This is a genomic window from Janthinobacterium sp. SUN128 (genome assembly GCF_030587275.1).
In the GTDB taxonomy this organism is placed as follows: domain Bacteria; phylum Pseudomonadota; class Gammaproteobacteria; order Burkholderiales; family Burkholderiaceae_D; genus Janthinobacterium; species Janthinobacterium lividum.
Window position 1 is genome coordinate 170,656 of sequence record NZ_JAPWHY010000002.1, and the last position, 111,118, is coordinate 281,773.

Genomic DNA, 111,118 nt, shown 5'->3' on the forward strand with positions numbered 1-111,118 from the left:
CAGCAATTGCTGCTGGCGACACCCGTCTGACAGCCGTGCGCCTGCGCGATATCCGATGGCTGCCGGCGCGCCCCTGGCTGGGTGCGCAGCGCGTGCACATCCGTCCCTCGCGCGCGGGCCTGGCCTTTGCCGCGCTGCTGCTGGCGCTGTGGATCGCCGCCGTCAATTACCATCTGGGCCTGGGCTACGCGCTGACGTATTTCGCGGCCGCCTGCGCCATCGCCGACATGCTGTTTGCCAGCCGCAACCTGGCGGGCCTGGCGCTGGCCGCCACGCCGGGCGAGCCCGTTTTCGCGGGCAGCCAGGCCACGTTCACCTTGCGCCTGATCAACCGCAGCACGCGCCCGCGCCATGCGATCCGGCTGGCCGTGATCAATTCCACTGCAGCGCCCGGCCAGGCAGATATCGCCGCCTACGGGGAAACGTCCGTCAGCATCGTCGTGGCGGCGCGGCAACGCGGCTGGCTCGATGCGCCCTCCATGCGCCTGTCCGGCAGTTTTCCGCTGGGCCTGTTTATTGCCTGGTGCCATTGGCAACCCGAAGCGCGCTTGCTCGTATATCCGCAGCCCGAGCAGAACGCGCCGCCGCTGCCCTTGCCGGCCGGCACGGTGCAACAGGCGCAGCAAACACAACAATCACGCTCCTCCGGCGGCGCCCTGGAACTGGCGGGCGTGCACGCCTACCAGCCCGGCGATCCCTTGCACCGCCTGGCCTGGCGCCAGATCGCCCGGCATGATGGCGAGCATTTATTCAGCAAGCAATTCCAGCCTGCCGCCGACGCACAGACGGGCGCAGCCCGTGGCAGCATCGTGTTCGATCATGCCGCCCTGCATGCGCTGATGCCGGAAGCGCGCCTGTCACGCCTGGCCGCCTGGGTGCTGCAGGCGGAACGCACGGGCTTGCCGTATGGTTTGCGCCTGGGCACGCTGACTCTGGCGCCTGCCTTGGGCGCCAGCCAGCGCGACGCCTGCCTGCGCGCGCTGGCCCTGCATGATGTGCCGCACGATTTGCCACAGGATGAGGCCATGGCATGAGGCAATGGCTGGCCAACTTGCCGCGTGACAAGGCCGACATCCTGCTGCTGTTGCTGGCCGCCGCCATGGTGCTGGCGCCGCACGCGCTGCACCTGCCCCCGTGGCTGTCGGCCGCCGCTGCCGCGCCGCTGCTGTGGCGCGCCGTCATCACCGTGCGGGGCCGGCGCCAGCCGCAGCTAGCCGTGCTCGCGCCGCTGGCTTTGCTCGGCATCGCCGCCGTCTACGCCAGCTATGGCACGCTGCTGGGACGCGATGCGGGCGTGGCCATGCTGGTCCTGCTGCTAGCCTTGAAATCGCTGGAAATGCATGGCCGGCGCGACATTTTCGTCTTTGTCTTCCTCGGTTTTTTCCTCCTGCTGGCAAACTTCTTTCATGCGCAAGGCATCCTCAGCGCCGCCTGGATGCTGGCCACCGTCATCGTCTTGCTGGCCTGCCTGTTGTCGGCCCAGTACGGCGCCATGCAGCCGCGCCTGGCGCAAAGGCTGGGCTTGCTGGGACGCATGCTGGCGCTGGCCATTCCCCTGTCGGCCCTGATGTTTCTTGCCGTGCCACGCATCGACGGCCCCCTGTGGGGCACGGCACAAGAAGGCGCGCAAGCGCGCACAGGCTTGTCCGACAGCATGCAGCCGGGCGCCATCGCCTCGCTGGCCCTTTCAAGCGAACCCGTCTTTACTGCCGATTTCAGCACAGCTATCCCGCCACAGGATCAGTTGTATTGGCGCGGCGTGGTGCTGGGCGACTACGATGGCGCCACCTGGACGCGCAGGGGCGCCGGCCAGCGCACGCCTGCCGGCGACAGCCGGATAGACATCGCGCTGGAAGGTCAGCCCAGCCAGTACGAAGTGACGTTGCAAGCGAGCGGCCAGCGGCGCATCTTCGCGCTCGATGTGCCGCGCAGCATCGAGCGCTTGCCCGGCAATCCATATGTCGTGTCGTCCGCGCTGGAAGTGCTGACCGTACAACCCATTACTTCGACCGTGCGTTACCGCGCCAGTTCCCAGCCCAGCTACCGGCTGCAGGCAGGCTTGTCGGTCGCGCAGCAACAGCCATGGCTGGCCTTGCCTGCTGGCAGCAATCCGCGCAGCGTGGCCTGGGCCCGCGCATTGCGCGGCCATGGCGCGCAGGCGCTGGCGCCCGCCGACGCCATCGCCGCCGTGTTGCAGCACTTCCGCCGCGCACCCTTCCGCTACACCTTGCAGCCACCGCTGCTGGGCAAGCATGGCGTCGACGACTTCCTGTTCACCACGCAGGCGGGCTTTTGCGAACATTACGCCGGCAGCTTTGTCGTGCTGATGCGTGCCATGGGCATACCCGCGCGCGTTGTCACGGGCTACCAGGGCGGCCTGCGCAACGGGACAGGCAACAGCTTGAGCGTGCGCCAGTCAGACGCCCATGCCTGGAGCGAAGTGTGGCTGGCGGGCCGGGGCTGGGTGCGCATCGATCCCACCAGCGCCGTCGCGCCCCTGCGCACGGAGCGCAACCTTGATGCCGCCCTGCCGCCGGCCCCGTCGCCGCTGACGGCATGGCGCGCCCTGGCCGGCCTCGATGGCGGCGCGCACGGGGCGGTTGCCGCGTGGCGCCAGCAATGGCAGCAAGCCGAGCACGCCTGGAGCAGCTGGGTGCTCGACACCTCGCCGCAACGCCAGCGCGCCATCCTTGATGGCTTGAAAAACGTGCCAGCGAAAAAGCTGGCACTCGCTTGTGCCGTATTGGCCCTGCTGTGCGCCGTGGCGGGCGTACTGGTCTGGTGGTGGCAGGCCCGGCAAGGCGATCCGCTCGACATCCTGTACGCGCAATTTTGCCGCCAGCAGGCGCGGCGCGGCTACAGCCGTGCGCCGCATGAAGGCCCGCACGGTTATGCTGCCCGGCTGGCCGCGGGCAAGGCCACACAAGAGGCGCACGCCGCCATCGCACAGTTTCTGGCAATCTATGCCGCGATGAAGTATGGTAATGCCAACCCAGACGAACAACTCCGCGCGCGGCGCAGCTTGCGCCGCCTGTTAACCCAATGCCGATGAGACGCTCCTTGTTACCGATCAAATACTCCGCCCTGTCCCTGCTCCTCTCCCTTCCCCTGTGCCTGTCCACCGCGCATGCTGGCGAAAACAGCAACATTTCCGCTGCCGACCGCGCCCGTGCCGTGCGCGCAGCCAAGGCCCAGCCCGTCAAGAAGGTGGCCGGCAAGCCGGCGGCGAAGAAAGCACAGGCGAAATTCGACTTCGAAGGCGAATTTGTCGACTATGCCAATTGGAAAGAAGTACGCGCCTTCCTCGACGACATGTCCGCCAAGCACGGCTTTGACCGCGCCGAACTCGATACCCTGATCGGCAAGGTGCGCTATGTTGAGTCGACCGTGCAACTGATGAAGCCAGCCCCGCCGGGCAAGCCTAAGAACTGGCAAGCGTACAGCGCCCGCTTCATCGAGCCGGTGCGCATCAATGCGGGCGTGAAATTCTGGGAAGAGAACGCGGAAGCGCTGGCGCGCGCCGAACGCGAATATGGCGTGCCGGCCGAGATCATCGTCGGCATCATCGGCGTGGAAACCGTGTACGGACGCAATACGGGCCGCTTCCGCGTGCTCGACGCGCTGACCACCCTGGCGTTTTCCTATCCGGAAAGCCCGACGCGGGCCGCGCGCATGGAGTTTTTCAAGGGAGAACTGGAAAACGCGCTGCTGTACGCGCGCAAGGATGGCATCGATCCCTTGACCCTGCTCGGTTCGTATGCGGGCGCCATCGGCCTGCCCCAGTTCATGCCTAGCAGCATCATGAAATATGCGGTGGACTTCGATGGCGATAGTCACATCGACCTGCGCAATTCGACGGCCGACGCCATCGGCAGCGTCGCGCATTTCCTCGTCGAACACGGCTGGCGGCGCGACGATCCGGCCATCAGCACGTATCCCGTCACCGTTTCGGCCAGCCGCGCGTGGGAAAAGTTCATCGGCCAGGGCTTGCAGGCGAAGTACCGGCTGGCGGAATTGCAGGAAGCTGGCGTGAGTGCCGCCCCGTCCACGCCCCAGAACATGTTGTTTGGCTTGATCGACTTGCAAAATGGTTCAGAAGCAACTGAGTATCACTTGGCAACCAATAACTTCTTTGCTATAACTCAGTACAACAGAAGTTATTTTTATGCCATGTCAGTGATTGACTTGGGCAAGGCCATCAGTCAAGTGCGCGCACGCTAACCGAAAGTCAGTGTAAAGTTATAATATTACTTGTAAGAAAGCGTAAGCGATATTGAAGCGACCAGAAAACAGGTCTATGGTAAGGGCCGATAACATGTGCCAGCCTTGCTCGCCAGCCTTTGTGCGGCACGGAATACGGAAATGGTTTTATACTTAACTTTTGTCAAAGTACAATTTTTGTTCTATCATAGAGCATAATAAAGAATAAATAGGTGTTGCAACTAGACAACACCGATTCTGTACCAGGCAAGATTATCGGGCTTTCCCGCCTGAAATTGAATCCTGTTGTACAATTGTGTATATATCATGAAAAACTGTATCCCGGATCGTACCGTGTGTGAATTCGTTCCTTTTAGTAAAGAATGAACATGAACGCAGCAAGAGCGAGCTCCGAGTGTTTTTTACTTTGCAGTGCAACTACAGAAGGAACAATAACATCATGACAAACCAAGTCGGCATTGATATGAACAGCGATTCGGACTCCGACGATCTGCTTCAATACAACCCAAACAGATTGCTCGATACCCTGATCGAAAACCTGCGCCTGAAAAACGATGCAGCCCTGTCCCGCGCGCTGGAAGTAGCGCCACCAGTCATCAGCAAAATCCGCCACCACCGCCTGCCGGTCGGCGCATCGCTGCTGATCCGCATGCACGAAGTCAGCGACCTGAGCATCCGCGACCTGCGTTACCTGATGGGTGACCGCCGCAACAAATTCCGCATCAGCGACAAGCAATTCAAGCCAAAAGAAGGCGAAACGCCACAAGGCTGATCCTGCCAGTTTCGCAGGTTTTCCCTCCCCGCCATGGGGAGGGGGTATTTCCAGCAGTTCTCAGGCCGTTCTGGCCGATATCAATTCAATTACACCATTACGCAGGGAAAACACCGGTCGACAGATAGCGGTCGCCACGGTCGCAGACGACAAACACGATCGTCGCGTTTTCCACCGTTTGCGAGATGCGCAGCGCGATTTCGCAGGCGCCGGCTGCCGAGATGCCGCAGAACAAGCCCTCTTCTGCGGCCAGGCTGCGCGCCATGCGCTCGGCCACGCCCTGGCTCACGTATTCCACCTGGTCGACGCGCGACTTGTCGTAGATTTTCGGCAAGTACGCTTCCGGCCACTTGCGGATGCCGGGAATCTGCGAACCTTCCTCGGGCTGGGCGCCGATGATCTGGATGGCGGGATTCTGCTCTTTCAAATAGCGCGACACGCCCATGATGGTGCCCGTCGTGCCCATGGCGCTGACGAAATGCGTGATCCGGCCTTCCGTGTCGCGCCAGATTTCCGGTCCCGTGCTTTCATAGTGGGCGCGCGAATTGTCTTCGTTGGCGAACTGGTCGAGGATCACGCCGCGGCCATCCTTCTGCATCTGCTCGGCAAGGTCGCGTGCATATTCCATGCCGCCCGTCCTCGGCGTCAATAAAATGTCGGCGCCGTAAGCAGCCATGCTCTGGCGGCGCTCCACGCTGAGGTTATCCGGCATCAAGAGCAGCATCTTGTAGCCGCGCAAGGCGGCGGCCATGGCCAGTGCGATGCCCGTATTGCCGCTGGTCGCCTCGATCAGGGTATCGCCCGGCTTGATGACGCCGCGCTCTTCGGCGCGCTTGAGCATGGACATGGCAGCGCGGTCCTTTACGGAGCCGGCCGGATTATTACCCTCCAGCTTGCCAAGGATGACGTTGTTGCGCGCAAGCGCATCGGCACCCGGCAAGCGCGTCAGCTGCACCAGCGGGGTATTGCCTATCGTATCTTCAAGTGTCTTGTAAGCCATCGTGTCTATTTGAGTGGATTCAACAAAGACCCATTCTAATATGAGATGCTGGACGGTGTATCGCTCATCGGCGCCGACATCCGGGCCTGCGGGCGCGTCCGGCTGCGCCGCCACATGCCGCATGACGCCTGCCGCGCCGCCATTTCCGGGCGTGCGCCAGGGATATTGCGGCAGGCGCGCGCCGCATGCGCTAGACTCGTCACTGTTAGTTATTTTTGTTATTTGCTTATTCAGTCTTCGAACGGACTCGCCATGACCAGCAACACACCCGAATTCATTCCCGAAACGACGCAGGACGATCCCGTCCAGTTCGCCACGCTCGACTTGCAGGGCCGCAGCCACCAGATCTCGCCCGTCTTCAATGCGCCCGAACTGCAGCGCTTGCAGCGCTATGGCACGCGGCAACACTTTGCCGATGGCGATACGCTGTTCGAGGCGGGCAGCAGCAGTTTCGGCATGCTGGTGATACTGTCGGGGCGGGTCAGCATCAAGCGCCACGAGGTGCTGGGGCAGGCGTCGCAGCTGCGCGAAGTGGGTGTCGGCCACTTCATTGCCGAGGTGGCGCAATTGTCCGGCCGCCCTACCCTCGTCAACGGCAGCGCCGTGGGCGCGGTGGAATTGCTCGACATCAGTTCGGAATCCTTGCGCGCGCTGATCGTGGCCGAGGCGGAGATGGGCGAACGCATCGTGCGCGCCTTGATCCTGCGCCGCGTGGCGCTGATCGAGTCCAATTCTGGCGGCCCCGTGCTGGTGGGACCGCGCGGCAATGGCAATCTGTTCCATCTGCAAAGCTTTTTATCGAGCAATGGCCATCCGCACACAGTACTCGACCCGGCCACCGATGCGGCCGCCGCCGCGCTGGCCGAGCGCTACCAGCCCACGCCGCAGGAATGGCCGCTGGTGGTCTGCCCTGATGGCAAGATCATGAAGAATCCCGGCAATGCGGAACTGGGACGCTGCCTGGGCATGCTGCCCGATTTGTCCGGCGACAAGATTTTTGACGTGCTGGTGGTGGGCGCCGGTCCTGCCGGTCTGGCCACGGCCGTGTATGCGGCATCCGAAGGCTTGAGCGTGCTGGCCCTGGAACAGCGCGCGTATGGCGGCCAGGCGGGCGCCAGCGCGCGCATCGAAAATTACCTGGGCTTTCCCACCGGCATTTCCGGCCGTGCGCTGGCAGGACGTGCCTACGTGCAGGCGCAAAAATTCGGCGTCGAGATCGCCACTCCGGCCAGCGCCGCCAACTTGCTCTGCGACACCTGGCCGCTGCGCGTCAATCTGTGCGACGGCACGCAGGTGCGCGCCCGCACGGTGGTGCTGTCCTGTGGCGCGCGCTACCGCCGTCCCTCGCTGGCGAACCTGAAAACGTATGAGGGACGGGGCGTGTATTACTGGGCCTCGCCCATCGAAGCCAAGCTGTGCCGGCAGGAAGAGGTCATCCTGGTCGGCGGCGGCAATTCGGCCGGCCAGGCGGCCGTATTTCTCTCCGGCCACGCCGCCAAGGTCCACATGGTGATCCGCGGCGAAGGGCTAGCGGCCAGCATGTCGAGCTACCTGATCGAGCGCATCGCCGCCACGCCCAACATCACCCTGCATACGCACACGGAAATCATCGCCCTCGAAGGCGACGACGATGGCTTGACGGAGGTGCGCTGGCGCAACAACCGCACGGGCGAGGAAGCCGATTGCGCCGTGCGCCGCGTGTTTCTCTTCGTCGGCGCCGATCCGAACACGGACTGGCTGCACGACTGCGCCGTGGCCGTCGATGAGCAGGGTTTCATCCGCACGGGCTTCGACGTCACGCGCGCCGAATGCCGCGCCCATGGCCACGGCCACGTGGTGTATCCCCCCGACTTGCCGGACCGGGCAGCGCTGGAAACGAGCGTGCCGGGCGTGTTCGCCATCGGCGACGTGCGGGCCGGCTCGACCAAACGCGTGGCCGCCGCCGTCGGCGAAGGGGCGGCCGTGGTGTCGCAGATTCACGGCTTCCTGGCGCGGCTGCCGGCGGGCTCAGCCTGAAAATCGTGCATTGTAGAAACTGCTACAATCGGCTGTTGCCATCCAGCTGAAAGAGTCCGCATGCCCCACACCGCCAAGCTTTCCTCGCGCCGCAGCATGTCCGCGGCCCGCTGACGGTGCGCCGCATGTTCATCAAGTTGCTGCTGCTGGCCACCTTGTTTGCCGTGCTCAGCATCGGCGCCCTGTACAGCTATGGGCGTTTCGCCGAGCGGTCGCTGGGCGCGCCTGGCACGGCCTTGCCCGTGGCGGCAGACGCCACCCTGCTCGACCGCGTGCTGGCGCCGCAACTGGCGCAACGCCCGGGCCACAGCGGCACGGCCCTGATCGACGACAATCTGGAAGCCTTCGCCCTGCGCGCACTGAGCGCGCGCGAAGCGGGACGCAGCCTCGACCTGCAGTACTACATCTGGCATAACGACGTCACGGGACGGTTGCTGGTGCGCGAACTGCTGCGCGCGGCCGACCGCGGCGTGCGCGTGCGCGTGTTGCTCGACGATATCAATGCGCGGGGCCAGGACGCCGCCATCCTCGCACTCGACAGCCACCCGCTGATCGACGTGCGCATCTTTAATCCGAGCCGCAACCGCGACGGCATCTGGTTGCGCGCCGTGGAAATGGCCTTGCGCGCCGTCAGCCTGAACCGGCGCATGCACAACAAGGCATGGATCGTCGACGGCAGGGTGGCCCTCGTCGGCGGGCGCAATATCGGCGATGAGTATTTCGATGCCGCCGAGCAAGTCAATTTCCAGGATGCGGACTTGCTGCTGGTTGGCCCCGCCGTGCAGCAGACGAGCGATATCTTCGACCGCTTCTGGAACAGCCGCGCCGTCATCCCCATCAGCGCCTTGCATGCTGGCAAGGACGCGGGCGCGCGGGAATTGCAGGCTGTGCGTGCCCGCCTCGACGCGCTCACGGGCGAACTGGGCGCCTCGCCCTACCTGCGGCAGCTGACGGATACGGGCCAGCTGCAAGCCCACCTCGACGGCCGGATACGCCTGCACTGGAGCGGGCAAGTGCAAGTGCTGTCGGACCCGCCGGAAAAAGCCGCGCCCGTGGCCAGTTTGCAACGCAGCGAGCACTGGCTCATGCACAGTTTGCTGCCCCTGTTGACGGACGCGCGCGAAGAAGCGCTGCTGACCTCGCCTTATTTTGTGCCCGGCACGGCGCTGACGCAGACCCTGGGCGAAAAAGTCGCGGCCGGCGTCAAGGTCCAGGTACTGACCAACTCGCTGGCCGCCACCGACGTGGCCCTCGTGCATGCGGGTTATGCACGCTACCGCCAGGAGCTGCTGGGTGGCGGCATCAAGCTGTATGAATTGAAGACCCTGCACCGCAAGCGCATCAGCCTGATGGGTTCGAGCCGCGCCAGCCTGCATACCAAGGCCGTGGTGGTCGACGGCCAGCGGGGCTTCGTCGGCTCCTTCAACCTCGATCCCCGCTCGGCCCAGCTGAATACGGAGATGGGCGTGCTGTTCAACGACGCCGCACTGGCGGCCGACATGCGCACGCTGTTCCTGCACTCGACGGCTAGCGACACCAGCTATCGTTTGCTCCTCGACAACGGCGCCCTGCGCTGGTCCGACGCCACAGAAGAGCCAGCCAAGGTGTGGACGCACGACCCGGAAGCAGGCATCTGGCGCCGCATGCTGGTGTGCGTGATGCGCTGGCTGCCGATCGAGTCGCAGCTGTAGGCGCGCATAGCATGTAAAAACTTTAATCCTGGCAAGATTGCCATCTAAAAATATTTGTTGTTTTCAAAACATGTTAGATGCCGTTTTACCAAACGCTGCTATAATCGCTTCAACGAGACACCACCGCTGTCTCCGCAATACCTTTCTCGCCCTTCCGCGATTGAATCCAACGTTGGCCAAAAGCTCGCCGACAGACTGCAACACTATCCTGTCACTTTTGGAGCTTTATCATGCGTAAAACATCTATCTTGCTGGCGCTGGCCGCCGCTTCCCTGTGCGTCACTGCTGCCCAGGCCGCCACAACCAACCTGGTCAAGAATGGCGATTTCGAACTGACCAGCAACGGCACCTCGAAACAGCTGAACGAAGGCAGCTACGCCCGCGCGGACCGCACCTACCTGAGCGACTGGTCCAGCAAGGGCTATAATTTCGTCTTGAATGGTAACAACATCGACGACACCAATGCCGCGACGGCGCTGGCCTTGTGGGGCCCGAATTCGTATAGCGGCGCGGGACCGAAAAACGGCCTGGGTGTCAGCCCCACGGGCGGCAATGTGCTGGCTGCCGACTGGGATTATTTCCCTGGTCCCGTCACGCAGCTGGTCAGCGGCCTGGTGGCCGGTCATGCCTACACCCTGAGTTTTTCGTATGGCGCGGGCCAGCAAGTGGGCTTCCGCGGCGATAACCTCGTCAATTACTGGGACGTTGCGCTGGGCAGCAGCAAGCAGCAGACGGCATCGCTGGCCAACGTCAGCCAGGGCTTCACGGGCTGGCACCAGGCCAGCATGACCTTCACGGCCACGAACAGCAGCGAATTGCTGTCGTTCATGGCCAAGGGCAGCCCGACGGGCGCGCCACCGTTCATGCTGCTTGATGGCGTATCGCTGGTGTCGGCCGTGCCGGAACCATCGACCTGGGGCATGCTGATCGGTGGACTGGGCTTGCTGGGCTTCATGGCGCGCCGCCGCAAGGCTGTTGTTGCAGTCTGAGCCGCCAGCGCGCATAACAGAATCCGGACCAGCCCAGCTTTGTCCGGATTTTTTTTGTTCTTACCTGATGGAATGAAATGAGCCTGCTGCATACCTTGCAAACCCACTTGCCCGGCATCGCCATCGATGTGCTGCGCCTGGTCCTGTGGCTGGTGCTCCTGGCCGTGATTTTCGTGCCGCTCGAGCGCTTCTTTGGCGAGCGTCACGCGGGGCGTTCCCGCACGGAACTGTTCAGCGACCTGGGCTTTTATTTCATCAGCAGTCTGCTGCCGGCCGCCTTGCTGGCCGCGCCGCTGGCCCTGATCGCCGTCGCTGGCCAGCGCTTGCTGCCGGATGCCATCCCCGCCGCCCTGTCTGCCCTGCCCCTGTGGGGCAAGATACTGCTGGGCTTGCTGATCGGCGAAGTCGGCACTTACTGGGGCCATCGGCTCAGCCATGAAATTCCATGGCTGTGGCGCTACCATGCCGTGCACCACAGCACGGAACAGCTGTATTTCCTCGCCAATACGCGCACCCATCCAGTCGACATGGTCGTCACGCGCCTGTTCGGCCTGACCCCCCTGTATCTGCTGGGCCTGGCCGGCCCAAGTGCGGCAGGCAGCGCCGCCCCCGTGCTGCTGTTGCTGATCGGCACCGTCTGGGGCTTCTTCATCCACGCCAACCTGCGCTGGCGCTTCGGCCCGCTGGAATGGCTGGTGGCCACGCCCGCCTTCCACCACTGGCATCACAGCAAATTCGAGCACATCAACCGCAACTACGCCTCTACCTTACCCGTGCTGGACCGGCTGTTCGGCACATATCACCTGCCGCGCGCCTGGCCGGCCGCCTGCGGCATCGAGGCCGCCATGCCGCAGACGCTGGCGGGGCAACTGGCTGCGCCATTCAGGCGCACTGGCAAGCCGGAAGTCCAGGCTGCGGAATAAAAAAAACCCCGCGCGGCCGGTACCACGCGGGGTTTTCTTCTCGTGCTGCGCGGCACCACCACGCAACACGCTTCACAACGACACGCTTACTTTTTCTCGGCTTCGGCCTTCTTCGCGTCGGCAGCAGCCAGTTTGGCTTCCTTCTTCGCAGCCGCTTCCGCAGCCTTGGCTTCTTTCTTGGCGGCCGTTGCCGCTTTCTTCGCGGCAGCGGCTTCCTTCTTCGTTTCGGCAGCCGTTTTCACGGGGGCGGCATCGGCCGCCGCAGCAGCAGGAGCAACGGCTGCTGCAGGCACTACCTTGGCGGCGGCGGCTTCTTTTTTCGCGGCAGCGGCGGCGGCCTTGGCTTCTTTCTTGGCGGCAGCAGCTTCCTTCCTCGTTTCAGCAGCTGTCTTGGCTGGCGCCGCAGCGGTGTCGGTCGCAGCAGCCGGTTTCGGTGCGGCTTCTTTCGCTGCAACTTCCTTCACAGCAACGTCCTTTTTTGCCGGGGCAGCTTTCGCCGCCGGAGCGGGCGCCGCTGGCGCGCCGGACTTGGCCTGGCCATTCACCTGCAAGCCCGCTTCCGACAGCTTCACGGAACTTTTCGGGCCGATGCCCTTCACGCGTGTTTCGAAATCAGCCCAATCCTTGAAGGCGCCGCCCTTGGCGCGTTCATCGATGATGGCTTTCGACGTGACGGGGCCGATGCCCTTGACGCTGTCGAGTGCCGCCTGATCCGCCTTGTTGACATCGACCTGGGCAAAGGCAAAGCCCATCGTCGCGACCAGGGTGGCGATGGCCAGCAATATTTTTTTGAACATGGGTATCTCTCCGTAATGTGGTTTCAAGATGACTCGAACGCAAAGGAGGAACAGCGCCTTAACGGCTTTAACGGCTGTGGCGTGATACGGTTGACAAGACGGGACAGCGAAACGGTGGGGAAACCTGCGCCAGATCAAACAGGCCGGCGCAGGTGATACAGCATATTTACTGCGGGAACAGCTCTTCTCGGGTGACAGTGGCCGTGCCCAGCTTGCCGACGACGATGCCGCCGGCGCGGTTGGCCGTGCGCACGGCGTCGCCCAGGCTCATGCCGGCGCCCAGCATGGCCGCCATGGTGGCGATCACCGTGTCGCCGGCGCCCGAGACATCGAACACTTCGCGCGCATCGGTGGGCATGTGCACCACCTCATCGGCCGTGTACAGGCTCATGCCCTCTTCCGAGCGCGTCAGCAGCAAGGCGTCCAGGCCCAGTTGCGCGCGCATCTGCTGCGCGCGCTCCGTGAGTTGCTCTTCCGTGTTCCAGCTGCCGATCACGCGGCGTAGTTCGGACTTGTTCGGAGTGAGTACTGACGCACCCGAATAGCGGCTGAAATCATCGCCTTTCGGGTCGACCATGACGATCTTGCCGGCCTTTCTCGCCGCCTTGATCATCTCGGCCACGTTCACCAGGCTGCCTTTGGCGTAATCGGACAGGACCACCACATCATAGTGCGGCAAGAGAGCATTAAACTGCGCCAGTTTGTCGCGCAGCACCGTATCGCTGGGCGCATCTTCGAAGTCGATGCGCAGCATCTGCTGCTGCCGGCCGATCACGCGCAGCTTGATGATGGTGGAAATGGCCGCATCGCGCTGCAGATAACTGTGGATGCCGCCGCCTTCGAGCAGGCGCTCGACCTGGCTGCCGGCCTCGTCGTCGCCCACCACGCCCAGCAAGCTCGTCTTCGCGCCCAGCGCGGCCGCGTTGCGCGCCACGTTGGCCGCCCCGCCCAGGCGCTCTTCGCGCTTCTCGATGCGCACGATGGGCACGGGCGCTTCCGGCGAGATGCGGCTGACATCGCCGAACCAGTAGCGGTCCAGCATCACATCGCCCACCACCAGCAGGCGTACCTGGGCCAATGCGGCCGGCGCCGTCAAGGCGACCACCTCTTGGGCGCTCATGCGCGCGTCAGGATCGAGCGACCGATCCCGTGGTATTCGATGCCATTCTCGGCCATGACGGCCGGCTCGAACAGGTTACGCCCGTCAAAGATCACTGCCTGCTTCAGGCGCGCCTTGATCTGCTCGAAATCGGGGCTGCGGAAGGCTTTCCATTCGGTCACGATGACCAGCGCATCGGCGTCCTGCAGCGCATCCTTCGGACTGTCGGCAAAGCGCACCTTGGCCAGTTGCTCCGGCGTCAAGTCCAGTTGCAGCACGCGGCGCGCCTCGGCCATGGCGACGGGGTCATACACGGCCACGGTGGCGCCGCGTCCCAGCAAGTCCGCCAGCAGGACACGGGCCGACGCTTCGCGCATGTCGTCCGTATTCGGTTTGAAGGCCAGGCCCCACACGGCGAAATGCCGGCCCGTCAGGTCGGCGCCGAAGCGAGTAACCACTTTGCGGCCCAGCACCTGCTTCTGCTGGTCATTGACGGCTTCGACGGCACGCAGGATCAGCAGTTCCTGGCCGTGGCCGCGCGCCGTGCGCTCGAGCGCCTGCACGTCTTTCGGGAAGCAGGAACCGCCATAGCCGCAGCCGGCGTACAGGAAGCTGTGGCCGATGCGCGGGTCCGAACCGATGCCGTGGCGCACGGCCTCGATGTCGACGCCCACCTTGTCGGCCAGGTTCGCCAATTCATTCATGAACGAGATGCGCGTGGCCAGCATGGCATTGGCCGCATACTTCGTGAATTCGGCCGAGCGCACATCCATCCAGTAGGTGCGCTCGTGGTTGCGGTTGAACGGCGCATACAGGCTTTTCAGCAATTCGCGCGCGCGCTCGCCGTCCGGTGTCGCATCGACACCGATGACGATGCGGTCGGGGCGCATGAAATCTTCGACGGCAGCGCCTTCCTTGAGGAATTCCGGGTTCGACGCCACCGAGAACGTGGCGGCCACGCCGCGCGCATCGAGTTCGCCCTGGATGGCGGCGCGCACTTTTTCAGCTGTGCCCACGGGCACGGTGGACTTGTCGACGATGACCTTGAAGTCCGTCATGTACTTACCGATGCCGCGCGCGGCCGCCAGCACGTATTGCAGGTCGGCCGAGCCGTCTTCATCGGGCGGCGTGCCGACGGCGATGAATTGCATCACGCCGTGCGCGGCGGCGGCCTCGACGTCGGTGGAAAAGGTCATGCGGCCGGCGGCGCGGTTGCGCGCCACGACTTCTTCCAGGCCAGGTTCATGGATGGGGATGCCGCCGCTGTTGAGCAAGGCGACCTTCTGTGCGTCCAGGTCGAGGCAAAAGACGTCGTTGCCCAGCTCCGCCAGGCAGGCGCCGGTCACGAGGCCAACATAGCCGGTGCCGATAATGGTGATTTTCATGGATGTACCGTATGGATAAAAAGCAGGTCTTACATAGAAGTACACGCCACATTGCTCAGGGCAAGGTGACGTGTACGAATCAGTTCATGACATTGAGTTCTTCTGTGCGGCGTGGTGGGTAAGTCTCCCACTTGTTGCAGCCAGGGCAGTGCCAGTAGAACTGGCGCGCCTTGAAGCCACAGTGGCTGCACTGGTAGCGGGCCAGCTTCTGCGTGTAGCCGTGCACGAGGTTTTTCACCATCGACAGCTCGGACCAGATGGCGGCCGGCGCATCCATCATGCGCGCTTCCAGCAGTTTATCCAGACCCAGCAGGGTCGGCGTGCGGCGCAGCTCGGCGCTGACCAGCTGCTTCGCCGCTTCCACGCCGTCGAGCTCGATGACGGCCTTGAAGACGACTTCGATCAGGTCGATCGACGACGCCTCTTCCAGGTAGGAGCGCAGCAGGTTGACGCCTTCCTGCGCACGGCCGACCTTGGTATACCCGTCCATCAGGCGCTGCGCCACCAGGGCCACGTGCGGCACGCTTTGCTGCTCCACGCGGCGCCAGGTGGTCAGCGCACCTTCCACGTCGCCGCGCGCCAGCAGCACGTCGCCCGTCAGGATGGTGGCACGCACGCTCTTGCGGTCCGTCTGCAAGGCTTTTTCCAGCAGCGGCATGGCGTCGTCCGGCTTCATGTGCACGAGGGCATCATGCGCCAGTTCGCAATAGAACTGGGCAATTTCCTTCTGGCGCGCGCCGGCGCCCGATTCCTGCAAGCCCACGGCCGCTTCGATGGCGCGTGGCCATTCCTTTTCGCGCTGGTAGATTTCCAGCAGCGCGCGGCGCGCCTGGGCCGCATATTGCGTGTCGACCAGGCTGTTGAAGGTTTCTTCGGCGCGGTCCAGCAAGCCTGCCTTCAGGTAATCCATGCCCAGCTCATAGGCGGCATGGCCCTGCTGTTCCAGCGGCAGGTCCGGGCGCGCCAGCAAATTCTGGTGCACGCGGATGGCGCGCTCCGTTTCGCCGCGGCGGCGGAACAGATTGCCCAGCGCGAAGTGCATATCGGCCGATTCCGGGTCCAGCTTGACGACTTCGATGAAGGCATCGATGGCCTTGTCATGCTGTTCATTGAGCAGGAAATTCAAGCCCTTGAAGTAGTTGCGCGGCAGGCTGCGCGATTCGGACACCAGTTGATGAATGTCCACACGCGCGGCAATCCAGCCCAGCGCGAAAAACACCGGGATACCCAAGAGCCACCAGAGTTCAAAATCCATGCGATTGTTTTTATTCGAGTAAGAGAGATAGGAGCGATGGCGCCGCTTACTGCGCGCTCACGCTGTCCGGTTGCGGCTGGACATTGCTGGCCACGCCAACGGTCTGCAGCGCGGCAATGGTGGTTTTTTGCTTGGTTGCTTCGCGGCGGTGACGGAACACGGTCGGCGTCAGGGCCAGTACGCCCAGGCTCGCGCCAGCGACAAAAAAGCCCAGCAGCATCAGGACCAGGGGGCCGCGAATTTCATAATTGAGGAATACATGCAGGTCGACAACCTGCGCATTCTTCAGCGCAAAACTGAAGAACAGGACGAAAAGAACACAGCCAACGATGGTGGAGATGATTTTCATCGATAGGTCCAGAGTGAACAAAAAAAATGCCCGTGCCACATGACACAAACGTAGAGCGCTGATCAAACCGTAGCGAGCGTCAGCGAGGCTCGGCGCCCCCTTTGGTCCGAGAAGCGCAACCGTACTGAAGTACGGTGAGCATCGCAGGCCGCAAAGCGCGACGCGCAGTAGCTGATGTCAGGCATTCTCAGCATATTAACAAAAAAAAGCGGCATCCAAGGACGCCGCTTTCTATGTCGCCTTCCAGCAGACGATTAATCCTCGATAATCGGTTGCCCGACCATCGCGTCCACCCGCTCGCGCAACTGTTTGCCCGGCTTGAAGTGGGGTACCCGTTTTTCGGGAACCATCACCTTGTCGCCGGACTTCGGGTTGCGGCCGATGCGCGGGGGCCTGCTGTTCAGGGCAAAACTGCCAAAACCGCGGATCTCGATACGCTGACCGGTCGCCAGGGCGTTGGTCATCGCATCGAGAATGGTCTTGACGGCATACTCCGCATCTTTCGCCACCAGCTGAGAATAACGCTCAGCGAGGCGGTTGATCAGCTCGGACTTTGTCATCTGCCGTATCCGCAGTCTTAGTTCTTGTTATCGAACTTAGCTTTCAACAAGGCGCCCAGGCTGGTGGTGCCCGAAGCTGCGTTGTTGTCGGTAGCTGCCATTTTTTGCATAGCTTCCTGGGTTTCAACGTTGTCTTTCGCTTTGATCGACAGTTGGATACCACGGGCTTTGCGGTCGATGTTCAACACCATTGCTTCGACGGTGTCGCCGACTTTCAGGTGCGTACCAGCATCTTCAACGCGGTCGCGCGAGATTTCGGAAGCGCGCAGGTAGCCTTCAACTTCTTCGGACAGTTGGATCACGGCGCCTTTAGGCTCAACCGATTTAACGGTACCGGTTACCAGCGAGCCTTTGTCGTTCATGGCTGCGAAGTTGTTGAATGGGTCACCTTCCAGTTGCTTGACGCCCAGGGAAACGCGCTCGCGCTCAACGTCGATGGCCAGAACGATGGCTTCCAGTTCGTCACCTTTCTTGAAGCGACGCACGGCTTCTTCGCCGGTTTCGGTCCAGGACAGGTCGGACAGGTGCACCAGACCGTCGATGTTGCCGGCCAGGCCGATGAACACGCCGAAGTCGGTGATCGATTTGATCGCGCCGCGGACTTTGTCACCTTTCTTATGGGTAACACCGAAGTCGTCCCATGGATTGGCTTTGCACTGTTTCATGCCCAGCGAAATACGACGACGCTCTTCGTCGATTTCCAGAACCATCACTTCTACTTCGTCGCCCAGTTGGACAACTTTGTTAGGAGCAACGTTTTTGTTCGTCCAGTCCATTTCGGAAACGTGTACCAGACCTTCGATACCCTGTTCCACTTCAACGAACGCGCCGTAGTCGGTCAGGTTCGTTACTTTACCGAACAGACGGGTGCTTTGTGGGTAACGACGGGACAGACCGGTCCAAGGATCGTCGCCCAGTTGTTTCACGCCCAGCGAAACACGGTTTTTCTCTTGATCGTATTTCAGGACTTTGGCGGTGATTTCCTGGCCAACCGTCAGTACTTCCGACGGGTGACGTACACGGCGCCATGCCAGGTCGGTGATGTGCAGCAGGCCATCGATACCGCCCAGATCCACGAACGCGCCGTAGTCGGTGATATTTTTGACGACGCCGGTCACGACCGTGCCTTCTTTCAGCGTTTCCATCAGTTTCTGACGCTCTTCACCCATCGAAGCTTCGATGACGGCGCGGCGGGACAGAACCACGTTGTTACGCTTGCGATCCAGCTTGATCACTTTGAATTCGAGGGTTTTGCCTTCGAATGGGGTGGTGTCTTTGACAGGACGGGTATCAACCAGCGAGCCCGGCAGGAATGCGCGGATGCCGTTGGTCAACACGGTCAGACCGCCTTTGACTTTACCATTGACGGTACCGACGACGATTTCGCCCGATTCCATCGCTTTTTCCAGAGCCAGCCACGAAGCCAGACGCTTGGCTTTATCGCGCGACAGGATGGTATCGCCGAAACCGTTTTCCAGCGATTCGATCGCCACGGAAACGAAGTCACCAACTTTGACTTCCAGTTCGCCGTGGTCGTTCTTGAATTCTTCGACAGGGATGAATGCTTCGGATTTGAGGCCGGCGTTCACGATCACGAAATTGTGGTCGAGGCGCACGACTTCAGCGGAAATAACTTCGCCGGAGCGCATATCTTGACGCGACAACGATTCCTCGAAGAGCGCAGCAAAACTTTCCATACCGGTAGATTCGTTAGTTGTAACAGTAGACATAGGGTTCACACAGGTTATCCAGCAGAGATCGCACGATGCGACTTAAACTGGGTTAGGTTTTTGACACACCCGGACAGGCCAGGAGCCGTCAACGGGCACCACATAGCATGCACTACACATCAATACACGCTATTTTGCTGCTTATTTTGCAACTGCGGCATACCATTTCAACACGGTTTCGACAGCTTCATCCGCTGTCATGGCCGAGGTATCGAGGACATGCGCCCCTTCCGCGGGGACCAGCGGCGCAATCGCACGGTGAGTATCACGTTCGTCCCGCGCCTGCAAATCCATCAGAAGGTCTTCCATATTAGCAGAAAAACCCTTGTCTATCAATTGCTTGTAGCGCCGTTGCGCGCGCGCCTCGACGCTGGCAGTCAGGAAGACCTTCAATTGCGCATGCGGGAAGATCACCGTGCCCATGTCGCGCCCGTCGGCCACCAGGCCCGGCGTCTTGCGAAAGCCCAGCTGCAAGCCCACGAGGGCATGGCGCACCGTTGGCAATACGGCAATCTTCGACGCCGTATTGCCCACCTCTTCGGCGCGGATCTGCTCGGTGACGTTTTCATGCGCCAGCAGGATCTCGCCGCCCGCAAAATGGCAGGGCAAGTGTTCGGCCAGCTTGGCCAGCGCGTGCTCGTCGCGCAAGTCCGTGCCGCGGCGCAGCGCGCTCAAGGCCGTCAGGCGGTACAGCGCGCCCGAGTCCAGGTAATGAAAGCCCAGTTTGTCGGCCACGCGGTGCGCCACCGTGCCCTTGCCGGAAGCGGTGGGGCCGTCGATGGCGATGACTGGGATGTGGGAGGTCGGCATAGTATGAGCAATCAATTAAATCAGGGTGTCTTTTGCAATCCCCGCAAACGCGGCGAAATACTCGGGGAAGGTCTTGGCCACGCATTTCGGGTCATTGATGCGCATCTCATTGCCGCGGCGCGCAGCGCCGTCCAGCGAGGCGAGCGAGAAGCACATGGCCATGCGGTGGTCGTCATACGTGTCGATGGTGGCGGCAAGAATCTCGGCCGGCGGCGTCACGCGCAGGTAATCGGCGCCCTCTTCCACTTCCGCGCCGAGTTTACGCAATTCCGTTGCCATGGCGGCCAGGCGGTCCGTTTCCTTGACCCTCCAGCTGGCGATATTGCGCAAAGTGCTGGTGCCGTCCGCGTACAGGGCGGCCACGGCGATCGTCATGGCCGCGTCGGGAATATGGTTGAAATCCATGTCGACGGCTTTCAATACGCCGTTCGAACGGGCTTCGATCCAGTTCTCGCCCATGGTGATGGTCGCGCCCATCTGCTGCAAGGCTTCGACGAAGCGCACGTCGCCCTGGATGCTGTCGCGCCCCACGCCTTCCACGCGCACGGGACCGCCGCCGATGGCGCCAGCCGCCAGGAAATACGAGGCCGACGACGCATCGCCTTCCACGTGGATCGTGCCCGGGCTTTGATATTGCTGGCCCGGCTGCACGGTGAACGACTGCCAGCCGTCATGCTCGACCGTCACGCCGAAACGGCGCATCAGGTTCAGGGTGATCTCGATGTACGGCTTCGAAATCAGCTCGCCCGTCACATCGATGGTGACAGCATGGTCGCGCGCCATCAGCGGCGCCACCATCAGCAAGGCCGTCAAAAACTGGCTCGACACGTTGCCGCGCACGGCGATGCGCTGCGCGTGGATGTGGCCGCGGCGGATGCGCAACGGCGGGAAGCCCTGCTCGCCCGTGTATTCGATCTGCGTGCCGACGGCGTTCAGCGCGTCGACCAGGTCGCCGATGGGGCGCTCATGCATGCGCGATACGCCATGCAGGGTATAGTCGCCGCCGATCACGGCCAGCGCCGCCGTCAGCGGACGGATCGCCGTGCCGGCGTTCCCCATGAACAGGTCCGCCTCGTGGTGCGGGAACACGCCGCCGCAGCCTTCCACGTGGTGGATCTGATGCGCCGTGGCCGGATCGCCCGTCAGCTCGTCCTGCGTCCATTTCACGCCCAGCGACGTCAATGCCGTCAGCATGACGAAGGTGTCGTCGGAGGCGAGCAGGTCGACGATCTTCGTCGTGCCCTTGGCCAGCGCGGCCAGCAGCAGCACGCGATTGGAAATGCTTTTCGAGCCGGGCAAGCGCACCGTGCCTTCGGCATGCATCACCGGCTTCAAATCGATATGGTGGGGGTAGTGCTTGGTCTGGGTCATGCTGGAATCCTTGAGTATTTATCGTGAGGGCGAGGCTGGTACTTCCGCCGTTTCAATCGCCTCGATCCATTGCTGCCGCGCGTGCTGGGCGTTCGCATACACGCCTTCGATGGCGGCGCCGTCATTCGCGGCCAGATGGGCGCGCAAGGTCGTCAACTGCGCCAGGTAGGCGTCCAGTTCGTGCAGCAGCGCCGGCTGGTTGGCCAGGCTGATGTCGCGCCACATTTCCGGCGATGAGCCAGCGATGCGCGTAAAGTCGCGAAAGCCGCTGGCCGCGTATTGGAACAGCAGGCCCGCGTGCGGTTTGTTGGCGATGTCGTCGACCAGCGCAAAGGCCAGCAGATGCGGCAGATGGCTGACGGCGGCAAACACCTTGTCATGTTCTTCGGGGCTCAAAGTGTGCAGGATGGCGCCGCAGGCGCGCCACGCGGCCGCCACGCGCGCCACGTCAGCCACGGCGTTTTCCGCCAGCGGCGTGAGCACCACTTTCTTGCCCTGATACAGATCGATGATGGCGGCGTCGGGGCCATTCGTCTCGCGCCCCGCGATCGGGTGGCCCGGCACGAATTGCCCGACTTTTCCACCCAGCGCCGCGCGCGCGGCCGCCACCACGTCGCTTTTCGTGCTGCCCGCATCGGTGACGATGGTGCCCGGCTGCAGGTGCGGCGCGATGGCTGCCAGGATGGCGCCCGTTTGCGCCACGGGCGCGGCCAGCAGCACCAGATCGGCACCATGCAAGGCTTGCGCCATGTCGCCGCCGATTTCATCGATGATGCCCAGTTCGAGCGCGCGCACCATCGACGCCTGCGAGCGGCCCATGCCGACCACGGTGGACGCCACGCCCGCATGTTTCAGCGCGCGCGCGAACGAACCGCCGATCAGGCCTACGCCAAAGATGACTACCTTGTTCAGTGCAGGCGTCGTCATATCGTCAGGCCAGCGCTTTCGTCAGCGCGGCGATGAAGATGGCGTTTTCCTGCGGCAGGCCGATGGAAATGCGCAGCCATTGCGGCAAGCCATAGCTGCCCACGGGACGCACGATCACGCCCTGCTTGAGCAGCGCCAGGTTCACGCGCGCGCCGGCGCCATCGTCGTCGCCCACCTTGACCAGCACGAAATTGCCGTGCGACGGCACGTATTCCAGGCCCAGTTGCGTAAACGCCTCCGTAAACTGCTGGTAGCCGGCCGCGTTGTTGCGCGCGCTTTGCTCGAGGAAGGCCTTGTCGTTCAAGGCGGCAATCGCAGCCGCCTGCGCCAGCGAGTTGACGTTGAACGGCTGGCGGATGCGGTTCATCAGGTCCGTCAGCACAGGCTGGGCGATGGCGAAGCCGATGCGCAGGCCGGCCAGGCCGTAGGCCTTCGACAGGGTGCGCGAGACCACCAGGTTCGGATACTGGCGCACCCACGCCGTCGACTCGTACTGGTCGTCGGCCGACAGGAATTCGTTGTAGGCTTCGTCCAGCACGACGACCACATGCGCCGGCACTTTCTGCAGGAAGGCTTCGAGCTGCGCCGCCGTCAGGAAGGTGCCGGTCGGGTTATTCGGGTTGGCGATGAAAACCAGACGCGTGTCGTCGGCAATCGCCGCCGCCATGGCGTCCAGGTCATGGCCGTAGGCTTGCGCCGGGACGACGATGTGGCGCGCGCCCAGGCCTTGCGTGGCCAGCGCGTACACGGCGAACGAATACTGCGAGTACACGACGGATTCGCCATGCTGCACGAAGGCGTGCGCGGCGATTTCCAGGATGTCGTTGCTGCCATTGCCCAGGGTGATCCAGTCGGCCGGCACGTCATAGCGCTTCGACAGCACGGCTTTCAAGTCAAAGCCGTTGGCGTCCGGGTAGCGGCCCAGGTCATCGATGGCAGCGATCATCGCCTGCTTGGCCGATTCCGGCATGCCGTACGGGTTTTCATTCGACGCCAGCTTGACGATGGCTGCCTCGTCGAGGCCGAATTCGCGCGCGACTTCCGCGATCGGTTTGCCGCTCTGGTAAGGGGCGATGGCGCGGACGTATTCTGGACCGATATTTTTAGACATGGTGTTCTTTAAAAAAGTGGGTGATTGTAAGAATAGCTACAGTTTCACAGGCTGACCGGATACGACCCCAGCACCTTGAAAAACGCCGCATTGCTTTGCAGCTCGGCCAGCGCCTGGGCGACGGCTGCGTCGTGCACGTGGCCCTCCACGTCGACATAGAAATAATACTCCCAGCTGCCCATGCGCGCCGGGCGCGACTCGAAGCGCGTCATCGACACGCCGTGTTTCGCCAGGGGCGCCAGCAACTGGTACACGGCGCCCGCCTTGTTCGGCACGGCCAGCACCAGCGACGTCTGGTCCTTGCCCGACGGCGCCGTCTGCAGGGTGCCCACGACGGCAAAGCGCGTGCGGTTGTGCGGGTCGTCCTGGATGTGCCCCTTGACCACGCCCAGCTTGTACTGCGCGCCGGCCAGTTCGCTGGCAATCGCGGCCACCGTGGCATCTTCGCCGGCCATGCGGGCCGCCTCGGCGTTCGATGCCACGGCGTGGCGCGCGACGTGCGGATAATTCTGGTTCAGCCACACCTGGCACTGCGCCAGCGCCTGCGAATGGGCGCAGATGGACGTGACGCCGTCCATGTTGCCGCTCTTCGTCATCAGGCTGTGGTGCACGGCGATCGCCACCTCGCCGCTGATGATGAGACTCGTCTGCAGCATCATGTCCAGGGTGCGGTTGACGGCGCCCTCCGAGGAATTTTCGATCGGCACCACGCCGAAGTCCGCCGTTCCCGCTTCGGCGGAACGGAACACTTCATCGATGGATGCGCACGGCAAGCCTTCCACGGCGCTGCCGAACTGCTGATACACGGCCTGTTCGCTGAAGGTGCCGGCCGGGCCCAGATACGCCACGGTGACCCGCTTTTCCAGCGAGCGGCAGGACGACATGATTTCGCGGAAGATGGTCTGTACTTCGCGGTCGCCCATGGGGCCGGGATTGCGCTCGGCCACGCCGCGCAGCACCTGCGCCTCGCGCTCGGGACGGAACACGGGCGCCTGCGTCTCGGCCTTCACATGGCCCACTTGCTGGGCGATTTGCGCGCGGCGGTTCAGCAGCTCGAGGATTTGCGCGTCGATCGCATCGATCTGTTCGCGCAGCGGTTTCAATTTATCGGTCATGGTGGTTTGTTTCGTCAGCTGTACTTCAATCATGGCCGCGCGGCCTGCGCCGGCGGCGGGCCGGCGCGGTCGTCTAGGCGACTCAGCGTCCGGCAAACTCGTTCAAATAGTTGACCAGGGCTTGCACGCCCTCGATCGGCATCGCGTTATAGATCGATGCACGCATGCCGCCGACGGACTTGTGGCCCTTCAGTTGCAGCAGGCCGCGCTGCTTGGCGCCGGCCAGGAATGCATCGTTCAGACTTTCGTCGCGCAGATAGAACGGGATGGTCATGCGCGAGCGGTATGCGGGGTCGACCCGGTTCTGGTAGAAGTCGTCCGCATCGAGCGCCGCGTACAGCAGCGCCGCTTTCTCAATATTACGCTGTTCCATGGCTGCAACGCCACCCTGGCGTTTGAGCCACTGGAAAACCAGGCCGGCGATATATATGCCGTAGGTGGGCGGCGTGTTGTACATCGACTCATGTTCGGCAACGATGGTCCAGTCGAAGGCCGACGGGCAGATCGACAAGGCCTTGCCCAGCAAGTCTTCGCGCACGATGACCAGGGTCAGGCCGGCCGGGCCGATATTTTTCTGCGCGCCGCCGAAGATGACGCCATATTGCGACACGTCGATCACGCGCGACAGAATGTGCGAGGACATGTCTGCCACGATGGTGGTCCCTGCCGGCACGTCTGGCGCCTGCTGGAATTCCACACCGTCGATGGTTTCATTGGTGCAGATATGCAGGTAGGCGGCGCCTGGCGTCAGCTTCCATTCGGAGACTGGTGGCACGCCCGTGAAACGGGCAGCCTTGGACGACGCGGCCACGTTGACGTTCGCATACTTGGCCGCTTCCTGGATCGACTTGCCCGACCACGAACCCGTGTGCACGAAGTCCACGGTGGCCGGCTGCTGCGCGGCCAGGCCCGCCAGGTTCATCGGGATGATGGCGTTCTCGCCCAGTCCACCGCCCTGCAGGAACAGGATTTTGTAGTTCGCGGGCACGGCCAGCAGCTCGCGCAGGTCGGCCACCGCCTGCTTGTAGATGGAAATGAATTCGGGACCACGGTGGCTCATTTCCATCACCGACATGCCACTGCCATGCCAGTCCTGCATCTCGACGGCCGCTTGCGCCAGCACTTCCTTGGGCAGGACGGCGGGGCCGGCGGAGAAGTTGTAGATATGGGTCACGATACGGTCCTTAGTAAAATGAAATTATTGGGGCGACTGCGTGGCCACCCGCATGACCTGGTCAAGCACGGCGTTCACGCGGGGGATCAGCACGCGCTGGCTGATGGCCATCGATTCGGCGGACAGTTGCGGCATGGTGGCCAGCATCTTGCGGCCCAGCGGCGTCTTGTAGAAGGCCGCCAGCTGCTCGACTTCCGGCACCGTGTAAAAGCGCGCGTACAGGGGCACCATTTCATCGCCCAGTTCATCGATCAGGGTCGGGTCGGCCAGCACCTGCGTCAGGGTGGCGATGGCCAGGGGAATTTCCTCTTCGGCGCTGGCCAGCGCGCGCGCCTTGCGCTGCTCGTCCATCTTCGGGTTGCCGTTGATTTGCTGCTGCGCCGACTGGCGGATCATGGCGGGCACCGATTGCAGCATCTGGTCGAAGATATTGCGCGTCAGTTGCGGGAACTGCATCGCGTCGAGCATGCGTCGCACGGCCACTTTCATGGCGGGGCTGGGCGCCGCCTGGCGCGAAGGCGTGGCTTGCGTGCTCTGGGCCAGGGCCGGCAGGGTCGCAAGGAAGGCCAGCGAAAACGCGGCAAAGAAGGTGGCAACGATTTTTCTCATGGCATGCGGGACTTTATAAAAGCGGGGAACAAATGGGACACGCAGGCTGGCGCCCCAACTGGCGCGCCAATAGCAATTGGGGCTCCCGAAAGAGCCCCAATCATCTTACTCCGGCTGGGCCGGATCGACCGGATCGGCCGCCGCCGGCGCGGCCTCCGTGCCCGCCTCCGTCGTCAGTTCGACTTCGTCGATATCCGTTTCCACCACGCGCTGCAGGCCGGACAGCTTGGTGCCATCTTCCACGGCGATCAGGGTCACGCCCTGCGTCGCGCGGCCCATCTCGCGGATTTCCGACACGCGGGTGCGGATCAATACGCCACCGGTGGTGATCAGCATGATTTCATCGCTGGTATCGACCAGGGTCGCGGCAACCACTTTACCGTTGCGCTCGCTGGTCTGGATGGCGATCATGCCTTTCGTGCCACGGCCATGGCGCGTGTACTCGGTGATCGGCGTACGCTTGCCGTAGCCGTTTTCCGTTGCCGTCAGCACCGATTGCTGCTCGTTCTCGGCCACCAGCAGGGCGATCACGTGCTGGCCTTCTTCCAGGTTCATGCCGCGCACGCCGCGCGCCGTGCGGCCCATCGGACGCACATCGTTTTCATCGAAGCGCACTGCCTTGCCCGAATCGGAGAACAGCATCACGTCGTGCTGGCCGTCGGTCAGCGCCGCGCCGATCAGGAAGTCGCCGTCGTCCAGGTCGACCGCGATGATGCCGGCCTTGCGTGGATTGCTGAAGTCCTTCAGCGGCGTTTTCTTGACGGTACCGAGGCTGGTCGACATGAACACGTAATGGTCTTCCGGGAACGTGCGGTTCTCGCCCGACAGCGGCAGGATCACGGTGATCTTTTCGTTGTCCTGCAGCGGGAACATGTTGACGATCGGCTTGCCGCGCGAATTGCGCGAGCCTTGCGGCACTTCCCACACCTTCAGCCAGTACATGCGGCCACGATCCGAGAAGCACAGGATGTAGTCGTGCGTGTTGGCGATGAACAGCTGGTCGATCCAGTCTTCCTCTTTCGTCGCCATGGCCTGCTTGCCGCGGCCACCGCGCTTCTGCGCGCGGTATTCGGTGATCGGCTGTGCCTTCATGTAGCCGGTGTGCGACAGGGTCACGACCATGTCCTGCGGCGTGATCAGGTCTTCCGTTTCCAGGTCGGTCGCGTTCAACTCGATCTGCGAGCGGCGCGCGTCCTTGTTGCCAATGCCGTATTCGTTCTTCGCCGCCGTCATTTCATCGGTGATGATGACGGTCACGCGTTCAGGCTTGGCCAGGATGTCGAGCAAGTCGGCGATATGCTCCATCACGTCCTTGTACTCGTTGACGATCTTGTCCTGCTCCAGGCCGGTCAGGCGCTGCAGACGCATCTGCAGAATTTCCTGCGCCTGGTCGTCCGACAGCTTGTACAGGCCATCCGTTTGCATGCCATAGTGTTTCGGCAGGTTTTCCGGACGGTAGGCATCGATGCCGCCTGGCGTCGTGCCGTCGCCCGTGCGGGCCAGCATTTCGCGCACGACGGACGAATCCCATGCCTTGGCCATCAGCTCGACTTTGGCGATCGGCGGCGTCGGCGCAGCCTTGATGATGGCGATGAAGTCATCGATGTTGGCCAGCGCGACAGCCAGGCCTTCGAGCACGTGGCCGCGTTCGCGCGCCTTGCGCAGTTCGAACACGGTACGGCGCGTCACCACTTCGCGGCGGTGCGACAGGAAGCACTGCAGCATCTGCTTGAGGTTCAGCAGCTTCGGCTGTCCATCGACCAGGGCCACCATGTTCATGCCGAAGGTATCTTGCAACTGGGTCTGCTTGTACAGATTGTTCAGCACCACTTCAGGCACTTCGCCCCGTTTCAGCTCGATCACCACGCGCATGCCCGACTTGTCGGATTCGTCGCGGATGTCGGAAATGCCGTCGAGCTTCTTGTCGCGCACGTTTTCAGCGATGCGTTCCAGCAAGGACTTCTTGTTGACCTGGAATGGCAGTTCGTCGACGATGATGGCGATGCGGCCGCCGTCCTTGCCGTATTCTTCGAAGTGGGTCTTGGCGCGCATGACCACGCGGCCGCGGCCCGTGCGGTAGCCATCGCGCACGCCGGACACGCCATAGATGATGCCGGCCGTCGGGAAGTCCGGCGCAGGGATCAGCTCGATCAATTCATCGATCGTGCAATCGGGGTTGCGCAGCACGTGCAGCGCGCCGTCGATGACTTCGGTGATGTTGTGTGGCGGAATGTTCGTCGCCATGCCGACGGCGATACCGGACGAGCCATTGATCAGCAGGTTCGGGATACGCGTCGGCAAGACCGTCGGTTCCTTTTCCTTGCCATCGTAGTTGGGCTGGAAGTCGACGGTATCCTTGTCGATATCGGCCAGCAGTTCGCCGGCGATCTTGTCCAGGCGGCACTCGGTGTAACGCATCGCCGCGGCGCCGTCGCCGTCGACGGAACCGAAGTTGCCCTGGCCATCGACGAGCATGTAGCGCAGCGAAAAATCTTGCGCCATGCGCACCAGCGTGTCGTAGATCGAGGCATCGCCGTGGGGATGGTATTTACCCATGGTTTCGCCGACCACGCGGGCGCACTTGACGTAAGGGCGGTTCCACACGTTATTCATTTCATGCATCGCGAACAAGACGCGGCGGTGCACTGGCTTCAAGCCATCGCGCGCATCGGGCAAGGCGCGACCGACGATCACGCTCATGGCGTAATCGAGGTAGCTCTTGCGCATCTCTTCTTCGAGGGAAATAGGAATTGTTTCTTTTGCGAATTGATCCATTGGCGGTTCGACTGATCTCAGGCTGTGGTTAACTTATCTGTTACGCAATGTATGACGCAATACTGCATATCCTGGGTGGCTGTCGTCGTGGACGCCGCGCCACGCGCTGCTGGCGCGGCCCGGCTTCCATGTCGCAGAGTGCCAGACAAATCGGCGGGCTGGCGGCACGGCCAGTACGGGTACCGCAAGGGTACGTCCTGGCCATGCAGTGCCGCCGTGGGCATTTGCTCGACACTCTTAACAGTCAAGCGCACGATTTTAGCATGCGCGCCCAGCTACCTGTACAAATTGGCCATACCAACAAGATTGGCAGTTTGCACCGGGGACGCGCACGTTGACCTGTCGATAATGCACAATGGCAATATCAGTTCAAGATACCTGCCCTTAAAAGAGGCAAAAAAAGCGATCAATTGTTACAGGCGCGTTACAAATGGGCATTTTCGTTGCGCAAAAACAACGCACGGTCTAAAATCGGGCAAGCTTTGATTTAACCACGGTCGTGTGCCCCTGATGCGTGTGGCAAAATGACTGGGAAGTTAATTGCTAGTTTCGCAATCTGAAACGAGCGCATATGGTCTACATGATAAAATCTTGGCACGTAGCACCAGTAGCGCAGTGTTGTTCTGCGGATATCACCCCCCGAAAGGAAAAAAGAATGAATAAATTTGTAACGCTGTTTTTCGCTGCATCCGCAGTGATTGCTGGCTCGGCTTCGGCCCAAACCCCAACCTCCCCACCATTCGCGCCAGTTACCACTGACATCAAAGCACCAAGCCCAAAAAGCGCTTACGTGCAAGATGCCCGCGGCGTAATCGTGCGTGACCCATTCGGCCTGTGCTGGCGTACCGGCTACTGGACACCTGCTGACGCAGTGCCAGGTTGCGACGTGCCACTGTGCGTAGAGCCAGAAACCCTGCAAGACGGCAAATGCGTGGCTCCTCCAGCACCAGTCGTACCTGCTCCAGCACCAGCACCTGTCGTGCCAGTGCCAGTCGTAGTTGCTCCTACCTCGGAAAAAGTCAGCTTCGCCGCTGATGCATTCTTCGATTTCGACAAAGCTACGCTGAAGCCAGAAGGCAAAGCCAAGCTGGACGAGCTGTCCGCACAACTGGGCGGCATCAACCTGGAAGTCATCATCGCTGTGGGTCACACCGATTCCGTCGGCACCGATGCTTACAACCAAAAACTGTCGGTACGTCGTGCTGATGCTGTCAAAGCCTACCTGGTCACCAAAGGCGTTGAAAGCAACCGCGTGTACACCGAAGGCAAAGGCGAGAAACAACCTGTTGCTGATAACAAAACTGCCGAAGGCCGTGCGAAAAACCGTCGCGTGGAAATCGAAGTTGTTGGTACCCGCAACAAGTAATAGCTGATTCCCTGGACTTGCCGCAAGTCATCGCGCAAGTCAAGAACAGCATGAAAAACCCCGCTACGGCGGGGTTTTTTTTCGTCCGTGGCTGCCCAATTGTAAAATTGCCGCTATTATTCGACCTATGAACGCAGACCCTCTTGAAATCCAAAAATTCAGTGAGCTGGCCCACCGCTGGTGGGACCCCACTTCCGAGTTTCGTCCACTGCACGAAATTAACCCCCTGCGCCTGGAATGGATCAACGCGAAAGTGCCGCTGGCCGGCAAGCGCGTGATCGACATCGGCTGCGGCGGCGGCATCCTGGCCGAATCGATGGCCCGCAAGGGCGCCGACGTGACGGGCATCGACCTGTCCGACAAGGCATTGAAAGTTGCCGACCTGCACAGCCTGGAATCGGGCGCCAAGGTGCGCTACAAGCTGATCGCCGCCGAAGCCATGGCCGAGGAAGAGCCGGGCCAGTACGACGTCGTGACCTGCATGGAAATGCTCGAGCACGTGCCGGACCCCGCCGCCATCGTCAAGGCCTGCGCCGCGCTGGTGAAACCGGGCGGCCACGTGTTCCTGTCGACCTTGAACCGCAACCCGAAAGCGTATCTGTTCGCCATCCTGGGCGCCGAATACCTGCTGCGTCTGTTGCCGAAAGGCACGCACGACTATGACAAATTCATCACCCCGGCGGAACTGTCGCAATACGTGCGCAGCGCCGGACTGGACGTCAACAGCATGCGCGGCATGGGCTACAATCCATTGACCAAGATTTACTCACTTAATAGCGATACCAGCGTCAATTACCTGGTGGCCTGCACCCGGCCGCTGTAACCATCACGCACAATACAAGGCGGCTGCGGCCGCCATTTTTCATTCCCACTTGACACACTTTGCCCGCCATGATCACAGACCATCTGCCAGCACCGCGCGCCATCCTGTTCGACCTCGACGGCACCCTGGCCGACACCGCGCCCGACCTGGCAGCGGCCATCAACCTGCTGCGCGCGCGTGCCGGCCTGGCGCCGACCCCGTATGACATCCTGCGCCCCACGGCCTCGGCCGGCGCGCGCGGCATGATAGGCGCGTCGTATGGCGTCCAACCGGGCGAAAGCGGCTACGAAGCCCTGAAAGACGGCTTCCTGAACAATTACGAAGCGGCCCTGGCCGTGGAAAGCCGTTTATTCGACGGCATCCCCGCCCTGCTGGAAGGCCTGCAAGCCCTGGGCCTGGCCTGGGGCGTGGTCACCAACAAGGCGGCCCGCTTCACCGACCCGCTGGTCGGCCAGATCGGCCTGGGCGCCGCCGGCTGCGTGATCTCGGGCGACACCATGGCGCACCCGAAACCACACCCTGCACCCCTGCTGGAAGCGGCGCGCCGCCTGGAGCTGGCGCCGGAAGACTGCTGGTACGTGGGCGACGACCTGCGCGACATCCAGGCCGGCCGTGCCGCCGGCATGCGCACGGTCGCCTGCGCCTGGGGCTACTGCGGCCCCATCGAACCGCAGCACTGGAATGCCGACCATTTGCTGGATACGCCGCAAGCGTTGCTCGAGCTGGTCAGCGCCGTGGTGAAGGCGGCGCAGGCGCGGCAGCTGGCGGCATAAATCGGCCTGCGCTTGATCTGACACGCCGGCAAGCGAATGCATCATGCAAGAGTGGGCAGATTGCGCTACAATGAAGGTTCTGTGGGGACGACCTGGTTTCGACGTGGGTTGCAAAGCAGCGCAGGGCATACCGAGGGCGGGCTACCTCGTAAATACAACCTGAAAAAACTTAACTGCAAACGATAACTCGTACGCACTGGCAGCTTAATCGCTGTTAGCTCTAGAACACCTCGTCCCTGGGGTGGGCCGTCAAAAGCTCTAGAGTCATTTACAGGGACTCGTCGTATGCTGGGTTACTTAGCGTCCGACTAAATAATAGGTAACTCGCTTGCCCATAACGTGCACATCCGTGCTGGCTGAGTTAAATTAAATGATAGTGCTAAGTATGTAGAACTGTCTGTAGAGTGCTTGCGGACGCGGGTTCGATTCCCGCCGTCTCCACCACTGAATAAATAAAAGGGCTTCCCCGTTTTGGCGGGGAGGCCCTTTTTATTTATTCCATGCATGCAGAACGCGGGCATGGAATCCGCGTCCGGTACGGACGCGGGGGTTTTGCGGGACTTCGGCGAGCGCAGCTCGGTGCCGCAAAACCGGGTTGCGCTTGCAAGCGCAACCCTCTCCGATTCCTCTGACTAGGTTTTGCGCCGCAGACGGTTTCCTAGCAACAACATCAGCTGCTCAAGCCATGTGCGAATGACGGACCTGCCCCTCTATGTGTGACCCTCTATGTGGGAAGCAAAAAAGATGAGGCATGCTGGACGATGATTGCCAGAATGATTGCCAGAATATATGGGCGTTGGATGCCGGCTGCAAATCAGGCGGCCGGATCAACAGCAGAAATTGTGTTCGGTCTTTACTGATTAAATCTAGCGGCTGTCTGTCCTGCAACATCAGGGGCCAATGATATAGTGGCGGAAATGTACTCACTGAAGAAAACTGCCATGAAAAACGACACAAACGCTCGCCCGCAAGCAACCCAGGCACCTGCCAGGCTCAGCAAAGGGGACTTCGTCACTGCACTGCGCAAGCTGCTGCAAGAAGAAGGAAAGGCCGGCAAGTCCAGCGTGGACGTACGCGCTGCGAACCTGCACACCGACGTTGGCGTTTATCCGGCGCGCGGCCACTCGATGCCGACCTGTTGCACGGTAATGTATGAAGAGATGCGGCCGGGTGACGAGATACTGCTGACGCCACCCGGCGGCAAAGGACCTACGCTCCTGGTACGGTATAAATTCCCGCGCTGAGAATCGCGGCCTTAGGCTACTGATGGCGATTCGCAGCGCTAATCGGCTCCGTCCGCTCCCCCCCACAGCGGACATGGAGCGTCCGAGCAGGCCGGGTTTCATAACAGCGACCTCGGCAGCCCAGTCTCATTGTGTTTTTGGGGCATGACGATTGATGCCGCCTGGACTGCGGCAGTTTCAGCGTCGTTACCGCCATCAGTATTGCTTGATACTGCCACTTGGACAGCAAAACCCCATGCATCAATGCAGCCGCACCGAAGGCGTCGAATTGAACGGTGCAGGTCTCTTATGGAACATGAAATACGCAAATGGCACAAAGTAGAACACTAGCCAATGCCCGGAGAAACCACGCACTTGATTTACCTTGAAAGTGGAATACTCCACGGCGCTCAGTTCGCGAATGAAATTTCCACGGTTCAATAGCACAAATTTCCCGTCAACGATCGAAGGATTACCGCCCGCCGCGTTCATCATGAAGAGTGCAAAATTCACCAATGCGTAAGCAGCTATACAAAGTCCCAGTCCGACCACCCACTTCGGAAAAGCTGCGCGTAGTTCAGCGAACGTTGGTTTGGGGCCGAGTGACTTTCGACTGGAGAAGACAAACGGAATGAACACAAGGAAAATGCCGCCGTGCAGCCACCAGATCGCAGGAAAATTATCAGATACATTGACTCCCATCAATGCCGCAATGTGCACAATCAGTGCGGTTGCAAAGCCAATTAGTGAGGTAACGCCAAAAATTTGGTTCATAGAATCGGATTACATATATCGTAAAGATGTCGGTCTGCAACTAAATTCGTAAGTGATGCAACTTCACAAAGTATATTAACTGTCCGGCTTGCGCCCTGTGAAAAAAGGCCAGGCAAACACCACAATGCCTGCAACGACACATCCGGCCAGGCTAACGGCGACACCAAAAATGTACCACGCCACATCGACTCCGTGACTGTAGAGCGTTCCGACAAATAGTCCACTCACCAGCCAGACTAACACCGCTAATTTAAGCAGAAAATATTTTACTTTACCGATGGAACGATTCAGCCGCATTTGTTGAATAGCGGCCATGCCCATGACTAAACACGCCACACCAGCCGCAATTATCAAGCGTGAAACCGAATGCTCCATGTCGCAACCTGACTTGTAGTTGAGCCAGCGGGCCCAGAGATTAAAAGATCGAGGGCTTAAATCCAGCAGCCAATTATCGCTTGCCACTACGTCCCCGGCTTGAGTCTGCACTACGGAACCCATGCGGCCAGAGAGCGGAGGCGCAGCGTTCACTTTACAAGCTCCCGTCCTTAGCGCCATGGATCGAAGGACTCGCAAGCAGAAGCCTTGCTTCCCTTATTGGAGTACCAAACCGAAATACGGCACCTGACGTTGACAGCACCACAACCAAGCCAGCCTTGATTGTTATTTGATCAAATGGATTGGATTGATCCGAAACAAACGTCCAAATAGGTTCATGATTTTGCAGCGATTCCAAAACGACTACGCCGATTGAGCCGTGTTCCATAGCCTCTCCGCACTTGACTATGTACTGTCCACCATACAGCTCTTCTTGTGCCAGAATCGCGACATTGAGCCAACTGCCAAGCTCCTGTTCTTCATGTACTTTGGCCATCCAGGTTTCGTGCACTTCGTAGATATCACCGTTGGTGCACACGAGGCCATTGTAGCTTCGCACCTCTTGGTTCTTCCACTTTTTTGCCATCACTGTGATTGATTCCATATTTAGAAATGGGCGACTGCACGCCCTGAATTAAACAACTTGTATTCTTGCCCGTAACGGAATGCAAGAAGCAGCGCAAGCTTATTCCACATCCGCTCTTGGCCGGTTAATTGTCTGCAATTTGCCAGCAAAACTTTCAAGACGCCTAATGCGCTGCAGCGCGGCGGCTCCCCCCAGAATTAAAACCAGCCATACCCGAGCACCAGCTTAACGCCAATGTAATTAGTAAATATGCTATATTTACCAACACTAAAAATCTAGACTCAAGTCTGCGCCCGTTGTTATCGGTCACGCCGACCAGGCCAACCCGAACCTCAATGGCGGCGGCGAAAAAAATAGCGAGCAGGATTACAGGCATGGCCAGCGAGTTATCTTCAACAAAGGCAAGATTATCCAAGTCACCAAGCAGAAGCGCCATCTGGCCGAACGCGATCTCGAAGCATTGGCAAAGAAATCCCAACCATGAAAATTGCTCGCCTGCTTTCCTCCAGTTTCCTCGTGCTGGCTGTGACCCTCGTCGCTTATGGTCTTTTTGCCTTCTCCCGTTTTGCCTGGTATACCGGCGCATACTATGATGAGCGCATGATCTTGTTCGATCACGGCTTCTATCCTTTTGCGTGGGGTATCGCGCTGCTGCTGATGGGGCAAATCGCCCGCTTGCACCATCGTCGACCGGCGATGCTGCTCGCCGCTGGCGCCGCCCTGGTGCTGCTTCTCTGGAAGCGTGCAACAGTGCCCGCTCCTATCACCAATCAGCAAATTTTCCCTGATCCAGCTTTACTGGAGGGACTGATTGTTACCGCTGTCGTGGTCATCGTCCTGGCGCTGATAGACCGTCCCGTCGAGCAGGCCATCCGCAAGGCTCTTGCCCGTACCCCGTGATCCCGGGGGCCAGAGCCACTCGGATACGCTCTCGGCATGAAAGAATCATTGCTGCGATATGAGTTGCTTGATAGCCCTCCGATACTTTGCCACCCGCTCCAAATCCTTCGGCGTCGGATTCTCTATCCTCGACAAGTCGCTATTCTCTGCCAGATCAGCCAGCTTGACGGCCTTGCCGACGGGGTTCAATGCCGCGCGGGCGATGAACGCTTCGTAGGACTCGCCTTCGATCTTGGTCACGGCGCGCACGGCGTCGATGACTTCCTGCGAGACCCCTTCGCGTGCCAGGTCGTCGAAGGTGACTTTGCCGTCGCTGTCTTCCACCACATCATGCAGCACGGCGACAATCTGCTGGGCGCCGGGGGCGACGCGCAGCATGACGCGCAAGGGATGGAGGATGTACGGCGCACCGCCCTTGTCCGTCTGGCCGGCATGGGTGGCGGCGGCGATTTCAATCGCGCGCTCCAAGGTGGCGCGTCTTGCGTTTTCACTCATGTTCACTCCTTTTCATTCCACTTGGATTGATGACCCCGTTGCGCGCCAGCCGCGGCGCTGCAAATGGCAAACGCTGGTGCACAGCACGGCTGGCAACAATAAATTGAGGACCGGTACGAGCATCAGCAAGCACAGCAACAGTCCCAGGGCAAAAATCGCCGGGCGCTGTTCGCGGCGCAACGCCGCTTGCTGTTCCGCGCCGAGCACCTCTTCAGCTGCCGCGCCGTAGATCATGTGGACATTCCAGGCCAGCAAGTACGAGATCAGCACGCACATGGCCCACACGGGGATCAGCAGGGAAAGCAGCAGCAACAGGCGACGCCGCCAGGCGGGACGCGCGGCGGACAGCTCCAGGCCGGCCGGTGCTTGCCACGCTGCATAGCGGCGCGCCGCCACAGCCTTGGCGCGCTCCAGCAATAGCCAGCGCAGCGGCAAGCGCGCCGTACCGATGGCGCCGACGATAAAAACCATCACATAGAAAAAGGCAGCCAGCGCCAGCAAGGCCAGGGCGATCTGGCCGATCGACAGCATGGCCTTGGCGGCCCTGCCCAGGCCGCCGGCGATATTGCCCAGCTGCGAGAGCGTGGCAGGCCCGTTGGCCAGTGTCCCGACGCCATCCATCACGCCCAGGCCCAGCAAGCCGGTGACGGATACCAGCGCCAGCATGGCGCTCAGCTCGACAAAGAAGCGGCCGAAATAGCCATACAGTCCCAGCCACAGGGCTACGACCGCCATGCACCACAGCGCGGAGCGCCACCATAACCCCGCATGACGCGCATCGCGCAATCCCAGGCCGATGCACGTGAAGGCTTCCCGCCAGGCCAGCAGCCAGGTTTGCAATGTTTGTGTCACGCTCAGGCGTACTCCGCAATGAAGGGGCGGATACGTCGATCCGGATGTTGCCGATTGTACATGGATCAGCCTGGCGCACGCGCCCCCTCCGCCGTCAGCAATCGCTATCGAAACGCAAAAGCCGTCGCGGCCTGCTCGACAGGCTCGCAAGGCGAGGCATAACAGACTTGATTTCTGCCGGATGCCTTGGCCTTGTACAGTGCCGTATCAGCGAGTTCAACCAGCTCGACCGCCTGGTTTTCCAGGTGCGTCGGCATGAAAGCCGCCACGCCGACGCTGACCGTCACCACCCCAAGGGGATTGCCCCGATGCTCGACGCCCAGCGATTGCGCTGCCTGGCGAACGCCTTCCGCCACCGCCAGGGCGCCCGGCAAATCCGTTCCAGGCAATAAAATGACCATTTCCTCGCCACCATAGCGTGCCGCCAGGTCGCCCGGCCTGCGCATGCTGTAGCCGACCACCTTGCCGATTTTTCTCAGGCACTCGTCGCCGGCCACATGGCCATAGATATCGTTGTATTGCTTGAAGAAGTCGACATCGATCAACACCAGCGCAAGCGAGCCGTCTTCACGCTGCGCACGGCTGAACTCGGCAAGCAGCGACTGGTCGAAGTAGCGCCGGTTCGCCAGCCCCGTCAATCCATCCTGGTTGGCAAGGCGGGCCAGGGTTTCATTGATCAATTCCAGTTCATTGCGCGCCTCGAGCAATCCAGCCTCGCTCTTGACCCGCAAATCGATTTGCCGCACCACGCGGTATCCGATGAAGGCAATCAGCAGCACCAGCACGCCACCCACCGCGTTCTGCAACATCATGTCGAGACGCCACGAAGCGAGGACTTCATCCTGTGACAGTGCGGCAGAGACCACCAGCGGGTATTCCTCGAGCCTTCGATAGCTATTGATACGCGTCACGCCATCGACGCCCGACTTGATCACAGCCGTGCCAACGGGACTTTTGGGCAAATAATCGTGAAACACGGGGAATTGCGAAATATCGCGTCCCAACAGGCTTTCATCGAAAGGCCTTCGCAATAAAAGAATGCCTTTTCCATTCGCAATGAAAATGGCGCCTTTTTTCCCTATCGAAAAGCGTTCATAAAACAGCCTGAAATAATTCATGTCGATGGTCGCCAGCGCAACGCCGCCGAAACTTCCGTCAGGCATATTGATTCGCCGCGATACCGTGACTATCCAGTGCCCCGTTGATTTGCTGCGCACGGGAGGCCCGACATAGGGCCCCCGGTCCTCATGCGTTCGATGGTAGTTGAAATAATCCCGATCAGAATTATTCAGATTGCTCAACAGCGTTTTCTGCGAATTCACGAGCCAGCTGCCATCCCTGGCATAGATGAAGATGCCGTGTAACTGGCGCAGCTCGGCGACACGGACGACCAGCAATTTGTGCATGCGGGCCAATTCGCTATCGGAAACACCGTCTGTTTCCACCCGCTCCACCAGTCCGACCAGCACCGTATCGGCTTCCTTGATGGTGTCATAGGCATGCTGTGCAACAGATTGCGCCAGATTGGCGCTTTCGCGGGCCGCCTCACTCAGCTGTACTTCCCGTGCGCGCAAGGTCATCCATAGCTGGATCGCCAAGAGCGACAGGCACACCAGCACGACAAAGGAAATGGCCAGCGGCAGCAGGGAAAAGCCACGGAAACCTGCTCCCAACAAGCGTGGCGGCAAGCTGCGTGACCTGATCATGGATACACTCCCGAATGGATATCCGGCAAAGTGTGCACCAAATCGGCAACAACATGCTCACACATTATCACAAGCAAGATATAAAAAAGTTACCACACTTGCTGGGTGAAATGCCTTCGCCGCCAGGACGTCAAGGAAGGCGCTTTCAGCCTCCCATTATTTACAATACCGCCATTCCAGCACCCACACACGTTCCAGCAACAGCCCTCGCAAAGGCATGCGCACGTGCATCGTCCGCATCCCTCGCCTTAACGGCGTACACTGGCTCCTCTTCCATCAACGCATTGGTCCACCGTGAAACTATCGCGCTTTATTACCGACCATCTGGAGCCGATCCTCGAAGAGTGGGAACTCTTCGCCAGGTCGCTCCCCATTCCTGGCGCCGCCATCTCAAAAGCAGAATTACGCGATCATGCCAGGCAGATGCTGGAAACCATCGTGCACGACATGGACGTCATCGAAAACGCGGCACAGCGAAAGAAGAAATCGACCACGGGCGTATCGGAAATTACGGGCAAGGAAACGGCAGCCGCCACGCATGGTTCCCTGCGCCAGCAGATTGGCTTCACGATGCCGCAGCTGACGGCGGAATTTCGCGCGGTGCGGGCCAGCGTTCTGCGCCTGTGGATGGCACAGGTCTCGGTGGCGTCGAAAACGGCAACGGAAGACATCCTGCGCTTCAATGAAGCGATAGACAAGGCGCTGCAGGAATCGGCCATACGCTATTCGCAGCAGAGCGACCGCACCCGCAATACCTTTCTCGCCATCCTCAGCCACGATCTGCGCAGTCCGCTAAGCACCATGACGATGGCAGGCGCGCTGCTGAGCCGGCCGAGTGCAAGCCCTTCTTCCACGCTGCAGATCGGTGCACGGGTGGCCCGCAGCGCAGCCACCATGACAACCATGGTCAACGACCTGCTGGAATTCGCCAGGACGCAGCTGGGGGGACGCATGCCCATGTCGCCCACCTTGGGCGATCTGGGGGAAATCTGCAAGACGGCCGTCGAGGATGCCTCGGCCGCTCACCCGCAATGCAAGTTTGAACTGAGCACCACGGGCGAGATGATCGGCGACTTCGATGCGGCCCGCCTGGCCCAGCTGTTTTCGAATTTGCTCAACAATGCTGCGCAATATCGCACCGACGAGCAGCCGGTGACCATCACGGCCTGCGGCGATGCAGATAAGGCCGTGGTGCAAGTCAAGAATTTCGGCCGCCAGATCCCGGAAGCCTCGCTGAAGAGCATTTTCGATCCGCTGGTACAGCTGGCCATTTCCGATGATCACAAAGCGCCGAATGCCACCAGTATCGGGCTGGGTCTGTTTATCGCGCGTGAAATCGCCAGTGCGCACGGCGGCACCATCGGCGCCGAGTCCAGCCTGGAAAGCGGCACGGTGTTTACCGTGCGCCTGCCCAGAGTGTCGTTGAACGACAGGGGGAACGGCAACTAGGGGCTATCCCGGCAGAGGGCTGCTTTCCTTGCTGCCCCTTCTGCCGGGACGGGCCTATCCTATCTGCGGCTGAGCGGCACATACTCGCCCGGCAAGCTGGCCGCTTCCAGCGCATCGGCAAACGCCAATAAAAACTTGGCGGGACCATGTTCCGACACCAGCAGGGAGGCCCCCTTGTGGCGCAGCAGTTTCAATATTTCCTGCTGGTGCGCCTGGTATTCCTGCGAATGGCCATAGAAGGTCTGATACATCTCCAGCGTTTCCATGGCTTTCGCGGCCAGGATGAATTCGGCTTTGTCCATCATATCTCCTCTTGATCGGCTCGGAAACACAGAAGACGCATTGCTCCCCTGTGCGCACGGCCATCACCCGCATGGCCGCACTTCCATCATACGCCTCATCGCCTAAGCCCGGTAAGGCTCGCCCGACAGGATGCCCTGGTACTGGCTGAGGGTAGCGCCGATCTTCAAGCCCCCGGCGTCGATATCGTAGAAGCGGATATCCTTGCTGTGGCCGCTTCCGCGCACCTTCACCACCGATACGACGCGCTTGAACTGGCCTTCGAGTTCGATGTAGCGCTGCATGACGATGGCGTCGGCCAGGAAAGCGTTGCCATAGGAACTGAATCGCAGCATGGTGTACTGGTCTTCCAGCTCGGCCGTCATCAGCACGGACACGCCCATGTCCGTCAAGGCCGCCACCAGGCGATACAGCGATTCGCGGAAATCCTCGCGGAACATGGACGCCAGCGCCATTTCAAAGCCGGACAGCGAGTCGATGACCACGCGCTTGGCCTTCATGCGCGTGATCATGCTCAGCAGGTCGTGCAGGATTTCATCGAGCGACAGGTCGAGCGTACGCGTGTTGATCACGCCGATCTGGCCGGAATCGACGAGGGCATTCAGCTGATGGCTGAGCAGCTGATTCGGGCTTTTCTCGAAGGCGGCGATCACGCCGGGCTCGCCGCAGCGCACGCCTTCCGCGAGAAATTGGGTGGCCAGCACGGTCTTGCCGGAACCTGACGGCCCCACCAGCAGCAGCGAATAGCCGGCCGGCAAGCCGCCCCCCATCATCTGGTCGAGCTCCGGCACGCCCAGCGACAGGCGCTCATTACCGGAAATGCTGACCTTTCCCGTGCCACTGGCCTTCAGCACGGCGCGGGAAAAGATTTCCACGCCATCGTCATTGATGCGGAAGGTATGCGCGCCCAGGCTTTGTGACTGGCCGCGCATCTTGACCACCTGGATCTTGCGCACCATGGCGTCGCGGTGCACGAGCTGCGACAGCCACAGGATGCCATCGGCGACCGTGAACACGGCGCTGGACTCAGCCTCGGGCGCCAGGTATTCGCCGATCAGGAAAGTCGTGGCCAGCCAGCTGGTCATTTGCGCGCCCAGCTGCTGCACAAAATTCTGCAGGCCGGCAGCGCCCGTGTCCATGGACTTTGCCGACTGCACCACGGAACGGAAGGAGTCGACGAAGACGAGGCTGGGCGAGAACGCCTCGACCTCTTCGGCGATGCGCGCCAGCACGCGGTCGAAATCGCCCTCCAGCAAGTCAGCCGACAGATTAACGAACTTGATCGACTGGTTGATCTTGTCCACATCGAAGAAAGGAAACTGCTGCTGATAGCGCAGCATCTTCAGCGGTGGTTCGCCCAGGACCGTGAAAAACAGCGCCTTGCGCTCCGGCGTGGCGAGGGAAAACATGATCTGGTGCGCCAGCGTCGTCTTGCCGCTGCCGGGCGTGCCCGCTACCAGGTTGAAGGAAAACTCCGGTATTCCGCCGCCCAGCAGTTCGTCCAGCCCCGGCACGCCAGTGGCCAGGCGTTGGATGGTGACTTTGTTCATTCGTTCGGCTCCGTTCCAGCATTATTCACAACGTCATCACCCCAGGCCTTGAGGAGGATGCTATTCGTTAAGAGTTCGCCAATTAATAAAATAAGGGTGTTGATGAAGTGCATCATCATCGCCGTACTCGCCGCGCAGGCGGCGGTGTCCGCCTGTCCCTGCAAGCTGGCGCGCAAGGCTCTCATCGCAGCTTCCAGCGCTTGCGGCGGATGGGGCGTCAGCCAGTTGAACTGTTTCTGACTCTGGTGCAGGCTGCGGGCATACATCGACTCCACGCCCCGCTCACCAATGATCTGATTCAACTCAGTGGCCAGCTGCTCCCAAAGGCGAATACTGACGTCTACCACCGCACCTGGGTCGCGTAACAGCGCGTGCTCTATCTTGCGCTGCCGCTGTTCATGGACTGTGGCCATAATCGGATCTTTTCTCTGCGGTTTTCGGTGCATGGACCATGTTAAAAAAAAGCATCAGGACTCCTTCGCCCGTCAGCGGGTAACCTTTGCCGTGATTATTTTCGACAAAGCGTCGATATTGATGGGCTTTACCAGGTAATGGTCAAACCCTGCCTGGCCGGCACGGTCGAACTCGCCAAGCTGGCTGTATCCGGACGCGGCGACAAAGCACGGCAGCGGCGGCAGCAGGGCAGCGCGTGCAGAACTGATGACTTGAAAGCCATCCATGCCCGGCAAGCCGATATCGCATACGATCACATCGTAGGGCGCATCGAGCGCGGCGCGCAAGCCACTGGGACCGTCATTGCGCACGTCGACATGGTGGCCATCCTGCGTCAGCAGCAGCGCCAGCAGTTCCGCCGCATCGGTATTATCCTCGATCAACAATATGCGGCGTGGCGATGCATGCGCCGCATGCTCCACTTGCAATTCCTGCGACGGCGGCGCCAGCGACGACAGGGGCAGCTGCAAGACAAACTGGCTGCCGAAGCCTACCCCTGCGCTGAACACGTCCACGGTTCCCCCATGCAGCTGGGTAATGATCCGCACCAGCGACAGGCCGATACCCAGGCCGCCCTGCGCCCGTTCCAGCGAGCGGAATCCCTGCGTAAACAGGTCAAAAATGAAGGGCTGGATATCGAGGGCGATACCGGCGCCATCGTCGGTGACGGCAATTTCCACCAGATTATCGTGGCGCCTGACGACGATGTCGATGTGGCCAAACTCGTGCGTGAATTTGCTGGCATTGATGAGCAAGTTGGCAAACACCTGTGTCAGACGTACCAGGTCCCCTTCGATCACCAGCGGTTCGTCCGGCAGGCTCACGCTCAGCACTTGCTGGCGTTGGCTGATGCTGGCCTGGCCAACTTCCATGGCGCTGGCGAGGATGTCGCTCAGCAGGATGGGCGCCAGCTGCAAGGTAATCTTCCCGCTGCTGACGCGCGAAGCATCGAGCAAGTCGTCGATCAGCCGCGCCATGTGCGCCACCTGGCGGCCGATCACGCCATGCACGTGCGCCAGTTGGGGATCGAGGTCGACCTTCTTGGCCAGCAAGTCATTGGCCATCGCCAGCGGCTGGAGGGGATTGCGCAACTCATGCGCGAGCATGGCCAGGAATTCCGTCTGGCGCAAGGTGGTCGCCTCGGCGGACGCTTGCATGTCCTGCGCGCCAAACGTTGCCAGCACGAGGTTTTGATTGGCTTCGCGCAACTGCATGATCAGCAGGCCGAAGGCGTCGGATTTATCCTTTTCCTGCACCTGCATCTTGGCCATGATCAACAATTGATTGATCGTCTCGCGCAGCAGCTTGACCTCACGGCTATGCAAGGCATGCAGATTGTGCTCGGAGGGCAACTGCTGGGCGGGCGCATCCTCAGGATCCGGCGAGAGTGCTGTGTGGTGCATGGTGACGGTGTACGGCCTGTGGGGGCCGGCCTCAAGGACAACTCTTCGTTCCGCGGCGTTCACTCAGACATCGCCGCGCACGCCAGCTCTATTGCTGCATACGGTGTATTGCTTTCTATCCGAACACGATACTCTATTTCCCTTACTAAATGAAAGCATTAGATTACTTATCGTCAACAGTGCGCAGGGGTAGCACGTAATTGGCCAGCTGCCAGCCCATGGCCAGGGCAGATTGCTCCGCTTCGTGCTGCGTATCGCGATTTTCCAGATTGGCTTGCCGGACATCTTCAAAGCCGCACTTGCTCAGCACCAACTGTCCCTGCCAGCACCCCTCGGGCAGTTCGCAGGCGTAGGCCGAGATCAGGAACCCGTTATGGGTGGTGGGATTCGCATAAGACATGAGGCCTCCGTGGGATTGCCAGCGCCGCCGTGAACCAGAACCACGGCTGTCATTGCAGTATAGCCAGACTTAGTGTAACCGCAATGCGGCCCGAATTTCATTTAAATCAAATACATACGCATCAGGCCGCTTGATATGGCCCGCACGCACGCATTGGCAGCGTTTGGCATCCCGTGCAAAAATATGTGCTTCGATACCCTCCCCGCGCATTGCCCTATGGACCAATACCATTTCCTCGTCGGCGAATTCACCAAGGATAGTCCCTTCATTCCCGCCGCGGCCAGCGCGCAGCTGTTCGCCTGGTTCGCGCACATCGGCGAACCCGTCGAGCGCTACGGCAGCAAGAGCGGTAAGGTCGTCAAGTTTTCGCAGCGAAACTACGAGAAAACCCTGTTGGCGCCCGATACCAGCAGCATCGAGTTGTTTTCACCTCGGATCTTGCCGCCCGACGAGGCCGACGAGGTCACGAACTGCGACGCGCTCGCCGTGTATGAGCCGACAGTTTCGCTGCTGCTGGCGATGCGCGCCAGCAAGCTGCCGTTGCAACAGCTGTTCGACGGCGCGGCAAGCATACCCGGCTTGCTGGATCATTGCGAGTATGTGTACGGCTATAGTGAAACCCTGGGCTACGGCACCGGCTACGCACGCGGCTACCGGCAGCTCGATGCAGCCCATCCGATGACCTTTGGCAATCCTTGCCCCGCAAATAACTGGGCCGCCATCAAGCGGCGCGGGCTGCAAGCTTCGCACCTGCGCGATGTATATCCCGTCAATATCTTCAACCACGGAAAACTGGCTGCGCTGCCGCCGCCAAGACTGCAGGCATTGCGCCAGAGCATGCAAGCCCATGGCCGCAGCGAAGAGAAGCATGGGCGGATCCACTGGTTTTTATCGAACGAGGAACTGGACGCCGCCCGCGCCGTACTGAACCCACACGCCATGCTGGGCGCCTACATCAACAATTGATACCCATGACCACACATTTATCGCTGCACTGCTATCTGCAGGACGAAGCCGCAGAACGCCCCAAACGCTGTTCCGACGTCACCATACAGGCCGACCCGGCCACCCTGCGCGCCATCGCCCATTTTCTGCTGGCCAGCGCGGACACCTTTGATCAGGCGCAAGACCGAGCCGGCATGCACGCCCATCTGCAAGACGAATGGGACGGCTGGCAGGACGACTTCCCCGACCTCGTCGTGGTGGCGGCCTAGGTGGCAACCTAGCCCGGCGCCTGCGTCGGCGCGCGTCGGGTAACATACCCCACCTTTGCCATACAGAGAACACTCGATGCCCCATTCCCGATACGCCCTGCCGTCGCTGCGCACGGCCGTGCTGGCCGCCGCGCTGGCCAACCTGTCCGCCTGCGCCAGCCCGCCCGCGCACGAAACGCTGTTCCTCGCCACCACCCTCACGCCCGCGCACTCCTTCACCAAGGGCATCGAAGGCCCGGCCGTGGATGCGGATGGCAATATCTATGCCGTCAACTTTGCGCGCCAGCAGACCATCGGCAAGGTCAGCCCCGGCGGCATGGGCGAGGTGTACCTGAGCCTGCCCGGCACCAGCATCGCCAACGGCATCCGCTTCGGCAGCCGCGGGCAGATGTATTTGGCCGACTACATGGAACACACGATCTACCTTGTCGATCCGGCCACGCGCGCGCTGACCATCCACGCGCGCGAGCCGCGCATGACGCAGCCGAACGATATCGCCATCACGCAGGACGACGTGCTGTATGCGAGCGACCCGAACTGGAAAGAAAACACGGGCCGCGTGTGGCGCATCGCGGCCGATGGCACGGTGACCCTGGCGCTCGACACCATGGGTACGGCCAACGGCATCGAGGTCAGTCCCGATGGCAAGATCTTGTATGTGAATGAAAGTGTGCAGCGCAATATCTGGATGTATGACATCGGCGCGGACGGCAGCCTGAGCGGCAAGCGCCTGCTGATCAAGTTCGACGATTTCGGCATGGATGGCATGCGCGTGGATGTCGACGGCAACCTGTACGTGACGCGCTATGGCAAGGGCAGCGTGGTGAAACTGTCGCCACAGGGGCGCATCCTGCGTGAGATCAGCGTGCCCGGCGCCAAGCCGAGTAACATCACCTTCGGCGGCCCCGATGGCCGCACGGCGTACGTGACGGAAGTGGTGCAGGGACGGCTGCTGCAATTCCGCGTCGACCGCCCGGGCCTTGAGTGGCAACGGGCGCAGCAGCATAGGGCAAATGCGGCGGCGGCAGCGGCAGCCGCGCCACCGGCCGCAGCGGAGCAGGTCAGCGCGGAATGACGCGCTCCGCCTTCAGGCGCTCGAACAGGGCGATGAAGGCATCCTGCGTATCTTGGTAATCGAGAAAACCCGCCTTGCGGCTCTTGCCCATGTCCGTCATCACTTCCATCGGCCGTCCCAGGTCGGCATCCGTATGCCACCAGGAAGCGAGGCGGCTGATGTCGGCTTCCACCAGGCCGTGCTGCTGCGCGATGGCGCGCCACTGCGCGGGCGCGTCCTGCATGCGCCCGGCCAGGGGCGCCATCGTCCCGGGCAAGTCCGCCGCCTCGACGCCAAAGTAGGCGGCCAGGCGCGGCCACAGCCACTTCCAGCGGAATACATCGCCATTGACGATATTGAAGTCTTCGTTGCGCGCGGCGGGACTGTCGGCCGCCCATGCCAGGTGGCGCGCGATCTGGCCCGCGTCCGTCATGTCGGACAAGCCGTGCCATTGGGCGCTTGAGCCGGGAAAGACGAAGGGCTGGCCGCCGGCCTTGCACAGATTCGCATACACGGCCAAAGTTAATCCCATGTTCATGGCATTGCCCAGCGCGTAGCCGATGATGGTGTGCGGGCGGTGCACGCTCCACGTAAAACCGTACTGCGCGGCCGCGTCGAACAGCCGGTCTTCCTGCTCATAGTAAAAATTATCAACGTCCTGGCGGCCCTGCTCTTCACGGAACGGCGTGACGGGAACGCTGCCCTTGCCATAGGCATCGAACGGTCCCAGGTAATGCTTGAGGCCCGTCACCAGCGCCGCATGGCGCAAGTGGCCAGTGGGGCCCAGGGCAGCCAGCACATTGGCCACCATGGCGCCATTGACGCGGATGTTTTCCTGCTCGTTTGCCTGGCGTGCCCAGGCCGTGAAAAAGACGTGGCTGGCGTCAAAGCCCGCCAGGGCGGCGGTGACGGCCGCACCGTCCGTGGCATCGAGCGGCAAGCATGCGCAGCCTGCGGGGACTGGCGTGCGGCCGCGCGAGACGCCCGTCACCTGCCAGCCCTGCGCCAGCAAGTGCGTGGCCAGGCTGCTGCCGATAACGCCGCTGGCGCCGATAATCAATGCGTGCTTGTTCATGCGTACTCCCATGCCTGTATAAAGAAAATCATGATATATCGGACAGGAATTCTTATCCGGGATACTATTTCACTCTATTCGTGAATAAAATTCCTCAATCATGTTTTCATCGGAACATTTGAAGGGCATCACGCCATTTCTCGCCACGGCGGATGCTGGCAGCTTTACGAGGGCGGCCGAGCACCTGCACCTGAGCAGTTCAGCCGTCAGCAAGAGCGTGGCGCGGCTGGAGGAGCGGCTGGGCGTGATCCTGTTCGAGCGCAGCACGCGCCGCCTGAAATTGAGCGAGGCGGGTCGCGCCTACTACGCCACCTGCAAGCGCGTGCTGCAGGAACTGGCCGATGCGGAAGACGTCCTGGCCGAACACGCGACGGAACTGGCGGGCAAGGTGCGCATCGGCGTGCCCGCCTCGTACGGCCGCCTGCGCGTCATGCCGGCGCTGCTGGCCCTGTGCGCGCAATATCCCGGGCTGCAGCCATCGATCGCCTTCAGCGACCGCTTCGTCGACCTGTTCGAAGAGCGCATCGATATCGCCGTGCGCATCGGCGCGCCATCGCACTGGCCCGCCGCGCTGGGCCAGATGCAGCTGGGGGCGGAACGCCTGATCCTGTGCGCGGCGCCCGCCTACCTGGCGCGGCGCGGCACGCCCGCCGCCATCGGAGAGCTGGAGCGGCACGACTGCATCGCCTATGGCCGTGGCGACGGCTCGCCCATGCCGTGGCTGTTCCCGGATGAGGACAAGGGCGGCCAGCTGGAATACCGCGTGGCCGCGCCGCGCATGACGGTGGGCGACGCCGAGGCGCGCACGTCCGCCGTGCTGGCGGGCTTGGGCGTGGCGCAGCTGGCCACGTGGCTGGTGGAAGAACACCTGGCGTCAGGCGCCATCGTCGCCGTGCTGCCGCAGCTGGCCACGCCAGGCCTGCCGTTGTATCTGGCATGGCCGCTGGCGCGCCAGTTGACGCCGAAGACGGGCACCCTGCTGCAGGAGTTGCGCCAGCGCCTGACGATCTGAGGATCTGAAGACGTGAAAAATCAGTACAACACGTTCTTCGCTTCCGGCAGTTCGACATTGGCCTTGGTGACGATCACCACGCCCGTGTTGACGAACGGCGCGACCTTCTTGCCTTCGATCAGGCTGACGAGGGTTTTCACGCCCAGCGCGCCCATCGAGTACGAGCCTTGCACGGCGGTCGCATACAGGGTGCCGTCCTTGACGAAGTTTTTCAGGTCTTCATTGCCGTCGAAGCCCACGGCGATCACCTTGCCGGCCTTGCCCGCCTGCGCGATGGCGCGGCCCATGCCCACGGCCGTCGGTTCATTGGCGCCGAAGATGCCCTTCAAGTCCGGATTGGAGGCCAGCACGTCGGTCGTCTGGTTCAGCGCCGTGGCCATCTGCGACTGCGAGTAATACGTGCCGACGATCTGCAGCTGCGAGTTCTTTTCGATATAGCGCTTGAAGCCGCCCACCCTGCCCGTTTCGGAACCGGCGCCCGCCACATACGACATCACGGCGATCTTGCCCGTCTTGCCGACCTGCGAAATGAGGGCCTTGGCGCTTTGCTCGCCGGCCGCTTCATTGTCGGTCGAGAGGAAGGACTGGTAATAGCGCTTGCCGCTGTCGGCCACCAGCGAATCGATCAGCACCACGGGAATCTTCGCTTCCCACGCCTTCTTCAGGGCCGGCACCAGCGCGTCCGGGTCGGACGCGGCCAGCACGATGCCGGCCACTTTGCGCGTGACGGCATTTTCCACCATGCTGACCTGGTCGGCGATGGCCGATTCCGAGGCCGGCCCCTGGAAGGTCAGGCTGTAGCCCTTGGCATCGGCGGCGCTGGCCGTGGCGCCCTTCTTGACGTTTTGCCAGTAGTTGGAATTGGTCGTCTTGACGATCACGGCGATCTCGCCCGGGGCGGCGAAGGCGGCGCTGGAGCTCAGGGAAAATGCTGCGGTCGACAGACCGAACAGGATGGTGTTGAAGGCTTGGATGGTTTTCATTGTCGTCCTCATTTAATTATAGATTTATAGGTAAGACTGCGTTGCTGCACTGCCTCAGGCGCGGTTGCGCTTCTGATCGATCCAGACGGTCAGCAGGATGACCAGTCCGATAATGATTTGCTGGATAAAGCTCGAAACCCCGTTCATGTTCAAGCCGTTGCGCAGGATGCCGATGACGAAGGAACCGATGACGGTGCCGGAAATGGTGCCGATGCCGCCGATCAGCGAGGCGCCGCCGATCACGGCGCTGGCGATCGCATCGAGTTCGTACATCACACCCTCGTTCGGCTGCGCCGTCACCAGGCGCGACATCAGCACGCAGCCCGTCAGGCCAGACAGGGCACCGGACAAGGTGTACACCAGCAGGGTCACGCGCCCCACCTTCACGCCCGACAGGCGCGCCGCTTCCGCATTCGAACCGACGGCATAGATATGCCGGCCAAAGGTGGTGCGGCTGAGCATGATGGACACGGCCACGGCGATCACCACCATCAGCACCACCGGATACGGAATGCCAGGGAAGACGACTTCGGGAAAGGTGCCGCCCGTGTCGCGCTCGATGCGCCACAGCACGCCGTTGCCCAGTTCGCCGAACGAGTCGCCGAGGCCGGAAATGGCGCGCGCGCCCGTCACCTGCAGCGCCAGGCCACGGGCGATCAGCATCATGCCCAGGGTGGCGATGAAGGGAGGCAGTTTCAATTGCGTGATGCAAAAGCCGTTGACGGCGCCGCACATAGCGCCCACCACGACGCCGCCCAGCATGGCGAGCGGCACGGGCACGCCGCTCTTGACGAGCAGCGCGGCGGCCACGCCGGCCAGCGCCAGTACGGAGCCGGAACTCAGGTCGATGCCGCCCGTGATGATGACGCAGGTGGCGGCAATGCCCAGGTAGGCGATCGATGTCACCTGCAAGGCCACGCTCATGCCGTTGCTGACGGAGAAAAAGGCGTTGCTGGTCAGGGAAAACACCAGCAGCAACAGCGACAGGCTGCCCAGCGCGGCGAATTTTTGTATCAGTTCTTTATTCATTTTTTTTAAGCTTTCTGTTTTTAATGGGCTGCCGCCTGGCCAGGTGCGGGACTGGCTACGCGCCCCGACGCCAGTTGCATGATCTCTTCCTGCGACGACTCGCGCGTATTGACGATGCCGCTGATGCGCCCTTCATGGAACACGGCCACCCGGTCCGTCATGCCCATGATCTCGGGCAGCTCGGATGTGATCAGCACCACGCCGATGCCTTCCGACGCGAGCTTGTCGAGCAGCTGGTAGATGGCGAACTTGGCCCCCACGTCGATGCCGCGCGTGGGTTCGTCGAAGAAGATGATTTTCGATTCGCGGTACAGCCATTTGCTGATGACGATCTTTTGCTGGTTGCCGCCCGAGAGGTTGCGCGCGATCTGTTTCGAGGTCGGCGTCTTGATGCCCAGCGCCGCGATGTACTGCTGCGCCACCGCTTCTTCCCTGGCGAAATCGATGAAGCCGAAACGGTTCGCCAGCCCCGATACATTGGTCAGGGTGAGGTTGGCCGCCACCGACATGCGGATCGCCAGGCCGTGGCTCTTGCGGTCTTCCGACAGGTAGGCGATGCCGTGTCCGATGGCGTCGATGGGGCTGGCGATCGTCACAGCCATATCGCCCAGGTGGATCGCGCCGCCGGTGAGGGGATCGGCGCCGAAGATGGCGCGCGCCACTTCCGTGCGCCCCGCGCCCATCAGGCCGGAAAAGCCGAGGATCTCGCCGCGCCGCAAATCAAAGCTCAGCGGGCCGAAGACATCCTTGCGATGCAAATCGGTCACGCGCAGCAGCACGTCAGCGGTCGGCGTCGAGACGCGGTCGGGAAATTTTTCATCGAGGGTGCGGCCCACCATCTTGGCCACGATGGCATCCAGGCTCGTGGCGGCAAAATCGTCGGTGCAGACGAATTTCCCGTCGCGCAGCACCGTCACCCTGTCGATGATGTGCTGCATCTCTTCCAGGCGGTGCGAGATGTAGACCACGCTCACGCCGTTGCGCTTGAGTTCATTGATGATGTCGAACAGCTGGCCCGTCTCGCTTTCCGTCAGCGACGACGTGGGTTCGTCCATGATCAGCACTTCCGTATTGAGCGACAGGGCCTTGGCGATTTCCACCATCTGCTGCTGCGCGCACGACAGGTTCTTGACCAGCTGGCGCGGGTCGATGCGCAGTTTCAAACGGTCCAGCAGCGCCTGCGCGTCGGCACGCATTTTTTTGCGGTCGATGAAGATGCCGCGCACCGGTTCGCGCGCGAGGAAAATATTCTCCGCCACGCTCAGGTGCGGGATCAAATTCAATTCCTGGTGGATGATGGCGATGCCTGCCGCCTCCGCATCCACGCTGCAGGCAAAACTGCATACCTTGCCCTTGTAGACCAGTTCCCCCTCGTCGGCCTGGTACACGCCGCTCATCACCTTCATCAGGGTGGACTTGCCGGCGCCGTTTTCGCCGCACAGCGCATGCGCCTCGCCCTTGCGCAGGCTGAAACTGACGTTGTCGAGCGCCAGCACGCCGGGAAAGCGCTTGCTGACCTTGTTCAGCGCCAGTATCTCTTCGGATTCATTCATGGTGTGTCTCCTCCACTCCACTGCCATAGGCCGGCGCGCCGATGTCTGAGCACCTTGGCGGCACGCCGGTCTGCTACTTCATTAACTGTCGATCAGTTGCGGATTCCAGGCATGCACGGTCTGGTTCTGCTCACCGAGGCCGTTGATCCCCAGGCGCATGGTGTCGCCCGGCTTCAGGTACACGGCCGACGGTTTCTGGCCCATGCCCACGCCCGGTGGCGTGCCGGTGCTGATGATGTCGCCCGGGTACAGGGTCATGAAGCGGCTGATATAGCTGACCAGATTGGCCACGCCGAAGACCATCGTCCTGGTATTGCCGTCCTGCACACGCTTGCCGTTCACTTCCAGCCACAGGCCCAGGTTTTGCGGGTCCGCCACTTCGTCGGAGGTCACCAGCCAGGGGCCGATCGGGCCGAAGGTATCGCAGCCCTTGCCCTTGTCCCACTGGCCGCCACGCTCCAGTTGATACTCGCGTTCGGACAAGTCATTGACGACGCAGTAGCCGGCCACGTGCGACAGCGCATCCGCTTCGCTCACATAGCGCGCGGTGGTGCCGATCACCACGCCCAGTTCCACTTCCCAGTCGCTTTTCTTCGAGTCCTGCGGCATCACCACGGCATCGTTGGCGCCGATGATGGCGCTGGTGGCTTTCATGAACAGCACCGGTTCGGCCGGCACGGCCATGCCCGATTCGGCAGCATGGTCGGCATAGTTCAAGCCCACGCACAAAAATTTGCCCACGCCTTTCCACGGCGGCGCGATGCGGCCGGGATGGTCCACCACCGGCAGGCTGGCGATATCGATGGCGGCCAGGGTCGCCAGGCCATCCTTGCCCAGGGTCGCACCCGTGATATCCGACAGCACGCCGGAGAGGTCGCGCACGGCGCCGTCAGCATCGATCAAGGCAGGTTTTTCAGCGCCCTTGGCGCCATAACGCATCAGTTTCATGGGGTTCTCTCGTTGTAGTGATTAATTTGACCAGCCACCGTCGATCACATGGACCATGCCGGTGGTAAAGGCGGATTCGTCGGAAGCCAGATAGACGGCCAGGGCGGCGATTTCCTCTGCCCTGCCCACTCTTCCCATCGGCTGGCGTGCCACGAAAGCGGCTTGCACTTCATCGATGCTCACGCCCGTCGCTGCCGCCTGCGCGGCAATGCGTTCCTTCAGCGAAGGCGATTCGATGGTGCCGGGGCAGATCGCATTGCAGCGGATGCCGCGCGTGACAAAGTCCGCCGCCACCGATTTCGTCATGCCCACCACGGCCGCCTTCGAGGTACCGTAGATAAAGCGGTTCGGCGCGCCCTTCACGCTGGACGCCACGGACGACATATTGACGATGGAGCCGGCGCCCCTGGCCAGCATGCCGGGCAGCACGGCGCGCATCAGCCGGTACATGGAGCGCGCGTTGATATCGAAGGAACGGTCCCAGGCCGCATCGTCGCAGTCGAGGATGGTGCCGCCGTCGACGAAGCCGGCGCAGTTGAACAGGATATCGACGGAGCCGATCTCGTCGGCCAGCGCGGCGATCGCCGCGCCATCGGTCACGTCGAGCCGGCGGATGGCGCAACCAGTCGCCTCCTTCAGCGCGTCGAGCTGGGACTGGTTGATATCGGTGGCGATCACGGTGGCGCCTTCGCGCACGAACGCTTCGGCCGTGGCGCGGCCGATGCCCTGGCCGGCGGCGGTGAGCAGGGCGATTTTGCCTTGTAGTCTGGCGGTCATGTTGTCTCCTTTGTTTTATATTGATTACCCCAACACCTGAACTGTCGGGGTCAGCCCCTCAGGGTCTGACCCCGGTCTTCGCTTTGGGGTCTACGACTAATCCATATGAAAAACCTGTTCCATCATCGCCCAGTGCTCGCCTTCGGCGCGCGAGGCCAGCGGCTGCTGGCACGGGGCGCAAAAGGTCCACCAGCGCTGCGTTTCGGGGTCGGCGGCGATGGCCGCCATGTCGGCTTCGAAGTCCTCGCCGTGGTATTCCCAGTAACCGAACAGCAGGTTTTCCGGCTGGCGCAGGAAGATCGAATAATTGCTGACATGCGCGGCTGCCAGTTTGGCCAGCACCTGCGGCCAGACGGCGGCGTGCAGGGTTTTGTATTCGGCGATACGCTCCGGCGCGATGCCGATGAGCATGCCCATTCTTTTCATGGCGTTTCCTCGTTGATACCGTAAAAGCGCAGTGCGTTGAGGCCAAAGATATCGTTCCTGTCCGCTTGCCCCAGATGCGCCAGCAGCGCTTCGCTGGCGGCCAGCCACGCCGCATAGCCGCCGGCCAGGTCCACCACGGGCCAGTCGCTGCCCCAGATCACGCGCCGGGGGCCGAATACTTGCAGCACATGTGCGGCATAGGGACGCAAATCGTCCACGCACCAGCCGGGCCGCGCTTCCGTCACCAGCCCGGACAGCTTGCAATGCACGTTCGGCAGCGCGGCCAGCTGCGCCATGTCTTCGCGCCAGGTGCCGAAGGCGGCATCGGCTATCGGCGGCTTGGCCGCATGGTCGATCACGATGGGAAGCCGCGGATAGTCGCGCGCGCATTGCAGCAGCGCGGGCAGGTGGCGCGGCAGCACCAGCGCGTCCAGTCGCAAACCGTGTTCCACCATGGCGTTCAAAGCTGGCGCCAGCGCGGGATCGGCGATCCATGCATCGTCATCGAGATCCTGCAGCATGGGACGCAAGCCTTTGAGCTTGCCGTGCGACGCCAGGCGGGCGATATTGGCCGGCGCGTCAAGCGCCCGCAGCTCCGTCCAGCCCACGACGGCGCGGATAAAGCCGCTTTCTTCGGAGAGCGCCAGCAGCCAGTGCGTATCGTCTTCGGACGGCAGCGACTGCACCAGCACTGTGCCGGCGATGCCGTGCGCAGCCAGCAGGGGCGTCAGGTCGGCGGGCGCAAAATCGCGGTGGATGGCGGCCAGGGATGGCGGCGGCCAGCTGCCGGCACGCGCGGCCAGCTGCCAGAAGTGCTGGTGGGCGTCGACGCGCATCATGCGGCCACTCCCGCAGGCAGCGGCGCGCGCGCATCGAGCAAGTCCGCGTCCCGCAGCGCCAGCCACAGGGCATCGGGCAGCGGCGTGGCGAACCAGTCCAGATTTTGCCGCAGCTGCGCCAGGTCCTGGCCGCCCGGGATGCAGGAAGCGACGGCGGGATGGGCGAGCGGAAACTGCAGCGCGGCAGCTTGCAAAGGCACGCCAAAGTCACGGCAGACGGCGTCCAGGCGCGCCACCCGCTTGAGTATCGCGGCCGGCGCATCGGCGTAATTGAATTTGCCGTTCCCGGCCAGCACGCCCGAGTTGAACGGGCCGCCGATCACGATGGCGTTGCCGCGCTCCACGCAGGCGTCCAGCAATGGCGACAGCGAGGCCTGTTCCAGCAAGGTGTAGCGGCCGGCCAGCAGGGTGCAATCGAGGTCGAATTCCACCATCGCGCGCAGCACGATCTTGCATTCGTTGACACCGAGGCCCACGGCTTTCACCTGGCCGCTGGCGCGCAGTTCATCAAGGGCGCGAAAGCCGCCGCCGGACGTCAGCTGGCGCCAGTAGTGCTGATCGCGTTCGCCATGCGTGGCCTTGCCGATATCGTGCACGAACAGGATGTCGATGCGATCGAGCCCCAGCCGCTGCAAGCTGTCGTCGTGCGAACGCAGCACGCCGTCATACGTGTAGTCGTAATGGGGGCGGAACGGCAGCGGCGCGGCAAAACCGTCATCGCCTGGGCGCACGGAGGCGTCGGGCCGCATCAGCCGTCCCACCTTGGTGCTGACAACAAAATGATCGCGGGGCCGCCCGCGCAGCGCCGCGCCGAGACGGTGTTCGGACCGGGTGTAGCCGTAGAACGGCGCCGTGTCGAAGAAACGCACGCCGGCGTCCCAGGCGCCATCGAGGGTGGCGCGCGCCTGCGCGTCGCTGACCGGCTGGTACAGGCCGCCCAGCGGCGCGCAACCCATGCCGATACAGGGCAGCGAGAGCCCGCCGCGCGGCAGGGTACGGCGGCGCGTGGTATCCATGACATCCATCGCCGTGGCCCTCATGCTGCGCGCAGCGGGAAGCAGCCTGGCCCCACCGCCTCGAATTGTTTATAGGTCAGCACGAATTCCTGGTGGCCCAGGTCTTCCGAGCGGCTCAGTGCTCCATTGGCCACGTTCAGCACGGCGGCGACGATCTCCGCACCCACCTCTTCCAGCGTGGCCTCGCCCGTGAGGATCTTGCCGGCGTTGATATCCATGTCGTCGGCCAGGCGCTCGAAGGTCTGCGGATTGGCGCACACCTTGATGACGGGCGAAATCGCCGAGCCCACCACGGAGCCGCGGCCCGTCGTGAACAAGGTGATGTGGGCGCCGCAGGAAATGAGTTCGACGATTTCCGCGTTGTCCGACACGTTAGGGAAACCGAAGCGCGGCTCGCCGTCCGGCACCACGTCGAGCAGGTACAGGCCGCCGCCGGCCGGCTGATCGCCCGGTTTCAAAATGCCGACGATGGGCGAGGAACCGCTCTTGGCATAGGCGCCCAGCGACTTTTCTTCCTGCGTGGTGAGGCCGCCATCGGCATTCCCCGGCGAGAAGCTGCCATGGCCCATGATGGTGTAGTAGCGGGCCGCCTTGGCCACGGTGTCGACGATGGCGTTGCCCAGGTCCGGGCTGACGGCGCGCCGCTGCATGTGGTATTCGCAGCCGACCAGTTCACCCGTCTCCTCGAAGATGCAGGGGCTGCCGGCCGCGATCAGCGTGTCGAACGCCACGCCGACGGCCGGGTTGGCGCTGATGCCGCTGGTGCTGTCGGAGCCGCCGCAGATGGTGGCCACCACCAGTTCATCGATCCCCATTGGCACGCGCTCCTGCTGCGCCAGGTGCTCGAGGGCCCAGCTGATCCACTCGACGCCGCTGCTCACGCTGGGGCGCGTGCCGCTGTTTTCCTGGATCGTAATCGTATGCACGGGGCGGTCGCTGTCGGCCACGGCGCTGGAGAGGCCATATTTGTTGAAGCCTTCGCAGCCCAGGGACACCAGCAGCACGGCGCCCACGTTCGGATGCGTCAGCAGGCGGCGCATCACCTGGTCCGCGTATTCATTGGGGAAGCAGCCCGTAAAGCCGATCAGGTGCACGGGCTGGCCGGGAAAGGCGTTGACCATCAGGCGCGCCACGTGGTGCGCGCATTCGACCATATAGGCCACCACCACGATATTGCGGATGCCCTTGCGGCCATCGGCGCGCAGATAGCCCGACAGGGCCGGTGTCGTTACGGGAGCGTTCATGCTTGGTCGTCCTTGTCCAGGAAATGGTGGCCGTCCTGGCCCAGGGTAAACGTGGGGATGTAATCGCTTGCCAGGTTGTGGGTGTGGATATGCTCACCGATGGCGACGGGGGCCGTGATGCTGCCGATCAGGGCGCCGTAGCGCAGCACCTTGTCGCCCACGGCCAGCGCGCGGCGCGCCACCTTGTGGCCGATGTGGATGTCTTGCGCCAGGGTGACGGGCAAGCCATCGATGGCGACGACGTCGCCGCAGGCCAATGCCGTCCTGGCGATCAGGCAGTTATCCTCGGGCGACATCAGCAGCAGGCTGGCAGGCTGGGAAGCGAGGCTCATGGCGCACCCTCCCCGGCAAGGATGGCTAGGCGCCCGGCTGGCTCAGTTTTTCGCGCGTGCCGATCGAGGACAGCATGGTGCGGCGCGAGGAATCCAGGTGCGAGCGCATGCCCTCGAGCGCCTTCGGTATGTCGTGCTCCGCCAAGGCGCGCAGGATCGCCAGGTGCTCCTGCACCGCGTACTGGTTGCGGCCTTTTTCCTCGCCCTTGTCCCACTGGTAGTGGTAATGGAAGACAAACGAGACGATATCGTAGAAGCCCTGCGCGAAGCGGTTGTTCAGCAAGCCGATCAGAAAGGTGTGGAACTCGCGATCCAGCGCCGGAAACGCATTGTGACGCGTGTCGATCCTGGCCGCCAGCTTCTCGTGCTGCTTGATCAGCCGCGCCAGTTCCGCATACGCCGGATCGCCGTGCGGCAGGTGCGCAAACTGCTCCACGGCCGCCATCTCGAACATGCGCCGCATGTCCGCCAGTTCGGTGGCGAACGAGCGGTCGAACGCGCACAGGCGCCAGCCGCCGCGCGGTTTCTTTTCGATCAGACCGAAGCGCGAAAAGCCGATCAGGAATTCGCGCACGCTGACGGTACTGGCGCCCGCCTCGCGCGCCAGTTCCGCTTCCGAAAATTCCGCGCCGGGCGGCATGTCGCGCTGGTACACGCGTTCCATCAGCACTTGCTGGATGCGCTCCGCCCCCGACTGCAATTCGGAGATATCGAAGTAGTCGCCCGGTATGGGCTTCCTCAGCAAGCGCCGGTCCGCCGGGCTGGCGATCAGCCGCCGCGTCGACAGGTAGGCGATCGCGCTGCGGATCGCCGTGCGGCTGCCCTGGCAGATGGTGGTCAGGAACTGCTCCGTCGGCAGCATCTCGCCCACTGCGACATTCTCGGCGAGAAATTGCAACAGCAGATTGGTACTGCGCTTGAAGACGGTGGCGGGTTTGGACATGGATGAATGAACGCGCTATGCCAGCGAAGGGGAAAGTGGATGAGTGGGCCATTTTAGTCGATATCGGATTGGATCGGCATGCCGAAAAAGAAACAACTGCGTTGACCGGGGCGTTCATGGCAGCGCTCCCGGCACCAGCATGGCGCGCAGGCGCGGCTGCGCCAGGGAGGGACAGAGCTGCCGCGCCAGCGATGCCACGGGCGCCATGCGGCGCTCGATCTTGCCGGCGTGGTGCTGGGCGATGTCGGCCAGGCGGTGCGCGAGGAAGGGGTTGCCGAAGCGCTCCCTGACCTGCGCCACGTAGGCCAGCGCGGCGTCCCCGTGCTGCGCCCCCATGGCGGCAAACACGGGCAGCACTTCCTCGTGCCATACCGCTTCCAGCGCGGCGCGCATGGCGCCGTCATCCATCGCCTCGCGCACCGTCATGCCGGCCGGGCTGCCCCGCTCCATCCACAGCTGCGCCAGATAGGTGTGGCCCAGGTTGAGCAAGAACAGCTTGCGCCGTTCATATTCGCGCAGACTGCCCGTCACCACCACTTGCGGGTGGCGGCACGGCAGCAGCATGCCTTCCTGCGCCTCGATGGCCCACAGGGCATAGGGCTCGGCCACCGCGCCTATCGGTTCGATCGGTTCGGAAACGATGCGGTCGACCAGGGAATTGATCCACAGGCAGCCCGTTTCCAGGTAGCCGATGAACGCGGCAGCGCAATCCCACTGCCGCGCCAATGCCACGATCACCTGGCGCAGTACATGGCCGTTGTCGGCCACCAGTTCGCACGGAAAAATCGAGATGGGCGCGGCGCCGGCCAGGAAGCGCCCGTGCAGCAGCACCAGCAGCTTGGCGGGAAAGCTGGCGGGAACGGCGGCGCCGTCGAGCATGCCCGCGTGGTCGGCGCCATCGAGCTGGTAGCCCGTGTCGCCCGTATTCGAGATGATCACGCGCGCGGCCACGGCCGCATCGCGCACCTGCCGCCAGTCGCTGCCGGCTTGCCACGCCTGCGTGACGGCGTCGGCACGGCGCTCTTCATCGACTTGCACGCCGTCCTGCCAGCCGCGGATGCGCACGGGGTAGCCCTCGCTGCGGCGAAACGCCGCCACCCTCGCCGCGCCCTGCGCGCTGTGCGTGGTCTGTACGATGGTGATATTGCCCAGCGCCTCGCCTGTCTTGGCCGCTTCGCTGACGAACAGGTCGGCGTGCGCCTGCAGGAAGCGGCTGGTGCCAAATTGAAGTATCGGGTTGATGTCGCTCATCTCAGACCTCGACGATGGCCTTGATGACGCCCGCTTCCGGCTGCATCCAGCGATCGAGCACGCCGGTAAATTCGTCGAGCGTGGTGCGGTGGGTATTGAGCAGCGCGGTGGGTACCTTCCCCGCCTTCATGGCCGCCACCACTTCCTCGAAATCGTCGACGGTGGCGTTGCGGCTGCCCAGCAAGGTCGTTTCGCGCTTGTGGAATTCAGGGTCGGAAAAGGACAGGCGGTCGCGCACGATGGACACCAGCACATAGGACCCGCCATGGGCGACAAAGTCCAGGCCCCGCTCCATGGCGGCGATATTGCCGGTGGCGTCAAACACCACGTCGAAGAATTCGCCGCCGGTGGCGTCCAGCAGCTGCTCCTTGTCGCCCTCGCCCAGCGCCACCGTGCGGGCGATGCCCAGCGCGTCGCGGCAGAACTGCAGACGGTCGGTGCGGCCATCGAGCACCGTCACGTCGGCGCCCTTCAACGATGCGAACAGCATCACGGCCATGCCGATCGGGCCGGCGCCCACTACCAGCACGCGCTTGCCGGCATCGACCGCGCCGCGCTTGACGGCATGCGCGCCGATGGCGAGAAATTCGATCATGGCCGCGTCGTCGAGCGAGATGCCCTCCGTCTTGAAGACAAAGCGCTCTGGCAGCGCCAGGTATTCGGTCATGCCGCCGTCGCGGTGCACGCCCAGCACTTCGATGCGGGTGCAGCAGTTGGTCTTGCCCTGGCGGCAGGCCACGCAGCTGCCGCACGACAGGTAGGGCATCACGTAGACCTGGTCGCCCACGGCCAGGCGCGAGCCGGCTGGCGCGCTGTCGATATGGCCGGACAGTTCATGTCCCATCACGCGCGGGTAGCTGAGGAAAGGCTGGGTGCCGCGGAAGATATGCATGTCGGTGCCGCAGATGCCGACGCGGCGTATGCGCAGCAGCACTTCGCCCTCGCCGGGCACGGGCACGGGGCGCTGCTCCATGCGCAAACTGCCGGGCGTATCGCAAACGATACTTTTCATCATGGTCGTCCCTCTCGCCGCCTGGATCTTACCGACGGCATATTATATTTAACGTACAAACCAACTGTGAAAAAAATCCGTCTGCGCGGATTGTCTTTCCAGTCCTGCCAAGGGCGCGTCTTGCTGCGCCGCACAACGATCCATTCGTCATTCCATGTGGCTCGAACGCGCCGTTCATGCCGCAGTCGTCGTTCGGTTTTATAAATATACCGTACAAAAAAATGAAGGTCAACGGATTCTTTTATCGGCTTTTTCAGTTCCTCTGCTACATTTCTGCTTGACCCTGACGTTACGTCAGGCGCCATCGTGGTTGCACGCACTGGAGACAAGGAGAAGGTGATGCTGTTGAAAATCGGGGAACTGGCCAGGCTCACGGGCCTGACTATCCGCACCCTGCACCACTACGACAGCATCGGTCTGCTCTCGCCTTCGGCGCGCACGCAAGCTGGCTACCGCCTGTACCAGCACGGCGACATGGACCGGCTGCACCGGATCATGGCGCTGCGCAAGTTCGGGCTGTCGCTGGCCGATATCGCCAACGCCCTCGCCGGCCCGGATCTTCCTTTGCATACCATCGTGGCGCAGCAGATCGCCATGCTGGAACACCAGATCGCGCAGGCTTCCACCTTGCGCGAACGCCTGTGCAGCTTGCAGGCGCAACTGGCGCAGGGACAGGCGCCGGAACTGGCCGAGTGGCTCACCACTATGGAGTTGATGACCATGTACGACAAATACTTTAGTCACGAAGAACTGCAACAACTGCCGCTGCTGTCCGATGCGGCCGTGGAAGAGGAATGGAAAGTACTGGTGGCGCGGGTGCGCGCCGCCATGGAGGCAGGCGCCAGCCCCGGCGATGCGCCGGCGCAGGCGCTGGCCACGGAATGGATGGTCAAGCTGGTGCGCGACACGGGCGCCCATCCGGGCCTGTTCGCGCGCCTGAACGACATGCACGCGCAGGAGCCCATCATGCAGGCCACGACCAGCATCGATGCGCAACTGATGCAGTTCATCCTCGCCGCCTTCAATGCCTCGCGCATGGCGCTGTACCGGCCTTTCCTCGACGAGCAGGAATACGCACACCTGGTGGCCAACTACGGCAAGCGCTCGGGCGAGTGGCCGGCCCTGATCGCCGCCGTGCGCGCCGCCATTGATGCACGCACGCCGCCCACCGACCCGGCCGTGCTGCAGCTGGCGCGGCAGTGGCTGGACCTGTTCCGCTCGTATGCAGGCACGAACCCGGCCACGCAGCTGAAATTCCGCCAGGCGCACCAGCAAGAACCGCGTCTGATGGAAGGCAGCTTCGTCGACGGGGCCATGCTGCAATACCTGGCCGCGGCGATGGCCGTGGTGGCGCAGGAGCGTCCCGCCAAATAAGTTGACGTGTGGCATCTCGTGGGCGCGACCCTGTAGAATCGGCCTTCGCCCACGAGAGGAAAAACCGATGCGCCGCTTTCTGTTTGCTTGCCTGACCCTGCCCGCCCTGCATGCCGCCATGGCTGCCGAGCCGCCCGTGCAAGGGGTGTGGCAGGGCACTGTGGGCAAGGCCAATATCGTGGCTTGCTTCAACCAGCCCAGCCCCACGCAAGGGTCTGATCGCAGCGGCAACTATTACTACACGCGCTACAAGACGCCGATCATGCTGTCCAAGCCGAACGGCAAGGCGCTGTGGCAGGAACTCAACGCCAAGGGCGACACGACGGGCACGTGGAGCCTGGACGCGCCGCAAGACGGCAAGGTTACCGGCACATGGACGGACCCGAAAAGCGGCAAGACCCTGCCCGTGGCCTTGACCCTGCTGGAAGCGGCGGGCGACCGCGAACACCCATCCTGCGCCAGCGATGCCTACAACCTGGCGCTGGAAGCGTTTCCCGGCACCAAGGTGAGCAAACCGATTGCCTTCGAAGGCAAGCAATACCGCAACCTGCAAATCGGCGACACCATCACCGTGGAATTGATCGCGCCCGGCGATGGCGTGGCAAAAATCAATGCGCAGCTGCGCGCCGTGCTGGCCAGGAACAAGAAGGACCTGGCCGACTTCTATGCCACGCGGCGCGAATACCTGGGCCGCAACGGTTTCACGACGGAAGACGAAGTGTATGCGGAGCCCACCTACTGGTCGCCGCGCTGGGTGACGGTCAAGTTCTACCGCTGGCCGGCCGGCTATGGCGCCAGCGGCATCTCCATCAAATTCCGCACCTGGGACGTGAAGACGGGCCAGGAAACGGACGTGTGGAACTGGTTTGGCGCCAGCGCCAGCGATGGCGACGACAAGGCCGAATTGCCGGACCGCCTGCGTCAGGCCCTCTTCAAGGACGTCAAGATCGACGCCGAATGCAAGGGCACGGATTACGACGGCCGCGGCCGCTTCCACCTGTCATTGAAACCCGAAGGCGTGTCCTTCTGGGAAGACTCGAACGGCAGCGGCTGTGAAAACGATTTTTTACTGCCATACAACAAGGTCGGCCCCTTCCTCACCGTCAAAGGCCGCGCCGCGCTCAGCGATCTGCTGCCGAAGAACTAAGCATAGTAGCTGTCATCGAGCAGCATGTCCTCGAAGAAAGCGCCATACGGCAAGGTCGGATGGCGCAGATGGATTTCCAGGATCCAGCGCATCGGTGACGGCGAAAAATCCGCGTCGGCCAGCGCGCCCGCGTAGATCGTCGCGTGCGGGAAGTCGGACACGCGGTGGCCGCCCAGGTCAAAGTTCAATTCCCAGCCCAGCTTGCGCGCTTCCTCTTCTGCGTAGGCATACAGGGCTTGCCCCGTCAGCCTGTCGCGCTGCCACACGGCGCGCACTTGGTGGAACAGGCATTCCGCATCGCGCGCGCAGCGGGCATAGTCCGCCTGCTGTTCGCTGGCGCCCACCGTAAACGTGGCGCCGCCATCGCCTTCCCACGCCTGCACACGCGGTGCGATATCGAGGAAGAAAATGTCGCTCTCTTGCAGGATCACGCCCGGCTCGGAGGCGCGTTTCATCGGTTTCGTGGTATTGCGCCCGAAGCGCACGCGCGTGGGGTGCCAGCTCAGCGCAAGCCCCATGTCCAGCAGCACCTGCTTCGCCATGGCGACGGCGTCTTCTTCCAACATGCCGGGGCGGATGCGCGCGGCGATGGCGGCAATCGCCTCGCGCGTCTTGCGGCGCGCCAGCAGCATGCCGTCCTCGGTATAGGCGGGGCCGACCCGCTCGGCGTCCAGTGTCGTGTGCATGTTTGACTTTCCTCAAGGGCGCGGCCGAAGTGGCGCGCCAGCAGGAAAAGTATAGATTTACGTCCGGCGCAGCGGGGGGCTGGCTGCCGCGCTTTCCGGACAGCATGGCGGGGATTCCTGCCATGCGCAGTATCAGGCTTGCCGGTAACTGGAAAAATGTTGCCGGTATTGCTTGGCCGATACGCCCAGGCGCCGCAGGAATACCGTGCGCAACTGGTCGGCCGTGCCGAAGCCGCAGCGCCAGGCGACGGTTTTCAGCGGATCGCTACTCGCTTCGAGCAGGGCGCGCGCCGCATCGAGCCGGGCGCTTTCGATGAACTGGGCTGGCGTCACACCCAGCTCGCGCACGAAGACGCGGGCAAAGTTGCGCGGACTCATGGCCACCAGCCGCGCCAGGGTGTCCACGTCGAGCGCCTCGCCCAGATGTGCCAGCACGTATTGCTGCGCCTGCGCCACGGGAGAAGCCGCATCCACCACGGGCGTCAGATACGGACTGAACTGCGACTGCCCGCCCTGGCGCTGCGTGTACACCACCAGGCGGCGCGCCACCTGCAGCGCCAGCTGCGCCCCGCCCACCCCGCCTGCTTCGGCCAGCAAGGATAGCGACAGGTCGATGCCGGCCGTTACGCCCGCCGAGCTGACCAGATTGCCGTCATGCACATAGATGCTGTCCGCATCGACCTGTGCCAGCGGAAAACGCGCGGCCAGCGCGGCCGCATCGTTCCAGTGCGTGGCTACTTTTTTACCATCGAGCAAGCCCGCATGGCCCAGCAAAAACGCGCCATTGCAGATGGAACCGTGGCGGCGCGCCTTGCCGGCCGCACTGGCCAGCCAGGCGCTCAGGTCCGCGACAACCGGTTGCGCCGGCAAGCCGGGGCCGCCCGCCACCAGCAACAGGTCATAGGCGTCGTGCGCCTGCGCATAATGCCGGTGCGCGGCCAGGCATAAGCCGTTGGAGCAGCACAGCAAGCCTTCCTGCGTGCCCAGCACCTCGATCCGGTATTGCCGTTCTGGCGGCAGAAAGCTGTTCGCTTCGGCAAACACGTCCATGGGCCCGCTGACGTCGAGCGCCTGCACGCCGGGAAAGATCAGGATGGCGATCGTTGGCATGGCTCAACCCCGCGCCACGGCAGCCACTTGCTGCGCCACCATCTCCGCCGTGGCCGCCGCCAGGGTCCAGCCCAGGTGGCCGTGGCCCGTGTTGTAGTACACGCCCGGCGCCTTGCCCGGCCCCACTTTCGGCAGCATGTCCGGCAGCATGGGGCGCAAGCCAGCCCAGGGAATCACCTTGCGCGTATTGATACCGGGAAAGCACTGCTCGACCCATTGCAGCAGGGGGCGGATGCGGTCGGCGCGGATATCGTGGTTGATGCCGTTGAATTCGGCCGTGCCCGCCACTCTGAGCCGGTCTTCGCCGAGGCGGCTGCTGACCAGCTTGGTGGCATCGTCGAGCAGGCTCACCTTCGGCGACGCCGCGCGGCTGGCAAGGTCATCGAGCTGCACGGTAATCGAGTACCCTTTCACGGGATACACATTCACATGGTCGCCCAGCGATGCGGCCAGGGCGCGGCTGGCCGTGCCCGCGCAAATCACGATGGCGTCGAACAGGGTGCTGTCCTCGCCCACGCTAATGCGCACCTTGCCGTGTTCGCGCGCCAGCGCCGTGACCTGTGCACCATAGCGGCACGCCACGCCCAGGCGCACGCAGGCATCGGCCAGGCCGCTGGTGAATTTGTGGATGTCGCCCGTGGAATCGCTGTCCGTGTAGTAGCCGCCGTAAAACTCGCCCTGCAGCGCCGGCTCGATGGCGCGCATTTCCTGCCGCGTGACGGCGCGCCGCTCCAGTCCGCCCTGCGCCAGCAGGCGCGAGACACCAGCCGCCCGCTCGAAGCCGGCACGCTCCCGGTACACATGCAGGATGCCGGCGCGGCGGTGATCGAAAGCTATATTTTCCTCTTTCGCCCAGGCAAACAAATGTTCGCGCGCGGCGATCGCCATGCGCGCCGTGGCGATGGTGTTGCGCTCGTAGGCGGGCATGGCGGCAAGAAACTCCGCAAACCAGCTCAGCTTGTGCCAGCTGGGCCATGGATGCAGCAGCAGCGGTGCATCGCGCCGCGCCATCCATTTCAAGGCGTTGAGTATCGTTGCCTTGTGATTCCACACTTCCGCATGCGAGGCCGACAATTGCCCGCCGTTCGCGTATGACGTTTCCATGGCGGCATAGCGGTGGCGCTCGATCAGGGTCACGTCCACGCCCCGTTTCGCCAGCGCATACGCCGTGGTCACGCCCGTGATGCCCCCGCCCAGCACGGCCACGCGGCTCATTGCGGCAACACCTTGTGCACGACCGTGTCGCCCGCCTGCAACACGTGCCCATCCGCTGCCAGCACATCCATGCGGCGCACGGGCAAGCCTGAACCGCGTTGCAGCAAGGTGGAATGCGCCTCGCCCGCCTCGAACAAGTGCGCCTCGCTCCACTGGCGCAAGCCTACGACGACGGGAAACAGGGCCAGCCCCTTTTGCGTCAGCACGTATTCCTGGTACGCCGTGCCGTCCGAGGCGGGGGCAACCGTAAAGATGCCCTCCTCCACCAGGGTGTGCAGGCGGTCGGCCAGGATGTTCTTCGCCACGCCCAGGCTTTTCTGGAATTCGCCAAAGCGGCGCATGCCGTCGAAGGCGTCGCGCACGATCAGGAGCGACCAGCGCTCGCCGATCGCGTCAAGCGCGCGCGCCACGGGACAGGGGTCGGTTTTCAGGCTCTTGCGCTTGGCCACGGCATTCTCCAGGATTGACTGGTTGCATTTTAAAACTTCTCGGCGTAGACTCCAACTAGTTTTAATTTGAAACCACTTACATACAAGCCCATGCGCGATACCAACCCACCCATCACGACAGCACTTCCCCCTTCCCTCGTCTGGCTGTTTGCCACGGCGGCCGGCCTCAGCGTGGCCAATGTGTATTACGCCCAGCCTTTACTCGCCACCCTGGCGCACGAATTCGGCATGACGGACGCTGCCAGCGGCATGGTCGTCACGGCCACGCAGCTCGGCTGCGCGCTGGCCCTGCTCTTGCTCGTGCCGCTGGGCGACATGCTGAACCGGCGCCGCCTGACCCTGTTCCAGCTGGGCTTGTTGGCCGTCACGCTGGCGGCGCTGGGCTGCGCCCGTTCCACGGCCGGTTTGCTGGGCGGCATGTTGCTGGTGGGTCTGCTGGGCACGGCCATGACGCAGGGCTTGATCGCCTATGCGGCCAGCGCGGCAGCCAGCCATGAGCGGGGCCGTGTCGTCGGCATGGCGCAGGGCGGCGTGGTGATCGGCTTGCTGCTGGCGCGCACCCTGTCCGGCGTGGTGGCCAATCTCGCCGACTGGCGCGCCGTGTATTTTGTTTCGGCGGCCATCGCTTGCGCCTTGCTGTTGCTGCTGTGGCGCAAGCTGCCGCCGGCGCAGCCGGCCAATCGACGGCTGGGCTACGGCGCCCTGCTCGCCTCGATGCTGGACATGCTGCTGCACCACAAGGTGCTGTACGCAAGGGGCATGCTGGCCCTGCTGATGTTTGCCGTTTTCAATATTTTCTGGAGCGCCCTGGTGCTGCCCTTGACGGCGCAAGGCTATTCGCATGCGGCCATCGGTGCGTTTGGCCTGGTGGGCGTGATCGGCGCGCTGGGCGCGGCGCGTGCCGGGGCGCTGGCCGACGGCGGACGCGCGCAGTGGACGACGGGCGCGGCCCTGTTGCTGCTGCTGGCCGCGTGGCTGCCGCTGAGCTTTGCGGGCGCGGCCCTGTGGCCCTTGATCGTCGGCATCATCGCGCTGGACCTGGCGGGCCAGGCCATCCACGTGACGAACCAGAGCCTGATTTTCAGGCAAGACAGCGACGCGCACAGCCGCCTGGTAGCGTGCTACATGCTGTTTTATGCGGTGGGAAGCGGAGTCGGTGCGATTGCCGCCACCAGCGTGTATGCGCTGGCGGGCTGGCATGGGGTATGCGCGCTGGGCGCGGCGGTCAGCTTGCTCGCCCTGCTGTTCTGGCGACTGACCTTGCCTCCTGAAAAAACTTAGAGGCTTAATTCAGCATGGCCGCGGTAGAACCATGGCGGTACGTTTTCAAGGCGTCCGGCTGGATCTGGATCAGCGAACCGCTGACTTTAATCAAATGCAAGTCCGTCAACTGGTGCAGCACGCGCGACAGGGTGGCGGGCGCCAGGTTCAAAAACGATGCCAGTAAACTTTTCTTCAGGTCCAGTTTGACCTCGTTCGAACGCTGCTGGTCCGACGCCTGCAGCAGGTACTCGACCACGCGCTGGGTGGCGTTCTGCACGGAGCAGCGCTCCACGTTGCGGATAAAACCCATCAGGTGATGCGACAGGCTGTTCATCATCTGGCGCGCGATGCGTGGCGACTGGTCCAGCAGGCGCAGCAGCGCGTGCGGCGGGATGCGCAACAGCAGGCAGTGCTCGAGCGCTTCGGCGCAGAATGGGTACGGTTCATCGAGGAAAATCATGGCTTCGCCGAAGCTCTGGCCCGGACGGATCAATTCCAGAACCTTGTCCGTGCCTTCCATGGAAAACACGCTCAGCTTGACGAGGCCGAAGACGACCACATAGGCGCCTTCCGCCACCTCGCCCTTGCGGAACAGCACTTTGCCTTTTTCCACTTCGACGCGCACGACATCCTGGCGCAATTGCTCTAATTGCGAAGGGGAAATATGGCGGAACAGAGCCTGGCTCGATAGCAAGCCATCGACGTTGACCTTATGCATGACACTCTCTTATTAGATTAGCGAATGACTAAGAGTGTAATGCGCAGGCACGGTCAAGGCCATACGTCAAAGGAACTAGGGTTGTCTAGGCCGGAACGCCATGCAGATCAAACAATCGCGCATTCCTTGCGCACTATTTGCGCGTTGTTTGATCCTTATTTACTCAATTCGCGCTCGACGGCGTAGACGGCGATCTGCACGCGGCTGCTGAGCTTAAGCTTTTTGAGGATGTTTTGCACGTGGATTTTCACCGTGCTTTCGGCCACGTCCAGCTGGCGCGCGATTTCCTTGTTGCTCAGTCCTTGCGCCAGGCAGGCCATGGCTTCGCGTTCGCGCGGCGTCAGTTTGTCATAGTCGGCCTGGGGCGCATTCTGTCCCGCGCGGAACTGCGACACCAGCTTGGCCGTCATGGCGTCGGCAATCACGGATTCGCCGGCGGCGGCCCGGCAGATGGCCTGGCCCAGCTGCTCGGCTTCGATATTTTTCAGCAAGTAGCCGCGTGCGCCAGCGCGCAGGGCCGCGCCCAGGTCTGCCGCGTTTTCCGACACGGTCAGCATCAGCACGATCATCTGCGGCAGGTCCTGCAAGATCAGCTGCAGCGCCTCGACGCCGGACACGCCGGGCATGTTCAAGTCCATCAGCACCACGTCGGGCCGCAGTTCGGCCGTCAGGCGCACGCCGTCAAGCCCGTTCGATGCCTCGCCCACCACCTGGAATTGAGGATTGCGCTGCAACAGCAGCTTGACGCCGCTGCGCAGCAAGGTGTGGTCATCGACCAGCAGGATTTTGATTGGTGCGTTCACTATGTTTGTTGCCTGATAGGGATAAGTCATCTGTTACGCGGCCTGGCGCCGGGCTGCCGGCAAGGCCAGCGAGATCGTCGTGCCGGCGCCGGGCCGGCTGTCGATGGCAAATTGCGCACCGAGCCGCTCGGCCCGTTCCTGCATGATACGCAAACCGATCTGCAATTCCGTTTTCTTGTCGCGCAGGTTGGCGGCAAAGCCTTCGCCATCGTCGCGCACCTGCAGCGCAAAATCGCGCCCGTTCTCCACGCGCAGCGTCACGCTGCCCGCTTGCGCGTGCTTGCGGATATTCGACAGCGCCTCCTGCACGATGAACAGGATCTGCAACTGCTGTTCCGGCGCCAGCGGCGCGCCATTGCCGCTCATCTCCAGGGTTCCCGTGACGCCCGTCTGCAGCTCGAACTTGGCCAGCACTTCCGTGAGCTTGCTTTCGAGGTCGCTGCCATGCCAGCGCGTGCGGAAATTGACCAGCAATTCGCGCACGTCCTGGTAGCTTTGCTCGACGCCCATGCGCATCAGCGGCAACACTTCGGCCGCTTCGTCGAGCTGCCCCCGGCGCACGGAATCGTCGAGCATCTGCACTTGCAGGCTGATGAAATTGAGGCTTTGCGCAATGCTGTCATGCAAGCCTTCGGCCAGCAGGCTGCGTTCGCGCGCCACGGCGAATTCCTTCTCGCGCGCGATCAGGCGCTGGTTTTCGATGGCGATACCCAGGCTCTGGCCCAGGGTTTCCAGCCAGCCCTGCTGCTGCGCCTGCACGGCTTGCGGGCGCGCAAAGTGCAGCGAAAAACTGCCCACCACCTGCTCGCGCGCAAGGATGGGAAAGACAGCGATGGCGATAAAGCCTTCGTCCTGGCAACGGTAGCGCTGCAGCGCATCGACCTGGCGGAAATCGCGGATCTGGATCACGCCCTGCGCCACGGCCGCGCCGCACAGGCAATCGTTGTTGCGGATGCAGTGTTCCTCTTCCACCATGGCATCGGAAATACCCTCGTGCACGATGATGTGCACGGTATCGTGCTGCGGATCGAGAATGCGCACGGTGCCGCCTTCGGCCTGCGCGAACTGCATCACGTGGCGCAGGAAGCCGCGGCACAGCGCATCGATGGCGTGCTGCCCCGCCAGCAAGGTGGAAATCTCGTGCAGGGTGGCCAGCTGGCGTTCCTGCGCGGCGCTCAGGCCCGATGCGGCTTGCGCCAGGCGGCGCTGGCGCCAGCGCGAGGCTGGAAGTTGTTTGCGGGAAGATTGACTGCGCGGCGCATGCATGAAGAACTCGAATCTGAAAAGTGGTGCGCCCGGCAAGCGCTGCGGCCTGCCGGGCTGGTAAAGGTTACAAACGGATCTCGGTACCGAGCAGCTTGACGAACTGCGCCAGCCAGGCCGGATGCGCAGGCCAGGCGGGGGCCGTGACGAACTGGCCATCCGTGACGGCGTCCGTGACGGCGATGTCGGCATACGTGCCGCCCGCCAGTTTCACTTCCGGCGCGCAGGCGGGATAGGCGGAAATGCGCTTGCCGCGGATGACGTCGGCGGCAGCCAGCAATTGTGCGCCGTGGCAGACGGCCGCGACAGGCTTGCCCGCTTCGGCGAAATGGCGCACGGCGGCGATGACTTTCTCGTTCAGGCGCAGATATTCGGGCGCGCGGCCGCCGGCGATCATCACGGCGTCATAGTGGGCCGGGTCGATCTCGTCGAAGCTGGCGTTCAGGGTGAACAAATGGCCCGGCTTTTCTGTATATGTCTGGTCGCCCTCGAAATCGTGGATGGCCGTCTTGATCGTCTCGCCGCTTTTCTTGCCGGGACAGACGGCATGCACGGTATGGCCGAGCATCAGCAGGGCCTGGAAGGGCACCATCGTTTCATAATCTTCTGCAAAATCGCCGGTCAAAAACAGAATTTTCTTCGCTGCCATTTGGTTCTCCTATGAAAGATTGATCCCGCATCCCTGCCTGCAGGACGCACCGCAAGGCGTATCTTAGCGCGACTTGGCAGCCATACTGGATATTTATCAAACTTTTGCGCCTTGATCGAGGATTTTACAGGCTGAGGCAGAATTTTTTACAGGCTCGCCGGTCAAATTCAAATGACACCTTCCGGGAGCCAGACCATGAGCACCGCCACGCATTCCCTTGCCCCATCTGCCCTGATCCGTATCTTCGACCATTTTGCCGAGGCGCAGCAGGCCCGCAGCGCCCTGCTCGACGATGGGTTCCCCGCATACGCCGTGCAGCTCGACACGGTTGACGACGAGGCCGTCCCCACCGTCCCCATACAGGGCAAGGCCGCATGGCGCGGCATGTTCCGCCTCGTCGTGGCCATCGGCATCCCGCAGGAACGGGAACGGGCGCACGCCATCGTGCAGGCATGCAATGGCTGCGACATCGAACAGCGCACGGCCAGCCACGCGGGCGGCCAGCGCGCAAGCGCACAGGCGCTTGCAGGCTGACCTCCGCCCCCCACGCGGCGAAATTATGGCAAGATCAGCATTCCTTCATTCCACAGTGGAACTTGCCATGATTTTTGAAATTGCCCACATCCAGATCAAATCGGCCACGCATGCTGCCTTCGAAGCGGCCGTGACGAAAGCCATCCCCCTGTTCCAGCGCGCACGCGGCTGCGAATCGATGCGCCTGGAGCGCTCGATCGAAAACGGCGATGCCTACCGCCTGGTGGTGGGCTGGACGACCCTGGAAGACCATACCGTGCATTTCCGCGGCAGCGACGACTTCCAGGCATGGCGCGGCCTGGTGGGTGAATTCTTTGCCGCCCCGCCCCAGGTCGAGCACATGAACACGGTAGTGACGGGCTTCTAGCCAGGCACCTACACTGCCGGGTGGTGAAACACTTGCCGTAAATACGCGAGGAAGGTTTCATCCTTGCACAGGGTCTTGCCCGGCGAATCGGACAGTTTCGCCACGGACTGGCCATTGCAGCGCACCAGTTTCATGACGATGTTGAGCGGCGTCAAACCGACATCGTTGGTGAGATTGGTGCCGATGCCAAAGCCCGTCATGATGCGGTCGGCAAAGTGCTGGTACAGCGCAAACGCCTTGTCCAGGTCCAGCCCGTCGGAAAACACGAGGCGCTTGGTATTGGCGTCGATGCGCAGGGCCGCGTAGTGGGCCAGCGCCTTCTCGCCCCACTCGACGGGGTCGCCCGAATCGTGGCGCAAGCCATCGAACAGCTTGGCGAAATACAGGTCGAAGTCGGCAAGGAAGGCATCCATGCCGACCACGTCCGTCAGGGCGATGCCCAGGTCGCCCCGGTATTCCTGTACCCAGTCTTCCAGTGCCGCCTTCTGGAAGTCGCGCAGGCGCACGCCGAAGGACTGGAACGATTGCATGTATTCATGCGCCATGGTGCCGATCGGCACGATGCCCAGCTTTTTCGCCAGGTACACATTCGACGTGCCCTTGAAATATTCGGGCACCTCGCGCGCCAGCCGTTGCACCACCTCGTCATGCCAGGCGCCGGAAAAGCGCCGGCGCACGCCGAAGTCGGAAAACTCGAACGGATGCTTGCGCCGCGGCAGCTTGCCGAATTCCTTGACGGCCGCCACTTTCAAGCCCAGGCGGTGGCGCCCTTCGCGCATGGCCGCATCGAGGTCGAAGCGGCGGAAATACAGTTCGTTGATGATGTACAGCACGAAAATCTCGAAGCCCATCACGTGCACCTGCGGCCCGGCCGCATGCACGAGCAGAGTGTCGCCATCCGTGCTGACGTCGATGAATTTGCGCTGGAAGCGGAACACCGTCAAGAAGTCGACGAAATCGCTCTTCATGAAGCGCAGGGTGCGCAGATAGGCCAGCTCGTCGTCGGCAAACGACATCGAGCATAAATGGTCGAGCTGTTCCTCCAGTTCGCCCTTCAGTTCGGCCAGGGGAAAAGCGGTGGCGTTGCGGCAGACAAATTCGTATTCGGTATGGGTATTCGGATGACCGTGCAGCAATGCTTGCCACATTGTAAATTTATACAGATCGGTTTCCAGCAAACTGCGCACTATCGGGGTCATGTGTGTTTTCTCCAACTTCCTGAAGCCAGAATAGTACGCCACCGCAAGCATTTCAGCAGGGCACGATTAATAATGGCTCAGGCAGCCGCGTTGGCCAACAATTCGGGCAAGACGTCGGCGGAGGTGGCCAGCCGCGCGCCGCGTGCATGCATGGCGGCAAGGAAGTCGCGCTGCTGTGATGCAAAGCCCGTGACGGGGCTCATGCAATCCGTCAGCAAGACCAGGCGCGACAGAGCCGGCTTGCCTTGCTGCGCTTCCAGGTAATCGGCGATGTGCTCGGTGCTGGCTTTCACGCAATGGCTGCCCGCCTCGCCGGTGACATAAATCTGCTGCGCCGGCAGCAGGGTGGCAAGGAAATCCAGGTTCAGCTGGGTAGCCGCATCCTGAGGATCGGGCACTTCCGCCATGACGGCAGAGTAATGCTCGGTCCATGGATTGGAACCCTTGCTCAGCTTGGCCACCACTCGCAGGTTATCCACTTCCCAGGCGTTGTAGGCGGCGCGCACGGCCGCATGGATATTCTGGCCCCAGCTGCCGATCTCGCAATGCACGGGCCACACCATCAATTGATAGCGTCCCGCTTGCTGCAAGGCATCGAGGTAGGCCAGCGCTCGCGGCAAGGCGCCGCTGGCGGCGGGCAGGAACAGGCGGTCGCGCACCTGCTGCGCGCTGATCTGCGTAAACGGCGGCACGGCGCCGCCATCGCCCGTGCGCCAGAAGGCGGGGTGGGCAATGTCGTAGCGGTGGTGGGCGTCGAGGGTCACGCTGATCTGCGTCAGGCCACCGCCCCCTTCGCGGATCAGTTGCGCCACGCGCAGCATGTCGGCGTGGGCGCCAGGCACGGCCAGCGCCGGTGCCGTATCTGGCGGCAGCCAGGCGGCGGGCAAGTCGCAAAAATCGTTTTGCGGATCGATGACAAGCAGGTGCAACTGGCGTTTCATGGCGGTCCTCTGGCGTGGCAATAGTTCGCATGATACGGGCAACTTCGCCGGCGCGCCTGCACCGGCTACGCCAGGACTGTGCTCACTCGCAATAACTTGCGCCGGAACAAGCCACGCGATGGTTCAGGGATGGAAGACGTAACGGCGCTGGCGCCGCTCGACCAGCTTGACGGCCACCTCGCCTGCTTCGGCCATGGCGTCCGCTTCCGTTGTAAACTGGTGGTCGGCCGACACCCGGCGTTTGCGAACCAGATTCATCCGGTGCATGGGATTGGGCGAAGGGGCATAGATGGCGACGTAGGCGCCCCATAGCTTGCAGCCCGGCAAGCGCTCTGCCGTGTAATTCACCTCATAAAAATCAACATACTTTATCGGCACGATGTTCGCTCCAAAAATGACATGGCCGGACAGCTTGTCTCTACGGACTGACGCGGTGAGGGTAAAACCATGCGCTCGCGATTGCTCAGGATACTCAATTCAGCTCTCTTTTTATAACGCGGCACAGGAGAAAAAGATGAATGACTACATTATCTTCATGCACGACGACACGGAAACACCGGTGGACGTCGCCACCTCAGCCTGGGAAGACTACTTCGCCATGCTCAGGGCCAGTGGCCGCTTCTGCGGTGGCAGCTCCATCGGACCCGGTATCTGCGTGCACCAGTCCGGCCAGGCCAGGCCGGTCACGCCACACTTGTCAGGCTATCTACGTGTGCAAGCTGAAAGTATAGACGATGCAAAAAAATTGTTAATCGGAAACCCCGTACTGAACGCAGGGGGGACGGTGGAAATTCGCGAACTGCCGCGCGACTGACGCGGCCTGTCTGGCGCCTATTTTCCCGCCTCGGCCGCGGGATGCATGGACCAGACGACGCTGAGGATTTTCCATTCGCCATCGCGCTTGACCATCTGCCACGCTTCCACGCCATAGTTGGACAATTTGTCGCCGACGAGGAATTCGTAGTCGAAGTTGACCCATGCCACATGGCGGTCCTGGGTGATCTTGACGTTGTAGAATTTTTCTTCCGTGCGCTGCGGTTCGCGCTTGATGAAGTTGGCGAATGCAACATAGCCGGCCGCCCCGACGCCGTCGAAGTGGACGTCCGTCGTGTCGCGCATTTTCTTGATGAAACCGTCGTCGGTCGGCGAGGCGAACAGGATGTTCGTATGCAGCAGCAGCGACGACAGCAGCTTGACATCCTTGGCGATCAAGGCCGCCTGGAAGTCGGCGACGACTTTTTCGATGGCGCGGATATCCTCGGGCGTGGAGGCGTGGCGACCCACGTGAGGCGGCGCAGGTGGCGCGGTCTGCGCCAGCGCCACCCCTGCTGAAAACAAGGAACATCCGAACAATACCGCGCTTGCCAACTTGTGCATGAGGGACTTTCATGGCGAACGGCTCGCCAGGCTGGCACGGGGCGTGCCGCTGGCAAGCTTATGTCAACCATGGCAGATTGGCAATCCCTCTTTGGAACTAGAGCGAACTCAGGCAGCCAGCGCCTCGATCGAGGCACGGCCCTTGGCGATCGCGCTGCTGACGGCTTCCTCGCCCATGGCCACGCCTTCGGCTTGCACGAACTCGATATCCGTGATGCCGATGAAGCCCAGCGCCGTGCGCAGATAGGTGCTCAGGTAGTCATACGCGGCGCCCGGGCCTTCGCTGTAGACGCCGCCGCTGGCCGTGAAAATCACCGCTTTCTTGCCCGTGGCCAGGCCGACCGGGCCCGTCGCCGTGTACTGGAACGTGCGTCCCGCGCGCGCCACGTGGTCGATCCACGCCTTCAGGGTCGAGGGCACGGAAAAATTGTACATGGGCGCGGCCAGCACCAGCACGTCGGCGGCCAGCAATTCATCGACCAGAATATCGGACAATTGCACGGCCGCTGCCGCCTGCGCGCTGCGCTGGTCGGCTGGCGTGAAGAAGGCGCCCATCACCTCTTCCGTCAGGTGCGGCACGGGCTGCGCCGCCAGGTCGCGTTCAACGACGCTGGCGCCTTGCGCGGCCAGTTTGGCGACGAATTCGCCGGACAATTGACGCGACAGGGAACCGCTGCTGCGCACGCTGCTATTGATGTACAAGACTTTGCTCATGAAATGCTCCTTCGAAAACGGTAGACTGGAATGCCGCATCGCGGCCCTTGCACACAGCATAGTTCGGGTCTACCATCGATGAAACCGTATAAATATAAATGATTAGCATCGAATTTTTAGATATGGAGTCACCATGAGAGAACCGGGCCAGCCTTCGCTCGACCAGTTGCGCGTGTTTGTCGCCGTCATCGACGCGGGCGGCTTCGCCCACGCGGCGCGCCAGCTGCACCGCACGCAATCGGTGATCAGCTACACCATCGCCAACCTGGAAGAACAACTGAATGTGGTGCTGCTCGACCGCAGCAAGCGCAAACCCACCCTGACTGACGCGGGCAAGGCCCTGCTGGCCGACGCGCGCGCCGTGGCCCTGAAGGTCGACGGCATGCGCGCACGCGCCAAGGCGCTGGCGGGCGGGCTGGAAGCAGAAGTATCGGTCGTGGTGGACGTGATGTTTCCCACCTGCGTGCTGGTGCGCGTCTTGGAAGCGTTCCAGGCGCAGTTCCCCACCGTCGCCCTGCGCCTGCGCATCGAAGCCATGGGCGCCGTGGCGCAGCTGGTGATGGATGGCAGTTGCCACATCGGCCTCGGTGGCTGGATGACGGCCACGGCCAGCGTCTTCGAGCGCCTCGCCGTCGGCCACGTGCGCCTGATTCCCGTGGCCGCCCCCAGCCACGCGCTGGCGCAGCAGGCAGGGCCGATTGCCTCCAGCGTGGCGCGCGAGCACGTGCAACTGGTGCTCAGCGACCGCAGCGTGCTGACGGAGGGCCAGGATTTTGGCGTGCTGGGATTGCGCAACTGGCGCCTGGGCGACCTCGGTTCCAAGCACGCGCTGCTGCGCGCAGGCCTGGGCTGGGGCAACATGCCCGAAGCGATGGTGCGGGAGGACTTGGCCGAAGGCCGCCTGGTGCACCTGCCGCTGGCCGTCGACAATGGCGAGAATTACCCGATTTACCTGATCCAGCGCGCCGACACGCCGCCGGGCCAGGCGGGCAAGTGGCTGACGGAGCGGTTTGCGGAGCAGTTGCCGCTGCTGGCCCAAGGGTTTTAAACGCCAAACAAAACCTACTGCGCGTCGCGCTTTGCGGCCTGCGATGCTCACCGTACTAAAGTACGGTTGCGCTTCTTAGCCACAAATCGCTGCCGCTCGCTACGGTTTTGTTAGGCGTTGTGAGTTCACAATTGACACAGGTATGATGCGGGTAACACTTTAATAAGGAACCACATGGCCGGCATCGACGACTTCGTCAACAAACAAAAACCTGGCGCGCGCTTCGTCATCACGGCGCAGATGCTGCGCATGACGCCGCAGCAGTTCGACTCGCTGGCGCAGGAATGGATGGAAGACGGCGGCCCCGGCTTCGACGTGGCCGGCATCCCGCACCGGGTCGTCGTCAATGGGCAATTCTATATCGGCAGACTCACCGTGCAGCGGCACGGCGAGCCTGCATAAGGACTACTCGACGCCCAGCACGTGCAGGCGGCGGCGCAAACGCGCCACTTCTTCCGACAGGTCGACCACCAGCGCGGCCAGTTCGGCGTTCGCGTCGAACACGGATTCGATTTCGTGCAGGCGGCGCGCGCGCACCAGGTCCAGGCTGGTGAAGCGCCAGGCCGTCAGCTGCCCCGCCGGCGGGCCATTTTGCAGCAGCACGCCCGTCTGCACGTGCTGCACCACCCAGTCCGGTTCCACGGCGCAGGCGCGCGCCAGTTCTTCCAGGCTCAGGGCACGGTCTTCGAGCAATTCGCCAATTACCTTGTTTGTCATGATTTACCCTCCCAGCTTCTGGCGCGGATTGAAAGCCATCTCGCGCGCCATGGTTGCATACAGTTCGCGCGCCTTGTCGTCGTTCGCCGGCGGCAGCACCACTTCCAGCAGCAGATACAGGTCGCCCGGCTGGGCGGCGGGAATGCCGCGCCCTTTCAGGCGCAGCTTGCGCCCCGTCTGCGAATTGGGCGGCACGCTGACGGACACCGTGCCAGATGGCGTGGGCACGTCGATTTCGCCGCCCAGCGCCGCTTCCCATGGCGTGACGGGCACCGTCTCGAACACGTCGCGCCCTTCCACCTTGTAGCGCGCATCGGGCCGGAAGCGGATCTCCAGGTACAAATCACCGGCGGGAGCGCCGCCACTGCCGGGATTGCCCTGCCCTTTCATGCGCAGCTGCTGTCCTTCCGTGACGCCTTTCGGTATCGTCACTTCCAGGGTACGCTCGCGCGTTACCACGTGGCCTTGCGCATCCGCTTCGGGCACGCGCATGACGATGTGCCGCTTGGCGCCCTGGTAGCTGTCCTGCAGGTCGATGGTGATGGCCGCGTGGCTGTCCTCGCCCTGCATCTGGAAGGTGCTGTTGGCGCGGCGCCGGCCGCCCACGTGGGCGAACAGGTCGGCAAAGAAATCGCTGTCGTCGGCGCCCGACGATTCGTAGCCCGAACCCCAGTCCGGCGGCGGACGGAAGGGCTGGCCCTGCGCGCCCTGGTTACGGCCCAGTTCATCGTAGGCGGCGCGCTTTTCCGCGTCGCCCAGCACGCCATAGGCCTCGTTCAGGGCCTTGGTGCGCTTGTCGGCGTCCGGTTCCTTGCTCACGTCGGGATGGTATTTGCGCACCAGCTTGCGGTACGCCTTCTTGATCTCGGCCTCGGTCGCCGTCTTCTCGACGCCCAGTTCCTTGTAGTAGTCCTTGTATTCCACCGTGCTTGCTCCCCATGGTTGAACTGCCTATGGGAAGAGTACACGAATTGGCGCCGACAGCGCGTGCGCACAATACAACACCGCCCGCGGGGCACGGGGCGCGCGGGCGGTGAAAATGGTAGCGGAAAATGTCTAGCGCACGCGGCGCACCGAGGAAATGCGGCGGTCCAGGCCTCCATGCAGGCGGCCATAGCTGCCTGGCCCCATCACCACGCAGCGGCCACGGAAATTGGCATCGACGCAGAACTCCCACCGGCCGTAATTGACGACGATCGATTCGGCGCGGTCGTTGAAGCCATAGCGGTTCAAGTCATGCACTTCGCGGTCCAGGCGCACGGGCCGTCCGCGCATGCCGGCGTCAGGGAACATCAGCACGGCGCCATTCATGTCGGGACGGTGGCCGCCGCCGTGGCCGGGATAACCTGGATGGCCGGGATAAGGACGCTCCGGCTCCGGACGCGGAGGGCGCGGCGGATAGGGACGGTGATCGGGGCGGTGGTCGCCGCCATGGCCCGGGCGGCCCGCTTCGCGCACCGAAGAGATGGCGTCGTTCATGCCCGGCATGCTGCTGTAGCGGCCCGGTCCCAGGGTGCGGCAGTTGCCCCGGTAATTGGCGTCCTTGCACACTTCCCAGGTACCCGAGCGCACGATCACGCTGGAGGTCTTGTCGTTAAAGCCCATGCGCGACAAATCGCCCGCGTCGGAACGCAGGGTGACGGGACGGCCGCGGAAACCGGCGTCCTCGAACAGGGTGATTTCACCCGCGGATGCGGCAAGGGGGGCGAGGAAGGTGGCGGCGCACAACAGCGCGGGGCGGAAAGATCGAACCATGACAACTCCAATACTGAGACATTTTCGCCAGTGTAGTCCAGGCGGCAGGCGGCGAGTGTAACAAAGGGCAAGCAAATGTCAGCACACGGCTGGGAATGTAAAAGCCGCCTGGCGGGGCATTCCCGGCAGGCGGCCTGTCAGCACGGCGTCAGGAAGCGGTCAGCGCACGCGGCGCAGCGAGGAAATCTGGTTTTCCATAGCGTTCAGGCGTCCATATTCGCCCGGCCCGATCACTTCGCAGCGGCCGCGGAAATTCGAATCGCTGCACACTTCCCACTGGCCCTCGTTGACGACGATGGACGAGGCGCGGTCATTGAAATTGAGACGCACCAGGTCTTCCGTGCTGCGGTCCAGCGCCAGCGGTTCGCCGCGCATGCCCGCCTCGGGGAACAGCAGGACGGCGCCGCGCTGCTGGTACTGCGGCTGCTGGTATTGCGGATACTGCTGCTCGTACTGCGGCCGCTCATACTGCTGCTGGCGGCGCGCTTCGCGCTCGTCGACCATGCGCGCCGAGGAGACGCGCCCGTCAAGGCCGCGCCCCAGGTCGTCGTGGCGGCCGGGGCCGAAAATGCGGCAAGTGCCCTGGTAGTTCGAGTCGCTGCACAGCTGCCAGTAGCCGTTATAGATGACGATGCTGCTGGTGCGGTCGTTGAAACCGATGCTGACGAAATCGTCCGTGTCGCGGTTCAGGCGCGCCGAGCCGCCATTCTGGCCGGCGCCCGAATACACTTCCAGGCTGCCGCCACGGCCATAGCCGCCATGGCCACGGTCTGGGTCGCGGCCCGGGCGTCCCGGATTGTAGCCATCGCCGCGCCCCGTTTCGCGCACCGAGGTGATGGCGTCGTTCATGCCTGGCAATGAGCGGTATTCGCCTGGCCCCAGGCTGCGGCAATTGCCGCGAAAGCCGGAGTCCGTGCACACATCCCAGGTACCCGAACGCACCATGATGCTGGACGCCTTGTCGTTGAAGCCCTGGGGCGACAGGTTGTCCGTCGTTTCGCGCAGGGTCACGGCGCGGCCACGGAAATTATCATCCTCGAACAGGGTGATCTCGCCCGCATGGGCGCCGGCATGGGCCGCCAGCGACAGCAGCAAGGTTGCGGTGCATGCCGCAGCATGTTTGAAAGGGCCCGTCATGATTAACTCCATTCTTCATTCTTTGGTGATGATTTGCCTGGCGCTTGCGCCAGGATGCTAGTGTAACAAATACAAGGCCACGGGCAAAACTCGATCACACGCTCAATACAGGCGGCGCAGCGAGGAAATGCGCTTGTCCAGCGTCGTGCCCAGGGTTTCATACTTGCCCGGGCCCATGCGCTCGCAGGTGCCGTTGAACTGCGAGTCCGTGCACACTTCCCAGGTGCCTTCGTTGATGGTCATGGAGCCGGCCTGGTCGTTGAAATTCAGGCGCACCAGGTCGCTGACGTCGCGGTTCACCTGCAGCCCCGGGCCCTTCAGGAAGGCGCGGCCGTACAGCACCACCAGGCCTTCGTCGTTTTGCGGCCGGTTCTCTTCGCGCGGATCGACCAGGCGCGCCGACGATACGCGCCCGTTCAGGCTGCCCAGGTCATCGTGGCTGCCAGGTCCGAACACGCGGCAGCTGCCACGGTAATTGGAATCGCTGCACAGCTGCCAGTAGCCATGCTCGATGCGCGCGCTGCTGGCGCGGTCATTGAAGCTGATGTCGACCAGGTCGTCACGGTCCGCATTCACGCCGGCCGAGGCGCCGCGCTGGCCGCCGTCGGCATACAGTTCCAGCGCCGCGCGGCGACCACCGCTGCTACCGCTACCCTGCCCGCCGCCGATTTCGCGCACGGACGAGATCTTGTCGTTCATGCCCGGCAGCGAGCGATAGTCACCCCGTTCCAGCGTCTTGCAATCGCCCTTGAAATCGGCGTTCGTGCACACTTCCCAGCTGCCCGCATCGACCTGGATGCTCGACACGGTGTCATTGAAACTGACGCGCGACAAGTCATCCGTCGTATCGCGCAAGACGACTACGCGTCCTTTGAAATTATCATCGGTGTACAGGCGGATTTCGCCGGCCTGCGCCGCGAGATGGACAAACAGCGAGCTGGCGCACAGCAGTGCAAAGGCGAATGGGCGATTCATGGGGCGGTCTCCGGTGGCGGCAAAGCTTAGTGATCGACATGACAACTGATGTCAGTGTAGCCATCCGTAGAAAAAACGGTGTAACAAAGTATGGGAAAAGCACAATAAATTGTTACCAAAAGCAATAACCGGCCCCGGCAGGGACCGGCCGTTCCTGCCCGCTTGGCGTCAGCGCACTTCGCGCACGGACGAGATGCGGTTGCTCATGCGCTCCAGGCTCGCGTATTCACCGGGGACCAGTGTCCGGCAACGGCCACGGAAATCCACGTCCTCGCACACTTCCCAATAGCCGGAGCGCACGCGCACGCTTTGCACCGTATCGTTGAAATCGCGCTCGCGCAAATCGGCCGAGGCGTTGCGCACGGTCAAACTGCGGCCGGCGAAATCGTCGCGCGTATAGAAGGTCAGTTCACCGCCCAGCGAGCGCCCTGGCAAATGGCCGTGCTCACGGTCGCGGTCCCGGCGGCCGTCCCAGTCGCGCCCACGGTCACGATCACCGTCGCGATCGCGGCCCGGATGACCACCCCAGCCGCCGCGCACTTCGCGCAGCGAGGTGATTTTGTTGGCGCGGCCATCGAGCGAGGGATACTCGCCCGCCTCCAGCAGGAAGCAGGCGCCGCGGAAATCGGCTTCCTCGCATGCTTCCCAACGGCCCGAGCGCACGCGGATGCTTTGCGTCGTGTCGTTGAAACGGACATCTTCCAGGTCGGCGACGGCGTCGCGCACGGTCTGCGAGCGGCCGTGATAATCGTCGCGCGAATACAGGGTCAGTTCGCCGGCGCCGGCCAGTTCGGCCGTCATGGCGGCGCCCAGCAACAGGGCGCAATTCAAGGCTTTCTTCAACATGGTCTTACTCCATAGTCAGGGTACTGCGGTTGACTATTTGGTCATTTTGCCAAATAGAGCACGCAGTCTATCCGCGACCGGTCCACTTAGCTGTAACAAATGATTACCGCGCCCGGCGCCCCTCCGGGCATCTCCCGGGAGCGGCGGCGGACAAGCACGGCGAATGCCGGTAGAATCTTGTGTTTAGTCAAGCTTGCCGCCCATGCCACACACTACCTCGTTCACCCTGCCCGCCATCCGCACTGAAGTCTCGTCTCTGTGGAAGCTGGCCTGGCCCATCCTGATCGGCCAATTGGCCACCGTCGGCATGGGCGCGGCCGACGTGGCGATGACGGGGCATACGAATCCCGAGGAACTGGCCGCCGTGTCGCTGGGCGCGGCCATCTGGTCCATCGTGCTCGTCACCGTGAGCGGCATCATGATGGCGATCAATACCCTGGTGGCGCATGAAATCGGCGCCGCGCGGCACGACCGGGTGCCGCACATCGTGCGCCAGTCGCTGTGGAAGGCGCTGCTCGTGGGCCTCGTGGCTTGTTTGCTGACGAACATGGCGGCGCTGGTATTCGACCACCTGATGCTGGAACCCGCCGTCGCGGCCAAGGCCAAGCTGTTCGTGCATATCATCAGCTGCGCGCTGCCGCCGTTCGCCGCCTACCGCGCCCTGTACGGCTACAGCACCAGCATCAACCAGACCAAGCCCGTGATGGTCATCGCGCTGGCCGCACTGGGCCTCAATATCCTCGTCAACTACCTGCTGATCTACGGCCACTGGGGCATGCCGAAGATGGGCGGCGTGGGCTGCGCCGTGGCCACCACCTGCTGCGTATGGATGATGCTGCTGGCCATGCTGGCCTGGATCAGGATCGCGCCCGCCTACCGCGCCACGTATCCGTTCACGCACTGGGAATGGCCGCAGCTGTCGTCCATCGGCCCCATGCTGCGCCTGGGCCTGCCCATCGGCGTGACCTACTTTGCCGAGGTCAGCGCCTTTGGCGTCATCAGCCTGCTGGTGGCGCGCTTCGGCGTGATCCAGGTGTCGGCGCACCAAATCGCCCTGAATTTCTCGTCCGTCGTCTTCATGGTGCCGCTCACGTTCGGCATCGCGCTGGTCACGCGCGTGGGCCACGCCGTGGGCGAAGCCAATCTGCGCCGCGCGCGCTTCATTTCGTGGGTGGGCGTGGCCATGTCGCTGACGGCGGCCATCGTTTCGGCTGCCGTCATCACCATCTTCCGCCACCAGATCGCGCAAGCCTACACGTCCGACCCGCAGGTGCAGGCCCTGTGCGCGCAGCTGCTGCTGTTCGCCGCCCTGTTCCAGCTGTCCGACGCGACGCAGGTGGCCACTTCCTGCGCCATCCGCGGCTACAAGGTGACGCGCCAGCCGATGCTGATCCAGTTGCTGGCGTTCTGGGGCTTCTCGCTGCCGATCGGCTACGTGCTGGGCCTCGCGCCGTCCGGCTTCATCTGGTCGCCGGCCGAGCCGATGGGCGCCGCCGGTTTCTGGATCGGCCTCGTCACGGGCCTGACGGTGGCGGCCGTGCTGCTGACCTGGTATTTGAACCGCTTGTCGCTGCAGCGCCTGCGCACAGCCCGATAAGCCAGCGAGGAAGCCACCATGCCGCAACAACGCCCCTTCAGGCAAGTCGATGTCTTCAGCGCGGTGCCCTTCCTGGGCAATCCGCTGGCCGTGGTGCTCGACGCGAATGGCCTCGATGACGCGCAGATGCAGGCGATCGCGCGCTGGACGGGCCTGTCGGAAACCACCTTCGTGCTGGCGCCGCGCGATCCCGCCGCCGATTACCGCGTGCGGATCTTTTCGCCCGAGATGGAATTCCCGTTCGCCGGCCACCCGACCCTGGGCACGGCGCATGCCCTGCTCGATGCGGGCATGCAGCCCAAGGGCGCGCGCATCGTGCAGGAATGCGGCGTCGGCCTGGTGCCGATAGAACGCGGCGCCGGCGGCTTGCTGGCGTTCCAGGCGCCGCCCTGCACCGCACGCACGCTCCCCTCTGCGCTGCTGCCGCTGCTGCAAACGGCGCTGAGCGACGCGGCGGCCGCTGGCGGCACCATCGTCGACATGGGCATCCGCTGGCTGTGCGTGCCGCTGCCGGACGCCGCGGCCTGCCTGGCCGTCCATGCCGACATCGCGGCACTGACGGCATTGCTGGCCGCGTCAAGCGCTGACGGACTGGCGCTCTACGGCGCGCACGGCGCCGGCGGGCCGGCCGATTACGAAGTGCGCGCTCTGCTCAGCGAGCACGGCGCACTGGTCGAGGATCCCGTCACGGGCAGCGCCAACGCCTGCATCGCGCACCTGCTGGCGGGCGCCGACTACCGCGTGCGCCAGGGTACCTGCCTTCAGCGCGACGGCCGCGTGTCCGTCAATTTCCGCGATGGCCACGCCTGGATAGGCGGCGCATGCCTGAGCGTGGTCGCAGGGTCGATATTGGCCTGACCAGGCAAAGCGCCATGGAATGAGTGGCGATCGGATATTTCCATCGAAGGAAATACGGCCAGGAACGCCTTATTCCGTGGCCGGAGCTATCGCATAAACAGGCACGCTCTGGTATCGTCTTACGCTTAGGCAACGCTCAAGCGCGCCTTTTGCATGCAGAGCCATTCATTCCTCCAACTACCGAGACATCCATGCGTTTTATTCTTTGTTTTCTGGCCGCGATGGCCAGCGTTCCCGCATCGGCTGAAAAGCTGACCCTGGAACGCATCCACGCCGATCCGGCGCTGGCCGGCCCCGGCGTGCGCAACCTGAAGGTCTCGCCCGACGGCGAGCGCGTCACGTTCCTGCGCGGCCGCGCCGACAACCAGTTCCAGCTCGACCTGTGGGAATTCAAGCTGAAGGACAAGAGCACGCACCGCCTGGTCGACTCCAAGGCGCTGGTGCCGAATGAAACGATTTCGCCCGAAGAGCAGGCGCGCCGCGAACGCGAGCGCACGGCCAGCCTGAACGGCATTCTCAGCTACAGCTGGTCGCCCGATGGCAAGCAGCTGCTGGTGCCGCTGGCCGGCAATCTGTACCTGGTCGACGCGGCCCACCCGGACAAGGCGCGCCTGGTCGCCAAGGGCAATGTGCTCGACCCAAAAATCTCGCCGAAAGGCCGCTATGTGTCGTTCGTGCGCGACCAGAACATCTATGTCATCGACCTCAAGACAAACAAGGAACGCCAGCTGACCACCGATGGCAAGGGCACCATCCGCAACGGCGAAGCCGAATTCGTGGCGCAGGAAGAAATGGGCCAGCGCACCGGCTACTACTGGGCTCCCGACGATTCCGCCATCGCGTATAAGCGCTATGACGAAGCTCCGGTGCCCGTCGTGCGCCGCTTCGAAATCTTCGCCGACCGCACCGACGTCGTCGAGCAGCGCTACCCGGCTGCCGGCGACCCGAACGTGCTGGTGCAACTGCTGATCGTCTCGCCGGAAACGGGCGCGCAGCGCCAGGTGGACCTGGGCACGAACCCGGACATCTACCTGGTGCGCGCCGACTGGAGCGCGGACAGCAAGTCGCTCGTGTACCAGCGCCAGTCGCGCGACCAGAAGACCCTCGACCTGGTGGCAGTTGACGCAGCCACCCTGGCGCAGCGCACCCTGCTGACGGAAACGTCGAAGACCTGGGTCAGCATCCATGACGACCTGCGCTTCCTGTCGAACGGCACCTTCCTCTGGTCGTCCGAACGCACGGGCCGCAACCATCTGTATTTGTACGACATGGGCGGCAAGCTGCTGCACCCGGTCACTTCCGGCGCATGGGGCATCGACAGCGTGCTGGCCGTGAACCAGAAGACGGGCAAGGTGTTCGTCTCGTCGAACCGCGACGCGGTGATCGACAAGCAGACCTACGCGCTGGCCCTCGATGGCAGCACGGCCGACAAGCCGCAGCGCGTGACGAAAGCCGATGGCTGGCACGACACGACGTTCTCGCGCAATGGCGAAGTGTTTGTCGACACGTACTCCGACCCGGCCACGCCGCCGCAAGTGAGCATCCGCCGCCCGGACGGCGCCATGGTGGGCTGGCTGGAAGAAAACGCGCTGAACGCCAGCCACCCATACGCGAAATACAAGGCGGACCACCTGCCGACGGAATACGGCACCCTGAAAGCCAACGATGGCCAGACGCTGTACTACTCCATCGTCAAGCCATCGAACTTCGACGCAAGCAAACGCTACCCCGTCTACCTGTCGACGTATGGCGGCCCGCACTCGCAGCACGTGGCTCGCCGCTGGGGCAACAACTTCGACCAGTACATGGCGCAGCAGGGCTTTGTCGTCTTCCGCCTCGATAACCGCGGCTCGTCGCGCCGCGAGCGCGCATTCACGGACGCCATCTACCACAACCTGGGCGCGGCCGAAGTGGCAGACCAGCTGGTCGGCATCGACTGGCTGGGCAAGCAAAGCTTCGTCGATGCAAAACGCATCGGCGTGTTCGGCTGGAGCTACGGCGGCTTCATGACCCTGCGTTTGCTGTCGGCGGCATCGGACAAGATCGCCATGGGCGTCTCGGTGGCGCCCGTCACCGACTGGTCGCTGTACGACACCCACTACACGGAGCAATTCCTCGGCATGCCGAAGGAAAACGTCGATGGCTACAAGGCCAGTACCGTGTTCGCCCACCTCGACGGCCTGAAGTCGCCGCTGCTGCTGGTGCACGGCATGGCCGACGATAACGTCCTGTTCAGCAACAGCACGCGATTGATCGACGCGCTGGTGAACCGCGGCGTGCAGTTCGACCTGATGACGTATCCGGGCGCCAAGCACGGCATCTCGTCGCGCGCGGGCCAGCGCCACGTGTACAAGAAAATCGAGATGTTCTTCAAGCAGAACCTGGGCGTAGCGAAGTAAAACGTACCCACAAATAAAAACCGCCGCCTGTCTCGCGACAGGCGGCGGTTTTTTTATTGAGCGTGCGTCAGCTTAAGGTTTGCGCGTAACGGTTTCCACCGCGTCTTTCACATCGCCAACCTTCTTCTGCACTTTGCCTTCGACCTGGTTTGCCAGGCCCTTGGCTTGCTGTTCTTCGCTGCCGACGACTTTGCCAGCGGCTTCCTGGATTTTACCGCCGACTTCCTTCAGTTTACCTTCGACTTGATCTTTGTTCATGATGGATCCTCACTGTAGTTGGTACATCTGTTGTCCGGCCCCGAAGGGCCGGTACTGCGGCTCACACGCTGTTGCAAACTGCTTGCTGCGTGTCGATGTATCCATAGTACGCAAGGGGGATCAAAGGCTCTGTACGGTTCCTAACACATGCTCAATTTGCGCCAATATTGGCGATCACACAGGCTTGCGCCACACGGTGGCCAGCCACGGCTGCTGGTCGCGCGACAAGCCGGGCGGGCGGTAGTACTGCTCGATCAAGGTAAAACCGGCCGCCTGCACGTAGGCGGCCCACGTCGCTTCGTCGTGATAGCTGCCATAGCGCGCGCCATTCCAGCCTTCCTGATTCTGCCCGCGCGGATTCGAGCTGAACAGCACGCCACCGGGCTTCAGGCACGCGTACAAAGCGCGCAGCACGCCGGGCAAGGCGGCGCTGGGCACGTGGAACAGCACGGCATTGGCGAACACGCCGTCGAAGTGCGCGGCGGGCAGATCGAGGTCGACGAAATCCTGCTGCCATACGGTGCAGCCGCTGTAGGCGCGCGCCATCTCGACGAAGCGGGGACAGCCATCGACGCCGGCGGCATGGTGGCCCATGGCCGTGAACGCCTTCAGGTCGCGGCCAGGGCCGCAGCCCAGGTCGAGAATATCCAGGGGCGCCGGCTTGCCGATGGCCCCCAGCAGCGCGGCGATGTTCTGGCTGACGTCGTGGTCGCGCGTGCCTTCGAAAAACTGCTCGGCGCTGGCGTCGTAATGAGCCAGGGTGCGCCCGGTGATGGCGTGGATGGGGTCTTGCGGGTCTTGCGGCGGGGTTGGCTTCATGGCGGTCCTGTCGATATGTGCCGCCATTTTACGGTGCCAGCGCACTGCGCGCTGGCACCGCTTTATAACTACCAGACGCGCACGCGCTGTTCCGGCGCCAGGTACAGCTGCTGCCCCGGCTGGACGTCGAAGGCCGGGTACCAGGCGTCGAGGTTGCGCACGGTGGCGGCCCGGTATTGCGCCGGCGCATGGCCATCCGTGAGGATCTGCTGGCGCGCCGCCGCTTCGCGCGCCTTGCTGCGCCAGCTGACGCCATAACCCGTGAAGAAATCGCGGTCCGCATCCGCCTGCGCCGGCTTGCCCTGCTGCGACAAGGTGAACGCGTCATGCGCGGCCGCCACGCCGGCCAGGTCGGCCAGGTTTTCGCTCAGGGTCAGCTGGCCATTCACGGCCAGGTCGGGAAACGGCTTGTAGGCCGCGAACTGCGCCACCAATTGCTTGGATGCGGTCTGGAAATGCGCCAGGTCGGCCGGCGTCCACCAGTCGCGCAACTTGCCCTGGGCGTCGAACTGGGCGCCCTGGTCATCGAAGCTGTGGCTGATCTCGTGGCCGATGGTGGCGCCGATGCCGCCATAGTTGGCCGCATCGGATGCCTGGGGGTCGAAGAATGGCGGCTGCAGGATGGCGGCCGGAAAGTTCAGCGCATTTTGCAGCGGCAGGTTGACGGCATTGACCAGCTGTGCCGGCATGGCCCAGGCCTTGCGGTCAGGCGACTGGCCCAGCTTGGCCAGCTCCTGCCGGTAGTGGAACTGTTCCGCCCGCTGCACATTGCCCAGCGCATCGCCGCGCACCACGCGCAAGCCCGCATAGCTGTCCCAGCGTTCCGGATAGCCGACGCCCACGTACAGGGTCTTGAGTTTTTCCTGCGCCTGCGCCTTGGTGGCCGGCGCCATCCAGTCCAGCTTGTCGATGCGGCGCGAGAAGGCGGCGACGATATTCGTCACCATGTCTTGCACGCGGGCTTTCGATTCAGGCGGGAAATAGCGCTCCACGTACAGCTTGCCGACGGCGTCGCTGAGGGCCGCGTTGGTTGCCGCCAGCGCGCGCTTGCTGCGCGGCGACTGCTGCGGCGTGCCGCTCAGGGCGCTGCCGTAGAAGGCAAAGCGCTGGTCGGCGGCGGCCTTCGGCAAGGTCGTGCTGAAATGGTTGATCGCGTGGAAGGCGAGGAAATCCTTCCATGTGGCCAACGGCACGCTCGCCACCAGCGCCGCGCTGCCCGTCATGGCCGTCGGGTGCCAAACGATGAAATCCGTCTGCTTGCCCAGGCCCGCCGCCTGGAAGAAGGCCTTCCAGTCCAGGCCCGGCGCCTTGCTGGCGAAGTCGGCTGCACGCCACGCGTTATTGCCCTTGGCGACATCGGCCGAATCTTCGCGGCTGGCGTGGCTGGCGGCAATTTGCTGCTCCAGCGCAAACACGCGCGCGGCACGGGCCGGCGCATCGCGGTAGCCGGCCTGCTTGAGCATGGCGGCAATATGCGCCTGGTAGCCCGCGCGCAAGCCCTGCATGCGGGCGCTTTCCCCCTGGTAGAACGCGCGGTCGGGCAAGCCCAGTCCACCTTGCAGCAGATAGGCCACGTTGCGCGTGGTGTCGTTCAAATCTTGCGCCACCCACAGGCCGAACAGGTTTTCCGTATAAAAATTGGTGGCATTGAGCGGGTCGACATCGGCGCGCAAGCTCTCGCCCAGCGCGCGGGCCAGCCCTGCCTGGTCGCGTATGCCATCGATCTTCTTCAGCAGCGGCTTGATCGGCGCCCAGCCTTTCGCTTCGATAGCTGACTCATCCATCCAGGAACGGTAGAAATCGCTGACCTGGCGCGCCGATGCATCCGCCTGCGGCGCCGCCGCCAGGCCTTCGACGAGGGCGATGATGCGCTCGTTGGTCGCATTGGCGAGGATGGCGAACGAGCCCCAGCTGCTGCGGTCGGCGGGAATCTCCGTGCCGCGCAGCCAGTCGCCATTCACGTAATCGTAGAAATCGTCGCCGGGCAAGACAGCCGTGGGTGCCGCCATCGCGGCGGCAGGACTGGCGGCCGCCTCCTGGCCATGCGCGTGGACGACACCCCCGGCCAGGGCGATGCCGGACAGGGCCAGCGCCATGGCGCGCTTGCGCCAGGAAGCAGGGAAAGAGGAAGCGGCAGCAGTGACAACGCGCATGGTGATCCTTTCAGGCAAAGTAACGACAGTAGTATGCAAAATCATAACGCGTTTTGAAGCGCCGCAACACATTCCCCTGTCACCACGACGCCAGCAGGCATGCGGCTTGGGAGGCGATTCCGGCGGCAGGCAAGCAATCATCTAAATTATTTTCATTTTTTTTCAAAAACACCCTCAAGTTCCCGTTGCAGCTGCCGTTAATCTAGACAAGCGGTAATCCATTCACTAGTTACGGGTGTGCTCATGACCTCCAACGACGTTCTCTCGATGTATGAAAATATTGCAGGAATGACCAATAAAATGGTCGTGGCCGCACGTTCGAGCGACTGGGATGGCTTGGATACCCTGGAAAACCAGTGCGCCAGCGCCGCCAGCGCCGCCAGCGCGACCATGACAGGCAAGGTACCCGCCCTGGCCGGCGCCTCGCGCCTGCGCAAGATCGACTTGCTCAAGCAAATCCTGGCAAATGACCGCGAAATCCGCAGCATCACGGAACCGTGGATGACGCAGCTGCCGAGCGCCATGCCAGGTTCGCGCGCCCGCATGTAAGAAACTTGCCGCACCAGAAACGACAAAAGCACCTGCGGGTGCTTTTTTTGCGTCTGCCTCCGTGCCAGGGAGCGCGCCATCTGCGGCACCAGGCAAGGAGGGGGGGGTGGGGGAATTTGGAAGGCGAGCCCCAGGTATCTCCTGGCGTCGCCTCGCTGCCGGTTGCATCCGGCGTTCGCGAGCACATCGTCGGCATCGCAAACCGCTTCCAGACCCAGGCGTTTGTGCAACGCTACACCTGTTTGCCGCGCCACACTATCGTTGGTGACTGCGCCAGGCTGGGGCTGTTTTATCGTAGAGCAAGTCCACTGAATTAATCATATCACCATCTTTAAGAATTAAGCAACGCGATTGGCAAGCGTTTCCATGTATTTTTTCAATATCTTTTTTTATATCAAATTCTCGTGCCGCCTTGCATCGCGTTAACGCGAGAACGGCTCCGGTTCCGGCTCGGCCCCTACCCCGCCTTCCACCGCTTCCGTCAGTACGGGCACATCCTTCTTCTTGCGGCTGAAAGGCTTGCGCAGCAAGACCCAGTATTTCGACGGCGCGCCCGGCCCGGCCGCCTGCTTGCGCTTGCGCACGACATACACGATGACCGCCGTCAGCAACAGGAAGACCAGAGTGCCGATGCCGAGCCACAGCAAGCCATTGCCACCCGCCGCCTTCTCGCCCGCTGGCGGCACCAGGGGCTTGGGCTTGGCATGCGGCACCCGCGCCTCGGCCGGCGCGGCGGCAGGCGCAGCGACGGCGGCAGCGGTGGCAGGCTGAGCCAGCGCCTTTTGCAAGGCGCCGAGCTTGCCTTCCAATTCGCCGAGCTTCTCATTCAAAGCCGCGTTTTTCTCATCCAGCGCAACGCACGCTTGCGCCTGCTCCACATTGGCCTGCGGCGCGCAGGCGGCGACGGGCGCCGTCGCGCGGCGCAACGGCGCCGGACGCAGCGCGGGTACAGCCGGCGCGGGCGCGGCCGGCGGCACGAACACGCGCGCCGGGCGCACGAGGCCCTCGGCGCGCGCGCGGGCCGCCAGCGCGGCGGCATCGGGCGACGGCGCGCCGGCCGCAGCCCGTGGCAACGGTGCGGATACGGGCGCAGGCAACGGAATCGCGGGCCGGACTGGCGCACTGACGGCAGCGGCAGCAGGCGGGGCCGCTGCCAGCCACACGGTGCCCAGGCGCACGACGGCGCCATTGCCAATGCCCAGCAACAAATACAGATGCACATGGCCCGCCTGGATCGCTTGCCGGGTACTCACGCGCACATAGTGGCGCCCGCCGCGTTCCAGCGGACTGATCGTCAAGGTTTGCAGGGCCGGATCCATGCCGATGCCGCCGCCCCGGTACACATCGGGCGAGGCCAGGCGCACGGCTACGCCATTGGCTTCCTCGGGCGCCAGGGCCGTCAGTTCGATTTCGGCCAGCAGCGGCTGGCCCACATGCGACAGCACCGCCATCTCGCCCAGTTCTGCCGCCATGACGGGTGGCAAGGCCAGGCTGGCGGCGGCGCACGCGATCAGGGACCAACGGGGAAGGCTGCTGCTCTGCATGGACTGATCACTTTGATAACAATATAAATAAGGGGAACTCGCCTGTCTTTAACGGCAGGAAAACGCAAAAATATAGATAGGCCAGGGTAAAAATGATGCATTACAGCATCATCCTGTGCCTTTTTTGCGCCTGGAGTACACTCGATCCACCTCTATCGATGAAAGGGATGTCATGAGTAGCAGAATCGAACGCGACAGTTTCGGCCCGATCGACGTACCCGCCGACCGGCTGTGGGGAGCGCAAACGCAGCGCTCGCTCGAGCACTTTCACATTTCCACGGAAAAGATGCCGCCCGAACTGATCGCCGCCCTGGCCACCGTCAAGCGCGCGGCCGCCCACGTCAACCTGGACTTGGGTCTATTGGATGGCAAGAAAGCCATCGCCATCACGCAGGCGGCCGACGAAGTGCTGGCCGGCAAGCACGACGCGGAATTCCCGCTGGCCGTCTGGCAGACGGGTTCTGGCACGCAAAGCAATATGAACATGAATGAAGTGCTGGCCAACCGCAGTTCCGAGCTGATCGGCGGCTTGCGGGGCGCCGAGCGCCTGCTGCACCCGAACGACGACGTCAACCTGGGCCAGTCCTCGAACGATATCTTTCCGACCGCCATCCACGTGGCCGCCGCCCTGGCCGTTGCCAACACGGTCTTGCCGCCGCTGCGCCAGCTGCGCGCCACCCTGGATGCGAAAGCCACGGAATTTGCCGACATCGTCAAGATCGGCCGCACCCATTTGCAGGATGCGACGCCGCTGACCCTGGGCCAGGAATTTTCCGGCTACGTGGCACAGCTGGACTTTGCCGAGCACATCATCACGGCAGCGTTGCCGCCGCTGCTGCAACTGGCCGCCGGCGGCACGGCCGTGGGCACGGGCTTGAATGCCCACGTGGAATTTGCCGGCCGCATCGCGGCCGAGCTGGCGCGCCTGACGGGCCAGCCGTTCGAGACGGCCAGCAACAAGTTCGCCGCCCTGGCCGCCCACGACGCCCTCGTCGCCGCCCATGGCGCACTGAAAACCCTGGCCACGGCCCTGATGAAAATCGCCAACGACGTGCGCTGGATGGCCTCCGGTCCCCGTTCCGGCCTGGGCGAAATCACCATCCCCGAAAATGAGCCGGGCAGCTCCATCATGCCGGGCAAGGTCAATCCTACCCAGTGCGAAGCGCTGACCATGCTGTGCTGCCAGGTCTTCGGCAACGACGTCGCCATCACGGTGGGCGGCGCCTCGGGCAATTTCGAGCTGAATGTCTTCAAACCCTTGATTGCGCACAACTTTCTGCAAAGCGCGCGCCTGCTGGGCGACGGCATGCGCAGCTTCGACGAGCATTGCGCCCACGGCATCGCGCCGAACCGCGAACGCATCGCCGAACTGATGGAGCGTTCCTTGATGCTGGTCACGGCGCTGGCGCCGCACATCGGCTACGACAAGGCGGCGCAAATCGCCAAGCAGGCCCAGCATGAAGGCACTACCCTGAAGGAAGCGGCGCTGGCCCTGGGCTTTGTGACGGAAGAGCAATTCAGTGCCTGGATCGTACCCCTGGAGATGACGCGTCCCAACAAAAGCTGAGGCTGCACCCTGCATTGCTGGCGGCTTCAGGTAAACTAGGGATTAGTTGAGGTCGTCATCAAGTGTTTAAAACACATCATTGCAATAAGGGATACAATGCAAAAAGTAAGCTTTGATTTAACATCCGAGTTCGTCGAGCTGAACCAGCTGTTGAAGCTGGTCGGCCTGTGCGACAGCGGTGGCGCAGGCAAGGTCATGGTCGATAGCGGCGTGGTGAAGGTCGATGGCAAGAAGGAATTGCGCAAGACCGCCAAGATCCGCGCCGGCCAGGTCGTCAGCGTGGGCGATATCCGTATCACGGTCGTCGGCCCCGCTTGATGCCGGCATGGGGCGCGAAAGCAGCCCCATGCGTTCAGCCCTCACCGCTGCCAGCCGGCTGCCTGGATCAAGCTGCAACATGTCGTTATTGCCAGATAAATATCGATTGCAGAAGGGAAGCGCCATGGACCATCCCGAACAAGGTACGCGCAGCCAGGAACGCCTGATCGGCGACTTGCGCCAGGTAATAGAAAACGCGGAAGAATTGCTGCGTAACACAGACAAATACACCAGCAGCCTGTACCAGGGGGCGCGCGCCAGGCTGGAACTGGCCCTCGTCGCGGCCACAGCCGAGCTGGCCCGCTTTGAAGAAGAGCAAGTGACGCGCATGATGGACGCCACCCTGGCCGCGAATACCCTGTACCGCGATCAGACGGGCGAAGCGCGCGTGCTGCGGGCCTTCGAATAACAACGCCTGACAAAACCGTAGCGAGCGGAAAGAAGTTGTGGTTGAGAAGCGCAACTGTACGAAGGCACAGTGAGCATCGCAGACCGCAAATTACGACGCGTAGTAGGTTTTGATAGGCGTACTAAACCGTCAGGTCGTCAATACGGCATGCGCCAGCCACTGGCGCAAGTATGCGGCCAGGTCAAATGCCGGATCCAGCTCGAACGCCGCATCGAGCGCGGCGCCAAAGGTCTGCCCCTGCTGCAAGGCCAGCAATGCCGCATGCGCGGCCGCATCCAGTACCAGCACTTGCGCCTTCCAGCGCGCCCGGCATACCAGCGCGTAGCTGGCCACCTGCATCTCTTGCGGAAACATCCCCTGCCCTTCACCATCCTGATGCGCCTGCCATAGGGCCGCCACCTGCCAGCCGGACGCCAGCAAAACGCAAGCGGGATGCAAGGTAAAACGCCGCGCTTCCAGTTGATCGGGATGCAGGGCGGCCAGCGCCTCTGGCGCCAGGCCCTGCGCATCGGCTGCGTAATGTGCCAGGTGCAAGGCCCATTCCAGGCGCGCCATGTCCGGCAGATAGGGCAACTCCGCCACGGGCGGGAACACAGCGAGAAAATCGGCGAAACGGGCACCAAACTGATTCAAATCAGCGCTATCGGATGGCATCTGCCGGCCATACGCGTGCGCCAGGCCGCCAAAGAATTCCTCCCCCACCAGCGCCAGCACGACGGGGTAGACCTGGCTCAGCGTGCGGCGCCAGTTGGCGCCCAGGCTGCCGCGGTACAGTGAAAAACGCTGCGGCACCGCGTCTCCCGCGAACGGCGGCAAGGCTGCCGCCGTATCCAGCAAGGCTGCGGCAAACGCTTGCTGGCCAGCCGCCAGCGCGTCAAGCGGCACTGGCGCTGGCGAGGACGGCAGCGCCGCTCCCTGCCATGGCGTCTGCGGCACATGCCGCGCCAGCATGGCCTGCGCCTTGTCCGCCTCGCCCAGCAGGATATCCAGCGGCGGTAAATCCGTATCCCATTCGACCAGGGTGGGCACGGCGCCAAAGCGCAGCAAGGCGGCCGCATACAAGTCCCAGACGGGATCGGCCACGGCGGCGCCATGGTGATCGACCACGGCGTGCGGCGTCAGCAGGTGGCCGCCCAGGTGCAGCTCACCCACGCTGCCCGGCGCAATGGACTGCATGGCCGTCAAGGCGTCTTCGCCGTGGTTGCACTGGTTCACATACAAGTTATTGATATCGAGCAGCAGCCCGCAGCCGCTGCGGCGCGCCAGTTCCGCCAGGAATTGCGCCTCGCTCATGGCATCGTCGGCAAAACGCAGGTAAGTGGAGACATTCTCCAGCAAGATCGGCCTTTTCAGCACATCCTGCACCCGCCCCACCCTGGCGCACAGCAAATCGAGAGCGGCGCCATTCAAGGCCAGCGGCAACAGATCGTTGAGTTGCCGCTGCGCCACGGCACCCCAGCACAGGTGTTCCGACACGAGGGCGGGCTCGATGCGCTCGGCCACGGCGCGCACGCGCTGCAGGTGCGCCTCGGAAAAACCGCGCGCGGAACCCAGGCCCAGGCCCACGCCATGCAGGCTGATCGGGTAATCCTGGCGCAGAGTCTGCAGCACATGATGATCCCAGCCCGACGGCTGCAGATAATTTTCAGTGTGTACTTCCAGCCAGCCCACCTTGGGCCGGCGCGCCAGGAAGTCGCGGTAGTGCACGGCGCGCAGGCCGACGCCGGCAAGGGCCTGGATGGTCGGCGGCATGGGCAGGCGGCGGACGCTTACGGTTGCGTGGCCGGCTTGGCAGCCTTGCCGGCCTTGATGGGCTTGACGGAACCGCCCGCCTGTTCGCACGTGCCCTTGGCAACATACGTCCATTCCGTGGGCAGGTTGTCCGCTTCCGCCTGGCCGGCGCAGGAATGCGCGCCATCGGACGAGGCGCAATCGTTCTGCCCCGCCTTGGCCACGCCATAGCATTTTTCCTTGTCGCCGGGGGCGGGACCATCGTGTGCGGCCGCGTTGATGGTGGTGCCGGCGCAGATGCCCGCGAGGGCGGCAGCGATGAGAGCTTGACGTTTGTTCATGGTGATTCCTCTTGCATGGGTCAAAGTGATGGCGCGCCCCGGGCTGCGCCATGGGCAACGCGAGGTGGTGGACATCATTTTACTGAATCGGCCGCGCCATGGCGAACCATGGTCAATTAGTCAATCTTACAGGAAGGAAGGGAAGGCAGGAAGACAGACAAAACCGCCCACTCACCACCGTCGATGACGGTGGTGTGGTCATAGCGATGGCGAGCGCCAGACCGGCGCCGCGGGACTGCGCTCAGGCTGTCGTGTTGATGCGGTTACCGAGGTGGGCCGGCAGGCTCGGCGCCGACTGTACCGGTGGCAGCGCTGCCAGCAAGGCCGTGGCAGTCGAGCTTTGGATATCCTGGGCTTTTTTGAGGACAGTCAAGCCGACGGCTTGCCGCGTGCCTGTCTCCGCCATCGTGGTTGACAGTTGAGCAATGCTTCCGACGTCCATACGTTTCTCCAATGAGGTTCTACCCTTGTTAACGGATGCCGCCGGCAAACCTTTAGCTTATTTTTCCAATCTGTGCAGCAGCCAGGCCAATACGTGCTCGCGCGCATTCAAGTCCAGCCATGCTACGCCCTCGCGCAAATCGGCCGGCGCCGGGCTGTCGGACGCGACGGCGACCACATGCGGGTCGTGCGGATACAGGGGCGCTTGCCCCACTTCCGGGCGGAACACTTCCAGCTTGGGGATGAGGTCCGTCTTGAAACCTTCGACCAGGGTCAGGTCTGCCGGCCCCATGCGGGACAATTGCTGCGCCAGGCTCGGTTCCGGCGCGCCGCGCAGCTCATGCACGATGGCAAAGCGGTACGGCGACGCCACCAGCACTTCGGCCGCACCGGCCAGGCGCAGGCGGGCGCTGTCCTTTTGCGGCGGCTCCAGCGCCAGGTCATGGTGGCTGTGCTTGACCAGGTTGACGCGCAAGCCGCGCGCCGCCAATTCCTTCACCACAAATTCCAGCAGGGTCGTCTTGCCGCTACCGGAACGGCCGATCACACCAAGTACCGGGTGTGCGGGCATCGCATCGTGCATGGTCACTCCTTGATTGAGAAGGAATGATTATACGCAGCCCCACGGGCGCCACCGCCTGGCGCAGGCGCCGCGCATTGCCCACCTCATCGCCCAGGTCAAGCGCCTGTGGATTTCCCGCCATTCCCGGCGCCGGCGGACGCCGGCTTGCCGCCCTGCCGCCGACGCCTGTCCGCCATCCTGCCCGCCGTTTTATTCGCCGTTTGACTTTTCACCGCCTGCGCATTCCTGGCCATGCGCGCCAATTGCCGGTGGGCGGCGATCGTGCCCGCCTCGGCATCGGATTGGGACGGGGCGGCGACAGCGGCGGCCACCTCGCCATCAGACGGGCGGGCGGGCGCCAGCGGCATGAAATCCTGCGCCCGCACATCCGCCTCCCATGCGGCGCGCTGCGCCAGCACGACGGCGGGCACGGCAGGCGCCGTGCGCGGCTGCGCCAGGGTCAGCACGTTCCCCAGACCGCTGGCGGCCGCCACGCGCGCGCCCATTTGGGGCAAGGCGCCATCGGCGGCGCGGCAAAAGCGCTGCAGGATGGTCTTGATGATCGACGTGTGGTCGACCACCTCGTGGCTGACGCTGCCCGGCGCGATCAGCGGCGACACCAGCAGCATGGGCACGCGCACGCCGTAGCGGCGAAACGCGGGGTCGTCGTCGATGGCGGGGCCAGGCGGCACATGGTCGAAAAAGCCGCCGTGTTCGTCATAGCTGAGGATCAGCAAGGTGCGCGCCCAGTCGGGACCGCGCGACAGGGCCTGGTAGACCTGCGCCACGAGCGCCTGGCCGGCGCGGATATCGGCCGGCGGATGGTCGTCATTCTCAAAGAAATGCGGATCGATCCAGCTGACCGAGGGCAAGGCACCGGCCAGGGCATCGCCGATGAAGCCATAGCGGCGCGCGCTGGAGCCGAACGGTTCGTACCATTCGGACGAGCGGTAATGGTCGTCCGTCAGCGCCAGGCTCCAGGGCTTCCAGGCGGAATAAAATTTCCAGCTGACCTGGGCACGCTCGAGGTGGCGCACGAAGGACTTGTTCGCATACAGGGGCACGCGCTTGCTGTCCTTGCTGCCGGCCGCCTTGCCGCTGAGCGCATACAGGCGGTTGGGCCAGGTAGCGCCCGGCACGGAACTGTAGCAGCGGTCGCAGACGCAGAACTGCTGCGCCAGGAAATCGTACATGGGCAAGTCGGCGCCATTGTAATAACCCATCACCAGGTCGATGTCGGGGTCGCCCGGATGCGTTTGCGCATAGTCGCCGACAAAGCCGCCGTTATTGTTTTGCAATTGCTGCGCCACCGACATGCCAGTATGCGACGGATCTTGCTGCGGCCCGAAGGCCGTGCGCCGCAAATGGTGCACGGGGTAGGTCACGCCCGCATGCACGTTGGCATGGCTTGCCTGCAAGCCGTCGATATCGGCGCGCCCGCCTTCCAGGCTCAGGTAGCCGAGCATGTGGTCAAACGAGCGGTTTTCCATCATCAGCACGACGATATGGTCGATGCGCGCCAGGTTTCCAGGCACACCCACATCAAGGACACCCTCACCAGCTGCGGCAGCAATCATCGGAACTCCCCCGGCCGCGCACACGGTCGCAGCGACCCTGGTTCGACCAGGCCTGGCCAGTATGGTTCAGCGTTGGCGGTCCGGTCTTGATGCGCAACAGCTCAATACGGCACGCGGTAGCGGTAGCCCTTGAAACTGAAGATGGCTGCCTTCGGCTGCAACTTTTCCAGCACCAGGCCGGGCGCCAGCTCCTCGCCTTCGTGGCGCAGTACCTTGTCGATCAACAACAGGCGGTCGGCCGGATTCTTCGAGTAGATATAGCCGCCGATGGCGACCGGGGGGATTTGCCGCTGTATCGGCTCGGGCAAGTCGCGCATGCCGGGTACGGTCTCTTCGGCTGACGGCGCGGGCGCGGGCATGGCCGGCGCCGCAGCGGGAGCGGGGACAGGCGCAGCCGCCTGCCCTGGCGACTCTTGTTTCGGCTCCGGCACCGGTCTGGCATGGTGAACGGGAGCGGCGGTGACCGCCGCCGGCACGGGGGGGACTTGTGCGACGGGAACTGGCGCAGGCGCGGGAGCCGCTGGTGGCGGCGCTGCCGGCACCGGCGCGGGCACGGCCTGGGCCAGCACGGCTGGAACGACAGGAATCGCCGCAGGCGCGTTGGCCGCTGCCTGCCAAGGCTGCCACAGCAGCAGCGCGGCAGCCACGGCCACCGTCACGCCGCCCAGCGCCAGCCAGACGGGCGCGCGCCGCGCCGCGCCGGACGCGGCGGTGTCGTGCAGCTGCACTTGCGGTGCGTGGATCGATGGCAACTCGCCCAGCTGGCGCTCGGCTTGCGATTTTTTCAGTGCTTCAAGTATGTAAGACATCTTATTTCCCCGCCACCATCGCCGTCGCAGCGGGCGCCGCCACGGCAGGAGCTGCGCTGCTCAGGCGCGGCTCCGAATTGTCACCCAGCTGCATCAGGCGTATGAATGTTTTCGGGCCTGCCAGGCCATCGGCCCGCAGGTTCTGGCGCTGCTGGAAGGCGCGCAACAGGCCTTGCATCTCGGCATCAAGCGGCTGATTGGCCGCCGGCGCCGGCAAGCCCTGCTGTTGCGCCAGGCGCTGCGCCAGCCAGTCCACGTCGGCGCCGCGGGCGCCCAGCGGCACTTCGTCGCGCCAGTTGCGCGGGGCGCGCCAGAATGTCGTGAAACTGCCATCGCTACGCTGCGCCAACTGGGCCAGCGGCAGGCTTTGTTGTTTGCCATCGAGCATCAGTGTGGCGGTCTCGTCCTGCAAGCGCGTCAGCAGCGCCAGCTGTTCCACACCCTCCGCACCGCGCAAGGCCAGCATGGCGGGACGGTCCAGCACGCGCAGTTCGGCGATGCCGCCCCGGCTGTGCAGGCAGCGCAGGCCGGCGCGGGCGCCCGCCTGGCAAGCGTCGCCGGCCGGCAACTGCTCGCCCCACAGGCTGGCCAGCTGGCGCAGCACGGCATTGCGGTCCGGCACGCTGACGGGCGCGGGCGCGGATGCGGCGGCAACCACCACGCTGGAGGCGGCCGGCGCAGAGGCGGCCACGGCAGGTACAGCGGGCACAGCGGACGGGCGCGGCATGAAATGCCAGGCCAGCGCGGCCGTGACCACGGCGCCGGCCAGCACGCCGCCCGTCACGTGGAGCCAGCGCAGGCCCCGTCCGGCAGCCGGCTTGCCCTCTTCCGCAAACACTTCCTCGGCGGCACGGCGCAGGATCTGGCGCGTCACCTGCGGCTGGTTTTCCACGTAGGCGCCCAGCAACGCGCGGTCGCACAGCAGATTGATGCGGCGCGGCACGCCGTGGCTCATGGCATGGATGGGCGCCATCAGGCGCGGCGCGAACGGCGTCTGCGCCGTGCTGCCCGCCACGGCCAGGCGGTGGCGGATATAACTGGCCGTCTCGTCCGCCGTCAGCGACCCCAGGTGATAGCGGGCGATCACGCGCTGCGCCAGCTGCTCCAGTTCCGGCCTGGCCAGCATGGCGCGCAATTCCGGCTGGCCGATGAGGATGATCTGCAGCAGCTTGCGTTCGCTCGTCTCCAGGTTGGTCAGCAAACGCAGCTGCTCCAGCACGGCGGCGGACAGGTTTTGCGCCTCGTCGATGATCAGCACATTGTTCTTGCCCTGCGCATGGCTGGCCAGCAGGTGCGCATTGATGGCGTCGACATAGCCTTTCACGCTGGCCACGCCGGGCGCCAGGGCGATGCGGAATTCCTCGCAGATCGACAGCAGCAATTCCTCGACGGACAGTTTCGGATTGAAGATATACGCGAGCTGGCAGTTTTCCGGAATCTGCTCCATGAAGCAGCGGCACACGGTGGTCTTGCCGGCGCCGATTTCTCCCGTCAGCAGCACGAAGCCGCCGCCGCTGCCCACGCCATACAGCAGGTGCGCCAGCGCTTCGCGGTGGCGTTCGCTCATGAACAGGTAGCGCGGATCGGGGGCGATCGAGAACGGCGATTGCTTGAGCTGGAAATAATGCGTGTACATGGAGACCCTGCGGATGAAACGATCAAAATGCGCGGCGCCAAGCCGAATCCCTCATCGGGTGCGGGCGGGCGGCAACGGCTTGTATTTGGCGCAATACACTTTCGCCTTGCTACGGAAGTAGACGATTTTACTGCCAGGCACGGAACCACGGACAGGAAAGGCGGAATTGTCGAGTTTATTGAAACGCAGGCCCGAGGCGCCGCGGATGGCGGGTTCCAGCTTTTCCGGCGTCGCGTCCGCCACAACGCCCATGAAGACGAGGGGGCTGGTGTCGTCGCTGACGATCACGTCGGTAATCGGCGCGCCCCACAAGGTGGCGTCCGTGCGGAACCAGTAGGCGCCCCCTTCATGCTTGTAGGCCGGGCCGAAGGCCGTCAGCAAATAGGCATAGAAGGCCTTGTTGTCGATCTGGTCGATGCACAGCACGGCATTGCCCACCACTTGCCCGAACGTGGACGGCGGCGGCTTTTGCTGCGCCAGCACGCCGGACACGGGCACGCCAATGGCCAGCAAGGCGAACGCCGCCAGCAGGGCCGGCGCACGCCACGGGCGCATCAATGCACGGCGCACGCGCATGATCAGTGCTTGCGCTCTTCTTTCTTGACCTTCTTGGCTTCCTTCTTTTCCTTCATGGTCTTGGCCGGTTCCTTCTTGGCTTCCTTCTTGCTGTCCTGTGCCTTGCTCATCATCTACTCCATGCCTGGGCGGAAATGCCTGGGCCATTATGACACTCCCCCATGAAAATGCCACGTCATTTCCCCCATGCAATGAATCCCGTCCGGCAAGCACAGGCAGCGCATGCACTTATTTGCAAAAAGACGTTTGCATTTCTATTTTATTATGTTTTAATACACGAAATTTATAAATAGATATCATTTCGGTGCGGCATGAGCAGCGCCGGAAAGCATACCAACTGGGGACAGGACATGGGCCGGCATACGGCGGGACCATGTGTTATCGACTTACAGCCCTCGGCGGAAACAGACAATATGATGAGAAAGATGATCTTGCTGGGCGCGGCCCTGTCGTTCTGGGCCGCTGGCAACATGCATGCGGCAGACACGCCGCCGATTCAAGTGGCCGCCTACCAGGCGGCGCCCGCCACCCTGGCCATGCAACTGGCCAGCTTCCAGTCACCGAACGCCAGCCGGCACGCCTCTGGCCCGCATGAACCGGGCACCCATTCGCTGCTGCTGGTCGCCATCTTGCTGCTGAGCCTGCGCATGCGCGCGCGCCCCAGCAGCGAAAAATTCAGTACCTGACGTGAAAACGGCCGCGCAAGGCGGCCGTTCCATCCACACGTCAGCGCACTATCAGTGCAGGCACAGGCGGCGGCGCGTCTTTTCGATCAGCGCCGCATCGTAGGGATAGAGGTTCTCGATAAAGAACAATTCCGTTTCCGCCTCGTCTTCCAGGCACATTTCGATCATGACCGGGCCATCGCTTTCGCGGCCCAGGAAATCCTTCGGCCAGCGATTCTTGCGGTGCGTGCGCATCATTTCCATGCCCAGCGCGGCCAGCGGCGCCGACACGCCGGCGGCCAGCGCCTCTTGCTGCCAGTCGTCCCAGTACTCGCTCTTTGCTGCCTTGTCGTTCATCATGCTCTTCCAACTCAGGTGTAAAAGGCGGACTTTACTCTTCATGGCGTCCCTTGCCAAGCAATACTGCAGCGCGCGGCACAGACCAGTCTGAAAAAATTGGCATTAAACAAGGCCAATTTCAATACCATTCACGACGCACAAAAACTCCTTTATTAACAAACACTTGCAATCACGCCCTCGGGCACGGCGCGCCATCGCGCAACGCATTTGTTAATACCACTTAAATACCTGTTGACAAGCCATCGGGGCGACAATATAGTGCCTTCAGCTTTTTCGCCGCCCGACAAATAAAAGAACCGAGACAGGCGCATTCAACCAAACGCGGGACTGCACAACATGATCGAATACATAATCGGCGTCGACGGCGGGGGCAGCGGAACCCGCGTACGCCTGGCGCGCCTCGACGGCCAGGAACTGGCGCAGGGACAAAGCGGCCCTTCCGGCCTGGGACTGGGCATCGAACGGGCCTGGACTTCCGTGGCGCATGCCGTCACCCTGGCCTTCCGCGCCGCCGGCCTGGAACAGCCGCCGCTGCAGCGCATGGCCATCGGCCTGGGCCTGGCCGGCGTGCACAACAAGCAGTGGGCTGCCAGCTTCGTCGAACACAATCCCGGCTATGCCTTTGTGGCACTCGAATCCGATGCCCTGACCACCCTGCTGGGCGCGCACGCGGGCCAGCCGGGCGCCATCGTTGCCATCGGCACGGGCAGCGTGGGCGAAGTGCTGCACGCGGACGGCAGCCGCCATGAAGTGGGCGGCTGGGGCTTCCCCTCGGGCGACGAGGCGGGCGGCGCCTGGATCGGCATGCGCGCCATCAACCACGCGCAGCAGGTGGTCGACGGGCGCGTGCCCGGCAGCGCCTTCGCCACGGCCATCATCGATGCCTGCGGCGGCCAGCGCGACGCCATGCAGGTGTGGCTGGCCGCCGCCAGCCAGACCAATTTCGCGCAACTGGCGCGGCTGGTGCTCGAACACGCGGCCAGCAATGCGGTGGCGCGCACCATCCTGACGGATGCGGGGCAGCAGATCGCCCTCATCGCCAGGGCGCTCGATCCGGCTGGCACCTTGCCCGTGGCCCTGTGCGGCGGCCTGGCGGCGCCCTTGTCGAGCTACCTGCCGGCGGACTTATTGCAACTGGTCGTGCCGGCACAGGGCGACTCGGCCGCAGGCGGCCTGCGCCTGATACGCAAGTACTTGCAGGAGCAATGACCATGCTGGCCAAACTGTCCGCCTTCAAACCCAATCCGGCCAGCGACACGCCGCTCTACATGCAGCTGGCGAACATGCTGTCGGACGGCATCGCCAGCGGCGACTGGCGCGCCAACCAGGCCTTGCCTTCCGAGCGCGTGCTGTCGGACATCCTGGAAATTTCGCGCGTCACGGCGCGCAAGGCCATCGACATGCTGTGCGACCGGGGCATGCTGACGCGCAAGCGCGGCTCGGGCACCTACATCACGCCCAAGCTGGAACAGCCGCTGTCGCGCCTGACGAGCTTTTCGGAAGAGTTGCGCCAACGGGGATTTACCGCCGGCTCGCGCTGGCTGCAGCGCGATATCGGCTCGGCCGCGCCGCTGGAGCTGCTGTCGCTGGGATTGTCGCCGCACATGCCGGTGGCGCGCTTGCGCCGCCTGCGCACGGCCGACGAAGTGGTGATGGCGATCGAAACGACCACCATCCCCGCGCTCTACATGCCGGACCCGCAGCAGGTGACCGATTCGCTGTACGGCTACCTGGAGTCGCGCGGCACCATCCCGATGCGCGCGCTGCAGCATATCCGCGCCGTCAACGCCACGGCGGAACAGGCCAAGCTGGCCAACATCAAGACGGGTGAAGCCATGCTGCACATCACCCGTGTCAGTTATCTCGACAACGGCGCAGCGGTGGAACTGACCCACTCGTATTGCCGCAGTGATTATTATGAATTCGTAGCGGAGTCGCGCAGATGAGCAGCACTATCAAAGGCAATATCCTTACCCCCGGCGGCTGGATCCACGGCGCCATCGCCTTCGGCGAGCGCGTCGACAGCATCACGGGCGAATCCCTTCACCCGTCGGGCAACAGCGACGACTATATTTTGCCGGGCTTTATCGACCTGCACGTGCACGGTGGCGCAGGCAAGGACATCATGGAAGGCGGCGAAGCCGTCTACACCATCGCGGCCATCCATGCGCGCCACGGCACCACCAGCCTGCTGGCCACCACCATGACGGCGCCGCCGGAAGATATCGACATGGCCCTGACGGCCATCGGCATCGCCGCCAACCACCGCCGCCCGAACACGGCGCGCGTGCTTGGCGCCCACCTGGAAGGCCCGTACATCAATTCCGGCAAGCTGGGGGCGCAGCCGAACTATGCGCGCGCCGCCAACCTGGCCGAAATCGAACGCCTGCAAACCCTGGCCAAGCTGCGCGTCATCACCGTCGCGCCGGAAATCGCCGGCCACCTGGACCTGGTGCGCGCCCTGGCCGATGCCGGCGTGCGCGTGCAGATCGGCCACACGCTCGGTTCCTATGAAGACGGCGTGGCCGCGCTGGAACACGGCGCCATGGGTTTCACGCATCTGTTCAACGCCATGAGCGGCCTGCACCACCGCGAGCCTGGCATGGTCGGCGCCGCCCTGGCGCACGCCGAATACGCCGAACTGATCCCCGACCTGCTGCACGTGCATCCGGGCGCCATCAAGGTGGCCCTGCGCGCCATCCCGCGCCTGTACTGCGTCACCGATTCGACCGCCGCCACCGGCATGCCCGACGGCGAATACATGCTGGGCCGCCACGCCGTGCAGAAATGCATGGGCGGCGTGCGTCTGCCCGACGGCACGCTGGCGGGCAGCACCCTGACCCTGGACCAGGCGCTGCGCAACCTGGTGGGACTGGGACTGGACCTGGCCGACGCGTCCAAGCGCGTGTCGACCAATGCCGCCGATTACCTGGGCCTGGAAGAACGCGGCCGGCTGGCCCCCGGTACTTACGCCGATCTGGTGGTACTCGATCGCGATCTCAAACTCAAAGCTGTGTATATAGAAGGAGAAATCTGTGACCTCAATGATGCTTAAAGAAGCCATTTCCGCCGCCGAATGCGTCGCCCTGCAACTGGCCAGCGACACGGAACGCTACGCGGAACTGGGCCGCAAATTGAGGAGCACCTCGTTCTCGACCGCGCTGACCATCGCGCGCGGCAGCTCGGACCACGCCTGCAACTACGTCGCCTACCTGATCATGGCGCGCCTGGGCCGTGTCGTCGCATCCTTGCCGATGTCATTGGTGACCCTGAACAAGTCACCGCTGGTGACGCGCGACACCCTGGCCATCTCGATCTCGCAATCGGGCCAGAGCCCTGACGTGGTCGAGCCGATCCGCTACTTCCGCGACGGCGGCGCCACCACCGTGGCCCTGGTCAACGATATCGAGTCGCCGCTGGCGCACGCCGCCGAATGGGCCATGCCCCTGCGCGCCGGCAAGGAACAAAGCGTCGCCGCGACGAAGAGCTTCATCACCAGCCTGGTCGCCGGCGCGCGCATGGTGGCACAGTGGCAGAACGACCCTGAACTGCAGGCCGGCCTGGAAGCGCTGCCTGAAGCGCTGCTCGAAGCGACCCGCGTCGACTGGTCGCCCGCCATCGACGTGCTGGCTCCGGCCCGCAACATCATGGTCGTGGGACGCGGCATCAGCTTCCCCGTGGCGCTGGAAGCGGCGCTGAAATTCAAGGAAACCTCGGCCCTGCAGGCGGAAGCCTTCAGCGGCGCCGAAATCAAGCACGGCCCGATGGCCCTGATCGAAGACGGTTACCCGCTGCTGATTTTCGCCACGCGCGGCCCGACGCAAGCCGGCCTGCTGCAGCTGGCAACGGAGATGCGCGGCCGTGGCGCCAAGGTCTTGCTGGCGGCGCCAAGCGATGTGGCCGAGCGCGACCTGACCCTGCCCGTGGCGGCCACGCCGGACCTCGACCCGATCGTCGCCATCCAGTCCTTCTACGTGATGGCGGCGAAACTGTCGGCCTCGCGCGGCATGGACCCGGATGCGCCGCGTCACCTGAGCAAGGTCACGAAAACCAATTAAGCAGTACCCGGCAACCCGCCCCCGGCACGGGGCGGGGCTGCCGGCAGAAGCACCCGAATATAAGCGACGGCAAGGGCATGTACCCGCGCCGCAGACTCATGGACATTGGAGCGCCACGCTCCAGGATAAAAATGACGATCAAGAGACTGTTGGCGGTTGTTGCCTGCGCGGGCCTGCTCGCGCCGCAGGCATGGGCTGCCGAGAAAATCGAATTCTGGACCTTCAGCATGAAGCCCAAGTTCACGCCGTATTTCAATGCGGTGGTGGCGCGCTATGAGGCGCAGAATCCCGACGTCAAGATCGAATGGATCGACTTCCCGTGGGACGTCATCCAGACCAAGCTGGTCACGCGCATCGTGGCCGGCACGCCGCCCGCGCTGGTCAGCCTGAACGTGCCCTGGGCCGACGAATTTGCGCGCGACGGCTTGCTCACGCCCGTCGATGGCCTGATCAAGGAAGCGCGCGCCAGCTACATTCCCAGCGCCCTGGACGACTTGCGCTTCAAGGGCCGCACCTACGGCTTCCCCATGTACAGCAATGTCGCGGTGATCGCCTTCAATACCGCCATTTTCAGGCAGGCGGGACTCACGCGCGGCCCCGCCAGCCTCGATGAACAACTGGCGTACGCGCGGCAGATCGCGCAACGCACGGGCAAGGCCGGCATCGCCCCCGCCCTGTCGAAGATCGATGGCCTGTTCATGCAGCAGGGCCTGGCCGTGATTAGCGACAACCGCGCCGTCTTCAATTCGCCGCAGCACGTGGCGCTGGTGCAGAAACTGGCCGACACCTATAAAGTGGGCGGCCTGCTGAAGGAAAGCCTGTTCGCCGAAGACAATTTCCCCGCCGTGATCGACGCCTACAAGGGCGGCCGCCTGGGCATGCTGCTGGCGCCGCCCACAGCCATGCAGCGCATCCGCGGCGATGCGAAAGACATCTACGCCATCACCGACGTGGCGCCCGCGCCGCTGGGCCCGACCGGCATCGCCGACGGCGGCTGGCTGGTGCACTTCGCCATTCCGAAAGGCGTGCCGGCGCGCCAGCGGCCATCGGTCGGCAAGTTCGCGCGCTTCCTGACGAACGACGAGAACCAGCTGGCCTTCGCCAAGCAGGCCAGCGTCTTCCCCACCACAGTGAAAGCGGCGGCCGACCCGTTCTTCCTCGCCACGCCGCAGAACGCGGGTGCGGCCGAAAAGGCGGTGGCCGCCGGCGCCCTGTCGATGGGCCACTCGCGCACCCTGTACGTGGCCGGCATCGACGACTACGACGAGTTGCGCCGCTCGCTGGTGAAAGCCGTCGAGGCGGGCGTGACGGGCAAGCAGGATGTGAAGCAGGCGCTGGACCAGGCCGTCGCCATCTGGAACCGCAAGCTGGCCACCCTGCCGCGCCACTGAGGACGCCATGAAACTTACCCACCGCCATACCATGCAAGCCTGGCTTTTCCTCACCCCCGCCCTGCTGCTGCTGGCCGCCTTTTCCTTCTGGCCCGTCGGCTATGGCTCCGTGCTGGCCTTCACCGATTACAGCCTGATACGCGAGACGCGCTTTGTCGGCCTCGATAACTTCCGCTACATCTTCAACAACGAGATGTTCGTCTCGGGCCTGAAAAACTCGCTGATGTTTTTGCTGATGGTGCCCTTCGTGCAGGTGGGCGCCATCGTGCTGGCCGTGCTGGTGAACAACCGCCTGCCCGGCATCCGCCTGTTCCGCGCCGCCTTCTACGTGCCCGTGGTGACCACCGTTTCCGTGGTCGGCATCATGTGGGGCTTCATGTTCCACGAACAGGGCGCGCTGAACTACGTGATGATGACCTTGAAGCTGGTGAACGCGCCCGTGGGCTGGCTGTCGAACGACAGCCTGGCCCTGTTTGCCGTGATGTTCGTCACCCTGTGGCGTGGCCTGGGCTGGTACATGGTGATGTATCTGGCGGCCCTGCAATCGATCCCGTCGGACATGCAGGAAGCGGCCATGCTCGATGGCGCCAACCGCTGGCAGCGTTTCTGGAAGATCACCGTGCCGATGCTGCGCCCCACCATCATGCTGTGCTCCATCCTGTCCGTGCTGGCGGCCCTAAAGGCTTACCAGGAAGTCGATGTGCTGACCCAGGGCGGCCCGATGAATTCCACCTTCACGGCGCTGTACTACGCGTATGACCAGGGCCTCAAGCACTTGAAACTGCCGCGCGCGCTGGCGGCCAGCTTCGTCGTCTCGCTGTTCTGCATCGGCATCGCCCTGCTGTGTCTGCGCTACCTCAAACCCAAGCACCGCTGACAGGGAATGACCATGACAACCCGTTCCCTGAAAACGCGCCTGCACGTACTGGGCCACTATGTCGTGCTGTGCGCGATCGCCGTCGTCTGCGTCTTCCCCTTCTGGTGGACCCTGGTGACGGCCATTTCCACGGAAGGCAATATCTTTGCCTTCCCGCCCACCTTCTGGCCGAAGGCGCCGTCCTTCGACAACTTCATCGAAGTGTTCAATGCGATCCCGATCTGGTCGTTCTTCAAGAACTCCGTGCTGATCGCCGTGTTTACCGTTTTCTGGAAACTGCTGCTGTGTTCACTGGCCGCGTATCCGCTGGCGCGCCTGAAATTCCGTGGCCGCAAGCTCGTGTTCGGCCTGATCCTCGCCACCCTGGTGCTGCCGTCCGAGGTCAACTTCCTCGTCAACTTCATCACCATCACGCAAATGAGCCTGGTCGATACCTACACGGGCGTGATCCTGCCCAACGTGGTGACGGCCGTGGCCATCTTGCTGCTCAAGCAGGCGTTCGAGGAAGTGCCGCAAGACCT

116 protein-coding genes and 1 other RNA gene (2 of these 117 running past the window's edge) are annotated in these 111,118 nt (G+C 63.1%); 43 read left to right on the top strand and 74 right to left on the bottom strand.

The annotated features are described in order from the left end of the window. The 5 genes from O3297_RS20730 to O3297_RS20750 all read left to right on the top strand — a co-directional run. On the top strand, positions 1-30 hold the 3' end of the coding sequence (locus O3297_RS20730; RefSeq protein WP_211551264.1) for a MoxR family ATPase. The gene continues 879 nt to the left of window position 1, outside the view; only the last 30 of its 909 coding nucleotides appear in the window; the start codon falls outside the window, past its left edge; the stop codon is at positions 28-30. Between the two features lie 5 nt (positions 31-35). Beyond that, positions 36-1,034: a DUF58 domain-containing protein gene (locus tag O3297_RS20735; RefSeq protein ID WP_305049888.1), complete on the top strand. Its 999-nt coding sequence runs from the start codon at positions 36-38 to the stop codon at positions 1,032-1,034. Then, positions 1,031-3,052 carry a DUF3488 and transglutaminase-like domain-containing protein gene (locus O3297_RS20740; RefSeq protein ID WP_305049889.1) on the top strand — a complete coding sequence of 674 codons (2,022 nt, stop codon included), beginning with the start codon at positions 1,031-1,033 and terminating at the stop codon, positions 3,050-3,052. Before O3297_RS20735 ends, O3297_RS20740 begins: the two co-directional genes overlap by 4 nt. A gap of 8 nt (positions 3,053-3,060) precedes the next feature. Continuing rightward, positions 3,061-4,221 (top strand): lytic murein transglycosylase B, encoded by a 1,161-nt coding sequence (gene mltB / locus O3297_RS20745; protein ID WP_305049890.1) that lies wholly within the window; start codon positions 3,061-3,063, stop codon positions 4,219-4,221. 439 nt (positions 4,222-4,660) lie between these two features. Further along, positions 4,661-4,993: a hypothetical protein gene (locus O3297_RS20750; RefSeq protein ID WP_034751784.1), complete on the top strand. Its 333-nt coding sequence runs from the start codon at positions 4,661-4,663 to the stop codon at positions 4,991-4,993. Positions 4,994-5,090: 97 nt separating this feature from the next. Here the strand turns inward: O3297_RS20750 and cysM are convergent, their stop codons facing one another. Further along, entirely contained in the window at positions 5,091-5,993 is a 903-nt protein-coding gene (gene cysM, locus O3297_RS20755) for a cysteine synthase CysM (protein ID WP_034782030.1), read from the bottom strand. 252 nt (positions 5,994-6,245) lie between these two features. Between cysM and O3297_RS20760 the strand changes: the two genes are divergently transcribed. The 4 genes from O3297_RS20760 to O3297_RS20775 all read left to right on the top strand — a co-directional run bounded on the left by O3297_RS20760 (position 6,246) and on the right by O3297_RS20775 (position 11,612). Beyond that, complete coding sequence (locus tag O3297_RS20760) at positions 6,246-8,009, top strand: cyclic nucleotide-binding domain-containing thioredoxin-disulfide reductase (RefSeq protein ID WP_305049892.1); 1,764 nt, start codon at positions 6,246-6,248, stop codon at positions 8,007-8,009. Positions 8,010-8,134: 125 nt separating this feature from the next. Continuing rightward, complete coding sequence (locus tag O3297_RS20765; protein ID WP_305049893.1) at positions 8,135-9,700, top strand: phospholipase D family protein; 1,566 nt, start codon at positions 8,135-8,137, stop codon at positions 9,698-9,700. A 230-nt stretch (positions 9,701-9,930) separates the two neighbouring features. Then, positions 9,931-10,689 carry a PEPxxWA-CTERM sorting domain-containing protein gene (locus tag O3297_RS20770; protein WP_034782027.1) on the top strand — a complete coding sequence of 253 codons (759 nt, stop codon included), beginning with the start codon at positions 9,931-9,933 and terminating at the stop codon, positions 10,687-10,689. Between the two features lie 77 nt (positions 10,690-10,766). Then, positions 10,767-11,612, top strand: a complete 846-nt coding sequence (locus tag O3297_RS20775; protein ID WP_176374893.1) for a sterol desaturase family protein — start codon at positions 10,767-10,769, stop codon at positions 11,610-11,612. Positions 11,613-11,698: 86 nt separating this feature from the next. Here the strand turns inward: O3297_RS20775 and O3297_RS20780 are convergent, their stop codons facing one another. From O3297_RS20780 to gyrA, 15 genes are all read right to left on the bottom strand, one after another. Then, positions 11,699-12,409 carry a helix-hairpin-helix domain-containing protein gene (locus tag O3297_RS20780; RefSeq protein ID WP_305049894.1) on the bottom strand — a complete coding sequence of 237 codons (711 nt, stop codon included), beginning with the start codon at positions 12,407-12,409 and terminating at the stop codon, positions 11,699-11,701. Positions 12,410-12,575: 166 nt separating this feature from the next. After that, positions 12,576-13,529 carry a D-glycero-beta-D-manno-heptose-7-phosphate kinase gene (gene rfaE1, locus O3297_RS20785; protein WP_052140095.1) on the bottom strand — a complete coding sequence of 318 codons (954 nt, stop codon included), beginning with the start codon at positions 13,527-13,529 and terminating at the stop codon, positions 12,576-12,578. Next, positions 13,526-14,893: a UDP-glucose/GDP-mannose dehydrogenase family protein gene (locus O3297_RS20790; RefSeq protein WP_070257575.1), complete on the bottom strand. Its 1,368-nt coding sequence runs from the start codon at positions 14,891-14,893 to the stop codon at positions 13,526-13,528. Before O3297_RS20790 ends, rfaE1 begins: the two co-directional genes overlap by 4 nt. Positions 14,894-14,972: 79 nt before the next feature. Beyond that, positions 14,973-16,148 (bottom strand): lipopolysaccharide assembly protein LapB, encoded by a 1,176-nt coding sequence (gene lapB, locus O3297_RS20795; RefSeq protein WP_034782020.1) that lies wholly within the window; start codon positions 16,146-16,148, stop codon positions 14,973-14,975. Between the two features lie 46 nt (positions 16,149-16,194). Further along, on the bottom strand, positions 16,195-16,497 hold the full coding sequence (locus O3297_RS20800) for a lipopolysaccharide assembly LapA domain-containing protein (RefSeq protein WP_034751796.1): 303 nt from the start codon (positions 16,495-16,497) through the stop codon (positions 16,195-16,197). Between the two features lie 254 nt (positions 16,498-16,751). Then, positions 16,752-17,057: an integration host factor subunit beta gene (locus tag O3297_RS20805; RefSeq protein ID WP_008446215.1), complete on the bottom strand. Its 306-nt coding sequence runs from the start codon at positions 17,055-17,057 to the stop codon at positions 16,752-16,754. Positions 17,058-17,074: 17 nt separating this feature from the next. Further along, positions 17,075-18,787, bottom strand: a complete 1,713-nt coding sequence (gene rpsA, locus O3297_RS20810; RefSeq protein WP_071650172.1) for a 30S ribosomal protein S1 — start codon at positions 18,785-18,787, stop codon at positions 17,075-17,077. Between the two features lie 141 nt (positions 18,788-18,928). Continuing rightward, positions 18,929-19,597, bottom strand: coding sequence for a (d)CMP kinase (gene cmk / locus O3297_RS20815; protein WP_070257574.1), 669 nt, complete (start codon positions 19,595-19,597; stop codon positions 18,929-18,931). A gap of 15 nt (positions 19,598-19,612) precedes the next feature. After that, a complete protein-coding gene (gene aroA, locus O3297_RS20820; RefSeq protein ID WP_070282638.1) occupies positions 19,613-20,968 on the bottom strand; it encodes a 3-phosphoshikimate 1-carboxyvinyltransferase in 1,356 nt (451 codons plus the stop codon). Between the two features lie 18 nt (positions 20,969-20,986). After that, positions 20,987-21,895, bottom strand: coding sequence for a prephenate dehydrogenase/arogenate dehydrogenase family protein (locus O3297_RS20825; protein ID WP_305049901.1), 909 nt, complete (start codon positions 21,893-21,895; stop codon positions 20,987-20,989). A 4-nt stretch (positions 21,896-21,899) separates the two neighbouring features. Further along, positions 21,900-23,006: a histidinol-phosphate transaminase gene (gene hisC / locus O3297_RS20830; protein WP_034782010.1), complete on the bottom strand. Its 1,107-nt coding sequence runs from the start codon at positions 23,004-23,006 to the stop codon at positions 21,900-21,902. A 44-nt stretch (positions 23,007-23,050) separates the two neighbouring features. Beyond that, positions 23,051-24,121, bottom strand: coding sequence for a prephenate dehydratase (gene pheA / locus O3297_RS20835; RefSeq protein WP_305050236.1), 1,071 nt, complete (start codon positions 24,119-24,121; stop codon positions 23,051-23,053). 82 nt (positions 24,122-24,203) lie between these two features. Further along, complete coding sequence (serC, locus tag O3297_RS20840) at positions 24,204-25,295, bottom strand: 3-phosphoserine/phosphohydroxythreonine transaminase (RefSeq protein ID WP_305049902.1); 1,092 nt, start codon at positions 25,293-25,295, stop codon at positions 24,204-24,206. Positions 25,296-25,319: 24 nt separating this feature from the next. Beyond that, complete coding sequence (locus O3297_RS20845; protein WP_151093173.1) at positions 25,320-25,904, bottom strand: DUF2059 domain-containing protein; 585 nt, start codon at positions 25,902-25,904, stop codon at positions 25,320-25,322. Positions 25,905-26,009: 105 nt separating this feature from the next. Then, a complete protein-coding gene (gyrA, locus tag O3297_RS20850) occupies positions 26,010-28,679 on the bottom strand; it encodes a DNA gyrase subunit A (protein ID WP_092611453.1) in 2,670 nt (889 codons plus the stop codon). A 655-nt stretch (positions 28,680-29,334) separates the two neighbouring features. On the opposite strand from gyrA, the gene ompA reads away from it, so the two are divergent. From ompA to O3297_RS20875, 5 genes are all read left to right on the top strand, one after another. Continuing rightward, entirely contained in the window at positions 29,335-30,045 is a 711-nt protein-coding gene (gene ompA / locus O3297_RS20855; RefSeq protein ID WP_035825645.1) for an outer membrane protein OmpA, read from the top strand. 127 nt (positions 30,046-30,172) lie between these two features. After that, a complete protein-coding gene (ubiG, locus tag O3297_RS20860) occupies positions 30,173-30,868 on the top strand; it encodes a bifunctional 2-polyprenyl-6-hydroxyphenol methylase/3-demethylubiquinol 3-O-methyltransferase UbiG (RefSeq protein ID WP_151093171.1) in 696 nt (231 codons plus the stop codon). 68 nt (positions 30,869-30,936) lie between these two features. Then, complete coding sequence (locus tag O3297_RS20865; RefSeq protein WP_151093169.1) at positions 30,937-31,641, top strand: HAD family hydrolase; 705 nt, start codon at positions 30,937-30,939, stop codon at positions 31,639-31,641. Between the two features lie 83 nt (positions 31,642-31,724). Next, positions 31,725-32,085: a transfer-messenger RNA gene (ssrA, locus tag O3297_RS20870) on the top strand. Between the two features lie 497 nt (positions 32,086-32,582). Continuing rightward, positions 32,583-32,885 (top strand): HNH endonuclease, encoded by a 303-nt coding sequence (locus O3297_RS20875; protein WP_305049904.1) that lies wholly within the window; start codon positions 32,583-32,585, stop codon positions 32,883-32,885. 240 nt (positions 32,886-33,125) lie between these two features. On the opposite strand, the gene O3297_RS20880 is transcribed toward O3297_RS20875, so the two are convergent. The 4 genes from O3297_RS20880 to O3297_RS20895 all read right to left on the bottom strand — a co-directional run bounded on the left by O3297_RS20880 (position 33,126) and on the right by O3297_RS20895 (position 35,035). Further along, positions 33,126-33,638 (bottom strand): hypothetical protein, encoded by a 513-nt coding sequence (locus O3297_RS20880; protein ID WP_305049906.1) that lies wholly within the window; start codon positions 33,636-33,638, stop codon positions 33,126-33,128. A gap of 75 nt (positions 33,639-33,713) precedes the next feature. Continuing rightward, positions 33,714-34,100, bottom strand: a complete 387-nt coding sequence (locus O3297_RS20885; protein WP_151093165.1) for a hypothetical protein — start codon at positions 34,098-34,100, stop codon at positions 33,714-33,716. A gap of 67 nt (positions 34,101-34,167) precedes the next feature. Further along, positions 34,168-34,617, bottom strand: coding sequence for a hypothetical protein (locus O3297_RS20890; protein ID WP_151093163.1), 450 nt, complete (start codon positions 34,615-34,617; stop codon positions 34,168-34,170). 145 nt (positions 34,618-34,762) lie between these two features. Next, on the bottom strand, positions 34,763-35,035 hold the full coding sequence (locus tag O3297_RS20895; RefSeq protein ID WP_151093161.1) for a hypothetical protein: 273 nt from the start codon (positions 35,033-35,035) through the stop codon (positions 34,763-34,765). A gap of 44 nt (positions 35,036-35,079) precedes the next feature. Between O3297_RS20895 and O3297_RS20900 the strand changes: the two genes are divergently transcribed. Further along, entirely contained in the window at positions 35,080-35,499 is a 420-nt protein-coding gene (locus tag O3297_RS20900) for a hypothetical protein (RefSeq protein ID WP_305049907.1), read from the top strand. Positions 35,500-35,544: 45 nt separating this feature from the next. Here the strand turns inward: O3297_RS20900 and O3297_RS20905 are convergent, their stop codons facing one another. The 3 genes from O3297_RS20905 to O3297_RS20915 form a co-directional block, all read right to left on the bottom strand. Continuing rightward, complete coding sequence (locus O3297_RS20905; protein ID WP_305049908.1) at positions 35,545-35,994, bottom strand: hypothetical protein; 450 nt, start codon at positions 35,992-35,994, stop codon at positions 35,545-35,547. A 12-nt stretch (positions 35,995-36,006) separates the two neighbouring features. Next, positions 36,007-36,846, bottom strand: coding sequence for a hypothetical protein (locus tag O3297_RS20910; protein WP_305049909.1), 840 nt, complete (start codon positions 36,844-36,846; stop codon positions 36,007-36,009). A gap of 104 nt (positions 36,847-36,950) precedes the next feature. Beyond that, positions 36,951-38,552 carry a sensor domain-containing diguanylate cyclase gene (locus O3297_RS20915; protein WP_305049910.1) on the bottom strand — a complete coding sequence of 534 codons (1,602 nt, stop codon included), beginning with the start codon at positions 38,550-38,552 and terminating at the stop codon, positions 36,951-36,953. A gap of 294 nt (positions 38,553-38,846) precedes the next feature. Between O3297_RS20915 and O3297_RS20920 the strand changes: the two genes are divergently transcribed. Next, positions 38,847-40,001, top strand: coding sequence for a sensor histidine kinase KdpD (locus O3297_RS20920; RefSeq protein ID WP_305049911.1), 1,155 nt, complete (start codon positions 38,847-38,849; stop codon positions 39,999-40,001). 59 nt (positions 40,002-40,060) lie between these two features. On the opposite strand, the gene O3297_RS20925 is transcribed toward O3297_RS20920, so the two are convergent. The 5 genes from O3297_RS20925 to O3297_RS20945 all read right to left on the bottom strand — a co-directional run bounded on the left by O3297_RS20925 (position 40,061) and on the right by O3297_RS20945 (position 44,107). Beyond that, complete coding sequence (locus O3297_RS20925; protein WP_305049912.1) at positions 40,061-40,306, bottom strand: hypothetical protein; 246 nt, start codon at positions 40,304-40,306, stop codon at positions 40,061-40,063. Positions 40,307-40,405: 99 nt separating this feature from the next. Continuing rightward, complete coding sequence (locus O3297_RS20930) at positions 40,406-41,851, bottom strand: ATPase domain-containing protein (RefSeq protein WP_305049913.1); 1,446 nt, start codon at positions 41,849-41,851, stop codon at positions 40,406-40,408. Further along, a complete protein-coding gene (locus O3297_RS20935) occupies positions 41,848-42,264 on the bottom strand; it encodes a hypothetical protein (protein WP_305049915.1) in 417 nt (138 codons plus the stop codon). Before O3297_RS20935 ends, O3297_RS20930 begins: the two co-directional genes overlap by 4 nt. Positions 42,265-42,336: 72 nt before the next feature. Continuing rightward, complete coding sequence (locus O3297_RS20940) at positions 42,337-43,707, bottom strand: hybrid sensor histidine kinase/response regulator (protein ID WP_305049917.1); 1,371 nt, start codon at positions 43,705-43,707, stop codon at positions 42,337-42,339. A 163-nt stretch (positions 43,708-43,870) separates the two neighbouring features. Next, on the bottom strand, positions 43,871-44,107 hold the full coding sequence (locus tag O3297_RS20945; protein ID WP_096234241.1) for a hypothetical protein: 237 nt from the start codon (positions 44,105-44,107) through the stop codon (positions 43,871-43,873). A 216-nt stretch (positions 44,108-44,323) separates the two neighbouring features. On the opposite strand from O3297_RS20945, the gene O3297_RS20950 reads away from it, so the two are divergent. The 3 genes from O3297_RS20950 (at position 44,324) to O3297_RS20960 (ending at position 46,396) form a co-directional block, all read left to right on the top strand. Further along, positions 44,324-45,073: a hypothetical protein gene (locus O3297_RS20950; RefSeq protein WP_305049919.1), complete on the top strand. Its 750-nt coding sequence runs from the start codon at positions 44,324-44,326 to the stop codon at positions 45,071-45,073. A gap of 5 nt (positions 45,074-45,078) precedes the next feature. Beyond that, entirely contained in the window at positions 45,079-45,321 is a 243-nt protein-coding gene (locus tag O3297_RS20955) for a hypothetical protein (protein WP_092611480.1), read from the top strand. A 76-nt stretch (positions 45,322-45,397) separates the two neighbouring features. Beyond that, a complete protein-coding gene (locus O3297_RS20960) occupies positions 45,398-46,396 on the top strand; it encodes an SMP-30/gluconolactonase/LRE family protein (protein WP_305049920.1) in 999 nt (332 codons plus the stop codon). Here O3297_RS20960 and O3297_RS20965 read toward each other — a convergent pair. Next, complete coding sequence (locus O3297_RS20965; RefSeq protein WP_305049921.1) at positions 46,383-47,450, bottom strand: SDR family oxidoreductase; 1,068 nt, start codon at positions 47,448-47,450, stop codon at positions 46,383-46,385. The two genes, O3297_RS20960 and O3297_RS20965, sit on opposite strands and share 14 nt — an antisense overlap. 100 nt (positions 47,451-47,550) lie before the next feature. On the opposite strand from O3297_RS20965, the gene O3297_RS20970 reads away from it, so the two are divergent. Continuing rightward, positions 47,551-48,462, top strand: coding sequence for a LysR substrate-binding domain-containing protein (locus O3297_RS20970; protein WP_305049923.1), 912 nt, complete (start codon positions 47,551-47,553; stop codon positions 48,460-48,462). 20 nt (positions 48,463-48,482) lie between these two features. Here O3297_RS20970 and O3297_RS20975 read toward each other — a convergent pair whose 3' ends face one another. The 13 genes from O3297_RS20975 to O3297_RS21035 all read right to left on the bottom strand — a co-directional run bounded on the left by O3297_RS20975 (position 48,483) and on the right by O3297_RS21035 (position 60,815). Continuing rightward, positions 48,483-49,445: an ABC transporter substrate-binding protein gene (locus O3297_RS20975; RefSeq protein WP_305049925.1), complete on the bottom strand. Its 963-nt coding sequence runs from the start codon at positions 49,443-49,445 to the stop codon at positions 48,483-48,485. 54 nt (positions 49,446-49,499) lie between these two features. Next, positions 49,500-50,474 (bottom strand): ABC transporter permease, encoded by a 975-nt coding sequence (locus O3297_RS20980; protein WP_052140093.1) that lies wholly within the window; start codon positions 50,472-50,474, stop codon positions 49,500-49,502. 20 nt (positions 50,475-50,494) lie between these two features. Continuing rightward, a complete protein-coding gene (locus tag O3297_RS20985) occupies positions 50,495-52,027 on the bottom strand; it encodes a sugar ABC transporter ATP-binding protein (RefSeq protein ID WP_305049926.1) in 1,533 nt (510 codons plus the stop codon). An 81-nt stretch (positions 52,028-52,108) separates the two neighbouring features. Then, positions 52,109-52,975 carry a fumarylacetoacetate hydrolase family protein gene (locus O3297_RS20990; protein WP_305049928.1) on the bottom strand — a complete coding sequence of 289 codons (867 nt, stop codon included), beginning with the start codon at positions 52,973-52,975 and terminating at the stop codon, positions 52,109-52,111. A gap of 21 nt (positions 52,976-52,996) precedes the next feature. Further along, the gene (locus O3297_RS20995; protein WP_070282603.1) at positions 52,997-53,752 is read right to left on the bottom strand and encodes an SDR family oxidoreductase; all 756 of its coding nucleotides are present in this window, start codon (positions 53,750-53,752) and stop codon (positions 52,997-52,999) included. Positions 53,753-53,848: 96 nt separating this feature from the next. After that, a complete protein-coding gene (locus O3297_RS21000; RefSeq protein ID WP_099389436.1) occupies positions 53,849-54,178 on the bottom strand; it encodes an L-rhamnose mutarotase in 330 nt (109 codons plus the stop codon). Further along, positions 54,175-55,017 (bottom strand): amidohydrolase, encoded by an 843-nt coding sequence (locus O3297_RS21005; protein ID WP_305049929.1) that lies wholly within the window; start codon positions 55,015-55,017, stop codon positions 54,175-54,177. Before O3297_RS21005 ends, O3297_RS21000 begins: the two co-directional genes overlap by 4 nt. Next, positions 55,014-56,033 carry an aldo/keto reductase gene (locus tag O3297_RS21010; RefSeq protein ID WP_370385436.1) on the bottom strand — a complete coding sequence of 340 codons (1,020 nt, stop codon included), beginning with the start codon at positions 56,031-56,033 and terminating at the stop codon, positions 55,014-55,016. Before O3297_RS21010 ends, O3297_RS21005 begins: the two co-directional genes overlap by 4 nt. A gap of 20 nt (positions 56,034-56,053) precedes the next feature. Beyond that, positions 56,054-57,277 carry a UxaA family hydrolase gene (locus O3297_RS21015; RefSeq protein WP_034781960.1) on the bottom strand — a complete coding sequence of 408 codons (1,224 nt, stop codon included), beginning with the start codon at positions 57,275-57,277 and terminating at the stop codon, positions 56,054-56,056. Next, positions 57,274-57,609: a UxaA family hydrolase gene (locus O3297_RS21020; protein WP_070257544.1), complete on the bottom strand. Its 336-nt coding sequence runs from the start codon at positions 57,607-57,609 to the stop codon at positions 57,274-57,276. The genes O3297_RS21015 and O3297_RS21020 overlap by 4 nt, the downstream gene beginning before the upstream one ends. Positions 57,610-57,634: 25 nt before the next feature. Beyond that, positions 57,635-58,552: a GntR family transcriptional regulator gene (locus tag O3297_RS21025; protein WP_099378864.1), complete on the bottom strand. Its 918-nt coding sequence runs from the start codon at positions 58,550-58,552 to the stop codon at positions 57,635-57,637. Between the two features lie 114 nt (positions 58,553-58,666). Continuing rightward, positions 58,667-59,803: a mannitol dehydrogenase family protein gene (locus tag O3297_RS21030; RefSeq protein ID WP_305049932.1), complete on the bottom strand. Its 1,137-nt coding sequence runs from the start codon at positions 59,801-59,803 to the stop codon at positions 58,667-58,669. Position 59,804: 1 nt separating this feature from the next. Then, positions 59,805-60,815, bottom strand: a complete 1,011-nt coding sequence (locus tag O3297_RS21035) for a zinc-binding alcohol dehydrogenase family protein (RefSeq protein WP_305050237.1) — start codon at positions 60,813-60,815, stop codon at positions 59,805-59,807. A gap of 339 nt (positions 60,816-61,154) precedes the next feature. Between O3297_RS21035 and O3297_RS21040 the strand changes: the two genes are divergently transcribed. Together O3297_RS21040 and O3297_RS21045 are read left to right on the top strand one after the other, a co-directional pair. After that, the gene (locus tag O3297_RS21040) at positions 61,155-62,189 is read left to right on the top strand and encodes a MerR family transcriptional regulator (RefSeq protein WP_305049934.1); all 1,035 of its coding nucleotides are present in this window, start codon (positions 61,155-61,157) and stop codon (positions 62,187-62,189) included. A gap of 67 nt (positions 62,190-62,256) precedes the next feature. Further along, complete coding sequence (locus O3297_RS21045; RefSeq protein ID WP_305049936.1) at positions 62,257-63,336, top strand: hypothetical protein; 1,080 nt, start codon at positions 62,257-62,259, stop codon at positions 63,334-63,336. On the opposite strand, the gene O3297_RS21050 is transcribed toward O3297_RS21045, so the two are convergent. From O3297_RS21050 to O3297_RS21065, 4 genes are all read right to left on the bottom strand, one after another. Further along, positions 63,333-64,022 (bottom strand): M24 family metallopeptidase, encoded by a 690-nt coding sequence (locus tag O3297_RS21050; protein WP_034781944.1) that lies wholly within the window; start codon positions 64,020-64,022, stop codon positions 63,333-63,335. The genes O3297_RS21045 and O3297_RS21050 overlap by 4 nt on opposite strands. 132 nt (positions 64,023-64,154) lie before the next feature. Continuing rightward, positions 64,155-65,132 (bottom strand): GlxA family transcriptional regulator, encoded by a 978-nt coding sequence (locus O3297_RS21055; protein ID WP_305049939.1) that lies wholly within the window; start codon positions 65,130-65,132, stop codon positions 64,155-64,157. Between the two features lie 3 nt (positions 65,133-65,135). Continuing rightward, entirely contained in the window at positions 65,136-66,347 is a 1,212-nt protein-coding gene (locus tag O3297_RS21060) for a D-amino acid dehydrogenase (RefSeq protein WP_305049941.1), read from the bottom strand. Next, positions 66,344-66,796 (bottom strand): helix-turn-helix domain-containing protein, encoded by a 453-nt coding sequence (locus O3297_RS21065; protein ID WP_092612028.1) that lies wholly within the window; start codon positions 66,794-66,796, stop codon positions 66,344-66,346. The genes O3297_RS21060 and O3297_RS21065 overlap by 4 nt, the downstream gene beginning before the upstream one ends. Before the next feature lie 90 nt (positions 66,797-66,886). Between O3297_RS21065 and O3297_RS21070 the strand changes: the two genes are divergently transcribed. Then, positions 66,887-68,077 carry an MFS transporter gene (locus O3297_RS21070; RefSeq protein ID WP_305049942.1) on the top strand — a complete coding sequence of 397 codons (1,191 nt, stop codon included), beginning with the start codon at positions 66,887-66,889 and terminating at the stop codon, positions 68,075-68,077. Positions 68,078-68,081: 4 nt separating this feature from the next. On the opposite strand, the gene O3297_RS21075 is transcribed toward O3297_RS21070, so the two are convergent. The 4 genes from O3297_RS21075 to O3297_RS21090 all read right to left on the bottom strand — a co-directional run bounded on the left by O3297_RS21075 (position 68,082) and on the right by O3297_RS21090 (position 71,492). Then, a complete protein-coding gene (locus tag O3297_RS21075; protein WP_034781930.1) occupies positions 68,082-68,777 on the bottom strand; it encodes a Crp/Fnr family transcriptional regulator in 696 nt (231 codons plus the stop codon). 155 nt (positions 68,778-68,932) lie between these two features. Next, positions 68,933-69,610, bottom strand: coding sequence for a response regulator (locus tag O3297_RS21080; protein ID WP_176382155.1), 678 nt, complete (start codon positions 69,608-69,610; stop codon positions 68,933-68,935). 3 nt (positions 69,611-69,613) lie between these two features. Continuing rightward, positions 69,614-70,846: an ATP-binding protein gene (locus O3297_RS21085; protein WP_305049943.1), complete on the bottom strand. Its 1,233-nt coding sequence runs from the start codon at positions 70,844-70,846 to the stop codon at positions 69,614-69,616. 64 nt (positions 70,847-70,910) lie between these two features. Continuing rightward, entirely contained in the window at positions 70,911-71,492 is a 582-nt protein-coding gene (locus O3297_RS21090) for a DJ-1/PfpI family protein (RefSeq protein ID WP_034781925.1), read from the bottom strand. A gap of 195 nt (positions 71,493-71,687) precedes the next feature. Here O3297_RS21090 and O3297_RS21095 point away from each other — a divergent pair, with 195 nt between their 5' ends. After that, complete coding sequence (locus tag O3297_RS21095) at positions 71,688-72,026, top strand: hypothetical protein (protein ID WP_305049946.1); 339 nt, start codon at positions 71,688-71,690, stop codon at positions 72,024-72,026. A 67-nt stretch (positions 72,027-72,093) separates the two neighbouring features. Beyond that, complete coding sequence (locus tag O3297_RS21100) at positions 72,094-72,393, top strand: antibiotic biosynthesis monooxygenase (protein ID WP_034781921.1); 300 nt, start codon at positions 72,094-72,096, stop codon at positions 72,391-72,393. Between the two features lie 8 nt (positions 72,394-72,401). Here the strand turns inward: O3297_RS21100 and pncB are convergent, their stop codons facing one another. The 3 genes from pncB to O3297_RS21115 form a co-directional block, all read right to left on the bottom strand. Then, on the bottom strand, positions 72,402-73,592 hold the full coding sequence (gene pncB / locus O3297_RS21105) for a nicotinate phosphoribosyltransferase (protein ID WP_034781917.1): 1,191 nt from the start codon (positions 73,590-73,592) through the stop codon (positions 72,402-72,404). Between the two features lie 77 nt (positions 73,593-73,669). Then, the gene (locus O3297_RS21110) at positions 73,670-74,533 is read right to left on the bottom strand and encodes a cysteine hydrolase (protein ID WP_305049949.1); all 864 of its coding nucleotides are present in this window, start codon (positions 74,531-74,533) and stop codon (positions 73,670-73,672) included. 123 nt (positions 74,534-74,656) lie between these two features. Beyond that, positions 74,657-74,881, bottom strand: coding sequence for a hypothetical protein (locus O3297_RS21115; protein ID WP_240317608.1), 225 nt, complete (start codon positions 74,879-74,881; stop codon positions 74,657-74,659). A 166-nt stretch (positions 74,882-75,047) separates the two neighbouring features. Between O3297_RS21115 and O3297_RS21120 the strand changes: the two genes are divergently transcribed. Beyond that, positions 75,048-75,347, top strand: a complete 300-nt coding sequence (locus O3297_RS21120) for a hypothetical protein (protein WP_092611522.1) — start codon at positions 75,048-75,050, stop codon at positions 75,345-75,347. A 17-nt stretch (positions 75,348-75,364) separates the two neighbouring features. Here the strand turns inward: O3297_RS21120 and O3297_RS21125 are convergent, their stop codons facing one another. Together O3297_RS21125 and O3297_RS21130 are read right to left on the bottom strand one after the other, a co-directional pair. After that, a complete protein-coding gene (locus O3297_RS21125; protein WP_305049952.1) occupies positions 75,365-75,871 on the bottom strand; it encodes a nuclear transport factor 2 family protein in 507 nt (168 codons plus the stop codon). 147 nt (positions 75,872-76,018) lie between these two features. Then, entirely contained in the window at positions 76,019-76,624 is a 606-nt protein-coding gene (locus O3297_RS21130; RefSeq protein ID WP_305049953.1) for an FMN-dependent NADH-azoreductase, read from the bottom strand. Positions 76,625-76,757: 133 nt separating this feature from the next. On the opposite strand from O3297_RS21130, the gene O3297_RS21135 reads away from it, so the two are divergent. Together O3297_RS21135 and O3297_RS21140 are read left to right on the top strand one after the other, a co-directional pair. Then, complete coding sequence (locus tag O3297_RS21135) at positions 76,758-77,672, top strand: LysR family transcriptional regulator (protein WP_305049954.1); 915 nt, start codon at positions 76,758-76,760, stop codon at positions 77,670-77,672. Positions 77,673-77,846: 174 nt separating this feature from the next. Further along, complete coding sequence (locus O3297_RS21140) at positions 77,847-78,074, top strand: hypothetical protein (RefSeq protein WP_034781896.1); 228 nt, start codon at positions 77,847-77,849, stop codon at positions 78,072-78,074. 3 nt (positions 78,075-78,077) lie between these two features. On the opposite strand, the gene O3297_RS21145 is transcribed toward O3297_RS21140, so the two are convergent. The 6 genes from O3297_RS21145 to O3297_RS21170 all read right to left on the bottom strand — a co-directional run bounded on the left by O3297_RS21145 (position 78,078) and on the right by O3297_RS21170 (position 83,102). Further along, complete coding sequence (locus tag O3297_RS21145; protein WP_046685292.1) at positions 78,078-78,389, bottom strand: MerR family transcriptional regulator; 312 nt, start codon at positions 78,387-78,389, stop codon at positions 78,078-78,080. A gap of 3 nt (positions 78,390-78,392) precedes the next feature. Next, positions 78,393-79,313, bottom strand: coding sequence for a DnaJ C-terminal domain-containing protein (locus O3297_RS21150; RefSeq protein ID WP_034781891.1), 921 nt, complete (start codon positions 79,311-79,313; stop codon positions 78,393-78,395). Positions 79,314-79,445: 132 nt separating this feature from the next. Further along, positions 79,446-80,144, bottom strand: coding sequence for a beta/gamma crystallin-related protein (locus O3297_RS21155; RefSeq protein WP_305049955.1), 699 nt, complete (start codon positions 80,142-80,144; stop codon positions 79,446-79,448). A gap of 159 nt (positions 80,145-80,303) precedes the next feature. Next, positions 80,304-81,281: a beta/gamma crystallin-related protein gene (locus O3297_RS21160; RefSeq protein WP_305049956.1), complete on the bottom strand. Its 978-nt coding sequence runs from the start codon at positions 81,279-81,281 to the stop codon at positions 80,304-80,306. Between the two features lie 102 nt (positions 81,282-81,383). Then, a complete protein-coding gene (locus O3297_RS21165) occupies positions 81,384-82,256 on the bottom strand; it encodes a beta/gamma crystallin-related protein (RefSeq protein ID WP_305049958.1) in 873 nt (290 codons plus the stop codon). Positions 82,257-82,424: 168 nt separating this feature from the next. Beyond that, a complete protein-coding gene (locus O3297_RS21170) occupies positions 82,425-83,102 on the bottom strand; it encodes a beta/gamma crystallin family protein (protein ID WP_099389454.1) in 678 nt (225 codons plus the stop codon). A gap of 202 nt (positions 83,103-83,304) precedes the next feature. Between O3297_RS21170 and O3297_RS21175 the strand changes: the two genes are divergently transcribed. From O3297_RS21175 to O3297_RS21185, 3 genes are all read left to right on the top strand, one after another. Continuing rightward, complete coding sequence (locus tag O3297_RS21175; protein WP_305049960.1) at positions 83,305-84,699, top strand: MATE family efflux transporter; 1,395 nt, start codon at positions 83,305-83,307, stop codon at positions 84,697-84,699. 18 nt (positions 84,700-84,717) lie between these two features. Beyond that, entirely contained in the window at positions 84,718-85,557 is an 840-nt protein-coding gene (locus O3297_RS21180) for a PhzF family phenazine biosynthesis protein (protein WP_305049961.1), read from the top strand. A gap of 191 nt (positions 85,558-85,748) precedes the next feature. Then, on the top strand, positions 85,749-87,956 hold the full coding sequence (locus O3297_RS21185; RefSeq protein WP_305049963.1) for a S9 family peptidase: 2,208 nt from the start codon (positions 85,749-85,751) through the stop codon (positions 87,954-87,956). A 72-nt stretch (positions 87,957-88,028) separates the two neighbouring features. Here the strand turns inward: O3297_RS21185 and O3297_RS21190 are convergent, their stop codons facing one another. The 3 genes from O3297_RS21190 to O3297_RS21200 all read right to left on the bottom strand — a co-directional run bounded on the left by O3297_RS21190 (position 88,029) and on the right by O3297_RS21200 (position 91,186). Then, a complete protein-coding gene (locus tag O3297_RS21190) occupies positions 88,029-88,214 on the bottom strand; it encodes a CsbD family protein (protein ID WP_034759763.1) in 186 nt (61 codons plus the stop codon). 174 nt (positions 88,215-88,388) lie between these two features. Next, positions 88,389-89,033 carry a bifunctional 2-polyprenyl-6-hydroxyphenol methylase/3-demethylubiquinol 3-O-methyltransferase UbiG gene (locus tag O3297_RS21195; protein WP_305049965.1) on the bottom strand — a complete coding sequence of 215 codons (645 nt, stop codon included), beginning with the start codon at positions 89,031-89,033 and terminating at the stop codon, positions 88,389-88,391. 68 nt (positions 89,034-89,101) lie between these two features. Further along, on the bottom strand, positions 89,102-91,186 hold the full coding sequence (locus O3297_RS21200) for a M13 family metallopeptidase (protein ID WP_305049966.1): 2,085 nt from the start codon (positions 91,184-91,186) through the stop codon (positions 89,102-89,104). 243 nt (positions 91,187-91,429) lie between these two features. On the opposite strand from O3297_RS21200, the gene O3297_RS21205 reads away from it, so the two are divergent. Beyond that, entirely contained in the window at positions 91,430-91,735 is a 306-nt protein-coding gene (locus O3297_RS21205; RefSeq protein WP_305049968.1) for a flagellar protein FliT, read from the top strand. Between the two features lie 422 nt (positions 91,736-92,157). Here the strand turns inward: O3297_RS21205 and O3297_RS21210 are convergent, their stop codons facing one another. Beyond that, positions 92,158-93,279: a FimV family protein gene (locus O3297_RS21210; protein ID WP_305049969.1), complete on the bottom strand. Its 1,122-nt coding sequence runs from the start codon at positions 93,277-93,279 to the stop codon at positions 92,158-92,160. A gap of 172 nt (positions 93,280-93,451) precedes the next feature. Here O3297_RS21210 and fumC point away from each other — a divergent pair, with 172 nt between their 5' ends. The 3 genes from fumC (at position 93,452) to O3297_RS21225 (ending at position 95,573) form a co-directional block, all read left to right on the top strand. Then, positions 93,452-94,846, top strand: coding sequence for a class II fumarate hydratase (gene fumC, locus O3297_RS21215; protein WP_305049971.1), 1,395 nt, complete (start codon positions 93,452-93,454; stop codon positions 94,844-94,846). 96 nt (positions 94,847-94,942) lie between these two features. Further along, positions 94,943-95,164, top strand: a complete 222-nt coding sequence (locus O3297_RS21220; protein ID WP_034781865.1) for an RNA-binding S4 domain-containing protein — start codon at positions 94,943-94,945, stop codon at positions 95,162-95,164. Positions 95,165-95,288: 124 nt separating this feature from the next. Further along, positions 95,289-95,573, top strand: a complete 285-nt coding sequence (locus tag O3297_RS21225; RefSeq protein ID WP_034781863.1) for a hypothetical protein — start codon at positions 95,289-95,291, stop codon at positions 95,571-95,573. A 129-nt stretch (positions 95,574-95,702) separates the two neighbouring features. Here the strand turns inward: O3297_RS21225 and O3297_RS21230 are convergent, their stop codons facing one another. From O3297_RS21230 to O3297_RS21265, 8 genes are all read right to left on the bottom strand, one after another. Then, the gene (locus O3297_RS21230) at positions 95,703-97,325 is read right to left on the bottom strand and encodes a DUF692 family multinuclear iron-containing protein (RefSeq protein WP_305049973.1); all 1,623 of its coding nucleotides are present in this window, start codon (positions 97,323-97,325) and stop codon (positions 95,703-95,705) included. Between the two features lie 17 nt (positions 97,326-97,342). Beyond that, entirely contained in the window at positions 97,343-97,645 is a 303-nt protein-coding gene (locus tag O3297_RS21235) for a DUF2282 domain-containing protein (RefSeq protein WP_034781859.1), read from the bottom strand. 241 nt (positions 97,646-97,886) lie between these two features. Next, positions 97,887-98,087 (bottom strand): YjfB family protein, encoded by a 201-nt coding sequence (locus O3297_RS21240; protein WP_034781856.1) that lies wholly within the window; start codon positions 98,085-98,087, stop codon positions 97,887-97,889. A 57-nt stretch (positions 98,088-98,144) separates the two neighbouring features. Further along, positions 98,145-98,669 (bottom strand): molybdopterin-guanine dinucleotide biosynthesis protein B, encoded by a 525-nt coding sequence (gene mobB, locus O3297_RS21245; RefSeq protein ID WP_305049974.1) that lies wholly within the window; start codon positions 98,667-98,669, stop codon positions 98,145-98,147. Between the two features lie 95 nt (positions 98,670-98,764). Then, positions 98,765-100,225: an alkaline phosphatase family protein gene (locus tag O3297_RS21250; protein ID WP_305049975.1), complete on the bottom strand. Its 1,461-nt coding sequence runs from the start codon at positions 100,223-100,225 to the stop codon at positions 98,765-98,767. Between the two features lie 101 nt (positions 100,226-100,326). After that, positions 100,327-101,034 (bottom strand): general secretion pathway protein GspB, encoded by a 708-nt coding sequence (locus O3297_RS21255; RefSeq protein ID WP_305049977.1) that lies wholly within the window; start codon positions 101,032-101,034, stop codon positions 100,327-100,329. A gap of 1 nt (position 101,035) precedes the next feature. Beyond that, a complete protein-coding gene (locus O3297_RS21260) occupies positions 101,036-102,670 on the bottom strand; it encodes an ExeA family protein (RefSeq protein WP_305049979.1) in 1,635 nt (544 codons plus the stop codon). Between the two features lie 51 nt (positions 102,671-102,721). Continuing rightward, positions 102,722-103,246, bottom strand: a complete 525-nt coding sequence (locus tag O3297_RS21265; RefSeq protein ID WP_176374860.1) for a hypothetical protein — start codon at positions 103,244-103,246, stop codon at positions 102,722-102,724. A gap of 413 nt (positions 103,247-103,659) precedes the next feature. Between O3297_RS21265 and O3297_RS21270 the strand changes: the two genes are divergently transcribed. Beyond that, positions 103,660-103,932 (top strand): hypothetical protein, encoded by a 273-nt coding sequence (locus O3297_RS21270; protein ID WP_139144691.1) that lies wholly within the window; start codon positions 103,660-103,662, stop codon positions 103,930-103,932. A gap of 51 nt (positions 103,933-103,983) precedes the next feature. On the opposite strand, the gene O3297_RS21275 is transcribed toward O3297_RS21270, so the two are convergent. Further along, positions 103,984-104,271, bottom strand: a complete 288-nt coding sequence (locus O3297_RS21275; RefSeq protein ID WP_034759823.1) for a hypothetical protein — start codon at positions 104,269-104,271, stop codon at positions 103,984-103,986. 336 nt (positions 104,272-104,607) lie between these two features. Between O3297_RS21275 and O3297_RS21280 the strand changes: the two genes are divergently transcribed. The 7 genes from O3297_RS21280 to O3297_RS21310 form a co-directional block, all read left to right on the top strand. Beyond that, positions 104,608-105,480: a BadF/BadG/BcrA/BcrD ATPase family protein gene (locus tag O3297_RS21280; RefSeq protein WP_034781841.1), complete on the top strand. Its 873-nt coding sequence runs from the start codon at positions 104,608-104,610 to the stop codon at positions 105,478-105,480. Positions 105,481-105,482: 2 nt separating this feature from the next. Continuing rightward, on the top strand, positions 105,483-106,217 hold the full coding sequence (locus O3297_RS21285; protein ID WP_052140116.1) for a GntR family transcriptional regulator: 735 nt from the start codon (positions 105,483-105,485) through the stop codon (positions 106,215-106,217). Beyond that, positions 106,214-107,326 carry an N-acetylglucosamine-6-phosphate deacetylase gene (gene nagA, locus O3297_RS21290; protein WP_034781839.1) on the top strand — a complete coding sequence of 371 codons (1,113 nt, stop codon included), beginning with the start codon at positions 106,214-106,216 and terminating at the stop codon, positions 107,324-107,326. Before O3297_RS21285 ends, nagA begins: the two co-directional genes overlap by 4 nt. Next, positions 107,316-108,329 carry an SIS domain-containing protein gene (locus O3297_RS21295; RefSeq protein ID WP_305049986.1) on the top strand — a complete coding sequence of 338 codons (1,014 nt, stop codon included), beginning with the start codon at positions 107,316-107,318 and terminating at the stop codon, positions 108,327-108,329. The genes nagA and O3297_RS21295 overlap by 11 nt, the downstream gene beginning before the upstream one ends. 131 nt (positions 108,330-108,460) lie before the next feature. Beyond that, positions 108,461-109,720: an ABC transporter substrate-binding protein gene (locus tag O3297_RS21300; protein ID WP_305049987.1), complete on the top strand. Its 1,260-nt coding sequence runs from the start codon at positions 108,461-108,463 to the stop codon at positions 109,718-109,720. 7 nt (positions 109,721-109,727) lie between these two features. Further along, positions 109,728-110,597: a carbohydrate ABC transporter permease gene (locus O3297_RS21305; RefSeq protein ID WP_305049988.1), complete on the top strand. Its 870-nt coding sequence runs from the start codon at positions 109,728-109,730 to the stop codon at positions 110,595-110,597. A gap of 12 nt (positions 110,598-110,609) precedes the next feature. After that, positions 110,610-111,118 carry the 5' portion of a carbohydrate ABC transporter permease gene (locus O3297_RS21310; protein ID WP_305049989.1) on the top strand. The gene runs 322 nt beyond the window's last position, so 509 of the gene's 831 nt are visible here — the first part of the coding sequence; it begins with the start codon at positions 110,610-110,612; the stop codon falls past the right edge of the window.

Excerpts from the sequence above, each read along its gene's own strand:
- lapB (WP_034782020.1), bottom strand. The coding sequence starts at position 16,148 with ATGGATTTTGAACTCTGGTGGCTCTTGGGTATCCCGGTGTTTTTCGCG.
- O3297_RS20770 (WP_034782027.1), top strand. The coding sequence starts at position 9,931 with ATGCGTAAAACATCTATCTTGCTGGCGCTGGCCGCCGCTTCCCTGTGC.
- O3297_RS21140 (WP_034781896.1), top strand. The coding sequence starts at position 77,847 with ATGGCCGGCATCGACGACTTCGTCAACAAACAAAAACCTGGCGCGCGC.
- O3297_RS20955 (WP_092611480.1), top strand. The coding sequence starts at position 45,079 with ATGACCACACATTTATCGCTGCACTGCTATCTGCAGGACGAAGCCGCA.
- O3297_RS21270 (WP_139144691.1), top strand. The coding sequence starts at position 103,660 with ATGATGAGAAAGATGATCTTGCTGGGCGCGGCCCTGTCGTTCTGGGCC.
- O3297_RS21025 (WP_099378864.1), bottom strand. The coding sequence starts at position 58,552 with ATGTCCAAACCCGCCACCGTCTTCAAGCGCAGTACCAATCTGCTGTTG.
- O3297_RS20970 (WP_305049923.1), top strand. The coding sequence starts at position 47,551 with ATGTTTTCATCGGAACATTTGAAGGGCATCACGCCATTTCTCGCCACG.
- pheA (WP_305050236.1), bottom strand. The coding sequence starts at position 24,121 with ATGACCGATAAATTGAAACCGCTGCGCGAACAGATCGATGCGATCGAC.
- O3297_RS21055 (WP_305049939.1), bottom strand. The coding sequence starts at position 65,132 with ATGCCAACGATCGCCATCCTGATCTTTCCCGGCGTGCAGGCGCTCGAC.
- O3297_RS20880 (WP_305049906.1), bottom strand. The coding sequence starts at position 33,638 with ATGAACCAAATTTTTGGCGTTACCTCACTAATTGGCTTTGCAACCGCA.
- O3297_RS21265 (WP_176374860.1), bottom strand. The coding sequence starts at position 103,246 with ATGCGCGTGCGCCGTGCATTGATGCGCCCGTGGCGTGCGCCGGCCCTG.
- O3297_RS21255 (WP_305049977.1), bottom strand. The coding sequence starts at position 101,034 with ATGTCTTACATACTTGAAGCACTGAAAAAATCGCAAGCCGAGCGCCAG.
- O3297_RS20750 (WP_034751784.1), top strand. The coding sequence starts at position 4,661 with ATGACAAACCAAGTCGGCATTGATATGAACAGCGATTCGGACTCCGAC.
- ubiG (WP_151093171.1), top strand. The coding sequence starts at position 30,173 with ATGAACGCAGACCCTCTTGAAATCCAAAAATTCAGTGAGCTGGCCCAC.
- O3297_RS21040 (WP_305049934.1), top strand. The coding sequence starts at position 61,155 with ATGCTGTTGAAAATCGGGGAACTGGCCAGGCTCACGGGCCTGACTATC.
- O3297_RS20895 (WP_151093161.1), bottom strand. The coding sequence starts at position 35,035 with ATGGCGCTTCTGCTTGGTGACTTGGATAATCTTGCCTTTGTTGAAGAT.
- O3297_RS20765 (WP_305049893.1), top strand. The coding sequence starts at position 8,135 with ATGTTCATCAAGTTGCTGCTGCTGGCCACCTTGTTTGCCGTGCTCAGC.
- O3297_RS21250 (WP_305049975.1), bottom strand. The coding sequence starts at position 100,225 with ATGATTGCTGCCGCAGCTGGTGAGGGTGTCCTTGATGTGGGTGTGCCT.
- O3297_RS21190 (WP_034759763.1), bottom strand. The coding sequence starts at position 88,214 with ATGAACAAAGATCAAGTCGAAGGTAAACTGAAGGAAGTCGGCGGTAAA.
- O3297_RS21200 (WP_305049966.1), bottom strand. The coding sequence starts at position 91,186 with ATGCGCGTTGTCACTGCTGCCGCTTCCTCTTTCCCTGCTTCCTGGCGC.
- O3297_RS20905 (WP_305049908.1), bottom strand. The coding sequence starts at position 35,994 with ATGAGTGAAAACGCAAGACGCGCCACCTTGGAGCGCGCGATTGAAATC.
- O3297_RS21305 (WP_305049988.1), top strand. The coding sequence starts at position 109,728 with ATGAAACTTACCCACCGCCATACCATGCAAGCCTGGCTTTTCCTCACC.
- O3297_RS21130 (WP_305049953.1), bottom strand. The coding sequence starts at position 76,624 with ATGAGCAAAGTCTTGTACATCAATAGCAGCGTGCGCAGCAGCGGTTCC.
- O3297_RS20965 (WP_305049921.1), bottom strand. The coding sequence starts at position 47,450 with ATGAACAAGCACGCATTGATTATCGGCGCCAGCGGCGTTATCGGCAGC.
- O3297_RS20975 (WP_305049925.1), bottom strand. The coding sequence starts at position 49,445 with ATGAAAACCATCCAAGCCTTCAACACCATCCTGTTCGGTCTGTCGACC.
- O3297_RS21000 (WP_099389436.1), bottom strand. The coding sequence starts at position 54,178 with ATGAAAAGAATGGGCATGCTCATCGGCATCGCGCCGGAGCGTATCGCC.
- O3297_RS20940 (WP_305049917.1), bottom strand. The coding sequence starts at position 43,707 with ATGCACCACACAGCACTCTCGCCGGATCCTGAGGATGCGCCCGCCCAG.
- O3297_RS20805 (WP_008446215.1), bottom strand. The coding sequence starts at position 17,057 with ATGACAAAGTCCGAGCTGATCAACCGCCTCGCTGAGCGTTATTCTCAG.
- rfaE1 (WP_052140095.1), bottom strand. The coding sequence starts at position 13,529 with ATGAGCGCCCAAGAGGTGGTCGCCTTGACGGCGCCGGCCGCATTGGCC.
- O3297_RS21235 (WP_034781859.1), bottom strand. The coding sequence starts at position 97,645 with ATGAACAAACGTCAAGCTCTCATCGCTGCCGCCCTCGCGGGCATCTGC.
- O3297_RS21280 (WP_034781841.1), top strand. The coding sequence starts at position 104,608 with ATGATCGAATACATAATCGGCGTCGACGGCGGGGGCAGCGGAACCCGC.
- O3297_RS21210 (WP_305049969.1), bottom strand. The coding sequence starts at position 93,279 with ATGCAGAGCAGCAGCCTTCCCCGTTGGTCCCTGATCGCGTGCGCCGCC.
- O3297_RS20845 (WP_151093173.1), bottom strand. The coding sequence starts at position 25,904 with ATGAGAAAAATCGTTGCCACCTTCTTTGCCGCGTTTTCGCTGGCCTTC.
- cmk (WP_070257574.1), bottom strand. The coding sequence starts at position 19,597 with ATGCCGACCTCCCACATCCCAGTCATCGCCATCGACGGCCCCACCGCT.
- fumC (WP_305049971.1), top strand. The coding sequence starts at position 93,452 with ATGAGTAGCAGAATCGAACGCGACAGTTTCGGCCCGATCGACGTACCC.
- ompA (WP_035825645.1), top strand. The coding sequence starts at position 29,335 with ATGAATAAATTTGTAACGCTGTTTTTCGCTGCATCCGCAGTGATTGCT.
- O3297_RS21180 (WP_305049961.1), top strand. The coding sequence starts at position 84,718 with ATGCCGCAACAACGCCCCTTCAGGCAAGTCGATGTCTTCAGCGCGGTG.
- O3297_RS21175 (WP_305049960.1), top strand. The coding sequence starts at position 83,305 with ATGCCACACACTACCTCGTTCACCCTGCCCGCCATCCGCACTGAAGTC.
- O3297_RS20825 (WP_305049901.1), bottom strand. The coding sequence starts at position 21,895 with ATGACGACGCCTGCACTGAACAAGGTAGTCATCTTTGGCGTAGGCCTG.
- O3297_RS20740 (WP_305049889.1), top strand. The coding sequence starts at position 1,031 with ATGAGGCAATGGCTGGCCAACTTGCCGCGTGACAAGGCCGACATCCTG.
- O3297_RS21080 (WP_176382155.1), bottom strand. The coding sequence starts at position 69,610 with ATGACTTATCCCTATCAGGCAACAAACATAGTGAACGCACCAATCAAA.
- O3297_RS20995 (WP_070282603.1), bottom strand. The coding sequence starts at position 53,752 with ATGACCGCCAGACTACAAGGCAAAATCGCCCTGCTCACCGCCGCCGGC.
- O3297_RS21100 (WP_034781921.1), top strand. The coding sequence starts at position 72,094 with ATGATTTTTGAAATTGCCCACATCCAGATCAAATCGGCCACGCATGCT.
- O3297_RS20985 (WP_305049926.1), bottom strand. The coding sequence starts at position 52,027 with ATGAATGAATCCGAAGAGATACTGGCGCTGAACAAGGTCAGCAAGCGC.
- mobB (WP_305049974.1), bottom strand. The coding sequence starts at position 98,669 with ATGCACGATGCGATGCCCGCACACCCGGTACTTGGTGTGATCGGCCGT.
- O3297_RS20865 (WP_151093169.1), top strand. The coding sequence starts at position 30,937 with ATGATCACAGACCATCTGCCAGCACCGCGCGCCATCCTGTTCGACCTC.
- O3297_RS21300 (WP_305049987.1), top strand. The coding sequence starts at position 108,461 with ATGACGATCAAGAGACTGTTGGCGGTTGTTGCCTGCGCGGGCCTGCTC.
- gyrA (WP_092611453.1), bottom strand. The coding sequence starts at position 28,679 with ATGGATCAATTCGCAAAAGAAACAATTCCTATTTCCCTCGAAGAAGAG.
- O3297_RS21205 (WP_305049968.1), top strand. The coding sequence starts at position 91,430 with ATGACCTCCAACGACGTTCTCTCGATGTATGAAAATATTGCAGGAATG.
- O3297_RS21050 (WP_034781944.1), bottom strand. The coding sequence starts at position 64,022 with ATGCACACGACACTGGACGCCGAGCGGGTCGGCCCCGCCTATACCGAG.
- O3297_RS21090 (WP_034781925.1), bottom strand. The coding sequence starts at position 71,492 with ATGGCAGCGAAGAAAATTCTGTTTTTGACCGGCGATTTTGCAGAAGAT.
- O3297_RS20990 (WP_305049928.1), bottom strand. The coding sequence starts at position 52,975 with ATGAAACTGATGCGTTATGGCGCCAAGGGCGCTGAAAAACCTGCCTTG.
- O3297_RS21230 (WP_305049973.1), bottom strand. The coding sequence starts at position 97,325 with ATGCCGCCGACCATCCAGGCCCTTGCCGGCGTCGGCCTGCGCGCCGTG.
- O3297_RS21005 (WP_305049929.1), bottom strand. The coding sequence starts at position 55,017 with ATGATGCGCGTCGACGCCCACCAGCACTTCTGGCAGCTGGCCGCGCGT.
- O3297_RS20875 (WP_305049904.1), top strand. The coding sequence starts at position 32,583 with ATGAAAAACGACACAAACGCTCGCCCGCAAGCAACCCAGGCACCTGCC.
- O3297_RS21240 (WP_034781856.1), bottom strand. The coding sequence starts at position 98,087 with ATGGACGTCGGAAGCATTGCTCAACTGTCAACCACGATGGCGGAGACA.
- cysM (WP_034782030.1), bottom strand. The coding sequence starts at position 5,993 with ATGGCTTACAAGACACTTGAAGATACGATAGGCAATACCCCGCTGGTG.
- O3297_RS21165 (WP_305049958.1), bottom strand. The coding sequence starts at position 82,256 with ATGAATCGCCCATTCGCCTTTGCACTGCTGTGCGCCAGCTCGCTGTTT.
- O3297_RS21110 (WP_305049949.1), bottom strand. The coding sequence starts at position 74,533 with ATGAAACGCCAGTTGCACCTGCTTGTCATCGATCCGCAAAACGATTTT.
- O3297_RS21275 (WP_034759823.1), bottom strand. The coding sequence starts at position 104,271 with ATGATGAACGACAAGGCAGCAAAGAGCGAGTACTGGGACGACTGGCAG.
- O3297_RS21045 (WP_305049936.1), top strand. The coding sequence starts at position 62,257 with ATGCGCCGCTTTCTGTTTGCTTGCCTGACCCTGCCCGCCCTGCATGCC.
- O3297_RS21155 (WP_305049955.1), bottom strand. The coding sequence starts at position 80,144 with ATGGTTCGATCTTTCCGCCCCGCGCTGTTGTGCGCCGCCACCTTCCTC.
- O3297_RS21220 (WP_034781865.1), top strand. The coding sequence starts at position 94,943 with ATGCAAAAAGTAAGCTTTGATTTAACATCCGAGTTCGTCGAGCTGAAC.
- O3297_RS20915 (WP_305049910.1), bottom strand. The coding sequence starts at position 38,552 with ATGATCAGGTCACGCAGCTTGCCGCCACGCTTGTTGGGAGCAGGTTTC.
- O3297_RS21070 (WP_305049942.1), top strand. The coding sequence starts at position 66,887 with ATGCGCGATACCAACCCACCCATCACGACAGCACTTCCCCCTTCCCTC.
- aroA (WP_070282638.1), bottom strand. The coding sequence starts at position 20,968 with ATGACCCAGACCAAGCACTACCCCCACCATATCGATTTGAAGCCGGTG.
- O3297_RS21120 (WP_092611522.1), top strand. The coding sequence starts at position 75,048 with ATGAATGACTACATTATCTTCATGCACGACGACACGGAAACACCGGTG.
- O3297_RS21010 (WP_370385436.1), bottom strand. The coding sequence starts at position 56,033 with ATGGATACCACGCGCCGCCGTACCCTGCCGCGCGGCGGGCTCTCGCTG.
- O3297_RS20775 (WP_176374893.1), top strand. The coding sequence starts at position 10,767 with ATGAGCCTGCTGCATACCTTGCAAACCCACTTGCCCGGCATCGCCATC.
- O3297_RS20790 (WP_070257575.1), bottom strand. The coding sequence starts at position 14,893 with ATGAAAATCACCATTATCGGCACCGGCTATGTTGGCCTCGTGACCGGC.
- O3297_RS21135 (WP_305049954.1), top strand. The coding sequence starts at position 76,758 with ATGAGAGAACCGGGCCAGCCTTCGCTCGACCAGTTGCGCGTGTTTGTC.
- O3297_RS20800 (WP_034751796.1), bottom strand. The coding sequence starts at position 16,497 with ATGAAAATCATCTCCACCATCGTTGGCTGTGTTCTTTTCGTCCTGTTC.
- O3297_RS20925 (WP_305049912.1), bottom strand. The coding sequence starts at position 40,306 with ATGATGGACAAAGCCGAATTCATCCTGGCCGCGAAAGCCATGGAAACG.
- O3297_RS21030 (WP_305049932.1), bottom strand. The coding sequence starts at position 59,803 with ATGAGCGACATCAACCCGATACTTCAATTTGGCACCAGCCGCTTCCTG.
- hisC (WP_034782010.1), bottom strand. The coding sequence starts at position 23,006 with ATGTCTAAAAATATCGGTCCAGAATACGTCCGCGCCATCGCCCCTTAC.
- O3297_RS21185 (WP_305049963.1), top strand. The coding sequence starts at position 85,749 with ATGCGTTTTATTCTTTGTTTTCTGGCCGCGATGGCCAGCGTTCCCGCA.
- O3297_RS20890 (WP_151093163.1), bottom strand. The coding sequence starts at position 34,617 with ATGGAATCAATCACAGTGATGGCAAAAAAGTGGAAGAACCAAGAGGTG.
- O3297_RS20960 (WP_305049920.1), top strand. The coding sequence starts at position 45,398 with ATGCCCCATTCCCGATACGCCCTGCCGTCGCTGCGCACGGCCGTGCTG.
- O3297_RS20945 (WP_096234241.1), bottom strand. The coding sequence starts at position 44,107 with ATGTCTTATGCGAATCCCACCACCCATAACGGGTTCCTGATCTCGGCC.
- O3297_RS20760 (WP_305049892.1), top strand. The coding sequence starts at position 6,246 with ATGACCAGCAACACACCCGAATTCATTCCCGAAACGACGCAGGACGAT.
- O3297_RS20930 (WP_305049913.1), bottom strand. The coding sequence starts at position 41,851 with ATGAACAAAGTCACCATCCAACGCCTGGCCACTGGCGTGCCGGGGCTG.
- O3297_RS21170 (WP_099389454.1), bottom strand. The coding sequence starts at position 83,102 with ATGTTGAAGAAAGCCTTGAATTGCGCCCTGTTGCTGGGCGCCGCCATG.
- O3297_RS21095 (WP_305049946.1), top strand. The coding sequence starts at position 71,688 with ATGAGCACCGCCACGCATTCCCTTGCCCCATCTGCCCTGATCCGTATC.
- rpsA (WP_071650172.1), bottom strand. The coding sequence starts at position 18,787 with ATGTCTACTGTTACAACTAACGAATCTACCGGTATGGAAAGTTTTGCT.
- nagA (WP_034781839.1), top strand. The coding sequence starts at position 106,214 with ATGAGCAGCACTATCAAAGGCAATATCCTTACCCCCGGCGGCTGGATC.
- O3297_RS20980 (WP_052140093.1), bottom strand. The coding sequence starts at position 50,474 with ATGAATAAAGAACTGATACAAAAATTCGCCGCGCTGGGCAGCCTGTCG.
- pncB (WP_034781917.1), bottom strand. The coding sequence starts at position 73,592 with ATGACCCCGATAGTGCGCAGTTTGCTGGAAACCGATCTGTATAAATTT.
- O3297_RS21075 (WP_034781930.1), bottom strand. The coding sequence starts at position 68,777 with ATGCATAAGGTCAACGTCGATGGCTTGCTATCGAGCCAGGCTCTGTTC.
- O3297_RS21085 (WP_305049943.1), bottom strand. The coding sequence starts at position 70,846 with ATGCATGCGCCGCGCAGTCAATCTTCCCGCAAACAACTTCCAGCCTCG.
- O3297_RS20935 (WP_305049915.1), bottom strand. The coding sequence starts at position 42,264 with ATGGCCACAGTCCATGAACAGCGGCAGCGCAAGATAGAGCACGCGCTG.
- O3297_RS21225 (WP_034781863.1), top strand. The coding sequence starts at position 95,289 with ATGGACCATCCCGAACAAGGTACGCGCAGCCAGGAACGCCTGATCGGC.
- O3297_RS20900 (WP_305049907.1), top strand. The coding sequence starts at position 35,080 with ATGAAAATTGCTCGCCTGCTTTCCTCCAGTTTCCTCGTGCTGGCTGTG.
- O3297_RS21035 (WP_305050237.1), bottom strand. The coding sequence starts at position 60,815 with ATGAAAAGTATCGTTTGCGATACGCCCGGCAGTTTGCGCATGGAGCAG.
- O3297_RS21020 (WP_070257544.1), bottom strand. The coding sequence starts at position 57,609 with ATGAGCCTCGCTTCCCAGCCTGCCAGCCTGCTGCTGATGTCGCCCGAG.
- O3297_RS20780 (WP_305049894.1), bottom strand. The coding sequence starts at position 12,409 with ATGTTCAAAAAAATATTGCTGGCCATCGCCACCCTGGTCGCGACGATG.
- O3297_RS20950 (WP_305049919.1), top strand. The coding sequence starts at position 44,324 with ATGGACCAATACCATTTCCTCGTCGGCGAATTCACCAAGGATAGTCCC.
- O3297_RS21145 (WP_046685292.1), bottom strand. The coding sequence starts at position 78,389 with ATGACAAACAAGGTAATTGGCGAATTGCTCGAAGACCGTGCCCTGAGC.
- O3297_RS21160 (WP_305049956.1), bottom strand. The coding sequence starts at position 81,281 with ATGACGGGCCCTTTCAAACATGCTGCGGCATGCACCGCAACCTTGCTG.
- O3297_RS21295 (WP_305049986.1), top strand. The coding sequence starts at position 107,316 with ATGATGCTTAAAGAAGCCATTTCCGCCGCCGAATGCGTCGCCCTGCAA.
- O3297_RS21260 (WP_305049979.1), bottom strand. The coding sequence starts at position 102,670 with ATGTACACGCATTATTTCCAGCTCAAGCAATCGCCGTTCTCGATCGCC.
- O3297_RS21195 (WP_305049965.1), bottom strand. The coding sequence starts at position 89,033 with ATGAAGCCAACCCCGCCGCAAGACCCGCAAGACCCCATCCACGCCATC.
- O3297_RS21060 (WP_305049941.1), bottom strand. The coding sequence starts at position 66,347 with ATGAGCCGCGTGGCCGTGCTGGGCGGGGGCATCACGGGCGTGACCACG.
- O3297_RS21015 (WP_034781960.1), bottom strand. The coding sequence starts at position 57,277 with ATGAACGCTCCCGTAACGACACCGGCCCTGTCGGGCTATCTGCGCGCC.
- O3297_RS21285 (WP_052140116.1), top strand. The coding sequence starts at position 105,483 with ATGCTGGCCAAACTGTCCGCCTTCAAACCCAATCCGGCCAGCGACACG.